Raw genomic sequence first — 112226 nt, 5'->3', positions numbered from 1 at the left:
CGGCCGATGCCAAGGCCTGTTCATAGGCTTCTGACTGGCCGTTGGTACGGAAGAGAATGGCAATCTCGCTTGCCTTGACACCGGCATCCAGCAACTCCTGGATCTTACCGGCAACCACTGCAGCTTCGGCTTCGTCGTCCGGGCATTCAAGGAAACGTGGCTCGGGTCCGGAAGGCCGCTGCGCGACAAGCTTGAGCGGCGGGGCCCACGCGGCATCTGCCACCGGCCCGCCGCTGCGCCTGGAACCGAGGAGGTCGTTTGCCAGTTTCACCACCTGGGGCGTTGAGCGGTAATCGCGGACGAGCTTGACCACTGTGGCTTGGGGATACTGCGCCTTGAATCCGAGGAGGTGCTTCGGGGAAGCTCCCGTGAATGAATAGATGGTCTGGCTGGCATCACCCACCACGCACAGCTCGTCACGGCCCCCCAGCCAAAGATCCAGAAGCCGCTGTTGGAGCGGTGAAACGTCCTGGTATTCATCCACGACGAAATGCCGGTATTGTTCCCGGACCGTGGCCGCCACCTTCGGATCCTCTTGCAGGATGCCCACGGTAATGAGCAGCACATCTTCAAAGTCGATGACGTTGCGGTCCGTCTTGATGTCCTCGTAAGCCTGGAACACCCGGGAAACGGCCGTCAGGTCGAAACCGCCGGGGGTGCCCCTGTCCTTTGCGTTCTCAAGGTAGTTCGCCGGGGTCAGCATGGAAACCTTGGCCCATTCAATCTCTGCGGCAAGATCCCGGATGGAAGCACGGTCCGTGCTGAGCCGGAGCCTCCGCGAGGCCTCGGCGATCATGGTGGCTTTATGGTCCAACAGGTTAGGCAAAGTTCCGCCGATTGCCTGCGGCCAGAAAAACTGCAGCTGCCGCAGCGCCGCAGCGTGGAAGGTCCGCGCCTGGACGTTGGGAACGCCGAGATCCCGTAGCCTGCTGCGCATCTCGGCCGCCGCCCGTGCCGTAAACGTAACGGCCAGCAGCCTTTGCGGGGAGTAAACCCCCGAGTGCACCCCATAGGCGATCCGGTGGGTAATGGCCCGCGTCTTGCCCGTGCCCGCACCGGCAAGGACACAGAGGGGGCCCGTCAAGGTGCCGGCGACTTCCCGCTGTTCCTCGTCCAAACCACCGAGTATTCGTTCTTCCAGCGAACCGTCGGCGTCAACCATGCCTTGGGTCACGGCTGGAGGTCTTCGATGACGCCGCCGTACCAATGCTCAATCAGGGACCGTGCGATGGACAGCCTGGTGGAAATGGTGATTTCACCGCTCAGCACGGCGGCCTGCAGTTCCTCGCGGCTGAACCACCGCGCACGGGTGACCTCGACGCCGTCGGGCTTGGCGACGGAATCGCTGGTGGTGGCCGTAAAACCCAACATGAGCGAAGCCGGGAACGGCCAGGACTGCGAGCCCAGATACTGGCACGCGGTCACGCGGACACCGACTTCCTCCCCGATTTCCCGGACCACGGCCTGCTCCAGGGATTCGCCCGGCTCGACGAATCCGGCCAGGGTGGAGTAGTTCTTCGCGTCCGTGGGACCGCCGCCGCCCAAGAGCAGACGGCCGTCCGGGCCCACCACCGTGACAATAATGGCCGGGTCCGTCCGGGGATAGTGCTCGGAGTTGTCCCTGGGGCAGCGCCTCACCCACCCGCCTGCTTCCAGGTCCGTAGGAGTACCGCACTGCGGGCAGTGTGTATGTGTTGCATGCCAGTTGCTGATGGCGCTGGCTTCGATGAACAACGCAGTATCGCTGGCGTCGAGCCTTCCGGCGACCTCGCGGAAGCCCGCCCACTGAGCGTCAGCAGGTATCAGCGACGTGCCTGGCGCCGGGGGCTGAGCGACCGTGAACAGCAGCACTGCGCTGCCTTCCGGAAGGGAGGATGGACCCAAGGTGGTGCCCAGGTAGATTGCAGTCGCCGGGTTGTCCTCTGCCAGGTTCAGGGCCTCCCACAGGCGGAGCGCATCACCGAACCAGAGCCCCTGCTCCGTCACAAGGGCCTTGCGCTGCGAAATGACCATGGCCTGGGCGGTTCCCGAGGCGATCAGGTCCTCCACCATGCCCGGCTTGAGGCGGGCACCCGAGCCACGGTCCACCACGGCAGGACGCACTGGAAGGACAGTGTCCATGAGGTGATTGGCCGGCGCAGGAGACTCCGTGTAGCTCATGTATCTACCGTACTGACTCATGCCGACAAAGAACATTTGGCGGGCCCTTGATGTGGATACGGCCGGACAGTCGCTTCGAGGTGCCCTGAAGTCCTGTTTTGCTACGGATCTGGAGACTCGCCGCACTGCATCATGGCCATCGGCTCCGCTCAATCTACCGTTGGAGACGTGAGAAGAACACCGCTTGAACTGGCCGCTGTAGCAACTGCGGCGGTGCCTGGATTGGCGCCGACGGCTACGGCTCATTCTTCCGATGACGACGCCGACTTCGATTCGGCGCTGTTGCTTGACGCGGAAGGCAAGCGGTGGCGTGTCCGATCTCCCCGCCATCCCGAGGCAAGCACCCGGCTGGAATCTGAATTCATGATCCTCCGCGCGTTCGCCCCGGCCATCAGGGCTGAATTGCCGTTCCACGTGCCCACCATCGCCGGGACCGTGCGGCAAGGGGACCTGACGACGTTCGTCTATGCCCATTTGCAGGGCGCCACGCTCTCCATTGAGGAACTGTCCGCCGGCAACGCGGACCTCGCCCGGGACATCGGATCTGCCCTGGCAGCGATCCACGACCTGCCGCTGGCGCTGGTCACCAGCGCCGATCTGCCCAGTTACTCGGCCAACGAGTTCCGCCAACGCAAGCTCAACGAGTTGGACCAGGCCGCAACCACCGGCAAGATCCCGGCGGCGCTGCTTCGGCGCTGGGAGCACGCCCTGGAGGACGTGGCGCTGTGGCGCTTCAATACCTCGGTGGTCCACGGAGATCTGCACGAAGACAACCTGATGGTTCAGCACGACGCCGTGACCGCGGTCACCGGCTGGACGGATCTCCGGATCGGAGACCCCGCCGACGACTTCGCCTGGCTGGTGGCCTCCAACGAAGCGCCGTTCATCGACGCGGTCCTGGCACGGTACACCCAGGTCCGACGCGAGACGCCGGACGGCCATCTGCTGCGGCGGGCGGCCTTGCTCGCCGAGTTCGCCCTGGCCCAATACCTGGTCAAGGCCATGGCCGCCGGGCACGAGGAGATGACCGCGGAGGCTGAGTCCATGCTCCAGTCCCTTGCCGACGACATCGAAGAACAGGCAAGGCTGGACGAAGCCGAACGCGCAGAGCGCGCGTCTGCCGAAGAGGCCATGCCCGCGGGATCACCCGACGGCGTTCTGCCGGCGGTCAGCGTCGCAGCCATTCCCGATGACGGTTCCGCCCCGGTGTCCGTGGCTCCGGTCCCGGAAGGGGAACAGCCAGCCAAGGCCGACGCAACGTCCGGCCACTCAGCAGTCGGGGACCCGGATGACGCTGCTGGTCCGGAAGACACGTCCACGGCCGCCATCAGCGTAGTGAACGTGACCCCACTGAGGGGCTGAAACCCACGTCACTTGCCAACTGGTTCAGGAGGTCCCGGCAGAACTGCCCGGCCTCCGTCTAGTGGGCCTCCGCTACTGGGTCTGCCCTGCTGGATGACCCGGGCCATGATGGTTGAGTGCGCGCGCGATGATTCCTTCAAGGTCGGCTGCCTGCCCAAGGTCATGTGGACGTACCACGGCGTCTTCCGCGACGTAGTAGAAGGCTGCACTGACATCTTCCAGCGGCACGCCCTTGAGCCGTGACCAGGCCAGCCGGTAAACGGCCAACTGCACGGCCCGGGTAGCCAATTGCTTACCGGCGGGCTGACGGCCGGTTTTCCAGTCAATCAGTTGCCACCGACCATCGGCGTCACGGAACACAGCGTCAATCCGTCCACGGACCACCACGTCACCAATTCTTGTCTCGACAGGTACTTCCACGAACGCCGGCGCCCGGTGGGCCCACTCGGACTGCTTGAAGGCTTCAACCATCTGATCAAGTCCGTAGGCTTCATCGATATGCGCGTCCGACCCGGGAGCCTCATCGAGATCAAGCATGCCGGTGGTGCCAAAATACTCCTCGACCCATGCATGGAAGGCAGTCCCCTTCCGGGCCGAGATGCCCGGTTCACGGGGAACCGGCCTGCGGAGCTGGGCAAGGACGGCAGCAGGGTCTGCTCCCAGATCGACAAAGAGCGAGGCTGAAATATGGCTCGGCAGATGAACGTCGCGATGGGTGCTGGATTGCCGTTGCCGGTCCATGAGGAGTTGCGCCTCATGGACCCAGCGGGCGGCCCTGCTGCCGGGGTCCACGGTGGGTGAGGCCGTTTCGGGTTGGTCCAGGTGGGCGCGGACAGCCGAGGCAGCGAGATCCATGCCGGCACGCCGACCGGGAACCAACCGCAGCCTCTTCCCCGTACGCGGGTCCGACGGCCCCTCAAGGGGATCGTAGGGATAGAGCGCCACCTCAACCGTTGCAGTCAGCGGGCTCGAATCCGGCAGGGACTCCTCCGCAACGGACTCAGGGTGAATGCTGGCCGGGCCGTTGTCCCCGGCCAGCGGCCCGAGCTCGGAAAGGAACGCGGACATCTCCGCAATTCCTGCCCTGGAGCCGTTCCACGCGGCGCTCGAGACCCGCAGGACGAACTTTGCACGGGTGTATGCCACATACGCCAGCCTGCGTTCCTCGGCCTCACCATGGTGCTGGACCTCCGATTTGAACACCTTTTCAGCGTCCAGCCAGCCCTTTTGGTCGGGCTGGTCCAGGTCCCACTGCGGAAGGTCGGCGTGGTCGCCCCTGAGCGGCCAGGGCAACGCGGCCGCCCCGCTGCTCCACCGCGAGTCCCTGTTGCTGGGGAAAGCCCCGGCGTTGAGGCCGGGAACAAACACCACGTCCCATTCCAGCCCTTTCGAAGCGTGGACCGTCAACAATTGGACAGCCTCCCGGTTGGCCTCCACGGGAGCGACATCCAGGCCCCCTTCCTCCGAGGCAGCGGCCTCCAGCCAGGACAGGAACGCCAGGAGGTCGATGCGCTGTGAGGTCTGCAGGAAACCGGCGGCCGCATCCTGGAAGGCGTCCAGGTTGCGGCATGCCTGATGGATGCTGGTTCCGGGTTTGGCGGCGACCTCGATATCAAGGAGCATTGCACGTTCCACTTCGCCCAGGAGCGTGGTGAGGTCGTCACCGATGTAGCTGCGCAACGAGCGCAATTCCGCGGACAATTTTTGCAAGCGGTGCAAGGCCACGTCAGTCAGCGAGCGGCCGTGCCCCGACGTCCACCCCGGCCGCGGCAGGAAGTCCAAGGCTTCCACCAAACTGGCGGCGTCGGTAATGTCGCTCTCCACTACGACAGCAGTCGGGTCTTCGTCATCGTCCGGATAGGCCGTGTGGATGTCCGGGTTGGAGCGCCTGCGGGCAAGGTATTTGGACCAATCCCCCAGTGCCATGAGGTCAGCCGGGCCAATCCGCCAGCGGGCGCCGGCCAGCAGGCGCATCAAGGAGTCGGAGCGACCCGGATCCGCCAGGACTCTGAGTGTGGCCACCAGGTCCACGATTTCAGGGGTATCAAGGAGACCGCCCAGGCCCACAATCTGGTAGTCAATCCCCTGGAGTTCGAACTCACGGCGAAGGGGCTCCATTTGGGCACGCCGCCGGCACAGGACAGCCATGGTGGGCTTGACAGGGGTACCGTCCTTTTCCTCTTCGAACACGGTCCGCTGATAGCGTCGGATATCCCTCGCGATCGTTGCGGCCTCGTCCTCGTCGGTCCCAAAGCGGCCAACCACCACGCTGCCTTCGGCAGCGAGAGGGCTGGGGACCAGCGAAGGAACCCGAACGACGGCGGAGGTCTCCCGATCGCCCGCCGGACCTCCCGTAACCGCAGCCTTGTTCAACGGCGCGGCGATGGTGTTTGCTGCCTCCAGGATGGTGCGGCCATTGCGCCATGCCGTAGTCAGGAAGGACGTGGGAGCGACGGTAAATGACGCGGCACCGGACACGGGATCCGTGGTCCGCACCGGGAATTCCTGCACGAAGTGGAACAGCTGCCCGGCCGAGGCACCCCGGAAGCCATAAATTGACTGGTTGGGGTCTCCCACCGCGGTCACCGCGTGGCCCTTGCCGAAAAGGCGGGAAAACAAGACAAGCTGTGCGTGCGAGGTGTCCTGGAACTCGTCCAGCAACACCACCTTGTAGCGGGCCCGCTCCGTTGCGGCTGCCAGTGGAATGTCAGTAGCGATCCGCGCCGCCAGCGCAACGAGGTCGCCAAAGTCCAGGACGCCGCGTTGCCGTTTGGCCTGCTGGTAACGGACCACCATGTCGGCCACGCTCGCGCGGGTACGGAGCATCGACGAAAGGTCCCTGGCCCCCTGCGTTGAATTCTTAGCCGCGCCGGCAACATACGGAAGGTGCTCAAAACCGGACACGCGGTCCAAAATCCACTCGCGGACCACGCCGGGTTCCTGCAAGTGTTCGGCGCATTCCCCGGCCAACTGGATAACGGCGTTGACCAGCGTGGACTTGGCTGCCGTAAAGTACTCGAAGTCGCCGTCGTAGGCTTCTACCACCTCGCTGGCCAACTGCCACGACTGTGCTCCGCCGAGCAGCACGACGTCCCGTTCGATCCCAAGTCGCAGGCCATGATCGGACACGATGCCACTGGCGTACGAGTGGTAAGTGGAGACCTTCGGCTCAAGATCGTCGGCCTCGGCGAGGCCGGGTGGAAAGCCGAGCCGGCCGTCGTCTGCCGCCGCAAAGCGCTGGAGTGTGGCGAGCTTGGCACGGATCCGGCTGGCCAACTCCCCGGCAGCCTTCCGGGTGAAGGTAACCCCAAGAACTTCCTCCGGGCGAACCCAGCCGTTGGCCACGAGCCACACTACGCGGTCGGCCATGGTGGCGGTTTTGCCGGACCCGGCGCCGGCAATCACCAATCGGGGGGCCAGCGGGGACTCGATGATGCCTGCTTGCTCCGCCGTAGGCCGGTTCTTTTCACCGAGGATTCCGGCGAGTTCGTCCGGCGAAAAAAGAACCGGAAGTTGTTCGCCGGGGTTATCGATACCGCCGGCCTTGGAAGGACCTGCTCCGTCCAGGAGGTCGAGCGTCATTCCGTTACCTGCTTTCCTCGGGCGCACAGTGGGCACACATCGGGCAATCGGCAGCCGTGTCCGCCATGTCCACTCTTGCCGGGATCGTGCCTGGCCTCGAACGTAGCCCCCGCCATCAGGTGCGCGGCCCCGGTGACCATGGGCTCAGCCCAATTGTCCTCACTGTCCAACGCCTCCTGTTGCTGGACCACCGGCGTCTTTGTTTTGGTGCCGAGTTGTGCGAGTACTGCTCCGCCGGGTGCGTTCGACCTGTCAGCGGCCATTCCCTCCCGGTCTTGGAAGGCCCCCATCAGCACCGCAGCCTGATAGGCCCCGAGTTGCGGGTGACGGGCCACCTCTGCCTTGCCAGGCTGACGTTTGCCGGTCTTCAAATCGACGATGACCAGGCGGCCCTCGGCGTCAATCTCCAAGCGGTCCACCTGCCCCCGCAGGACGGCATGACGAACAGCCGGCTCCGCGGAATCTGTCTCCTCGACTGGCAGGGTGAGATCCGGAAGCCGAACTTCGAAGTCGTGCTCAACACCTGCCAAGGACCGGCCTTCGCTCCTCATGACCAGCACGTACTGCGCCAACTTCCGGACCATGAGTTCGGCTCTCTGGAAGTCGAGCTTTCCCTCCCAGTTGTCCTTCATGCCCAAGGTTGGCCACCGGCGGACAAGCTCAGCGACATATTCGGCACCCGATGCCTCCGGGAACTCCTGCGCGATGCCGTGGACCAGTGTTCCGAGGCTGCGTGCGAAGTCGGTGGCAGCTTCCCCGCCGGCAGCCTGGACAAACCAGTCGAGGGGCGACTTGTGGACAGCTTCGACCTTTGACGGCGAGACACTGACGGTCCCGCCGACCGGAACGATGGCCTCCTCCGAACTCAAGGGGGCGAGCCCCCACCAGGAATCCGGATGTGCCCCCGGAGCAGGCGGTTCGGCCGCCGCGAGTTGCGCCAGGACGCTCGCAGCGTCCCGTGCCAGGTGAGGTTCGCCCACCCCGGGTTCCACGGCCTGGGCATGCTGCCGGAGTTCGGCTACGAGTGCCCGAAGCGTCATGGGCCGGTCCACTGGCGTGTACTCCCGCTGGAAGTCGCCGGAGGGCAAAGGCGCGGCGTAGTCCAGGAAGGCGGATGGTTGCTCGTCTTCTGACGAGACAGCAGTGCAGATGAGTACTTCCCGGGCACGCGATACCGCCGTGGAGAAGGATCGGAGTTCGTCGTACCGGATGTCACGGAGCCTGCTCAAGGGCCCCCGCCCCAGGGCGTATTCCACGCCGTGCTCCACGGCATCCGCATAGAGTGTGCTTCCGAGCAGCTCGCCACGGAGGCGGGTGTTGGGCCAGACGCCTTCCTGGAGCCCGGCCACGATGACCACGGGCCATTCGCGGCCGGCAGCACTGGCCGGCGTCAATATCTCAACACATTCTTCAAGCTGGGCACGGGCGGCGAGCGTATCCATAGGCAGTTCCTGGTTCAGCAAGTACTCCAGGAACTGTTCCGGGCCGGACCCAGGCAGCTGGTCAACGAACCGCTCCGCTGTATGGAACAAGGCCATCATGGCGTCGAGGTCCCGGTCTGCCCGGGCTCCGGCGTTGCCGCCCTCAAGCGCTGCTTCCGACCACCGCGAGGCGAGGCCTGTGGCGTGCCACAACGCCCACAGGACGGATTCGGCATTCGCGCCGGGTTCTTTGACTGCAGCGGTTCCTGCTGCCAACATCCGGGCCAGGCGACGGGCCGCGCTGGCCTCGACGCCCAAGGTTGCGAGCGAGCCCGGCTGCAGCAAGGCTTCCACCAAAAGGGCATCGCTGGAACGCCCCCCGCCACCCTGCAGCTCTTCGCGTCGCAGGGATTGGCGAAGCCGCCGCAGCTCGATGGCGGAGGCACCGCCAAGACGGGAGGTCAGGAGGGATACAGCAGACTCAGGGGTAAGCGAGGCCGGATCGAGGACCACCGCGAAGGCCTGCAGGAGTGGGCGCACCGCAACCTCGTCCCGCACGGCGGAATCAGCTACCGGCACCCGCACGGGAATCCCTTGGCCGCTCAGGTACCGCTGCAGTTGCGAAATCTGTCCGCCATTGCGGACGATCACCGCGATGTGGCTGAACTCCCTGCCGTCCCGCAACTGGGCTTCCAGGATGCGCTGGGCGACATACCGGAGTTCGTGGACGGCCGACGGGAGTATGTGGCCTTCCACTGTGCCGGTTCCTCCAGCGCCCGGACGGTCTCCTGCCATGGACGCGGTGGGTCCGGCGGTTGGGGGCTGGTCCAGGCGGCGCGCCAGCCGGCCGCCGGAGCGCTGCGAAATCCGCGAAGCGACACGATTCCAAGCCTCCGCCACATGGACGGAATGCCGGTGGGTGATCCCGAGCGGGCGAACCCGGACACTTTCGAGGGGACCGCCCACGAGTGACGGAAGATCAGCCACGAGGTCCGGACGCGCCCCACGGAAACCCTGCACGACGGTATCCGGCGAGTACGTCACTACGATGTCCTTGTTTTCACCGATATCGGCGAGGAGTTCGAATACAGCCGGGTTGGACTCCTGGGCGTCGTCCACCAGGATCAGGTGGAGGCGGTCACGCTCGGCGGCGAGGAAGGCCGGCGAATCCTGGAAGATCTGGCGCGCGGTAGTGATGATTCCCGCGGGGTCGAAGGCCTCGGGCATGCGCAAATCCAGCACGTCCCTGTACTCGCGGTAGAGTTCCGCGGCGGCAATCCAGTCCGTCCGTCCGCAGTCGTAGGCAAGTGCCGCCAGGTCCTCCGCTGTTCTGCCGGACTCGATGATGCGATCGAACAACTGCCGGATCTCGTGCCGGAATCCCCGGGTGGGAAGGGCAGCCGACAAATCGTCCGGCCAGGGCAGCTCGAAGCCGGGCCGGAGGTGCCCTTCCAGCAACTCCTTGATAATGAGGTCCTGCTCCGGACCGGACAGCAGCTTTGGTTGCCGCGGCAGGGGCAGGATGCCCTCCGCCTTGGCGCGCCGGATGACATCGAACGCGTACGACGCCCAGGTGCGTGCCGGCGTCGTACTCAAACTGCGGGCGAGCCGTCCCGTGAAGGTGTCCCGCAGCGCCGCGGCAGCATGCCTTCCGGGAGCAAGGATGAGGATGTTTTCCGGATCCAGGCCATCCTCAATGACACGCCGCACCGCCGCCTCGACGAGCACGGTGGACTTGCCCGTCCCGGGCCCACCGGGCACCAGGACCGGGCCGCTTCCCCTGGCCAAGGACACGACAGCTTGCTGGTCCGCGGACAATGTCGGTGCCTCAAAGTGGACTTCGCGCGGCGGAAGCAGGCGCAGTGCGGACGGGTTCCCCCGGTTCTTGGAAGCTGTTGCGGTCACACAGTCATTTCATCATCGGGCACCGACAAAATATGGAGCTGACGCTCCAACTGGTCCGAGATCACATCCAGATGGTCGAAATCGGACTCCGTGGGCGACCACCTTGCAGAGGCGAGGTCTACCCGCCAGCGCCCCTCACCGGTCCGCAGGAATTCCCCGTGCGCACCGTGCAGCGGAGTGGACTCCTCAAGGTAGTGCCGCAACGCTTCCGACTCATGCCCGGGCGGAGCATCGCCGCTGGCCCGCAGGACCCGCCACCAGCAAACGGAGCTGCCGTAATGGCTCATCACGGCTCCAACCTGCCGCGGACCACCCGATCCGAGGAGCTCTGCGACGTCGCCGTAGGAAACCGCGGCACCCGGCGGAATGAGGTCCACCACGGCGAGAACCGCCGTCACGTACTCCATCCGCATGTGATCAGCCTAGCTGCAGGAGTGTCGTCCCCAATAGTGTCGGAGCCAGCCGGTAGCTTGAAACCATGAGTTCCTGGAATACCCTCCCCCGTGCAGCATTCGATCTCGAGACCACAGGGAAGAATTCCCGTTCCGCCCGCATTGTCACTGCATCCATCACCGTTGTTGACGAACATGGCGGGCTGGTCAAGGAACACGAATGGTTGGCCGATCCCGGCGTGGAAATCCCGGTGGAGGCCAGCGAAGTGCACGGGATCACCACTGCCAAAGCGCGCGCGGAGGGGCGCCCCGCAGCAGACGTCACCCGGGAAGTCGCCACCGTCCTCCAGGAACTTTTCGACGCCGGCACCCCGGTCATCGCCTTCAACGCCAGCTACGACTTCACGGTCCTCGCGGCGGAGTCGGCACGCCACGGCGTGCCCCAATTGAGCCGCTTCCCGGTGCTGGATCCGTACGTCATGAACAAGCAAGTGGACCGCTTCAGGAAAGGCAAGCGGACGCTGACTGCTCTGTGCAAGGAATATGGCATCGACCTGGACAATGCCCATACCTCTGCCGCGGATGCCCTGGCCACCCTCCGGGTCCTGGATGCCATGGCCGGGAAGTTCCCCAAGTTGCACATGCCTGCGTCGAAGCTGCACCATTTGCAAGTGGACTGGGCTGCGTCGCAAGCAGCGGACTTCCAGCAGTACCTTCGGCGGAGCAAGCCCACTGCGGTCATCGAAGGCGAGTGGCCGGTCCTGCCGCCGGAGGACGCCAGCCGCGGCGGGTTCTAAACCGGAGCCCAGCGGGCAGGTTAAGACTTGCGACGCAAGTCACATGATTTTCGGGAACTCCGGAACACGCAGCGAACCGGCGCCGATTTCCCAGACTGGCCAACAGCGTGAACACACCAGGGCCAACACTGCAATCATCGATGCTTATATTCGGCACAAGTGAATTGGAGCAATCACTTGTTCGATTCACGGCCTCCTAGCGGCGTGGTGACATAATTAAGTTTGGCGGGTTGAAGTCTGCTAGGGCAGCCAACATCCAGACGCTGCCACGTTCCCCGCCCACCGCGTAACGTCTCCGTGACCATCGATGAAAGTGATTTCTTCATGAAATTCAAAGCCCCCAAGTGGCTGGCTGCCGCCCCCGTCGCAGCAGCCCTGGTGATCTCCCTCGCAGCCTGTGGCGGAGGTTCTTCCCAGCCCAGCAGCTCAGCTACGGACGCCCTTGCGGGCAGCGACCAGCAGACGCTGGACAAGTACACCACTGCGGACGTTACCCCGATCGATAAGATCGACAAGTCCAAGCTCGGCCTCATCACCGACGGAACGCTCCGCGTGGGCACTCTCTCCGACGCTCCGCCGAACATCTTCATCGACCCGTCCGGTAAGTTCACCGGCTACGACAACGAGCTCCTGCGCGCCATCGGTGACAAGCTGGGCCTCAAGGTCGAGTTCGCGTCCACCGACTTCTCCGCGCTCCTCTCCCAGGTGGCAAACAAGCAGTTCGACGTCGGATCCTCCTCGATCTCCACCACCGACGCACGCCGTAAGACGGTTGGTTTCACCAACGGCTACGACTTCGGCTACATGGCAGTTGTCACCAAGAACGACGCGAAGGTCACCGGCTTCGCCGACCTCAAGGAAGGCCTTCGCATTGGTGTCGTCCAGGGCACGGTGCAGGATGACTACGTCACCAACACCCTGAAGATCGAGCCGGTCCGCTTCCCGGACTACAACACCGTTTACGGCAACGTGAAGAACGGCCAGATCGACGCCTGGGTTGCTCCCTCGCAGCAGGCCGACGGCCAGGTCAAGGAAGGCGACAACACCAAGATCGCCGAAAAGGTTGTCAATACCCAGAACTTCACCGCCTACGCAGTGAACAAGGACAACAAGGCCCTCATGGACGCGCTTAACGCCGGTCTGGACGCCGTGATCGCCGACGGCACCTGGACCAAGCTGACTGCTGAGTGGTACAAGGACCGTCCGACGGCTGCCGAGCAAACCCCGCAGGGCTGGAAGCCGGGCAGCAAGGCCGTCCAGCTCCCCGCCAAGTAAACCGGACGTTCCATGGATATCCTCAAGCAATTAGCTGACACCTTTTTCAACTGGCAGTTGATGGGCGAAGTCATCCCCAAGATGTTCGCCGTTGGCCTGCCCAACACGATCGTTTTGGCCGTCGTCTCCGGAATCATCGGGACAGCGATCGGGATGCTGCTTGCCCTCATGGGGATTTCCCGGAACGCTGCAGCCCGGTGGGTTGCCCGCATCTACACGGACATTCTCCGCGGGCTCCCGCCGGTACTGACCATCCTGGTGATCGGTTTTGGTTTCGGACCCATCATCCGGCAGCTGACGGGCTCCACCAGTCCCTACCCCATGGCCATCGCCGCGTTGTCGCTGATGTCCGGCGCCTACATTGGCGAAATCTTCCGCTCCGGCATCCAGAGCGTGGACAAGGGACAGTTGGAAGCCTCCCGTGCCCTGGGATTCGGCTACGGCGCATCCATGCGCCTGGTGGTGGTCCCACAAGGGATCCGCAGGGTACTCCCGGCCCTGGTCAACCAATTCATCTCCCTGATCAAGGAATCGTCCCTGGTGTTCATGCTTGGCCTGCTGGCCAGCGAGCGGGAAATCTTCCAGATCGGCAAGGACCTGGCAGCCAACAGCGGCAACCTGTCCCCCTACGTGGCAGCAGCCATCTTCTACCTGGCCATGACCATTCCGCTCACGCACCTGGTGAACTGGATTGACGCCCGCCTGCGCTCAGGCCGGCCTGAGAAGAAAGAACCGGACGACGCAGCCGCCGTCGTCGGGAAGGGAGCCCACGCATGAGCGAGTTCACCTCGGGGTCACTGACCGCGAAGAACATCCACCTTTCCTTCGGCAGCAACCACGTCCTGCGGGGAATCGACCTCCACGTCGAAAAGGGCACCACGGCCTCGGTCATTGGACCATCCGGCTCCGGTAAGTCCACGCTGCTGCGGGTGATGAACCGACTGATCGAACCCGATCAGGGAGACATCCTGCTTGACGGGAAGTCCGTGCTGAAGGACAACCCTGACGAGCTGCGCCGCCGCATCGGCATGGTGTTCCAGCAGTTCAACCTTTTCCCGCACAAGACCGTCGCGGAGAACATCACGTTGGCTCTGCGCAAGCTCCGCGGCATGTCCAAGGACCAAGCCCGCGTGGAGGCCCTGAGCCAACTGGACCTTGTGGGTTTGAAGCATAAAGCCGACTCCCGTCCTGCCAACCTTTCAGGTGGGCAACAACAGCGCGTGGCCATAGCCCGTGCACTGGCCATGAAGCCCGAGGTCATGTTCTTCGACGAGGCCACGTCCGCCTTGGACCCGGAGCTCGTGAAGGGCGTCCTGGCACTCATGACGGACCTGGCCCAGGGCGGCATGACCATGGTGGTGGTGACCCACGAAATGGGGTTCTCCCGGAACGTCTCGGATGTGGTGACCTTCATGGATGCCGGAGTTGTCGTTGAGTCTGGCCCACCGGAACAACTCTTCACTGATCCGCGGACGGAGCGCCTGCAGGGCTTCCTCTCGGACGTGCTCTAAACGCAGCCGACGCACACAGCAACATCCCCGTCCTCCGCGGCGGTCCCCCACGGACCAGCGGTGGCCGGGGATTTGCCGTTTAAGGCCTGGCCGCGGCCTTGACCTGCAGCACAGCCAGGGCTGCGGCATCCACCTTGGCCGCGAACGCAGGATCCGCCTGAGCCCTGCGGACCACAGCCTCATGCATCGCGGGGATCCGCGCAGGGTCAGCACAGACCATCATGGTCCCACCGGCACCAAAGAAGGCGGTGGCCCGCTCTGCGCTGGTCCATGGTTCCAGCTGCGCGGCACTGCACATGTCATCGGAAAGGATGATTCCTTTGAACCCTGCGTCCGTCCGGAGCATCGTTTCCATCACCACAGGTGAAAACGGCGCAATATTGGCAGGGTCAATGCGGTCGTAGTAGGCGTTGGACAACATGACCCACTGGGCACCGCCACGGATGGCTGCATTGAAGGGCGCCAAGGCGGGGTCCGTACGGGTCGTTTCGGTATCGCGCACGTCCTTGCTGACGTCCGTGTTGGGAACCACCCGGCCCAGTCCGGGATAGTGCTTCACGACGGGGGCCACCCCGGCATCGGCCAAGCCTTGGGCAAAGGCGTTCCCGAGCACCGACACTTGGTCAGGCGTGTAGCCGTACTGGCGCTGGAAGCGGCCGATCGGACCGTTGGATGGTGCAAACTCCGCGCTCTTCACCGTGTCAAGGACAGGTGCCAGGTCCACGTTGACCCCGGCGCTTCGAAGTTCCCTCCCCCACAGGGCCGCGCTGGAACGCAGCTTGTCCGGCCCGAGTCCGGCCTGGGCCACGGCCGACGGTATGGCGGAGAACCCGGGACCGGAGAGAACCTGCACGTTTCCGCCCTCCTGGTCCGTGGCTACGAACAAGGGCAGGTTTCCGGTGGTGGCCGGCGAGACCGTGGCGTTCAAGGAAGCCACCACAGCGGCCGACGCGGCTGCTCCGGCTTTGCTGCGTCCGCTGAGGTACACGTTGCCCACGTGGTACTTGGCCAATGCCTCCATGGTCGCAGGCTCGGGACCCGTGGCTTTGGCCGCGACCATGAACAGCTGCCCTACCCGCTGCTCGAGGCTCAGGGAAGAGAGCCGCCGGGTAGCTGCATCCTGGGTTCCCGGAGGCGATACGGCCGACACGGAGGGGGTCGGCTGCGGGGACGGCGCCGTGCCGGACGGTGCAGCGGCTGAACCAGTGGGCGGGGTCGATGACGTCGATGAGGGACCAGGTGATTCCGATGGAGCGGGACTGCCCCCACTGACGGTGCATCCCGAGGCCATTACCGCGACCACTCCTGCCGCCGCAAGGATAGAGCTGAGCGATGCAATTGTCTTGGAGGTACGCATGGTAAACCGTTGATTCGTTGGGGTTGGGTTTCCCCTACGAGCCTACCCCGCCTACGCAAACGGCGCCTTCGAAAGCTGCTGCCTGCAACTTTCGAAGGCGCCGAAGTCCCAGCCTAGGCTTGGGCGGAGGCAGCAGCCTTGGCTGCAGCCGGAAGCGCGTCAAAAATACGGTTCATCGCAGCATCGTCGTGTGCCGCGGACAGGAACCAGGCCTCAAAGACGGACGGCGGCAGGTACACGCCGGATTCCAGCATGGAGTGGAAGAACGGCGCGTAGCGGAAGACTTCCTGGGCCTGCGCGTCCGCGTAATTGTGGACTCCGTTGGCGGAGGTGCCGAAGGAGACAGAGAACAGGTTCCCTGCCCGCTGGATGGAATGGTCCACTCCGGCGGCGTCCAACGCAGACGAAAGGGCCGCCGAGAGTTCCAGGGAGCGCGCATCAACGTGGGCATAGACCTCGGGTGTTGCGTGGGTCAACGTGGCGACACCGGCTGCCATGGCAACAGGGTTCCCGGACAACGTTCCGGCTTGGTAAACGGGACCCAACGGTGCCAGGTAGTCCATGACATCCGCGCGGCCGCCAAGAGCCGCCGTCGGCATGCCGCCACCAATCACCTTGCCAAAGGTGAGCAGGTCCGGTGCCCAACCCTCCTGGCGACCGGTCAGGCCCCAGTAGCCGGCGTAGCCAGTGCGGAAGCCCGTCAGGACTTCGTCCAGGATCAGGAGGGCCCCGTGTTCCTTGGTAATCCGGGACAGTCCTGCGTTGAAGCCTTCGGCCGGAGTAACGACGCCCATGTTGGCCGGCGCCGCCTCGGTGATCACAGCGGCGATGTGGCTGCCGTGCGCTGCGAATGCCTCCTCAACTGCGGCGAGATCGTTGTAGGGCAGCACCAGGGTCTCCGCAGCGGCCGCGGCCGTGACGCCGGCAGAGCCGGGCAGGGCAAGAGTGGCCACCCCTGAACCGGCGGATGCCAGGAGGCCGTCCAAGTGGCCGTGGTAGCAGCCGGCGAACTTGATGATGAGGTTGCGGCCGGTGAAACCGCGGGCCAGGCGGACGGCCGTCATGGTCGCCTCGGTACCGGTGGAAACCATGCGGAGACGCTCGACGGCGGATACCCGTTCCTTGACGAGGGCGGCCAGGTTGGCCTCATCCGGAGTGGAAGCGCCGAAAGAGAGGCCGCGGTCCACGGCCGCGTGCACAGCATCCAGCACTGCCGGGTGCGCATGGCCCAGGAGGGCAGGACCCCACGAGCAGACCAGGTCCACGTATTCCTTGCCATCTGCATCGGTGAGGTAGGCGCCCTTGGCCGAGACCATGAACTTCGGTGTTCCGCCCACGGAGCCAAAAGCACGGACCGGCGAGTTGACCCCGCCGGGCATCAGCGACTGGGCGCGGTCGAACAGCTGGTCGGACACAGGGGTGTTTGAAGTCATGGTTCCTATTCTTTCAGTGATGATGGAGCTGCCTGCTGGATCGGCGCGAGGCGTCAGCCGGCGTCTGCTTCCGCTTCGTCCAGGAGTTCGGCGACGCGGGGCGCAACTTCCGTCCCGTACAACTCGATGCAGCGCAGCATGGACTGGTGCGGCAGTGTTCCGTTGCTGTACTTGAGGTCGAACCGGTCCACGCCGAGGTTGCTCTTAAGCAAGGCGATCTTCCGGGCCACAGTTTCGGGGGAACCCACGTACAGTGCGCCTTCCGGGCCGCACATGGCGTCGAACTCCTCTCGGTTTCCCGGTCCCCAGCCTCGCTCGGCGCCGATCCGGTTGCGTTGTTCGAGCCAATGCGGAAACAACTCCTCGCGGGCGGCTTCATCGGTGTCGGCAATGAAACCGGGCGAATGCGTCGCGATCTGCCTCATGGGGTGGCCGTATCTGGTCATGGCGTCCCGGTAGAGGTTCACCAGTGGCGCGAATCGCCGCGGCTCTCCGCCAATGATGGCAAAGATGATCGGGTAGCCGTATTCGGCGCACCGCACCACGGATTCGGGAGTCCCGCCCACCCCGATCCAGGCCGGCAAGAGGTGGTGCTGCAGGCGGGGATAAACCTGGAGTCCATTGACGTTGGGCCGGGTGCGACCTTCCCAGTGCACGGGCTTCTGCGCGCGGACTTTGTGGAACAAGTCCAGCTTTTCCTCGAACAGGACCTCGTAGTCGGCCAGATCGAGCCCGAACAGGGGGAACGATTCGACGAACGATCCCCTGCCGAGCATCACTTCGGCGCGTCCGTTGGAAAGGGCATCAACCGTGGCAAAGCGCTGGAACACCCGGATGGGATCGTCGGAGCTCAGGACCGTCACGGCGGTTCCCAGCCGGATCCTCGACGTCACCGCGGCGGCCGCCGCCAGGAAGACTTCAGGTGCTGACACCGCGAAATCGCGGCGGTGGTGCTCCCCCACGCCAAACGCATGGATTCCGACGGCGTCCGCCAGCTTGGCTTCTTCCAGAAGCTCGCGCAGCACCTGGGCGTGTTCCTTGGGATTTCCCTCGGCATCAAGCCCAGCGTCGCCAAAAGTGTTCAGGCCCAGGAGGATGCGTCCAGCACCCACCGGCGCCGTGGGATCGGACGGTGTGAGGGTCATCAGGACTCCTTCAGCCAGCCTGCCAGTTCGGAGGCCCAGTAGGTCAGCACGGTATCGGCACCGGCCCGCTTGATGCCGAGCACGGATTCCGTGATGGCCCCACGCCGGTCGATCCAGCCGTTCGCGGCGGCCGCTTCGATCATGGCGTACTCGCCGGAGATTTGGTAGGCCGAGACAGGCACCGGGCTCATGGCCGCTACGTCGGCAAGGATGTCGAGGTAGCTCATGGCAGGCTTCACCATGACCATGTCGGCTCCTTCTTCGAGATCCAACTCCACTTCGAGAATCGCTTCGCGTCGGTTCGCGGCGTCCATCTGGTAGGTGCGGCGGTCGCCCTTAAGCTGGGAGTCGACGGCTTCCCGGAAGGGGCCGTAGAAGGCGGACGCGTACTTGGCGGCGTAGGCCAGGATGGCAGTGTTCTTGTGGCCGGATTCCTCGAGCGCCTGGCGGATCACGGCGATCTGGCCGTCCATCATTCCGGAAGGGCCCAGCACGTGCGCGCCGGCCTCCGCCTGCGCAACGGCCATCTGTCCGTAAATCTCCAACGTGGCATCGTTGTCCACGTAACCGTTGGCGTCCAGGACTCCGCAGTGGCCGTGATCGGTGAACTCGTCCAGGCACACATCGCCCATGATCACCAAAGCATCGCCCACCTCGGCTTTGACGTCCCGGATGGCCTTGTTCAGCACGCCTTCGGGATCCAGCGAAGCAGTTCCCCTGGCATCGCGCACGGCTGGGACTCCGAACAGCATGATGCCGCCAACGCCCAATTCCACGGCTTCTGCGGCCGCCCGCTTGAGGGTGTCGGTAGTGTGCTGGACGACCCCGGGCATCGAGGTGATGGGGCTGGGCTCGGTCAGGCCCTCCCGGATGAAGGCAGGCAGGATGAGGTCTGCAGGCGCCAGACGGTTCTCGGCGGTGAGGCGTCGCATGGCGGGGGTGGTGCGCAAGCGGCGGGGGCGGTGGTTTGGAAAACTCATTGGGGGTTCCCTTCGTTGGCGAAGATGGTTTCCAGGGCGGTCGCAATGCCCGCCGGCGTGGGTTCGTTGGCGGTTGCTGCCACCGGCAGGCCAACCCGGGCGGCCTCGGCGGCGGTGGGGCGGCCGATCGCAACCAGGCGGCAGGCCCCAAGCGGCAGCAGGGCTTGGGCGATCCGGCGCACCGCGCTCGGGGAGGCAACGACGATCGCGTCCAGTGCCCCGGCGCCGAGCCGCGCCTTCACGGCTTCAGCCGTCAGTTGCGGCGGCAGACCGTCACCGGAGAGTCCGACGGCGGCAGGCAGTTCCGCTGTCAGCCGCCGCGAATCATGGGCCGGGTACTTGACCGTGTGATAGGCAGTAACTGCGTCAACGGAGGCACCCTTGGTTGCCAGTCCCTCGCGCAAGCGTGGCGAGGCGATATCCGCTTGGGGCAGGAAGATCCGCGCATTTGGCGAGTCCCACACCTCGAGAAGGCCTTCGGCGGACTGTTCTCCGGTGGGGCAAAGGTCAACGGGAAGCCCAGCGGCTTCGAGTGCCCGCCGTGATGACAAACCAACGGTGGCCACTTTCGTGCCGGCAGGCACCAGTTGCGAAGCCGTGGTGCCGCGTTCGGCTGCCTTCCCGATCAGGACACGCAGCGTGGTGGTACTGCTGACCACCAGCCACTCGTAGCCGCCGGCGGCGAGCGTGTCCAAGGCAGAATCCAAGGAGGCCTGGTCGGTGGCCTGCTCAAAGTCGATCAGGGGAAGGACCAACGGTATGGCCCCTTTGCTCCTCAGCAGGGCAGCAAGCGTGCGGGCACGGTCGGCGCTCCTGGTGATCAGGACACGCCGACCCCGCAAGCCCGCGGCAGCCATGGGTTCAGGAGGCAGCAAGGTCCGCAATTTCAGCGGCACCGGCCGCGAGCAGTTGTTCGGCAACCTCGATGCCCAGCAACGTGGCGCCTACCTCGGTCAGGCCATCGGTGGCCTTCTTTTCGCGCACAGTACGGGTCCCGTCCACGGCGCAGACCACGGCTTCCAGGTGCAACATGCTGCCCTTGCGGTACGCATAGGCACCCACGGGGGCGGCACATCCGGCCTCGAGCCTGGCCAGTACGGCACGTTCGGCCGTGACCGCAAGCCGGGTGTCGTCGTCGTTCAACGCCGCCAGGGCCTGGGCCAGCACCACATTGCCGCCGTCCACGGAGCCGTCACGCTGTGGCGCGTCGGGCGTGCGGCACTCAATGGCAAGGGCACCCTGGCCTGGGGCAGGCAGCATCACGGAGGTATCGAAGAATTCGGACACCGTATCCAGCCGCCCCATGCGTTCGAGTCCGGCGGCGGCGAGGACTACTGCGTCAAGGTCGTTCGATTTGCCCTCCACCACCTCGTCCACGGCATTGCCGGGCAGCCCGGGTACCCGGTTGAGGCGGGTGTCCACGTTTCCGCGGATATCCAGCACCTCGATGTCCGGACGGGCGGCACGAAGCTGCGCTGCGCGCCGCGGCGATCCAGTGCCCACTTTGGCGCCACCGGGAAGTTCCGCCAGCGTCAATCCGTCCCGGGCGCACAGGACGTCCCGCACATCCACGCGCGGCGGCGTAGCGGCGATGCTCAATCCAACGGCTGCCCCGGTGGGGAGGTCCTTGAGTGAATGCACGGCTACGTCGCAGCTCTCGATGAGCAAGGCATCGCGCAACGCGGCAACGAAGACCCCGGTGCCACCCATCTGGGACAGCGATCCGGTCCTGACGTCGCCTTCGGTCCGGATGTGGACCAGCTCCACGGGGAAGCCCCCGACGGCGGCCAGCTGGTCCGCCGTCTGCTGGGTCTGCGTCAGGGCCAGCTTGCTGGCTCTGGTGCCGATGCGAACAGTCACTTGCTGGCCTCCGGGGCGGGGTAGGCCTCATGTCCGATCCCAATGCTGGAGCCGACCTCGGCGATGACGGGCTTGGCCCCGCGGAAGTTTTCGCAGCAGTTGGGACGGCACACGTCGTACCAGGGTCCGAGATCCGTCACGTGCGGACGGTCGGCGATGTTGTTCTCAAGGGTGCGTTCGCAGATCAGGTCCACCAGTCCTGACACAAAGGCTGCGTGCGTTCCCGGTGTGGGAACGCGGGTGGCTTCGATGCCCAGGTTCTTGCAGGTTTCCAAGGCTTCCGTGTCCAGGTCCCACGCAACTTCCATGTGGTCGCTGACAAAACCAAGGGGAACAATGACCACGCCGCGGACACCCTCGGGCGCGATTTCCTCAAGGTGGTCATTGATGTCCGGTTCGAGCCAAGGGATGTGGGGCGCTCCCGAACGCGACTGGTAAACGAGGTCCCAGGCGACGTTCGGAGCCACGGTGTCCATGATGGCCTTGGCGTTGGCCAGGTGCTGGGCGGCATAGGCGGAACCTTCCGCGAAGTCGCGGGGCTCGTCCTCGGAGCGGCCTGCGGCCTCCGCGTCCCTGGTAGGAATGGAGTGCGTGGCGAACAGGACACGGATGCCGGAGTCGGGATCGGCAACGCCTGCAGCGGAAAGCTTGGCACGGATTTCCTCGAGGCCGGCGGCCGTCCCCTCCAGGAATGGCTGCACCACTCCGGGGTGGTCGAAGTACTGGCGGATCTTGTCCACTTCCAGTTTTCCGTCCAGGCCTGTTTCCGTCAGGGCGATGCCGATATCTTCGCGGTACTGGCGGCAGCTGGAGTAACAGGAGTAGATGCTGGTAGTGAGCATCAGGATCCGGCGGTGGCCGGCGTCGTAGGCGTCCTGCAAAACCGGCGCGATGTACGGGTCCCAGTTGCGGTTGCCCCACAGTACCGGCAGCTCGATGCCGCGCTTGGCGAGTTCGGCTTCAATGGCTGCCTTCAACTCGCGGTTCTGCTGGTTGATGGGGCTGATGCCGCCGAAGGCCCGGTAGTGGTGCGACACCTCTTCCAGGCGCTCGTCGGGGATGCCGCGCCCGCGGGTGACGTTGCGCAGGAAGGGAATGACGTCTTCCTGGCCTTCGGGCCCACCGAAGGATGCGAGCAGGACGGCGTCGTAGTGCTTCGCTTCCTGGCGGCCGCGTTCGGTGACCTGGTTCAGTTCGGTGGAGACGGACAGCCCGCTCATGCGAGGACCTCGGCGATCTCGGCAGCCGTGACGCGGCGGCCGGTGTAGAAGGGAATCTCTTCGCGCACGTGGTTACGGGCGTCGGTGGCGCGCAGGTGGCGCATCAGGTCCACCAAGTCAACCAGTTCGGGCGCCTCCAAGCCGAGGATCCACTCCCAGTCCCCCAGCGCGAAAGAGGACACGGTGTTGGAGATGACCTGCGGGAATTCGCGGCCCAGGAGGCCGTGGTCGCGGAGCATCTTGCCCCGCTCTTCGGCGGGCAGGAGGTACCACTCGTAGGAGCGGACGAACGGGTAGACGCACAGCCAGGTGCTGGGCTCGACGCCACGGGCATAGGCAGGAACGTGGCTCTTGGCGAACTCGGCCTCGCGGTGCACGCCCATGGCCGACCACACGATCTCCGTTCCAGCGAACAGCTTGCTGCGGCGGATGGAGCGGACCGCAGCCTGGAGGTCTTCGGGCTTGGCACCGTGGAGCCACACCATGATGTCCGCATCCGAGCGCATGGCGGAAACGTCGTAGCTGCCCCGCAGGACCACGCCGTCCACCGCGAGCTTTTCGACCAGTGATTCGAATTCCTGCGCGGCATCGCCGCTGCGCAGGACGTCGGCTGAGCGCTTGAAGACGGTCCAGAGCGTGAAGAACTGTTCTTCGTTTTCAGAAGTTTTAGTGACAGATTCGGCAGAAGTGTGGCTCATGGTTTCAAGTTTGCCCCGCGCGGGCCGCTAAGTCGAAATGGATTTGTTCTACAAGGCGTAGAAGTGACATAAATCACGTAATAGTGGGATCCTCGGCCCGCAGCGGCGCCACCTGCGCGCGCGTGTCCGCGACCACCGCGGCGAGGCCGTTGCCAGCCAGCCAGCCGCCGACCACCGTCAATCCGTCGACAGAGCCAACCACTTTGCGCACCTGGGCTACGCGCTGTTTATGACCGACGGCGGCAAACGGCAGCGCGCCCGCCCAGCGCACTACATCCCAATCGAGGATGTCCGTCCGGGACACCGGAACCGTGAGAAGTGCTGAGGCATCCTCCAGGGCCGCCGACAACAGGTTCTCGTCATCCAGCGCCGCCTCCGGCGCCCCGGAGTCCTCCATCCGGCCGTAAGAGAGACGCACCACGTGGGTTCCAGGGCCGGCCTCCTCAGCCAGCCAATCCCATTTCGCCGTGGCATGGGTGAGGGCTTTCGCACGGATTCCCGCGGTCTGCGGTGCCACCAGGATTCCCGTGCCCCTTGGCCGTCCATCCAGTTCCGGGAGATCCACCACGAGCGTCACCAGGCTGACCAACGGCCCGGGCCCAGGGCGCAGGGCGGCCAGGCCGGGCAATGAATCCTCCAGCAGCCTGACGGCGGCCGGACCATCGAGGGCGACCACCAGCCGATCGGCGTCGTACGCCTCCCCGCCCGCGGTGACCTGCCAACCGTGGGAGGTTTTTCGGGCGGAGGCCACGCGCTTGTCCGTAAGCAAGTCCACGCCACGGTCCCGGAGGTCCTTGACCAGCGCGGTCACCAACGTGTGCATCCCACCGGTCAGGCCTCCGACGGCGGAACCCGCCTTGGCGGGCACGGAACCGGTCCCACGGGCGGCTTGGCGCTGGCTGGCCACGGCGGCGGCCAACGAACCATGCTTCCGGAGTCCGGCACGCAGGCCCGGGGCCACCATGTCCACGTCCAGCAGCGCGGGGTCTGCCGAGTGCACGCCACCCACCACCGGCGCTACCAGCCGTTCGAGGACCGTCTTGCCCATGCGGGCACGGACCAACTCCGAAACGCTGGTGACATCGGAAGAAGTTCCCACCGAGGCGGGCATCCACCGGTCAAGGGAGGCACGGAGCGCCCCTGCGAAACCAAGGGAACGCCTGACCTCGGGATCCCACGGATTCGCGGGAATTCCCAGCACACCGGTCTTGGGGAGTTCACGGGCACCCTCGGGCAGTTGCACCCAGGCTCCCCCGGGATGGGGAGCGACTATCCGCGATTCCAGGCCAAGCTCCCGCGCAAGATCCGCCACGGCCGTGGAGCGTGTGGCGAAGGACTCGGCTCCGCTGTCCAACGACAGGCCAGCCACCGTGTGCCCACCAACGCAGCCACCCCACGACCCAGTAGCTTCAAGAACGGTGACCGCAGTCCCCGCCACGGCGAGTTCCCTCGCGGCCACCAGCCCTGAGATTCCGCCGCCAACGACGACGGCGGACGGGCCCAGGGATTTAGCGTGTCCCCCGCGCATGGGGTGCTACTTGGCCGGGATGGAGTGGATGAGTTCCACCACCCGCGTCAGAACGGTGGGGTCGGTTTCGGGCGGAACACCGTGGCCCAGGTTCAGCACATGGCCAGGCGCATGCGAGCCCGCCTCGATGACCTCGCGGACGTGGGCTTCCAGGACCTCCCACGGCGCAGAGAGAAGGGCGGGATCAATGTTGCCCTGCAAAGGAACCGTGCCACCGAGGCGGCGGTTGGCCTCGTCGAGCGGCAGGCGGTAGTCCACGCCAACCACGTCCACGCCAACGTCCCGCATGGCCACGAGGAGTTCCGATGTTCCCGTTCCGAAGTGCACCAGCGGCGCACCCAGTCCCCGGACGTGGTCCAGCGCCCGGGCGGATGCCGGAGCAACGAACCTGGAATAATCGGCCAAGCCCAGGGAGCCGGCCCAGGAATCGAACAGCTGTCCGGCGGAAGCGCCGGCTTCGAGCTGGGCCTGGAGGAACAGGCCCGAGGCGTCGGCGGCCCAATTCGCCAAGGCCTGCCAGGTTTCGGGGTCCGCGTGCATCATGGTCCGCGGGCCGAGGTGGTCGCGGGACGGGCGGCCTTCAACCATGTAGGCGGCAAGGGTGAACGGCGCGCCGGCAAAACCGATCAACGGGGTCTTGCCCAGTTCGGCGACGGTCAGGCGGACGGCTTCGCGGATGGGCTCCAGGGCCTCCCAGGTCAGCTCCGGGAGGGCCGCGACATCCTCGGCGGTCCGGACCGGCTTGTCCAGGACCGGACCCACGCCGGGAACAATGTCCACGCCAACGCCGGCGAGCTTGAGCGGAATCACGATGTCCGAGAAGAAGATGCCGGCGTCCACGTCGTGGCGGCGGACGGGCTGCAGGGTGATCTCAGCGGCGAGTTCCGGCCGCAGGCACGAGTCCAGCATGGCCACGCCTTCGCGGACCTTCAGGTACTCGGGCAGCGATCGGCCGGCTTGGCGCATGAACCACACCGGCCTGCGCGACGGCGTGCCGCCGCGGTAGGCGGTGATGAGCGGCGAGTCAGAGGTACGGCCGTCATTCAACGGGTGCCCGGGGCCGAGGTTGCCCGCAGGAGCATTGAGGGCCGTATTGTTGGATGCTGCCGCGCTAGAAGTCATGCCTTCGATTGTGCCGAAAATCCGGGGCAAAAGATAACGACAGGCTGTCATGTCCCAAGCGTTGCGCCCCACAGTGGCGGGAGTCACCCCTGATGGTGTGGATCGCCACGGCGGTACATTGTTCTACCGGGCTACGAAAAAGCTATGATTGGGTTGCTGTGGTTCTTTTCTCATTGGTGGCTACACACGCCGACATCGATCTTGAGACCGTCGCTCAGTTGAGCAACGGTTCATCCGGTCTTGCCTCCGCTGCGCTCACCGGATCCCCCGTTGTGTCCGGCGCCGTAGTCCTGGCTACCTGCAACCGCTACGAGATTTACGGCGAAACCAGCCATGGTGCTGACGTCGAAGCCGCACGCTCGGCCCTCGTCTCGCAGATCAGCGAACTCAGTGGCCTCAACGAGCAACTCGTCTCCCGTTCTTTCAGCACCCATGCCGGCCCTGACGTCACGCGCCACCTGTTCGCGGTGAGCGCGGGCCTTGACTCGGCAGTGGTGGGCGAGCGCGAGATCGCCGGGCAGGTCCGCCGCGCCCTGATCACCGCCCAGCAGGAAGGCACCGCAAGTTCCGGCCTTGTCCGCCTGTTCCAGGCCGCCTCCAAGACCGCCAAGGACGTCGGAGCGCAGACTGCCCTTGGCTCGCGCGGGCTCTCGATCGTCTCCGTGGCCCTCGATCTCGCAACTGATCTCTCCGACACCGACGACTGGACAGCCAAGAAGGTGGTGGTCTTCGGTACCGGAGCCTACGCGGGCGCCACCATGTCCCTGCTTCGCGAACGTGGTTGTACCGACGTTTCGGTCTACTCATCCTCCGGCCGCGCCGAAGGCTTCGTGGCAACCCGGGGTGGAACAGCGCTCGACGCCGACACCCTCCCCGCTGCTGTCGCGGCGGCGGACGTCATGATCGGCTGCAGCGGCTCGGACACCCGGGTGGAGGCCGCCGACCTCGCCAGGGTCCGGGCCTCTTCCGGCAAAACCTTGATCGCCATCGACCTCGCCCTCACCCATGACTTCGATCCCGCTGTGGGTGAACTCGACGGCGTGGAACTCCTGACGCTTGAATCGGTCCGTCTCGCAGCACCCCAGGAACAGGCCGAATCCCTGACCCAGGCAAGTGCGATTGTCAGCGGAGCGGCCAAGGCTTTCGAAGCCGAACGTGAATCGCGTTCCATCGATTCGGCCATTGTCGCCCTTCGCCGCCACACCATGAACGTGCTCGACTCCGAGATGGAGAAAGTCCGTGCCCGGCACGGTTGCACAGCTGCAGCCGAGGAAGTGGAGTTCGCCCTCCGTCGGATGGTCAAGCAACTGCTGCACGTTCCCACGGTCCGCGCCCGCGAATTGGCAGCCAACGGCCAGCAGGATGATTACGTGGCCGCACTGGAGGCCCTGTACGGCATCCAGGTGGAGCAGCCGCAGGCCGCCCCGGCCGCGGCCGAGTGCCCCGTGGATCACCAGCAACTGCGCTCCGAAAGCGCCTGAACGTTCCGAAAGCGCCTTAACAGGGCCCCGCCGCGCCCGGGTTCTCCGGAATCAGGCGAAGGCGTTGACTCCGGTCAACCCGGCCGACCTCTCCCACAGCGTCCGCGCAGCATCCCGGTCCACGGCATGCGCGTCAACACCTTGGTACCGGGCCAGCGGCGATTGGTGGTCGGTGGGCTCGGCCACATCGCAGTCCTCGCAGTACACGCCACCCTTCCCAGCCAGCAAGGGTGAGGTGGCTGCCCACACAGAGGTGGCGGCGCCTTGTTCAGGGGTCTTGAATCCTTCGCGCAGGTTTCCCTCGGCGTCCATCCAGCCCGCCGCCACCATTTCTTCCCTGGGCAAGTGGCGCTGGAGTTCTGTCATGATCCCGCCCGGATGCACAGCGAACGCGCGCACCCCGAACGCCCGGCCCAGGCGGTCCAGTTCCACCGCAAAGAGGGCGTTTGCGGTCTTCGCCTGGCCATAGGCCTGCCATTTGTCATAGCCTCCGGCAAAGTCCATGTCTTCGAACCGGATAGGGGAAAGCTTGTGGCCCGTGGAGGACAAGGAGATGACCCGCGCAGCTCCGGCCGCCGCCAGCGCCGGCCACAGGAGGTTTACCAGCGTGTAGTGGCCCAAGTGGTTGGTGGCGAACTGCGCCTCCCAGCCGGGGCCCACACGCTGTTCCGGACTGGCCATGACCGCAGCGTTGTTGACGAGGATGTCGAGGGAGGGGTGTTCCGCCAGGTAGTGCGTGGCGAAGGCCTTGACGCTTTCCTGATCGGCAAGATCCAGAGGGGCAACGGACACGCCATCCAGGCCCGCCTCGGCGAGCACCGACCGGGCGTGTTCCACCCGGCGGGCAGGGACCGTGACCTGCGCGCCGGCCGAAACCAGGGCCCGTACGGTTTCCAGACCGAGTCCCGAGTATCCTCCCGTAACGATGGCGGACTTACCCGAGAGGTCGATCCCTGAAATCACCTCTGCCGCGGTGGAGTAGTGGCCGAAACCCGAGCCGAGGTGGTGTTGCTGCGTCTGCGTCGCTTCTTCGCCCATGCTTGAGCTTCCCAGACATGGGAGCGCTCCGGCAATGCTCAGTACACGGGCTTCTCCGGCTCGACGTCCCGAACCCAGGCGAGGATACCGCCGTCGAGATGGCTGACGCGGTCGTACCCGGCCTTGCGCGCGGCCTCCAGGACTGTTGCGGAGCGTGTTCCTGCCTTGCAGTGGAACACGATGTCCCGGTTCTGCGGCAGGTCCACCCAGGCTTCGCCCGAAAGGATGCGGCCCTGCGGGATCAGTACGGCGCCGTCGATGTTGACGATGCTGTATTCGCCGGACTCCCTGACGTCCACCAGATCGAAGTCCCGCTCCCCTGCCGCACGTTCGGCCAGCATCCGTGCCAATTCCGTGGCCGTCACCGTGTGCGCCTGGTCGGTGGGTGCCGGCGGGGTGACACCGCAGAAAGCCTCGTAGTCGGTCAGTTCGGTGATCGGCTCGGCTTCCGGGTCCTTGGACACTTTGATTTCGCGCCAGCTGCCACCCAGGGCGTCAAAGAGCGCCATGCGGCCCAGGAGGGAACGCCCGACGCCGGTGATCAGCTTGACTGCCTCGGTGACCATGAGGGAGCCAACGGCTGCACAGAGCATGCCAAAGACGCCGCCCTCACCGCAGGACGGCACGGAGCCCGCTGGCGGCGCTTCAGGGTACAGGTCGCGGTAGGTAGGGCCGTGCTCGCCCCAAAAGACGCTTACCTGTCCGTCGAACCGGAAAATGGAACCCCATACATAGGGCTTGCCCAAGATTGCGGCTGCGTCATTAACGAGGTACCTGGTTGCGAAATTGTCCGCGCCATCCAGGATGAGGTCGTATTGCGCAAAGAGGTCCAACGCATTCGAGGAATCAAGGCGGTCATTGTGCAGCACTACCTTGACCAGCGGATTGAGTTCGGCAATGGCGTTGCGCGCCGATTCTATTTTGGGGATGCCAACGTCCTTGACTCCGTGGATCACCTGGCGTTGCAAATTGCTGAGGTCCACCACGTCGTCGTCGATAATTCCCAACGTACCGACGCCCGCTGCGGCCAAATACAGGAGGGCCGGCGAACCGAGCCCACCGGCGCCTATGACAAGAACTTTCGCATTCTTAAGCCTGCGTTGGCCCACGGCTCCAATTTCCGGAATGATGAGATGCCGGGAGTACCGTTCCACCTCGGCCGGCGACAGTCCGGCGGCAGGTTCAACGAGGGGCGGCAGGACCGCGGGCGCAGTGTGGGCGGCAAGAATTGAGGCCATACCCCAATGTATGCCTGCCGATGCCGCCCGGTCATATTACCCACCGGTACAGTGGTCATAACTGCAAAGGAAAGGCGGCAGACTGTGGCTGACGGCGCACGGGCAAACGATGGGGCACCAGCAAAGCAGGAACGGACTGGTTCACCGCGCTCAGCAAGGTTGCCGCGGGACGAACGCCGCGCGCAATTGCTCAACGCTGCCCTGGAAGTTTTCGTGTCCAACGGCTTTCACGGTGCCGCCATGGATGAGATCGCTGAGACCGCCCATGTGAGCAAGCCGGTGCTCTACCAGCACTTCCCCTCCAAGCGGGAGCTGTACATGGCGCTCCTGGACAGCCACCTCGCCGCGCTGACCGAACTGATGCTCACCGCCTTGAATTCCACCTCGGACAACAAGGAGCGCGTCAAGGCCGTGATGCGCGCGTACTACAAGTTCATCGCGGACGACGACCAAGCGCACCGGCTGGTCTTTGAATCGGACCTCATTAACGATCCCGATGTGAGTTCCCGACTGGAAACGTTCAACAAGACCTTCGCCGATGCCGTAGCCCATGTCATTGCCGAGGACACCAAGCTACCCCCGCTCGAGGCCCAGCTCCTGGGCCGGGGGCTGGCCGGAATGGCCCAGGTCAGCGCGCGCTACTGGCTTGAAACGGACGGAAATCTGGATCTCGATGTGGCCAGCGATCTGATCTATCGTTTAGCTTGGCGCGGAATCAGTCGATTCCCCAAAGAGTCCTAGGCTACAAATAAAGGACTGACCTAATTCTTGATTGGCTTGGAGGCCTTGCTGTGGAAGTAAAGATCGGCATTCAGAACGTCGGCCGTGAAATTGTGCTCGAATCCGCATTGGACGCTGACGCGGTCGCCAAGCTCGTTGCGGACGCCCTCTCCAAGGGTTCCGAGTTGCGGCTGACGGACGACAAGGGCCGCCAGGTGATCGTTCCCGGCAGCGTCCTGGGCTACGTCGAAATCGGCGCCGAAGAAGTCCGGCGCGTGGGCTTCGGCGCCCTCTGACACTTTGCCCTGACTACTGCCGCTAAGGAGTCCCCATGCTTTCACTCGTCGTTGTTGCGTTTGCGACTGTCGCCACCGGCTTCCTGGTGTGGGCAAATGACAAACGGCACGGCAAGTACGGCATTGCCCTGCCGGCCGGAGTTTCGTTGGGCATCGGCGCACTGGCCTGGGTGGCTTTCATCGCGGCCGGCCTGGGCTACCAGCCTGGGCTGACGTGGATTCCCTATGTGCTGCCCATCGTGCTGGGTACAGCTGCCGCGGCAGGCGCCGTGGTCTACCTGGGCCGTACGCGCACCTCGCGGGATACTACGGCCCTGACCAAGGCCCTGCGCCTCTAGGCAGTCCCGGACGTTCCGGTCCCATAAAGTTCCGGTTCCTTAAACTCGTGTGGCCACCGCCGTTGGGCGGTGGCCACACGTGCTTCCACGTCAGAGGAACTCTGCGCGGCCCTCCATGGCAGAGGACGCCAGGGCATGCTCCCGCCGGGGAATCCGTCCGGCCTGACGGGCGAACCGGCCGGACAGGACGGCGTGTTTGAAAGCCTCACCCATCAGGGCCGGGTTCTGGGCCCGGGTCACGGCGGTGGCCAGGAGGACGGCGTCGCACCCCAACTCCATGGCAAGCGCCGCGTCGGAGGCCGTGCCGATGCCCGCGTCCAGGACCACCGGAACAGAAGCGCGGGAGACGATGACCTCAATGTTGTGCGGGTTGAGGATACCCAGGCCTGTTCCGATCGGCGCGCCAAGCGGCATGACGGCGGTGGCACCAAGGTTCTCCAGGCGCAGGGCCAGCACCGGATCGTCGTTGGTGTACGCGAAGACCTTGAAGCCCCGGTTCACCAACTGTTCCGTGGCCTCCACGAGTTCCACCGCGTCGGGAAGGAGCGTGTGTTCGTCCGCGATGACCTCAAGCTTGACCCAGTCGGTCTCCAATGCCTCGCGGGCCAGTTCGGCCGTCAGCACCGCGTCCTTGGCCGTAAAGCAGCCTGCAGTGTTGGGGAGCACCCGGATGTTGTTGTCCACCAGGAGCTGGAAGAGCGAGCCGGCCTCTGCCGGAGAGTAGCGCCGCATGGCCACGGTGGTCAGTTCCGTCCCGGATGCCAGGAGTGCGGCTCCGAGGCCTTCAAGGCTGGGAGCGCCTCCCGTTCCCATGATGAGACGGGACGAAAGCTCAACACCGTCAATGACCAACGGGTCAATCCGGGTTTCAGTGCTTGTTGTGGTCATGGTTCAGCCTCCTTGGACTGCGGTAACGAGTTCCAGTTCATCGCCTTCGGCGAGGTCCGTGGCGGCCCATTGGCTGCGCGGCACCACTTCCGAGTTGCGTGCGACGGCGACGCCCAGCTTGCCGCCGTCGGCCGCCTGTCCGCGGTGGTCCAGTGCGCGGCCGGTGACGGACGTCACGAGGGTGCTGACGGAGGCGCCGTCCACTACTGCGTGGTCTGCTCCGTTGAGTTTGATGTTCATGCTGATTCCTTGGTGAATGGTCCGGTATGAGGGGAGGTATGGATGGCGGGTGCACTTCCCTGCGGGGCAAAGCGGTCCGGCCTGAAGCGAGACCACCTGGGATCGGCCGGGCCGGTCATCAAACCGCCCACGATGGCCGCAGCCACGGGCGTCAGGAGAACTCCGTGCCGGAAGAAGCCCGTGGCGACAATGAGGCCCTGGACCTCTCCCCCGGCACCGGCCACCCGTCCCAGCAACGGTGCATTGTCCGGAGTTCCCGGCCTGGCACGGGCTGTCGCTTCGAGGAGTTCCAGTTCTGCGACGGCGGGCACAAGGACCTGGGCATCGCGCAGGAGTTGGTAGACGCCGCCTGCCGAGACGGCGTTGAAACGGGCAGACAATCCGTCTTCGCGTTGGGTGGCCCCGATGACCACGGTCCCGTCCTCCCTGGGAACGATGTAGACCGGCACACCCCGCACCATTCCGCGGATGGTCGACGTGACAAGGGGCTGCAGGGATTCCGGGACACGGAGCCGGAGGATGTCCCCGTAGACCGGCCGCAACGGGAGATGGAGCTGCTCCGGGAGGCTGTTGACGGTTGCAGCGTCCAGGCCATTGGCAAGGACTGTTTCCTTGGCCAGGACCCGCCCGCCGCTGCTGGATTCAACGCCGGCTACGCGTCCTTCGTCCCAGAGCAGGCGGACGGCCGTTTCCCGGAGGTGGAAGCCGGAATCGGTCCCCTCGATCCAACTGGTATCGGCGGGACAGTGGGCAGCCAAACCGGCCAGAAGTCTCGCCGCCAGCTTGCGGGGATCCACTTGATGGTCCGCCGGTATGTGGAACGCGCAGGATATCTGCGGACTCAACAACGGCTCCCGCCTACGGGCGTCCCGCAGCAGGAGTGGTTCCACCTGGAGACCCTCAGCCACCTGGACTGCCCGGAGGTCCGCGAGCGCACGGCGGTCGGCGGCGTCGGCACCCACGGCGATGGTCGCCGTCGTGCGGTATCCGGCGGCTTCCCTGGACCCGGCGAGGCTGTCCACGAAAGCGGGCCAGCGCCGCGACGATTCCAGCATGAGTTCCAGGAGGTCTTCTTCCTGGTAATGGAGCTCGCTGACGGGGGCCAGCATGCCGGCAGCGGCAAAGGTTGCTCCACTTGCCGGTGCCGGATCGATGAGGACCACCGAACGGCCCAGGCGTCGCGCCTCATGCGCGATTCCGAGTCCTATGACGCCGCCGCCGATGACGGCGACGTCTGCGTGAATGGCTTCTGCCATGGATTCCCTTCCCTACGCCGGTACTAGCCGGATCAGGTCAAGCGGTCGGCGCTGAAGCCCTCTCAGCCGGACAGTCATAAAGACGATCGTCGCGGCTCCCGCAGTACGTGCCTAGTTTAGAGGAACTACTCTGGTTTGCATGACCCAGCCTGATCTCCTTTCCACTGCCCGCCTGTATTTGTGCACCGACGCCCGCCGGCGGCAGGACGACTTCGAAGACTTTGTGGACGCCGCGTTCGAGGGCGGAGTGGACATTATCCAGCTCCGCGACAAGACGCTCGAGGCTGCCCAAGAACTGGAACTGCTGGAGGTCTTGAACAAGGTTGCCAGCCGCCACGGACGCCTTTGGGCCGTCAACGACCGCGCCGATGTTGCCCGTATTTCCGGGGCTCCGGTGTTCCACATCGGCCAAAAGGACATCCCTTTGGGGGCGGCCCGGGAGCTGCTCCCGGTCGAGGAAACAATCGGCCTCTCCACCCACTCGCCCGAGCAGGTGGACGCGGCTGTGGCCGCTTCCCAGGGACCTGGTGGCCTGGACTACTTCTGCGTAGGCCCGCTCTGGGCGACGCCCACCAAACCGGGCCGCGCTGCTGTGGGGCTGGACTTGGTCACATATGCCGCGGAGGCCGTAAAACAAGCCGGGGTAGACCTGCCCTGGTTCGCCATTGGTGGGGTTGACCTTGGAAATGTGGAGCAAGTAGTTGCCGCCGGTGCCAGCCGCATCGTGGTGGTCCGCGCCATCACCGAGGCGGAGGACCCGACGGTGGCCGCGCGGGCGCTGCTTTCGGCGCTCGACGCGGCCTAGGCCGTCAGCCCAAGCCCCGTCATGCGGCGCCCGTGCCGTTCGGCCAGCTCTGCGGTGAGCTGATGGACTGCGGCACGGGATCCGTGTCCATCGCGCAACAGTGGTCCCAGGTCCGGGTGCTCCAAGCCCACCCGCTGGGCCTGGGTGAGGGCCTCCCCCACAATCCGGCGGCCCCAGAGCGAGAGCCGCGAAGCCAGCCGGGGGTCATCCCGCAGGGCCCGGCGCAGCAGGATCCGCAGGGCTTCGGTAGCTTGATCGGCCGAGCAAACCTGCTGGACGAAATGCTGGATCCCGGAATCGAGGAACCCGGCGACCGTTCGGTAAAAGTCCGCCGAGACGGTGTCGATGACATAAGCCTTCGTCACCGACTCGAACCAGTCTCCCGGCGGGGTCCGCTCGTGGAAATGGTCGAACGAACCCTGGAACGGGAGCATGGCGTCCTCAGGGTCGTTCCCCATTTCGGTGAGCCTGCCACTGATCACGGCATAGTTTCCGAAGGCGCCAACAGCGATCTTCGCCAGCATGGCCCGTTCGCGAAGCGTCGGTGCCAACCGGGAGTCGGAGGACAACCGGCCAAAGGCGGACAACTCCCCGTAGGCCATGGCACCCAGCAGCCCGGCAGCGAGCTGTCCCGGGGAGTCGTTGCGGCCTGTGGAGGTGCCCATGTTCCAAGACTATCCGTCGAATTCGGGCTAGTCTGACTTTCGTGTCACATCATCGGATAGCGCCCAACGTCGACGATTCTTCCGACCAGCTCGCGGAGTCCTTGGCTGCGCTCAGGACCGAGCTGGAACTGCCCGCGGATTACCCCGGCGAAGCGTTGGCGGAGGCGCGGGCGGCCGTTGAACACCATCAACTCCCCACCCGGGATTTGCTCGACATTCCCTTTGTCACCATTGATCCCGCCACCTCCACGGACTTGGACCAGGCCCTTTTCATCGACCGCGCAGGCGAGGGCTACAAAGTCCTTTACGCCATTGCGGACGTCCCCTCCTTTGTTGTGCCCGATGGAGCCTTGGACGCGGAAACCAGGCAGCGCGGCCAGACCTACTACGCTCCCGACGGCCGGATTCCCCTCCACCCGGAGGTGATCAGCGAGCATGCCGGCAGCCTGCTGGCCGGGCAGGATTGCGGGGCGTTCGTGTGGGACTTCGACCTCGATGCAAAAGCGGACGTCGTGTCCGTCTCCGTCGCGCGCGCCAAGGTCCGGAGCCGCGCGAAGCTGAGCTACAAAGGTGCCCAGGAGCAGATCGATTCCGGCTCGGCCCTTCCTGTCCTCCAACTGCTGAAGGAGGTCGGACTGAAACGCGTGGAGCTGGAACGCAAGCGCGGTGGCGCCAGCCTCAACATGCCTGAGCAGGAGATCGTCCAGGCAACAGGTGGTGGCGGGTACCGGATCGTGGCTGCCCCTTCGCTTCCCGTGGAGGATTGGAACGCCCAGATCTCCCTCATGACGGGCATGGCCGCGGCCCGCATGATGCTCGACGGCAAGGTAGGGATCCTGCGCACCATGCCCGCGCCGGATGAGCGCTCCTTGCTGCATTTCAAGCGGCAAACCCAAGCCCTGGGCAAACCGTGGGACGGGGACATCACCTACGGCGAGTACCTGCGGACCCTTGATGCTTCCGATCCCAAGCAACTGGCCATCCTGCACTCGGCAGGGACGCTGTTCCGGGGCGCCGGGTATACGCCCTTCGATGGCGAGATCCCGGAGGACGTCATCCAATCGGCCATCGGGGCGCCGTACGCGCACACCACCGCTCCGCTTCGCCGCCTGATCGACCGCTTTGTCCTGGTGATCTGCGAAGCGCTGAGCGGCGGTCACGACATCCCTCAATGGGCCCGCGACGCACTTCCTACGCTCCCGGAGATCATGGCGTCCTCGGACCAACTGGCCGGGAAGCTGGAACGCCTGGCCCTGGACACGGTGGAGGCTGCCCTGGTGGCCAACCACATCGGTGGAGAATTCGATGCCGTGGTGATCTCCGGATCCAAACCATCCAACGGAAACGGGAACGGGAACGGCAACGGACCGTACGGCACCATCCAGATCCAGGAACCGGCCATCACGGCCCGCTGCGACGGTGAGCTTGAGTCCGGCACCCAGGTCAGGGTGAGGCTGGTGAAGGCCGATATTGCCAGCAGGGAAATCCGTTTCGCCCTGGTCGCGTGAAGCCGCCACGGTGCCGATCCGGGGTTTGGGGCGGCCAGAGGATAGACTTGGCCTGTAGTAATGGATGCCCGGTCGTTGATTCAGTTAATTTTTGAACTCAACAAGCCCGCCCCTACGCGATCTTGAGATGTGCCCGCTGGTCACCAGTGCCAGTACTTAGATAGCCCGCGATCGGCTTCCACTGGAATTGCTTGCGCGCCCGTTCGTGCTCCGGTACGGCTTCGCCGCCGCCGTTGAGCATGCAGCGCCAATGCCCAAATGAATAAGGAAACTCCCTGTGAGTGAATTGCACACCCATGAAGTCCTGACGGACTCCACCGGAACCGAATCAATCGAACCCGAGGAAACGATCACCTCGGATGAGACGCCCCACGAGATCGAAGAAAAATCGTTCGCCGACTTCAATGTGCGTGCGGACATTGTGGAGTCCCTCTCCGATGCCGGGATTACCCACCCCTTCCCCATCCAGGCCATGACGCTGCCTGTGGCGCTGGGTGGCCACGACATCATCGGCCAGGCAAAGACCGGTACGGGCAAGACCCTCGGCTTCGGCATCCCGGTCCTGCAGCGGATCGAAGGCAAGGAAGATCCCGGATACGCCAAGCTGGCAGTTCCGGGCGCACCCCAGGCCCTGGTCATCGTGCCGACGCGTGAACTCGCGGTCCAGGTGGCCAACGATCTCCAGACGGCTTCCCGGAAGCGCAACGCCCGCATCGCCACCATCTATGGCGGCCGTGCCTATGAGCCCCAGATCGAAGCCTTGCAGAAGGGCGTCGAGGTCGTCGTTGGTACCCCCGGCCGCCTGATCGACCTCTACAAGCAGCGCCACCTCAGCCTGAAGAACGTCAAGATGGTGGTCCTGGACGAGGCCGACGAGATGCTGGACCTCGGCTTCCTGCCGGACGTTGAAACGATCATCGCCGGCACTCCGGCAGTACGCCAGACCCTGCTGTTCTCCGCAACGATGCCCGGCCCCGTCATCGCCATGGCCCGCCGCTACATGACGCAGCCGACGCACATCCGGGCAGCGGATCCCAACGATGAGGGCCTGACCAAGCGGGACATCCGCCAACTGATCTACCGTGCGCACAGCATGGACAAGACCGAGGTGGTAGCCCGCATCCTCCAGGCCAAGGGACGTGGCCGCACGGTCATTTTCACCAAGACCAAGCGCACCGCCGCGAAGGTTGCCGAGGAACTCGTGGACCGCGGCTTCGCCGCCGCCGCCATCCACGGTGACCTCGGACAGGGCGCCCGCGAACAGGCTCTGCGAGCCTTCCGCAACAACAAAGTGGACGTCCTCGTGGCAACGGACGTTGCCGCCCGTGGCATCGACGTGGAAGACGTCACCCACGTGATCAACTACCAGTGCGTTGAAGACGAGAAGATCTACCTCCACCGCGTTGGCCGCACCGGCCGCGCAGGCAACAAGGGCACCGCCGTGACCTTCGTGGACTGGGATGACGTACCCCGCTGGGCATTGATCAACAAGGCACTGGGACTGAACGTTCCCGAGCCGGTGGAAACCTACTCCTCCTCGCCGCACCTGTACACGGACCTGGACATTCCCGAGGGCACCAAGGGCCGCTTGCCCCGCGCCAAGCGGACGCTGGCCGGCGTCGACGCTGAAGTCCTGGAGGACCTCGGCGAGACCGGCAAGAAGAACTCCCGTTCCCGCGGCCAAGGCCGCGAAGGTGGCCGGGACCGCAGCCGCTCCGGCAAGTCCGGCGAAGGCAAGTCCGGCGATGCCGCGTCGGCCGAAACCAAGGGCGAGGGCGGACGCAACCGCACCCGCCGCCGTCGTACCTCAAACGGCGACACGTCCACCAGCGCACCGGCAGGCAACGAAGCAGACAGCACCTCGGAGAAGCCCGCACGGACGCGCCGTACGCGCACGCGCCGCCGCAACGGCGAAGTGGTGTCCGGCGACGCGTCCGGCACCACGCCCGCCAACACCGAGGCCTGACACGGCAGATGGCTGGAACTGTTTGGGCGCCGGACGGCAGCAACCTGGTGGTGCACGCGGATAACGCGGACTTCCTCCCCACGCTGCCGGACGGCGCCTTCACACTGATCTATGTGGACCCGCCGTTCAACACCGGCAGGGTCCAGCGCCGCCAGGAAACCCGCATGGTGCGCAACGCCGACGGCGACGGCGACCGGGTGGGCTTCAAGGGCCGCTCCTACGACACCATCAAGGGTGCCCTGCACAGCTACGACGACGCCTTCAGCGACTACTGGTCCTTCCTGGAACCCAAGCTCGTGGAGGCGTGGCGGCTCCTTGCCGATGACGGCACGCTGTACCTCCACCTGGACTACCGCGAGGTGCACTACGCCAAGGTGATGCTGGATGCGATCTTCGGCCGCGAATGCTTCCTGAACGAAATCATTTGGGCCTACGACTACGGCGCACGGGCCAAGAACCGCTGGCCCACCAAGCACGACAACATCCTGGTGTACGTCAAGAACCCCACGAAGTACCACTTCGACAACGAAGAAGTGGACCGTGAACCTTACATGGCTCCCGGGCTGGTCACCCCGGCCAAGCGCGAGCGCGGCAAGCTTCCCACGGACGTCTGGTGGCACACCATCGTTTCCCCCACCGGCCGCGAAAAGACCGGTTACCCCACCCAGAAGCCGGAGGGCCTGGTCCGCCGCGTCGTTGCCGCCTCCAGCCGCAAGGGTGACTGGTGCCTGGATTTCTTTGCCGGCTCCGGAACCCTTGGCGCCGTAGCCGCCAAGATGGGGCGCAAGTTCGTGTGCGTGGACCAGAACGAGCAGGCGATCGAGGTCATGCGCAAGCGACTGGGCAGCAAGGCGCTGTTTCCGGAGGGTTCAGGCGGCTCCCTTGGCGAAGGCCTGCACAGCGTCGGCGATCATCTGCACGGCAAGGGCTGACAGCAGCAGGCCCGCAGTCCCGTCCCCACCACGGACGCGAGCAACCAAAGGTCCGTCAGCGGACCACCGCGCAGCCCGTGGCCAGTTCCTCGATCCGTGCCAGAACGCCCGGGTCCGTGACATTCTCGCCCAACAGGTTTGGTTTGCCCGTGCCGTGGTAGTCGGAGGAACCCGTGATGAGCAGGTCATGCCGTGCCGCCAGCCGGCGGAGGAAGGCCCGTCCCTCCTCCGGGTTGTCCCGGTGGTCGATCTCGAGGCCCAGCAGCCCGGCGTCGATCATTTCCCGGTATGTCTGCTCCCCCACGATGCGGCCGCGTGCCGCCGCTACGGGATGCGCAAAGACAGGAACGCCTCCTGCCGCCCTGACAAGTTCGACGGCGATGGCCGGGTCGGGTGCGTAGTGCTGGACGAAGTAGCGCGAATGCGAGGTGAGGATGGAAGCGAAGGCTTCCGATCGGTCCGCCACCACGCCGGCGGCCACCAGGGCGTCGGCGATGTGCGGACGGCCCACAGTGGCTCCCGGTGCCACGTGGTGGATCACGTCGTCCCACGTGAGCGGATAGTCCTCGGACAACAACGTCACCATGCGCTCGGCACGGGTGAGCCTGGCATCCCGGGACTTGGTGATCTCCTCCAGGAGACCGGGATGTGCGGGATCGTGCAAGTAGCTCAGCAAGTGCACGCTGATGCCCAGTTCAGTCCGGCACGAGATCTCCATGCCGGGAACGAACGCCACACCTTGCGCCCGGGCCGCGGCCGCCGCCTGCGCCCAGCCATCGGTGGAGTCGTGGTCCGTCAACGCCACCGCGTCGAGGCCCGCCTCCGCGGCCGATTCCATGACCCCGGCCGGAGTCTCTGTTCCATCTGAAACATTCGAGTGCGCATGCAGGTCTATCCTCACTTTCCCAGCCTATGGGATGCGGGCTTGCTTGGCCGGTTGCGGCGTTGGCCTCCTCACGGAACTGGTGGGACGATGTAACGGTGAACGATGCCGAAAACACCCAGAACTCTGTGTCCCAGCCGTTGCAGGAGCGCGTCAACAACCGCTCCCAGCGGCCCACTTCCGATGCCTTCAAGGCGTTCATGGCCAGCAACTGGGCGCCCGCCCCGCAGGTGACCCCTGCGCGCGACGCCGTTGCCGACCACGCCGCGCGCCGCCGTCGTGCCATTTCCGAACTGTTCAAGGGCGAACGGCTCGTAGTTCCGGCCGGACCGTTGAAGGTCCGCTCCAACGACTGCGATTACCGCTTCCGCCCGCACTCCGGATTCGCGCACCTTACCGGCCTTGGCCTGGACCACGAGCCGGACGCTGTCCTGATCCTTGAGCCAGTGGCCGAAGGCAAGGGCGACGACGGCGGACACCACACAGCCACGCTCTACTTCCGTCCGCTCGCCGGCCGGGACACGGAACAGTTCTACGCCGACTCACGCGCAGGCGAGTTCTGGATTGGGGCACGTCCCACCCTCGCCGAGTTCCAGGCGCGTCTCGGCCTGCCCACGGCCCACATCTCCGAACTGGAAATGGCCATCACCAAGAACGTCGGCGCACCCGAAATCGGCGGCATCTCCATCCGGCTGGTCCGCAAGGTGGATGAGAACATCGACGCCCTGGTGGACACCGCACGCTACAACACTGCCAAGGATCCGGAGAACCTGGACCTGGGCGAACTCGATGCCCTGGACGAGAAGCTCAGTGAAGCCCTCTCCGAACTCCGCCTGGTCAAGGACGAGTGGGAGATCGAGCAGATGCGGATCGCTGTGGCCGCCACGGTTGAGGGCTTTGCCGACGTTGTCCGGGCCCTCCCCCGCGCATTGACCCACAAGCGCGGCGAACGCGTGGTGGAAGGTGCCTTCTTTGCCCGCGCCCGCGAAGAGGGCAACGAACTCGGCTACGACACCATCGCCGCGTCAGGCAACAACGCAACAGTGCTGCACTGGAACCGCAATACCGGAACGGTCGACGCCGGGGACCTCCTCCTGCTCGACGCCGGTGTTGAAGCCGATTCGCTCTACACCGCCGATGTCACGCGTACTTTGCCGGCCAACGGCACATTCTCCGACATCCAGCGCAAGGTCTATGAAGCCGTGCTCGACGCCGCCGATGCCGGGTTCGCAGCGGCCCGGCCGGGTGTGAAGTTCCGTGAGATCCACACGGCGGCCACCACGGTACTGGCCGAGCGGCTTGCTGAGTGGGGCCTGCTGCCCGTATCGGTCGAAGAGGCCATCAGCCCGGAGGGCCAGCAGCACCGCCGGTGGATGCCGCACGGCACCAGCCACCACCTCGGCCTGGATGTCCACGACTGCGCCCAGGCAAAGCGGGAACTCTACCTGGACGGCGTGCTGGCCGAAGGCATGGTGTTCACAATCGAGCCCGGCCTGTACTTCAAGGAAGAGGACCTGGCCATCCCTGCCGAGTACCGCGGCATCGGCGTTCGGATCGAGGACGACATCCTCATGACCGCAGATGGGCCCGTGAACCTGAGCGCCGCGCTGCCCCGCAAGGCCGACGACGTCGAGTCCTGGATGGCCGGTATCTACCAGGAGACCGAAAGCTAGGAACTCCGCTGCACACAAGAAAAGGCCACCGGAGATCCGGTGGCCTTTTCTTGTGTATTTGGCTGCTACTGCTTGGCGGAATCGCCGTCGCCGTTCTGCTGCGCTCCCTGTTCCGGCGCGTTCTGCCCCTCCGTGACCCGTACGCCGTACTGCGGACGGCCGTCGGGAAGGTCCGGGTAGCGCATGGGTGAAGGCGCAGGGTTCTGCGCGGGTTGCGCAGGACGCGGTTCCTGTTCGCCCGGCTGCGGCGCACGCTGGCCATAGGGGTCGTTCCAGGTGGACGGACGCTCGGGCTCCTGCCCGGGCTGCTGGAACGGTGTGTTCTGGGGGTTGTAGTTGCGGGCCTGTCCGGTGGCTGCCTGGGACGGGTTCATGGGCAGCTGCTGGAGGAGGCGCCGTGCCTCGTGGGCCGCTTCGAAGGCGACGATCACGTCATAGTTGGTGGCCACCACCTGGCTGGTCGAGGTGAAGTCGCGCTTTCCACGTTGCGTGGCGTAGGTGACGATGCCGAACAGCATGAAGAAAGCCGCACCCATCAGCACCGAGGTGATGATGGAGAACGGACCGCCCCCAGGCGTGAAAAAAGAGAGCATGACACCAACGAACAAGCCAAACCACATGCCGCTCAAAGCACCCGAAAGGGCAACCCTTGGATAGCTCAGGCGGCCGGTGACCCGCTCCACCATCTTGAGGTCGTTGCCAACAATGGACACCAGCTGCACAGGGAACTGCTGGTCGGCCAGATAGTCCACCGCCTTCTGGGCATCCAGGTAGGAGGTGTATGAGCCCACGGTGTCTCCTTGGGGGACGCTCCGGGATTCCTCAACGGCTTTTGGACCACCAAAAATGTTTGACATAGCTTCATTGTGTCGCATGGACATGTGCGGAGGCTGGAATTCAGCTAAAAGAGAGCAGACTCGGTAGCCTGTAAACATGAGCACACATCCCTCACGCGTCTTTGTCGCGCGCCTGCTCGGTTTGGACGTCTTCGACCCCTTGGGCGACCGTCTGGGCCGATTGCGTGATGTGGTGGTGCTCGCGAGGGGAACACGCGGAGCACCCCATGTGGTGGGCATCGTGGTTGAAGTTCCGGGCAAGAAGCGCGTTTTCGTACCCATGACCCGCATTACCTCGATCGACCAGACCCAGATCATCTGCACGGGCCTGGTGAACCTTCGGCGTTTCGAGCAACGCGGCGCCGAAACCTTGGTGGTGGCGGAAATGTTCGACCGCCGCGTGACTTTGGCCGATGGCAGCGGCGACGCCACCATCGAGGACATCGCCATGGACCAGCACCGTTCCAAGGACTGGTTCGTCAGCAAGCTCTTCGTCCGCCGCGGGCACTCGCTGTCCCCGTTGAGCAGGTTGCGCCGCAACGAAACCCTCATCATCGACTGGGCCGACGCGCAGACGGGTGCCCGCAACGAACCCCAGGCCGCAACCCAGTTCGTTGCCACCCACGAGGACCTCAAGCCGGCCGACTTCGCGGAAGCGCTGCAGGAAATGAGCGACAAGCGCCGCTTCGAGGTGGCCAGCGAACTGCAGGACGAACGCCTTGCCGACGTCCTCCAGGAACTCCCGGAAGACGATCAGGTGGAGATCCTTTCCGCCCTGGACGTTGAGCGTGCCGCCGATGTCCTGGAAGAAATGGACCCGGATGACGCCGCCGACCTCCTGGCCGAGCTTCCCTCCGCCCAGGCCGAGGAACTGCTTCAGCTCATGGAACCCCAGGAAGCCGAGGACGTCCGCCGTCTCCTGGAATACGACGAGGACACCGCCGGTGGCCTGATGACGCCCGTTCCGGTCATCCTTCCACCTGAGGCAACGGTGGCCGAAGCCTTGGCGCACGTCCGCCGGGAGGAACTCTCTCCCGCCCTGGCGTCCTCCATCTTCATCGCCCGTCCGCCATTGGAGACGCCCACCGGCCGTTTCCTGGGCGTCGTGCACATCCAGCAACTCCTGCGTTTCCCTCCCCCGGAGCCCCTGGGCAACCTGGTGGACAAGAATCTGGAACCGCTCTCGGACCAGGCCCACATCAGCGAAGTAGCCCGGACCCTGGCCACGTACAACCTCAACTCGCTTCCCGTCGTCGACGACGACGGCCGTCTTGTGGGGGCGGTGACTGTTGATGACGTGCTGGATCACCTGTTGCCGGATGACTGGCGCGCCCACGAGGACGACGCCCCTATAAGGAAACTCGGAGGCCGCATTGGCTGATAACAACGCCACCCGTTTAACCAAGTCATCGGGACGTTCGGAAAGCAGCCTGGACACACCCCTGAGCGGCCGTCAGCGTATCCTGCCGAAGTTCTCACCCAATCCGGATGCGTTCGGCAACGCAACGGAAGGTTTCGCCCGCTTCATGGGAACGCCGCAGTTCCTGGTCTACATGACCATCTTCTGTGTGTTTTGGCTGGCCTGGAACACGTTCGCACCCACGGACTGGCAGTTCGACCGCATGGAGCTGGGCTTTACGCTGCTGACGCTCATGCTTTCCCTGCAGGCGTCCTACGCAGCTCCCCTCTTGCTCCTCGCCCAGAACCGGCAGGATGACCGGGACCGCGTCTCGCTGCAGCAGGACCGCCAGCGGGCAGAACGGAACCTGTCCGACACCGAGTACCTCACCCGCGAACTCGCTTCGCTGCGCATCGCGCTGCGCGAGGTGGCCACTCGCGATTATGTCCGCGCCGAGCTCCGCAGCCTCCTCGAGGACATCATCGATGCCCAGGAGGAACTGCGGGAAGGCGAAGCGGCCGCGGAGGACGGCGAGTCACCACGGGAGCGGGTGAAAGAGAAGCTGAAGGAAAAGCGTGACAAGTCGCGCGGGCCCCGGACCCAGCAAATCCCCAAGGTCCGCCCGCAACGGAGCGGCCCACAGCACTCCAGCAGCAAATCAGCACCTGAACACCCCGAGAGCCGAGCCTGACCCCATGAGTACCGCATCCACCGAGTCGCTTCATGCTGCCCTGGCGACCGTCATCGACCCCGAACTCCGGCGCCCCATCACCGAGTTGGGAATGGTCGAGTCCGTCTCCGCCGGCAGCGACGGCGTGGTCCACGTGGTGGTCCTGCTGACGATCGCCGGCTGCCCGCTGCGCGAAACCATCACCGGCGATGCCACTGCGGCCCTCTCCAGCGTGGAGGGAGTCACCGGCGTCGAGGTGGAACTCAAGGTCATGACGCCGGAACAGCGGGATGCCCTCAAGGAACAGCTCCGCGGTCCTGGTGGGCAGCGCGGCATTCCTTTCACCAAACCGGAGTCTCTCACCAAGGTCTACGCCGTGGCCAGCGGCAAGGGCGGCGTGGGCAAGTCCTCCGTCACGGTCAACCTGGCCAGCGCGCTGGCCGCGCAAGGCCTCCGCGTGGGCATCGTGGACGCTGACGTCCATGGTTTCTCCGTGCCGGCCCTGATGGGCATCACCCAGAAGCCCACGCAGGTGGACGACATGATCCTTCCCCCGGTGGCTTTCGGCGTGAAGGTCATCTCCATCGGCATGTTCGTGGCAGGCAACCAGCCCGTCGCCTGGCGGGGGCCGATGCTGCACCGCGCCCTGGAACAATTCCTCACGGATGTCTACTTTGGCGACCTCGACGCCTTGTTCCTGGATTTGCCTCCGGGAACCGGTGATATCGCGATCTCCGTGGCGCAACTCCTGCCGAACGCGGAAATCCTCGTGGTCACCACACCGCAGGCAGCCGCGGCGGACGTCGCTGAACGGGCCGGCACCATCGCCACCCAGACGGGGCAGAAAGTGGCCGGCGTCATCGAGAACATGTCCTTCCTGGACATGCCCGACGGCGGCCGCATGGAACTGTTCGGAAGCGGCGGTGGCGCTGCACTCGCTGAGCGGCTGAGTTCTGCCGTCGGCGCCGACGTTCCCCTGCTTGGCCAGATACCCTTGGACATCCGGCTCCGGGAAGGCGGCGACGAGGGCAAGCCGGTAGTCCTCGCTGAAGCGCAGACCACTGCTGCCAAAGCCTTGCAGGACATTGCCGGCAAGCTCGCAGCCCGTCCACGTGGACTCTCGGGGATGTCGCTCGGGATCCAGCCCCGCTGACGCTTTACGGGTCAGGTGGCCTCGGTGTCGAACGGGGCGGCCTCGCCCTCGGCCAGGCGCTCGATGACGCGGGCCGGCGCTTGGGGCCTTGTTTCAGCAGTTGCGGCCGCTACCGCGGCAGTGGCGGCGGGAGCACCTGCGCTCAAGGGCTTGGAATCCTCTTCGAAGAGCGCGTCCTTGATGATCCTGCGGGGATCGTACTGGCGGGGGTCGTATTTCTTCCAGTCGACTTCATCGATGTCGATGCCGACTTCTTCCTTGATTTGCTCCCTGGCCCCGGAGGCCATCCGGCGCACTTCCTTCACCAGGTTGGCGAGCTTCTGAGTGTATTCGGGCAAACGGCTGGGACCGATGACGAGTACGCCGATAATGAGGAGGACTATGAACTCCGGACCGTTGATTCCAAACACGCTACGAAGATTACCTTGTCTGTGAAGCCGCTCATAAACCAGCAGGGCGCAGCAAGGTCCTGAGGCCGCGCAGCAGCCTGTCGGACCACGTCTCTGCGGCTGGCACTTCCGAACTGGCCGCCATGGCATCGGCGGCACGGACCAGTTCGGGGACGGCGTCATCGGCCTTCTCCGCGGGCAGGTCCGAGGAATAGCTGAGGATCCCCGAGGGAGTCCGGTACACGGCACCCCAGGGACTTCCCTGGGTCAGGGTGAGCTGCGCCGTTGTTGGCTGGGATGCCGTGGGCAAGTGCTCTTCCAGGACGGTGGCGTGATGTCCGTTGCTTTCCAGCTTGAGCTCCACCGCTGGGTGCCCGTTGTGGAGCGTCGCCTCCGCGGATATCACGTGGAAGCCCATCGCGGACAACTCCGGGCAAGCCCATCCTTGTTCACGAAGCGAGGCGAGCTGCTCCGGCCCGAGGCTGACGGCCCGGACCGTCTTGGTCCCTTGCTCGACCATGAGTTCCGCGGGACCACCCGTCACGGCCCCTGCCACCGAAGCGACGCTGCCGCTGGCCGCAGCGCGTGCCTCCGGAATGGGATCCCCGGCCACCGCGTAGGCGGACATTGCCAACGCACCAGCGCTCACGGCCAGCGTGCCGGCCGCGACACCGGCAAGGCGCAGACCCCTCCAGCTGGCGGAGGCCGGCCGCAGGTCATCGAAAGGTGAATCGGACTCGCCGGCCAAGTGCTGCGTCCGCTGCAGGAGCCGCTGCGTCAGGTCCTCACTGGCCTGGGGCACAGCCGAGTCCCGCAGGCGCTCCAGATACTGTTGCTCACGCCTGAGGGCCAGGCGGCAATCCGTGCATTGGTCCAGGTGCCCGGGGTTCCGGGAATGGCGAAGGTCAGCGATTTTGCGCCGGGGCGGAGGCCCCGGTACCGAGTGGCGTTCCGGCATCGACTGCCTAGAGGATGCCGGCGATGCGGGGCATCTTCAAGCGCGGCTTGCGCGCCCCTGCCGACCTCGGGTCGCGGTGGGCGAGCTTCTCGCGGAGCATGGTACGGCCGCGGTGGATCCGAGACCTGACGGTGCCCAGCTTCACGCCCAGCGCCTCGGCCACCTCGTCGTAGGACAGACCCTCAAGATCGCAAAGAACGACGGCGGCGCGGAAGTCCGGCGGCAATTCCTCCAGGGCGCGCTGGACATCCAGGTCCAGGTTGTTGTGCTCGAAGCTCTGCTCCGGTCCCGGCTCGCGGCCGGGAAGCCGTGACTCAGCGTCTTCGGCAAGGGCATCAAAGCGGATGCGGCTCTTGCGGCGGGCCTGGTCGAGGAACAGGTTGGTGGTGATGCGGTGCAGCCAACCGTCCAGGGTTCCGGGCTTGAAGTTCTCCAGCGAGCGGAACACCCTGACGAAGACTTCCTGGGTGAGGTCTTCGGCGTCGAACTTATTGCCGGTCAGGCGATAGGCGAGGCGGTACACCTTGGCGGAGTGGTTCGTGACCACTTCCTCCCAGCTGGGCATAACCCATTCAGCAGCGGCCTCGTGGCTTTCCGATGTTTGGACTGGCGCAGCATGCGATGCCGGCATCGTCCACTCCCCTCAAACTGTGGTTCACCGGAGTCCGGTGCCGCTCAACGCGTGGGTGAACGGATAAATATCATGTCAGGGTTGTCTGGGAATTTCCTGATCGGGCTGCACATTCCCCGCACAGCGCAATCCGGGGCCCGGCCTCCTGCGCGGACACAGCCTCCGCCGGACCACGACCGCCCGGTTTGCAGGCCGGAACACAGTAGTCTGGTAGGGAAAACCCCCTCCACGCGGAAAGCGGATCCCTTCATGAGTGCCGACAAGTCAACCAGCTGGTCCTATGCAGAAAACCTGCCTGCTGAGGACGAGGTCTTGCTGCGTGCCCGCGAACGGTCCTTTGAACTGGGCGTCAGCCCGGTCAGTCCGGGCGTGGGCGCCGTCCTCACGGTCCTGGCCGCGGCATCAAAAGCGCAGACAGTGGTGGAAGTTGGCTCGGGCGCCGGCGTTTCCGGTGTTTGCCTCCTGCGCGGGCTGGGGCCGCAAGCTGTGCTGACCACCATCGACGTCGACGTCGAACACCTCAAGGCCGCCCGTGAGGCCTTCCTGGAGTCCGGATCCCCCGCAAACCGGATCCGCACCATCTCCGGCCGGGCCGCCGATGTCCTCCCCCGACTGACCGACAACGCCTATGACCTGGTCTTCATCGATGCCGACAAGCCGAATTTTCCGCGCTACGTGGACCAAGCCGTGCGGCTCCTCAAGTCGCGGGGCACCCTGGTGATCAACGATGCCCTGGACAAGGACAGGGTCTCCAATCCCGCTGCGCGGGAGGCCACCACGGCAGTCCTGCGACAGGTTGGGAAGACCATTCGCGATGACGACCGCCTGGTCTCGTCAATGCTTCCCACCGGCGACGGCCTTCTGGTAGCGGTCAAGAAATAGCAATTCGGCTTTCCGGGCGTTGATTACCGCCCGGCAAAAACAAACTGACCATGCTTAAACAAAAACAAGGCCCGGCATGCGCCGGGCCATGTTTTTGTGCATCTATTCGGTAACGCCCACCAGGCATTCCTTGAGGTTCTCCGCTTCTGCGGCATTGAGCTCGACGACAAGCCGCCCACCGCCTTCGAGCGGCACACGCATAATCAGGCTGCGTCCCTCTTTGGTCACTTCCATAGGGCCGTCGCCAGTACGTGGTTTCATAGCCGCCATTAGGAAAATCCCCTCCATTTGTCCCAAGTCACGCCCAACCCGGCCGGGCTGGATCCGCGTCGCAATTGCAGCCGGCGGCAACGCTTGGGAGGCCGCCTTGGCCGGGCACTTTTCGGTGCTTTTGTCCTTGCTCGTATTTCATTATCCCGTACTTACCCGCCCGTAGCGAATCAATGGACTAATTCACGGCGGGTAGTCCCCGCCTCCGGGCAATTGCGCCCAGGCCCAAAGCCACACCACCCAGACGATCTGGAGGAGCAGGAACATGACCACCACGGCGCCGCGGTATGCCTTTGATTTCGAAAGCAGTGCGGCACCCAGGGCCAACGGAAAAAGGGGCAGCAGCATCCGGAACGTACTGGTCTGCGGATGCAGGAATACCAACAGGTAGCCCATGTAGCACGCGCACCAAAGCCGCAGCTCCATTCCCAAGGCCCGGACGGGCTTGGACACCATGGCCAACACAAAGAGGCCGGCAAAGACGAACGGGGCGAGGACTCCCAGGACAGGGCCGAAGAGCATGCGTCCCGTATCAAACCACGGCTTGAAGGGGACCAGCTCATCGCCCCGCCAGGCGGTCTCAGTACGCGTATAAGCCGCGGGATCACCCGTCACGGCCCAGGCAATCACCGGCCAGGCCAGCGCGGCAGCTCCGGTGATGCACACCAGGACAGCCAGGGACCACAGCGACCCCTTCGACGTGGCCGCGTCGCTTTGCCGTGCCGGGCCGAACCGCTGCCATAGCCGCCACAGCAGGAGCAGCCCAAGCATTGCAGCAAAGGGAACACCCGTTGGCCGCGAAAAGCACATGAGGACTACCACCGGGATGGCCGCAACGTAGCGGCGCCGCACCACCAACAAAAGCGAAGCTGCCAACAAGAGCAGGTTCAACGACTCCGCGTAGGGGACCTGGAGGATCGGAGAGATGGGAAACGTGGAAACGAAAACCACACCCCACATGGCGGCACGCCGGCCCGTCACTTCCCGGAACAGCTTAAAAATCACCAAAGCGGCGAACAACCCCGCAACCATTGCGATCGCCGTCAGGGACTGCAGTGTGCCAAGTCCGGTGATGGCGCCAACACCCCGCGCCAGGAAAGGGAACAGTGCGTAGAACGCCCAGGCGTTTTCCTTGACCACGCCGTTCTGGTCAACGGGCAGCTCCGAGGGGTAGCCGTTGTCGGCGGCCTGCTGGTACCAGCGACCATCCCAGATGGTGATGAATTTCCAGTAATCCGGCGCCGGCGGGAACCACGGATTGGTCCCTTGATGAATGGCGGCGGCCGCAAAGATCGCTGCGCTGACTAGCCTTGCGGCCAGATACACCAAGGCCACCTGGACCCACCACGGCCAGCCGGCAACCAGGTTGCCGGCCCGCAACACGACCTTGCCGAGACAGGCTGTGACACCCTCCGCGGCGGGCGCAGGCGGAAGGGGAACACTCATTGCGCTGCCCGCACAGATCCATCGCCGTCCGGATCCGTGGGCAGGAGGCCTTTGAGCCGTTCAATCTCACGGTCCTTGGCGAGCAACTGGTCACGGAGCTCGTCGAGTACCTGGTCCACTTGGTCCATGCGGTAGCCCCGCAGCCCCAGGGCAAAACGCAGGTCGTCAACGTCGGTGGCGTCGGCCTGGCCCGGAAGGAGGACCGGGGGCAGATTGGGCGTGGGATCGTCCAGGCCCGCTCCCAAGGAACGGCCGCGGACAATCCCTGCGCCAAAGAACAACGCCGCCCCGACGAGGACGATTGCGAGAAACACGAGGAAAAAGCTCACAGGGACCATCGTGCCAGAAAGGAATCCCTACTCCGGGCGTTGTTCCCCTGTGGGCGTCGGCAAAGGCGTTCCGTGGAGCACCCGATGCACGGCGTCCGCAGGATCGTCCACGAGCTGGATGAGATCCAGGTCCTTCTCGGACACCATGCCTTCGGCAACCAGCGTGTCCCGGATCCATTCGATCATCGGACCCCAGAAGCGGACCCCCAGGAGCACGATCGGGAACGATGTGACCTTTCGCGTCTGGACCAGGACCATGGCCTCGAAGAGCTCGTCGAGGGTGCCGAGTCCGCCGGGGAGAACCACGAAGCCTTGCGCGTACTTCACGAACATCGTTTTCCGGGCGAAGAAGTAACGGAAGTTGATACCCAGGTCCACCCATTGGTTGAGTCCCTGTTCGAAAGGCAACTCAATGCCGAGGCCCACTGAGACTCCATTGCCTTCGACGGCGCCCTTGTTGGCCGCTTCCATGGAGCCCGGTCCGCCACCGGTGATGACAGCCACCCCGGCTTCGGCCAATTTCCGGCCTACATCCACGGCCATTTCGTAGTACTCGGTTCCGGGGCGTGTCCGGGCAGAGCCAAAAACACTCACCGCGGGACCAATGTCCGCCAATGCACCGAAGCCCTCGACGAATTCGCTTTGAATGCGCAACACGCGCCACGGGTCCGTATGAATGAACTGTCCGGCGCCGCTGGTGTCCAGCAAATGCTGGTCGGACATACCGGTGTCAGCCTGTTTCCGACGCAGTTCCAGTGGGCCTTTGTGTTTAGCTGGCGCAACCGGTGATGGAAGTGGCGCGCTGCTCCCCACGCGACCGTTCGCGTCGGGGCTGGGAACTGGGTGCTGGCTGATACTCATTGCCCAAGGCTAGCGCTATTGCAGGGGTGCACTGCCCGTTGACCCGTGTGTTTGCATTGCAGTCTGATATATCGCTGGAAAGCAGGTTTCTGTTCAGTCACGATCTGAAAGAACTTGCCGTGACCGTGGTCATATTTACTTACTTGTTCGCTAGATTCGAGCTATGACTACTCAAGTGTCCGGCGATGCGCTCGTCTCCCTGAACAGCGTCAACAAACACTACGGTCAATTGCACGTCCTCAAAGACATCAACCTTCAGGTCAAGAAGGGTGAGGTTGTAGTGGTCATCGGACCCTCCGGTTCCGGTAAGTCCACTTTGTGCCGTGCCATCAACCGTTTGGAAACGATCGACGACGGCGACATCTCGATCGACGGAAAGAAGCTTCCCGAAGAAGGCAAGGAACTCGCCCACCTGCGAGCCGACGTCGGAATGGTCTTTCAGTCCTTCAACCTGTTCGCCCACAAGACGATCCTGGAGAACGTCACCCTGGGCCCCATCAAGGTCAAGGGCGTAGCCAAAGGCACCGCGGAGCGCGAGGCCATGGCGCTCCTGGAGCGCGTAGGCGTTGGGCATCAGGCACCGAAGCTTCCCGCGCAGCTCTCAGGCGGCCAGCAGCAACGTGTCGCAATCGCCCGCGCACTGGCCATGAAGCCCAAGGTGATGCTTTTCGACGAACCCACCTCGGCCTTGGACCCCGAAATGATCAACGAGGTCCTGGACGTCATGATCCAGCTCGCCAAGGAAGGCATGACCATGATCGTGGTCACCCACGAGATGGGATTTGCCCGGAAAGCGGCTGACCGCGTGGTGTTCATGGCAGACGGCCAAATCGTCGAGGACGCGGCGCCCGAGGAATTCTTCACGAATCCGAAGAGCAGCCGCGCCAAGGACTTCCTGTCCAAACTCCTGACCCACTAGCTCCCTGCCGGCCCGCACCCAGGCTGCAAGGAAACGCACCCGGCCGTAAAGCGGCCTATCAATGAAAGGAACGTCATGAAGTCTCTGTTCACCCGGAGGAAGTCCCTCCTGGTCGCCGCATCAGCTGCGCTGGCCCTCTCGCTCAGCGCCTGCGGTGGTGGCGGGAGCTCCACCACTCCCCCGGTTGCCTCGGCGAGCTTTGAAGCCGGCACCACCATGGAGAAGCTCAACAAGGCCCAGAAGATCACCATCGGCACCAAGTTCGACCAGCCGCTCTTCGGCCAGAAGGGCCTGGACGGCAAGCCTGTTGGTTTCGACGTTGAAATCGGCAAGGCCATTGCAGCCAAGCTGGGCATCCCCGCGGACAAGATCGAATGGGTCGAGACCGTTTCGCAGAACCGCGAATCGTTCATCGAGCAGGGCCGTGTGGATCTGGTCATCGCCACGTACACCATCAACGACGCCCGCAAGGAAAAGGTCTCCTTCGCCGGACCGTACTACGAGGCAGGCCAGGCGCTGCTGGTGAACAAGGATGACAACTCCATCACCAAGCCGGAGGACGTCAAGGGCAAGAAGGTATGCTCCGTGACCGGCTCCACCCCTGCCAAGACCATCGCCGAAAAGTACGGTGCTGAAGTTGTTCCGGCCGCTACCTACACCGCATGCCTGGAGCCGCTGCGCAACAAGCAGGTTGTCGCAGTGACCACGGACAACGTGATCCTGGCCGGTTACGTGGACAAGGAACCGGACGCCTTCAAGCTCGCCTCGGACGAGACCTTCACCAAGGAGCCCTACGGCATCGGCCTGAAGAAGGACGACACCACCTTCCGCAACTGGATCAACGACCAGCTGGAAGCCCTCCAGAAGGATGGCGACTACAAGAAGGCCTGGGAAGCAACGGCAGGCAAGGTCATCAAGACCACACCTGAACTTCCTGCCATCAACCGCTACTAGTCGGTGTCCGGTAACTGCCGCCGCTCCTCACAGGGCGGCGGCAGTTACTGAAACCAAGGACCCTGTTCCGTGATTAGCTGCAGCCAAAGGAAGCCATGGACGCCGTCATAGCAAGCCTCCCCCAATACTGGGACGGATTTCTCCGCACCCTCTATCTCTCCGTCATTTCCGGAGTCATCGCCCTCATCGTGGGCACCATCCTCGCCGCCATGAGGGTTTCGCCTGTTGCTGCATTGCGCGGCTTCAGCATGTTCTACGTGGAAGTCGCCCGAAACACTCCGCTGACGATCATCTTCTTCTTCTCCGCCATTGTCCTTCCCCGGCTTGGCATCAAATTCGACCAGTTCGAGGTCGCGGCCATCATTGCCCTGAGCTCGTACACCGCAGCGTTCGTCGCCGAAGCCGTCCGCTCCGGTGTGAACAGCGTTCCCGTGGGCCAGGCCGAAGCGGCACGAAGCATCGGAATGACCTTCACCCAGGTCCTGGGTTTCATCGTCCTCCCGCAGGCCCTCAGGACGGTGGTTCCGCCGTTGATCAACATTGTGATCGCCCTGGTGAAGAACTCATCGGTAGCCGGCGCCTTCTTTGTCCTTGAACTCTTCGGCTACGGCCGCAAGCTCTCCAATGACTACGGCGACCAGGTCCTGTGGATCCTGCTCGGCGTCGCGTTCTTCTACCTGCTGATCACCGTGCCACTTGGTCTCCTTGCGCACTTCGTCGAACGAAAGGTGGCGATTGCCCGATGACATCGGTCCTGTACGACGTCCCCGGCCCCAAGGCCCGCCTCTATTCGCTGCTCGGATCCGCTGCCGGCATCCTGATCATCCTGGGCGTCCTTGCCCTGGCGGTCACGACTCTTGCGCAGCAGGGAATTTTCGACGCCGACCGTTGGGAAATCTTCTACGGCCCCATGGCTCCGGACGTCTGGAACCTGATCGGCCAGGGCATCGTGTCCACGCTGGTGGCAGCCGCAGTGGCCGCCGTCATCGCGTTCCCCCTCGGGATTGCCCTCTGCCTGCTCCGGATTTCGCTCATTTCCTGGATCCGGGTTCCAACGCAGGTCGTCCTGGAGTTCCTCCGCGGCATGCCCGTGGTCCTCATGATGTTGTTCGTGCTGCTGGTTTTCGCCACCGGCCAGTTCGTCGCAGTCGTCGCGGGCCTGGTCCTTTACAACGCGGCCATCTTCGCGGAGATCCTCCGGGCCGGTATCCAGTCGCTTCCCAAGGGACAGCGTGAGGCCGGTTTGGCGATCGGCCTGCGGAGCTTCCAGTCGCGGATGATCATCGAGTTCCCGCAGGCTACCCGGCGGATGCTTCCGTCCCTGGTGGCCCAGCTCGTGGTGCTCCTCAAGGACACCTCACTGGGCTACATCGTCGGCTACGAGGAACTGCTCCGCAAGATCCAGATCATGGCCGACTTCCTTGGCCCCGATTTCCTGTTCCCCGCGTTCTTCGTGGGTGCCGCCATCTACATCCTGATCAACCTCACGGTGTCCCGGATTGCCATCTGGATTGAACGCCGCGGGTCCAGGAAAGCGGCGGGAGGGGTTGCCCCAGCAACAATCCGCACAGGCCTTGAAGGCACCGGCAACGATCCCGTTGCCCAGAATGTGGTTCCGGCGCCGGAGCACAAAGATACTTCAGGCCCAAGTAAGTAGCAGCCACTCGGGCTACCAGGAGGGGTCCCCAGCCGCATGGCTGGGGACCCCTCCTCGTCTTTCAGCCGTTCGGTATCTACTGTCCCAGCCACGTCCGCAGTGCACGCAGGCACTCACGGATGGCGTCGGCGTCGACGTGTTCGTTGTCTTTGTGCGCCAACAGTGGATCGCCGGGCCCGAAGTTCACCGCCGGGATGCCCAACTCGCTGAAACGCGCGACGTCGGTCCAGCCGTATTTGGGCTTGGGCTCGGCTCCCACTGCGGCAACGAAGGACGCCGCGGCAGGATGGTTCAGTCCAGGGCGCGCCCCGGCTGCGGCGTCGGTGCGGACGACGTCGAAGCCCTCAAGGAGTTCGCGGACGTGGGCTTCGGCCTGGTCAGGTGTCTTGTCCGGGGCGAAGCGGTAATTGATCTCCACTACGCAGCGGTCTGGGATCACGTTCCCGGCAGTACCGCCGTTGATCTTCACGGCGTTGAGGCTTTCCCGGTAGTCCAGGCCGTCAACGTTGATGGTCCGTGGCTCATACGCGGCGAGCCTGGCGAGAATGGGCGCCGCGGCGTGGATCGCGTTGCTGCCCATCCAGGCGCGGGCGGAGTGTGCCGTCTCGCCCACCGTGGTGGCCTCGAAACGGCTGGTTCCGTTGCAGCCTCCCTCCACGGTTCCGTGCGTCGGTTCCAGGAGGATTGCGAAATCTCCGTCCAGCAGGTCCCCATGGTTGCGGACCAAGCGGCCCAAACCGCTCTTCACCGCTTCCACTTCCTCGTGGTCGTAAAAGACAAAGGTGACATCCTTGTCCGGTTGCGTGCCGCCGTCGAACAGTGTCGCAGCCAGCGCAAGCTGCACGGCGACGCCACCCTTCATGTCCGTGGTCCCGCGGCCGTAGAGCACGCCCTCGCCCGGGACGCCCGATTCCCACGTGGCGGGAACGGTCCCCAACGAGCCCGGTACGGTGGGCAGCGGAACCGTGTCCAGATGGCCAGCCAGGATGACCCGCTCAGAGCGGCCCAGTTCAGTCCGGGCAATGATCGCGTCGCCGTCGCGCACCACGGTGTACTGGGGAATCGCACGCAGGGCGGATTCCACGGCGTCGGCGAGCTCGGTTTCGTTCCCGGAGACGCTGTTCACGTCGATGAGCGCGGCCGTCAGCAAAGCGACATCCTGGCGCAGGTCAAGGAGGGCAGGTGCAGGGTTCAGGGTCACCCTTCCACCTTAACGCCATGGCGTTCGCCCCTTCGACGGGAAATGCGACCTCCCAGTCCGTGGAACGGGTTTCAGCCGCGCTGCACGTGATCGATACACTTGGCCCCATGACTGAAACTGCTTCTTCTGCTGTGCCCGCAAGCGCGCCCGTTAACGACCGATCGGCCTACGGATTCGGCCTCGCCACGATCGCTACCTCGGCCTCCGGGGAAGCCACCGTTCTGGACGTCTGGTACCCGGCCCCGTCGCTGGGCGTAGCCGCCGAAACCCTTCGCGACGTTGAAAACGCCGAACCCTCCCTTACCGCCCTTGCCGAAGAAGGCAAGGATGCCGACCGGGGCACGGAGCAGAAGGTTGTCTTTGCTCAGATCGATCTGGACGCCGCCCCGGCAGACACCGCCGACGCCTACCTCCGCCTGCACCTGCTCTCGCACCGCCTGGTCAAGCCGAACAGCATCAACTTGGACGGCGTCTTCGGCAAGCTGCCCAACGTCGTGTGGACCAACTTCGGCCCTGCAGCCGTGGAAGGCTTCGAACTGACGCGCGCCCGCCTGCGCAAGCGCGGCAATGTGGTTGTCTACGGCGTGGACAAGTTCCCGCGCATGGTGGACTATGTGGTTCCCACCGGCGTTCGTATTGCCGACGCAGACCGCGTCCGCTTGGGTGCACACCTGGCCGAGGGCACCACCGTGATGCACGAGGGCTTTGTGAACTTCAACGCCGGCACCTTGGGCACGTCCATGGTTGAAGGCCGTATCTCCGCGGGTGTTGTGGCAGGGGACGGCACGGACGTTGGCGGTGGCGCGTCCATCATGGGCACGCTCTCCGGTGGCGGCAAGGAAAAGATTGCCCTCGGTGAGCGGGTACTGCTCGGCGCCAACTCCGGCGTTGGCATCAGCATCGGCGACGATTCCGTGGTCGAAGCCGGACTGTACGTCACGGCTGGCACCCGCGTCCGTGTTCCGGGCCCGAAGGACGAGAACGGCGAGGACACCAGCAAGATCATCAAGGCCGTCGAACTCTCCGGCGTTCCAAACCTCCTGTTCCGCCGTAACTCCACCACCGGTGGCGTTGAGGTCCTGCCGCGGGCAGGCCAGACCGTGGAACTGAACGAGGCTCTGCACGCCAACTAGGGGGAGAGAAACCATGCGCCGCTTGCGCCGCGCCATCGTGGCGGTGTTGGCCTTGGCCCTCGTGGCAGGCGCCATCTACGCAATAGTCGCAGTGCTGCAGCGCTCCGAGACCCTTGTCTCGGAGCGCTGCGTCGCTGTGGTGGGGTCTGAGAGTTACGAACTCGCTACCGACCAATCCGCCAACGCATCCCTTATCGCGGCCATCTCCGTCCGCCGCGGCATGCCTCCTCGTGCTGCGAGCATCGCCCTCGCCACGGCCATGCAGGAATCCCGGTTGCGCAACATCAACTACGGTGACGAGGCGGGCCCTGATTCCCGAGGGCTCTTCCAACAACGGCCATCGCAGGGCTGGGGCACCGAGGCGCAGGTCATGGACCCTTTGTATGCGGCCAACGCCTTCTACGACGGACTGGCAAAGATCCCGGGCTACGAGAGCATGGAAGTAACCCAAGCTGCCCAGGCCGTCCAGCGATCCGCGTTCCCCCGCGCCTACGCGCAGCATGAGCCCATGGGCCGCGCCTTTGCCTCTGCACTGACGGGCCATTCCGAGTCCGCTTTGAGTTGCGAACTCCGGATGCCCGACGCGGCAGGTGACCCTGCCGCCGTCGTCAATGAACTCACGACGGCGTTCGGCGCCCAGGCGAGCAGTGTCGAGGGACGCTCGGTGCATGTGGACGTGACGGGGACCCAGGCCTGGGCGATCGGGCACTGGGCCGTGGCGAATGCCAAGGAACTGTCCATCACACAAGTGGACGTAGCCGGGCACACCTGGAATCGGGAGAAGCGCAACGGCTGGACCGACGCGGCAGCGCCGTCGGATACGCTGACCATCACGGTTTCGGCCCCCACCACCTAACGCCTGGTCAGGCGAGCAGCTCAACCACCGGTTGGACGTAGCTCCGGAACACGTCGGGCTGGGACAACAGCCGGTGGCTCATGATCATGGTGCTGGGTTCGAGGTACCAGGCGCGCGGCTCATTGAGCGGCAACTCGATGATGGTGAGATCGAAGTCGCGCGAGCTCCGGCCAACTTCCAGCAACCGGTCCTCCACCATCTCGTTGAGGACGCTCGTGATTCCGTTCGCTTCGCGGGCAGCCTCCATGTCCGCGTATTCATCGATCCTGTCGGTGGCCCAGCCCAGGGCCGAACCGAAATGGGCTTGCAGGACGCGCTGGAGGGCAGGGGAATTTCCGAAGGCCTTGAAGCTCGGGGGCGCCAACTCCAGTGCGGGTTTGGGATAAGACTTCACGAGCTTCTCCCACCAGGCCTCCCACTCCGTCTTCAACGCACTGATGCCGCCAACGTCCGAGGTGAGGTGGCTGTGGTCGGCGTGGCGGACCTTGGGAGAAGCATGGGAGAGCATCGGTTTTCCGGCACCGTCGAGTCCGGCCACATCACGCAAGTACAACGCGATGAGCATCGGCCCGGACGTGTCCATGGTGATGCGCCATCCCGGGCCGCCTGACTCATGCATCCGAATTCCTCCCTTGGGCAGGTTCCCGACATGTCCCAGTCTATTCCCGAAGCGCCGCCACGTTAACGGCGGAGGCGCAACCGCTTTGGCCTAGCCGGCGGCAGGAACAGCGTCAAAGACTGCCAGATGGGCCGTCAACACGTCACTGCACATTTCCGCCGTCATCCACTCCGGCTGCAGCAACGCGTGCATGCACAGTCCGTCCAGGGTGGCGAGCAGCCGTTCGGCCTCGGTCACCAGGGTTTGCGGCGCTCCGGCCTCCCCCGGGCTCAGGAGGACAATGAGTTGACCCACGACGGCGGCGACGGACCGGTGGCTGCGTTCCGCCTCGGCGGCAAACACTGGGTTGATGCGGGCGGCATGCCGGAACGCCATCCAGACACAGGCGTCGACGGCCGATTCCTCGTCCAGGGGAAGGAACTGGCCCAAGAGATTGAGTACGGAGGCATGGCGTTCCGGGCTGCCTGCGGCGTGATCCCGGACAGTATCCAGCGCGGCCTCGAGGCGGGCCGTGATGCGGTCGATAACGGTTCCAAAAGAGAACACCAAGAGTTCGTCGCTGCTGGAAAAGTAGTGCCGTACGGAGCCCACGGCCAGCCCTGCCTCGTCGGCCACTTCCCGGAGGGATGCCCTTTCCAAGCCGTCGCTGGCTATGATGCGGAATACTGCTTGGACGACTTCCTGGCGCCGGGCTTCGGCATCAACAATTTTGGGCACCAGTATTTTCTAGCACGAACGTGCTTCAACACCGCTCAACACTGAGCGGCGTGCCTCTACTTTCGGATAGCGTAGACACCATGAAAATTCTTGTCACGGGTGGCACCGGCTACATCGGTTCGCACACCGTTTTGTCCCTCCAGGAAGCCGGCCACGACGTCGTCGTCCTCGACAACCTCGTGAACTCCAGCGAAGAGTCGCTGCGCCGGGTCTCCGAGTTGACCGGCAAGACCGCCGCCTTCCACGAGGTGGACCTGGTGGACGAACCCGCCGTCGAGGCCGTGTTCGACCAGCACCAGATCGACGCCGTGATCCACTTCGCCGGCCTCAAGGCCGTCGGTGAGTCCGTCCAGGAACCGCTCGCCTACTACTACAACAACATTGTGGGCACCCTGAACCTGCTCCGCGCCATGGACAAGCACAACGTCCGTTCCATCGTCTTCAGCTCCTCGGCCACCGTCTACGGCGAGCACAACCCGATCCCCTACATCGAAAAAATGGAGATCGGCGCCAACAACCCCTACGGCCGCACCAAGGAACAGATCGAAGACATCCTCTCCGACCTTGGCAACGCGGACGACCGCTGGCACATAGCACTGCTGCGCTACTTCAACCCGGTTGGCGCGCACCCCTCCGGCCGGATCGGCGAAGACCCCCAGGGCATCCCGAACAACCTTGTGCCGTTCATCGCCCAGGTAGCCGTGGGTCGCCGCGAGAAACTCATGGTGTTCGGCGGCGACTACGACACCCCGGATGGCACCGCCCAGCGCGACTACATCCACGTAGTGGACCTCGCGGATGGACACGTCGCAGCGCTGAACCACATCGCCACCCGCGCCGGTGTGCGCCGCTGGAACCTCGGTTCGGGCAAGGGTTCCTCCGTACTGGAAGTCCTGCGCTCCTTCGAGAAGGCCGTTGGGCAGCCGATCCCCTACGAGATCACCGGGCGCCGGGCAGGGGACCTCCCTGCCTTCTGGGCCGACGCTTCCTCGGCACTGGCCGACCTCGGCTGGTCCACCACCAAGACCGTGGACCAGATGTGCGAGGACCACTGGCGTTGGCAAAAGAACAACCCCTACGGGTACAACGCGTCCTAAGCCAACGCGGGGTCACTTAGAGCCCATGACGGGCCGCCTGATGGCGCTAAGTGACCTCGCGATGCTTGTCCTGCGCCTTTCGTCCCGCGGCGATTAACGACGTCGGCCGCCCACCTCGCGCGAGGTGGGCGGCCGCCGTCGTTAATGCCGTATTAGTTGGCCGGGTAATTGCGCTCCGGCTCCCCCGTGTAGAGCTGCCGCGGACGGCCGATCTTGGTCTGGGGATCGTTGATCATTTCGCGCCACTGGGCAATCCAGCCCGGAAGGCGGCCAATGGCAAAGAGCACCGTGAACATCTTCTCCGGGAAGCCCATCGCCTTGTAGATGAGGCCAGTGTAGAAGTCGACGTTCGGGTACAGCTTGCGCTGGATGAAGTAGTCGTCCGCGAGGGCCTTCTCTTCAAGGCGCATGGCGATGTCCAGCAGTTCGTCGTTGCCGCCGAGCTTGCCGAGGACCTCGTGGGCCGTGGCCTTGATGATCTTGGCACGGGGATCGTAGTTCTTGTAGACGCGGTGTCCGAAGCCCATGAGGCGGACGCCGTCTTCCTTGTTCTTGACCTTCTCCATGTAGTCCTCGGGCTTGATGCCGTCGGCCTGGATCTGGCGGAGCATCTTCAGGACGGCCTCGTTGGCGCCACCGTGGGCGGGTCCAAAGAGGGCGTTGATGCCGGCGGATACCGACGCGAAGAGGTTCGCGTTGGACGAACCCACCAGGCGCACAGTGGAGGTGGAGCAGTTCTGCTCGTGGTCGGCGTGCAGGATGAGCAGGAGGTCCAGCGCCTTGACCACAACGGGATCAAGCTCGTACTGCTCGGCCGGGAGGCCGAAGCTCAGGCGCAGGAAGTTCTCCACGAGGTTCATGGAGTTGTCCGGGTACAGCATGGGCTGGCCGATGGACTTCTTGTGGGCGTACGCCGCGATGACCGGGAGCTTGGCCATGAGGCGGATGGTGGAAACCTCCACGTGCTCCGCGTTGAACGGATCCAGCGAGTCCTGGTAGAAGGTGGACAGCGCGGAAACGGCCGAGGAGAGGACGGGCATGGGGTGCGCGTCGCGGGGGAAACCGCCAAAGAAGCCCTTCAGTTCCTCATGGAGGAGCGTGTGGCGGCGGATGCGCTGATCGAACTCTTCGAGTTCGGTGGGCATGGGGAGGTTGCCGTAGATCAGCAGGTAGGAAACTTCCAGGAAGCTCGAGTGCTGGGCCAGCTGCTCGATCGGGTAACCGCGGTAGCGCAGGATGCCTGCGTCTCCGTCGATGTAGGTGATGGCCGACGTGGTGGCGGCTGTGTTCATGAAGCCGGGGTCATAGGCAACGGCGCCCGTCTGCTTCAGCAGCTTGGAAACGTCATAGCCTTCGTTTCCTTCTACAACCTTGATGCGCGGCAGTTCGAGTTCGCCGCCGGCATGGCGCAGTGTCGCGCTGGTGGTCTCAGTCATGGAGTCCCCTTCATGAGGCCTCTGGGCCTCTATAGAACGCTTGTCCAACCAACTCTTGGTGACGCCGCATTCGGCCCCACTGTTGCAGGGCTCCAACGGCCGAAGTGCTTTCTTATTGAAGGCCACCATTGATAGTCAGTTAAAAAGTTACCGCCAGTAACCCCCCGGAACTAATCCGTGCCGTCTGGTTACTGGCGGAAACACAGCGTTTGTGCTGCAAGTCACAGCATCGTTATGAGGCTGAGTTTAACCTCTCCACGGCAGCGTCAATGCGTTCGTCGGAACCGGTCAGGGCCACGCGGATGAAGCCGTTGCCCGCCTCGCCGTAGAAAACACCGGGACCCACCACGATGCCCAGATCGGCAAAGCGCGCCACCGTATCCCATGTGGGTTCGCCGGCCGTGGACCAGAGGTACAGCCCGGCCTTCGACTCGTGGATCTGCAGGCCGAACTTCTCAAGCGCGGGAACGATCCGTTCGCGACGGCTACGGTAGAGGTCCTTCTGCGCCAACACGTGCCCCGCGTCCCCAAGGGCCACACGCATGGCCTCCTGGACCGGGAAAGGAACAATCATCCCGGCGTGCTTGCGGCTATTGACCAGGTTGGCCATGATCGCGGAGTCTCCGGCAACGAAGGCCGCCCGGTACCCTGCGAGGTTTGACTGCTTGCTGAGGGAGTAGACGCTCAACAGCCCGTCGCTGGAACCGCCCGTGACCCGGGGATCCAGGACGCTCGGCACTGCTTCGCCACCCCGCTGCGCATCCCATTCGCCCCAGCCGAGTTCGGCATAGCATTCGTCGGAGGCCACGACGGCACCGAGCTCGCGGGCCTGGTCGACGATTTCACGCAAAGACTCAACGCTGCGCACGCTTCCGGTGGGATTGCCCGGAGAGTTGATCCACACCAGCCGCACCTTGGCGCGGGTGGCAGCGTCCAGTTCATCCAGGTTGTCGGCGGCCACCGCGGTGGCTCCGGCGAGCATCGCCCCGATGTCGTAGGTCGGATAGGCCACAGTAGGCCTGACCACGACGTCACCACTGCCCAGGCCGAGCAGGAACGGGAGCCAGGCCACCAGTTCCTTGGAGCCGACGGTGGGCATGACGTCGCGGGGGTCAAGCCCCGGCACCCCCCGGCGGGTGGCAAACCACTCCACCACGGCCTGCCGCAACGGCTCGGTTCCGTGAACCGTGGGATAGCCGTGGGCGTCAGAAGCCGCAGCGAGAGCGTCACGGATGAGGCCCGGCGTAGGATCCACGGGCGTGCCGATGGACAGATTCACTGCACCGCCGGAGTGCTTCGCAGCCGTGGCAGCGTAGGGCGCCATGGCTTCCCACGGGTAGTCAGGCAGGTTAAGGCCAAAGGCCGGTGCCGCGGAAATCAACGATGCAACCGTCCTTAGTGGTCTTGGTTCTGCGGCGGCAGGGCGGCAATGAACGGGTGGTCCTTGCCGGTGTTGCCGATCTTCGCAGCGCCGCCCGGCGAGCCAAGGTCGTCGAAGAATTCCACATTGGCCTTGTAGTAGTCGGCCCACTCTTCCGGGGTGTCATCCTCGTAGTAGATAGCTTCCACCGGGCACACGGGCTCGCAGGCACCGCAGTCGACACATTCGTCGGGGTGGATGTAGAGGGAACGCTCACCTTCGTAAATGCAGTCGACAGGGCATTCTTCAATACATGCCTTGTCCTTGACATCCACACACGGCTGCGCGATTACGTACGTCACGTCCCAGACCTCTCAACGGTTTGTCCCGGCGAAGGCCGGGTTAATACGGCCGGCTTCACGCCGGGCACTGAACTTCCGAGCCTATTATCCAACAGGGCTGTGACGCCAACCTAGCCCGCGTCTTAGTATGAATCGGTGACTCCCCCGCATTTGCCGCCCAGACAATTCCTCCTCACCGCAGAACCAGGTACCCGGGTGGTGGTCCGGTACAGGATCGAGGAAGGTCTAACGGACGCGCTGGGCTACTTGGTGGCGGTCAACGGAAACAGCTGCACCGTGCGGACCCGGACCTCCGACGTCGAAATTCCGCTTGCCATGGTGATCGCGGCCAAGCAAGTTCCGCCACCGCCACCCCGGCGGTCCGCCGTTAACCGTCCCTGAGGGCCGCTTTCCACCTGGCCAACAGCCAGGCCGCGACCACAAGCATCAACAGGGTCACACCGGCAATGCCAAAGACCCATACGTTTCCCGGCAGGTCGCCGAGGACCAGGCGCTTGTCAGGCCCGCCAGAGGACAACAACCCAACAGTGGCATAGGCAACAAGGCCGGCTACCGCCGTCGGAATCACCGAAGCCGACCACGCCACCAACCACAGTTGGACCGAAGCGAGCAGGAGCAGGGCGGCGCCGGCTCCCCAATAAAGCTCGACGCCGGAAATCACCACACTTTGCCGGTGCAGTACCGTCCCGGCTACGGCGACAAAAAGAGCCGCCAGCACGGCCATGGCGATGCCACGGGCCGCACTGGCGACTCTCTTGTTCAAACTACTGCTCCGGGCTGTTGGACACTACGCCTTGGCGCGGGCGCGGTTGGCCTTGGCGCGCTCGTTGGAGTCCAGGATGACCTTGCGGATACGGATGTCCTCCGGCGTGACCTCGACGCACTCGTCCTCACGGGCGAATTCGAGCGACTCTTCAAGGGTCAGCTCGCGCGGCGGGGTCAGGTTCTCGAAGGAATCCGAGGAAGCTGCACGCATGTTGGTGAGCTTCTTTTCCTTGGTGATGTTCACGTCCATGTCGTCAGCGCGGGAGTTCTCGCCCACGATCATGCCTTCGTAAACCTCGGACGTGGGCTTCACGAAGAAGGAACCGCGCTCCTGGAGGTTGATCATGGCGAACGGCGTCACAACGCCGGGACGGTCGGCAACCATCGAACCGTTGGTACGGTATTCGATCGGACCGGCCCACGGCTCGTAGCCTTCGGAAATGGAGGCAGCGATACCCGCACCACGGGTGTCCGTGAGGAAGCGGGTGCGGAAACCGATCAGGCCACGCGCGGGAACGATGAACTCCATGCGGCACCAGCCGGTACCGTGGTTGGCCATGTTGGTCATGCGGCCCTTGCGGGCGGCCATGAGCTGGGTAACGGCGCCGAGGTATTCTTCGGGGACGTCAATGGTCATGTGTTCCATCGGCTCGTGCAGCTTGCCGTCAACCGTGCGGGTAACAACCTGCGGCTTGCCGACGGTCAACTCGAAGCCTTCGCGGCGCATCTGCTCCACGAGGATGGCCAGGGCGAGCTCACCACGGCCCTGGACTTCCCAGGCGTCGGGACGTTCGGTGGGGAGGACCTTGATGGAGACGTTACCGATCAGTTCCTTGTCCAGGCGGTCCTTCACCTGGCGGGCCGTGACCTTGGCACCCTTGACCTTGCCGGCCAGCGGGGAGGTGTTGATACCGATGGTCATGGAGATCGCGGGATCGTCCACGGTGATGAGCGGCAGCGGCTCGGGGTTCTCCACGTCCGTCAGGGTTTCACCAATGGTGATGTCCTCGATACCGGCAACGGCCACGATCTCACCCGGGCCTGCGGACTCGGCAGGAACGCGCTCCAGGGCCTTGGTGGCGAGGAGCTCGGTGATCTTGACGGTCTTCAGTTCACCGTTCTGGCGGGCCCAGGCAACCTGCTGGCCCTTGCGCAGCGTGCCGTTGTAGATACGGAGCAGGGCGAGGCGGCCGAGGAACGGGGAAGCGTCCAGGTTGGTCACGTGTGCCTGCAGGACACCGTCCGGGTTGTACGTCGGTGCCGGGATGTGCTCGATGATGGTCTTGAACAGCGGCTCAAGGTCTTCGTTCTCCGGGGCGGAGCCGTTGGCCGGCTGCTCCAGGGAAGCGCGGCCAACCTTGGCGGCGGCGTAGACCACGGGAACTTCAAGGACCTTGTCCAGGTCAAGGTCCGGAACCTCGTCTGCGAGGTCCGAAGCCAGGCCAAGGAGGAGGTCCATGGACTCGTGGACAACCTCGTCGATGCGGGCGTCAGGACGGTCGGTCTTGTTGACCAGCAGGATCACCGGCAGGTGCGCCGCGAGGGCCTTGCGCAAGACGAAGCGGGTCTGGGGCAGCGGACCCTCGGAGGAGTCAACCAGCAGCACGACGCCGTCAACCATGGACAGGCCGCGCTCCACCTCGCCACCGAAGTCGGCGTGGCCGGGGGTGTCGATGACGTTGATGGTGATGGTCTCGCCGTTGGAAGACGGGCCGTTGTAGGCAACGGTCGTGTTCTTGGCGAGGATGGTGATGCCCTTTTCGCGCTCCAGGTCGCCGGAGTCCATGACGCGGTCCTCAACCTCGCCATGGGCAGCGAAGGAGTTGGTCTGCTTGAGCATGGCATCGACCAGGGTGGTCTTGCCGTGGTCAACGTGTGCAACGATCGCGACGTTGCGCAGATCGCTCCGCGACGCAGTGTTAACGGTAGTTTCAGACATGCGTTTATGACTCGTTTCAGTGGTGAAGTCAGCTGTTTTCATCCGCGCGCATACCTGATCTTCCGGACCGGAACACACAACGAAAAGACCCCGGGACACAGGGCACCTATGGCTATTCTAAACGCACCAGCATGAGTGGGCCTAAAAGGCAAGGCATCCTGGGAGCGAATGTGCCTTCCCTCACGCTTGCTCAGGTTTTGCGAAAGTTCATCTCAAGACGCTGGATTTTCCCTCTGGCATGCCCCATGATGTCTGCAGGAACCAGTGCCCTTCGGAGAAAATCGATGCGAAAAGCTTCGGCCGTGTTCCGCTTGTTCGCACCGTTGATCGCCGTAGGCGTTCTGTCGGTAGGCTGCGGGACGAATACGCCATCCCCCACACTTTCATCAGGCTCGCCCGTGCCAGTCGCGGCTGCCACTGCGGCCGCCCAGAAGCCGCAAGGGCTGCCGACGGCGTCCCCCTCTCCGGATCTTCCGGTGGGGTCCCTCTACCGGAACCCGGCGAATGACCGCAACGAGGTCATCCTCGCCGACATCAGGCACACGGCGGTCCTCATTGGCGATTCGCAGTCGCAGCCGAAGGACTCATGGCCGCAGCGCGGCATCGCAGCGCTCGGCTACAAGCTCTACGTGGCCGGAATGGGTGGCACGGGCTTTGTCGCCTCGACATCCAAGACCGGAAACTACATCGACGCCCTGCAGCGCGGCGACTGGGTACTCCCCTATGGCGCTCCCCCGCTGATCGTGGTCCAGGGCGGTGGCAACGACGCCGCCCAGAAAGCCTCCGACACGCAGATCTCCACCAATGCCGAACGCCTCCTCGCGGTGCTCAAGAAGCGCTACCCCGGTTCGCGCCTGGCCATGATCGGTACCTTGGCCAAGGGGGCTGATAACGGTGGCGGACGGCGTACCGAAGTGGATGCCTTGCTGAGCCGGGTTGCGGCCAAGAACAACATCCCGTTCGTCAGCGCCGGAGACTGGCTGACCCGGTACGACGCCGTCAAGGACCTCCAGGACGGTGTACACATGAAGCCCTCCGGCCATGAAAAGCTGGGTAAAGTCCTCGCTGGCCAGCTGGCTTCCCTGGGCTTGCAGCCGCGGCCGGAGACGGACAGCCCGGCACCAAGCCAGTAATCATTTCCGCTGCTGGGCCGGGCAGAGCGGGCCCGGCAACTCCTTAACGGCAAGAGCCGGTGGTTCCCTTTCGGGGACCACCGGCTCTTCGCTTTAGTGCGACTGCCGTGGAGTACGACGGCGGTTATGCCACCGCCGGGGGCAGCAGCAAGGAGCCACCCGGGATGGCATCCAGCAGAGCCTGGGTGTAGGCCTGCTTCGGGTTGTCGAACACCTCGTCGGTGCTCCCGGTTTCCACGAGCTTGCCCTTCTCCATGACGCACACGTGATCGGCGATCTGCCGGACCACCGCGAGGTCGTGGGTGATGAACAAGTAGGTCAAGCCGAGGTTATCCTGCAGTTCCGCCAGGAGGTTGAGCACCTGGGCCTGGACCAGGACATCCAGAGCGGAGACGGCCTCATCACAGATGATGACTTCGGGGTCGAGTGCCAAAGCACGCGCGATGGCAATGCGTTGCCTTTGGCCACCCGAGAGTTCGTTCGGGTACCGCTGCATGGTGGTCTGCGGCAAGGCAACCTGGTCCAGCAACTCCCGGACCTTCTTTTCCCGACTGGCCGCGTTGCCGATCTTGTGGACCCTGAGCGGTTCTTCGATGGTTCGGAAGATGTTGTACATCGGGTCCAGGGAGCCATAAGGATCCTGGAAGATCGGTTGCACGCGACGCCGGAACTTGAACAGTTCCTTGCCCTTCAGGCCCGCCGTGTCGACGCCGTCGAACACAATCTGGCCCTCCGTGGGGCTCTCCAACTGGAGCACCATTTTGGCGACCGTGGATTTGCCGGAACCCGACTCACCCACAATCGCAGTGGTGGTGCCGCGCTTGACGTTGAAACTGACACCATCGACGGCCGCGAAGTCCGTCGCCTGGCCCAACCCTTGGCGCAGCTTATAGACCTTGCGAAGGTCCTTGATCTGCAGGACATCGTCCGCGGCACGGCTTTCTGCCGCAACGGTGGGTGCCAGCAGGTCCTCGGCTTCGACACCTTGTTCCTTGGCCACCTGAATGCGGCGGGAGGCCAGAGAAGGCGCAGATTCCACCAGTCGCCTGGTGTACGGGTGCTGCGGGTTCCGGAGCAGTTCAAGCGACGGACCGGCCTCCACCACGTTGCCCTGGTACATGACCACTACTTTGTCCGCGCGTTCGGCGGCAAGGCCGAGGTCGTGGGTAATGAGCAGTACGGACGTTCCGAGCTCCGTGGTCATGGTGTCCAGGTGGTCCAGGATCTTCCTCTGGACCGTGACATCCAAAGCGGACGTCGGCTCGTCGGCGATGAGCAGCTTCGGCTGGCAGCTCAGGCCAATCGCGATCAGAGCACGCTGACGCATGCCGCCCGAGAACTCGTGCGGATACTGCTTTGCCCGACGTGCAGCGTCCGGAAGGCCGGCCTCGGCGAGTGCACGGGCCACGTCCTCAGGACCGTCGGGACGCCCGTTGGCCTTGAGCGTCTCACGTACCTGGTAGCCGATCTTCCACACAGGGTTCAGGTTGGACATGGGATCCTGTGGAACCATGCCGATGTGGCTGCCGCGAAGTTCGATCATCCGCTTCTCAGGCGCATGGGCGATGTCCTCGCCGTCGAGCAGGATCTGCCCGCCCGAAACCCGGCCGTTGTTCGGCAACAGACCAATGGCGGCGAGCGCCGTCGTCGATTTACCCGAACCGGACTCCCCCACGATGGCGACCGTTTCGCCCGGCATGATGGTCAGGTGGGCATTCTTGACGGCCTTTACCTCACCGGAACCGGTCTTGAAGGTAATGGCGAGGTCCTTGATTTCCAGAATTGGCCTGGCCGTCGCCGTGGCTTCATCGATGCTGATGTTGGCTGAAGTCATGTTCGCCTCCTTAGCGCTGACGGCTCTTGGGATCAAGAGCATCGCGGACGGCGTCGCCAAGCATGATGAAGCTCAGGACGGTGATGGACAAGGCGGCTGCCGGGAAGAGCAGGATGGACGGATTTGTCCGGATGGAAGCCTGCGCCCCGGCTATGTCGTTACCCCAGGACATGATGCCTGGAGGCAGGCCGATACCCAAGAAGGACAGTGTTGCTTCAGCGACAATGAAGACACCCAGTTCCAGCGTCGCCAAGACAATGACCGGCGCCAGGGCGTTGGGCAATGCGTGGCGAACGAGCGCACCGAACTTTGATACGCCCAGCGAACGGGCTGCTGTGACGAAGTCGGCATTGCGCACCTCAATCACCGCACCACGGGTAATTCGCGCCATTTGCGGCCAGGCCAACAGTGATATCACCAGTACCACCGTCCAGACGCTCCGGTTCTCCCGGAACAACGGCAGCTGCGTAATGACGAGCGCACCCAGAATGAGCGGCAGTGCAAAGAAAATGTCACCCAAACGTGCCAGAACGGCATCCAGCCAACCACCGTAGTACCCGGCCAGAGCGCCCAAGGTGACACCAATGACCAGAACGCACAGCACCGAGAGCACACCTACAGACAACGAAGCCTGTGTACCGTGGACCACCCGGGAGAAAACATCACAACCCTGAAGGGTGAAGCCGAACGGGTGCCCCGCCGTGGGACCTCCCTCGGAATTGGCCAGCTGGCAGTCATTATTGGGAGCCACACTGGTGAAAACGCCGGGGAAAATCGCCACAAAGGTCAGGAAAAGGATAAGTAAAGCCGAAACGATAAACATCGGCCGGCGACGCAACTTGCGCCATGCGTCAGCCCATAAGCTCAAAGGAGCTTCGTCCACCTTGACAGAGTCGGTGGCTTGAAGGGGGGTCTCGTCGACGGGAGCGACGAAATGTTCTCGGTTACTGGTCATAGCGGATCCTCGGGTCAAGCCAGGCGTATAGGAGGTCGACAAGCAAGTTGGCCGCCACGAAGACGAGGACCAGAACGCTGACGATCGCGACGACCGTAGGTCCTTCGCCGCGCAGAACGGCCTGGTACAGCTTGTTGCCAATGCCTGGAACGTTGAAGATGCCCTCGGTGACAATTGCTCCGCCCATGAGTCCACCAAGGTTGGCACCAAGATAGGTAACTACCGGAATCAAGGAGTTGCGGAGGATATGCGCCATGACGACGCGGGGCCGGGACAGGCCCTTGGCGGTAGCAGTGCGAACGTAGTCGGCATTCATGTTTTCGATGACCGAGGCCCGGGTGAGGCGCAGAACGTACGCAAAGGAGACCAGCCCGAGGACGATGGCCGGAAGAAGCAGATTGCCCCAGTCGGCGTTGCCACCCACGGTCGGTTTGGCCCAGCCGAGTTGGACACCGAAGACGAGCTGGAACACGAAGCCCAACACGAAGGTAGGCACGGCAATGACGATGAGGGAAGTAACCAGGACCGTGGAATCAAACAGCTTGCCCTTGCGGAGTCCTGCGAAAACGCCAAATGCCACGCCAAAGACGGCCTGGATAATGATTGCTTCAATCGCAAGCATGGCGGTTACGGGAAACGCCCTGGCCAGCGCCGCTGCGATAGGTTGCTGGGTGAAGTCGACGCCAAGATTGAACGTGAACAGGTTCTTAAGGAAGATCCCGTACTGGACCCAGAACGGCTGGTCCAGGTTGTATTGGGCACGCAGGGCGTCGATAACACTTTGCGGTGGCTGGCGGTCACCAAACAGTGCAGCGATGGGGTCACCGGGAAGTGCGAAGACCATGTAGTACACGAGAAGGGTGGTCCCTAGGAAGACCGGGATCACCTGAAGGAGTCTACGAAGAATGTAGCGAACCACAGGGTCACCTCTTTCCGTTGGTTTTTCGATGGGGTGTCATTTCTACCTTCCTGCCGCAGCAGGCGAATGGGGGCCCGGCTTCCCAGCCGGACCCCCATTGCCTTACGGCAAGCTCAGATCCTGCGGATTACTTCGCTTCGATGTTGAAGTAGCGAATGCCGCCGTTCCAGCCGGTTTCGGCCGAGATGACGTTGTTGCTCCACACGATCGCACGAGCCTGGTCCCACAGGGGCAGACCAGGAAGGTCCTGGAACAGGACTTCCTGTGCTTGGTTGAACTTTGCGTTGGCTTCCTCGGTGGACTTGGCCGCCAGGCCTTCCTTGAGGAGCTTGTCGAACTCAGGGTTCGAGTACTTCTCATAGTTGGACGAAGCGTTGGTGGCCCAAACCGGTCCCAGGAAGTTGTACAGGGACGGGTAGTCGCCCTGCCAGCCGGCGCGGGTCAGGCCCGGGAGGGACTGCGACTTGCGCAGGTCCAGCACTTCGGCGAACTTGGCGAACGGCTGGATTTCAGCCTCGATGCCGAGGTTGTTCTTGAAACCGTTGGCAACGGCTTCGATCCATTCCTTGTTGCCACCATCAGTGTTGGAGGCGATGAGCAGCGGCTTGGATCCGTCGTAGGGCTTGATCTTCTCAGCCTGGGCCCAGAGGTCCTTGGCCTTGGCGGCGTCGAAGTTGAGCACTTCACTGCCCTTGAGATCTGCCTTGAAACCGTCGATGACCGGCGGAGCGAAGGCCTTGGCCGGAGTACGCGTACCGCTGAAGACAACCTTTGCGATCTCTTCGCGGTTAATCGCGTAGGACAGCGCCTGACGGCGCAGTTTGCCGGCTTCACCCTGGAAATTCGGGTTGTACGGCGGGATGTTCAGCGTGGAGTCGGTTGCCACCGGCTTGGTGGAGTTCCGGTCCGGGAAGTCCGTGGTGTAGGTCTTCAGGGCGTTGGACGGGATAACGTCGGTGATATCAAGGTTGTCGGCCTGCAGGTCCGTGTATGCGGGGCCCGGGTCCGTGTAGAACTTGAAAGTCACGCCACCGTTCTTGGCAGTACGCGGGCCGCTGTAGTCGGCGTTCTTGACCAGGGAGATGGACTGGTCGTGTACCCAGGCCCCTTCCTTCGCCATCTTGTACGGGCCGTTACCGATCGGGTTTTCGCCGAACTTCTTGGAGTCCTTGAGGGCCTCAGAGGGAAGCGGGAAGAACGCCGAGTAGCCCAGACGCAGCGACCAGTCGGCCTCAGGCTGAGCAAGCTTTACGGTGATAGTAGAGTCATCCTTGGCTACCAGGCCCGACATGGTCTGAGCAGTGGGTGCCGGAGTTGAGGTCTTCTTGCCGTCGGCGCCTGTGGTTTCCGTCACTGCGCTGACATCGGCGTAGCCCTCGATGGATTCGAAGAAGAAGCCATTGTTCTGGAGGTTGGTGCTCAGCGCAGCAAAGTTCCAGGAGTCAACGAACGTCTTGGCCGTAATGGCCTCGCCATTGGTGAACTTGGAACCGGACTTTACCTTGATGGTCCAGTTCTGCGAATCAGTGGTTTCAATGGACTCAGCCAAAGCGTTGACCGGCTTGCCGTCGGCGTCGTACGTGCGAAGGCCCTCGAACAGCAGTTCAACGACGCGGCCTCCATACACCTCGTTGGTGTTGGCGGGAAGCAGCGGGTTCTGCGGTTCGTTGCTGTACGCAGTGATGACTTTGTTCGGGTCGACCGCGGCTGAACTGTTCGTGTTGCTGCCGGAGCCACCGCCGCAACCAGTCATGGCGAGGGCGACGATCGCCGCTACACCTAGAGCTTTGGAAGTGCGCGAGAAACGCATTCCGCCTCCTATGAGTCGTGGAGTTGATGAGGGGAAGTTCGTGATTTCCCCCAGGCGCAGGCACAGATTCCTACTGTGACGTTGCCTACATGTGAGTGTAAGCCTACCCACATTGCGTCCGAATGTTGGAACAAACAAGCCAAACTGTAACCGTTCCGCAACCTCTACTTGCCTAATTTGCCGGGGATTTCAAGTCAAAGGCTACTCGGTGGTAATATTCGCTGTCTGACAGCAGGACAGGACTGTTTTTGGGCAAGAAAGAGCCCCGGACCTGCTGATCTCTCAGCTGGACCGGGGCTATGCGCTAGGCGCCGTCCAGGGACTCGAGGTATCTGCCAATTGCGGGAAGGTCAATCATGAGGGTGTCCCAAACGGCCTCGTAGTCGGTGCCTTCGTAGTGATGGGCCAGGCGATCCCTCATGCGTTTGATAAGCGACCACGGCACTCCGGGGAGACGGAGCATTACTTGAGTGTGGCAGCGTCCCGTTGATTCACACTGCGACCGCCGTCGTCAGGATTTCGTGATCTGCACGCAGGCCGCCGTCCGTCACGACATCGACCTCGACTCCCAGCAATTCACCCGCCGCGGCGGCGAACGCGGCCACAGTCAACAGTCCGATGCCCTCCGGACGAGTCACCAGGATGTCCAGGTCACTCCCCGGACCATCGGATCCACGTGCGGCCGACCCAAAGACGCGAACGTTGCTGAATCCGTAACGGCCAGCCAATTCACGTAACTCCTGTGCCCGCGAGGCAAGGACCACGTGCGGCAAGGGGCGCGCAGCGGCACGAAGACGATCCAGCATCCCCCGGGATGCCTTGCGGCGGCCCGATTCGTACGCCGCAATGTTTGGCTGCGCCACGCCGGAGCGCCGGGCCAACTCACCTTGGCTGATACCGGCAGCCTCCCGGAGTTCCCTCACGGCATTGCCCATACCGCCACAGTATCGCGTTATATGCCGTCGTCCCAGGCTAACCGATAAGGTAAACAAAGCCGCGTCCGGAGGCCGCCAGATCATTGACGAAAGCCCGAGCCCGCTGCAGGTAGTCAACAGCGTAGGAGACGTTCGAGTCCCTCTGGAAACGCAAGGAACCCTGCAACCAGTTTCCCAACTCTGCGTCAGTGATGTCGCTCAAGTCTTGGGCGATTGCAGGTACATCCATCGGTGGCAGCACCCGAATCCATGATTCCCAGCCGTCATAATGCATGGTTACCTCGCCCTCGAACATGCGAAAGGCCGGTCTTGCATACGCTCCTGTCCTGGACGGGGCAGTGAAAGCCTGCAGTTCCCTCCAGGCCTTGTCCAAGTAGAGCATGTCGCGCTCAGGTATGGATTGTTCGAAAGTGGGAAAACCGACCTCAGCTCCTGATTCGAACCCCCAGGCATCTGCGAGTGGATCCGATGACATAACACTTCTTGGGTCGGCGAGTACCCGATCAGTCATGTCTCCGTCGAAGGCAAATGCGTAGTATCTGATTCCCATTTGCCCAGTATTGCCAAGCAGCTGGCTGCTGAGAGGCGTTCCATTGCGCTATGTGGACAACTCAGTGGAACAATTCTCTTTCCGGAAAAAGGAAGCCCCGATCCAAGCTGAGGTGCTCAGCTTGAACCGGGGCCATGTTGGCTCGTGAAACTAGACGTTGAAGCGGAACTCCACCACGTCGCCGTCGGCCATGACATATTCCTTGCCTTCGATGCGGACCTTGCCGCGCGACTTGGCCTCAGCCATGGAGCCGGCATCGATGAGGTCGTCGAAGGACACAACTTCGGCCTTGATGAAGCCCCGCTGGAAGTCGGAGTGGATCACGCCGGCTGCTTGCGGAGCGGTATCACCCTGGCGGATGGTCCAGGCACGGGTTTCCTTGGGTCCGGCAGTCAGGTAGGTCTGCAGGCCAAGGGTGTGGAAGCCGACACGGGCGAGCTGGTCGAGTCCGGATTCGCTCTGCCCGTTCATCTCCAGCATTTCGCGGGCTTCTTCCTCGTCCAGTTCAACGAGGTCTGCCTCAAGCTTGGCATCGAGGAATACGGCATCGGCGGGGGCAACGAGTTCGCGCAACTCATCCTGCTTGGCGGGGTCGCCGAGGATGCCTTCGTCGGCGTTGAAGACGTAGATGAAGGGCTTGGCCGTCAGGAGGCCCAGCTCCTTGAGGTGTCCCATCTCCAGCTTGTCGCTCTTGATCGACGAGAAGATGGTGTCGCCGCGCTCCAGTACGGCTTGGGCTGCCTTGATGGCTGCGAGCTCAGCGGCTTCGCGCTTCTTGATTTTGACTTCTTTTTCGATGCGCGGGATCGCGTTTTCGATCGTCTGGAGGTCAGCCAGGATCAGTTCGGTGTTGATGGTCTCCATGTCGGAGCGCGGGTCGACTTTGCCGTCAACGTGGATGACATCGGGGTCGTCAAAGACGCGCACAACCTGGGCGATCGCCTCGGCTTCACGGATATTGGCAAGGAATTTGTTGCCCAGGCCTTCACCTTCGGATGCGCCCTTGACGATTCCGGCAATGTCCACAAAGGACACCGGGGCCGGCAGTAGCCGCTGCGACCCGAAGATCTCGGCCAGCTTCGCAAGGCGGGGGTCCGGCAGGTTCACGACGCCGACATTCGGTTCAATGGTTGCGAAGGGATAGTTCGCAGCAAGCACCTGGTTGCGGGTCAGTGCGTTGAAAAGGGTTGATTTGCCGACGTTGGGCAGTCCGACGATGCCAATAGTAAGAGCCACGAGGATTGATTCTACCCGGAACGTCCGCAGACTTGCTTGTTGAAACCGGCACCGAAGGGTCACACGCGAGGCCGCGCTAAAACTGTCGTACCCCTGTGACAGGGTTACTGCATGGATGGATTTGGATTGGTTCTGGCCCTGCTCATGCTGCTGATCGGAGCGGCCGTCGGACTTGGCATCGGGTACGTGCTCTTCCAGCGCCGGGGCGCCGGACTGGAAGCTGACTTCGACGCCGTTTCGTCCCGCCTTTCGGACGTGACAGCCCAGTTCGCGGCCGCCGACGCCGAACGCCGGCTTTTGTTCGCACAGAACCGGGAACTGAGCGAGGCGCGGAATTCGGACGGCAGCGTCCTGCGCGCCCTTGCCCCGGTCGCCGAGAAGCTGACCGCAGTCCAGCAGCAGGTTTCGCTCCTGGAACGCGACCGCGTGGAACAGTACGGGCAATTGGCGCAGCAACTGCAGGACGCCCGGCTCTCCGATGAACAGCTCCTCAGGTCGACGCACGCCTTGGCCTCCGCACTGCGCTCCAACAGTGCCCGCGGTCAGTGGGGCGAAGTCCAGCTTCGCCGGGTTGTTGAGGCCTCGGGCATGTTGCGCCACGTGGACTTCCATGAGCAGGTGCATTCCGCACGCAGCGACAACACCCTGCGTCCGGACCTTGTGGTCCAGCTTCCCGGCGGCAAGCAGTTGGTAGTGGATGCCAAGGTGCCCTTGGCCTCATATCTGGCAGCGCAGGAGCAGCTCCACGGCGAGGGTGCCCTTGGTGAGTCCGTCACACCTTCAGCCAACCAAGATCCCAAAGTGCTCCTTGCCCAGCACGCCAAGGCACTCAAGGCCCACATTGATGCCCTCGCTTCGAAGAAGTACTGGGACATCCCCGGCAACTCCCCCGAACTGGTCATCTGCTTCCTCCCCGCCGAGTCGATCCTGGCGTCGGCATTGGAAACGGACCCGGCCTTGTTGGAGCATGCCCTGTCCAGGAACGTGGTCCTGGCGTCGCCGGGAACGCTTCTCGCGGTCCTGAAATCCGTGGCCTTCACCTGGCGGCAGGACGTCCTCACGGACAGCGCCCACGAACTCTTCGATCTCGCCAAGCAGCTCTACGAACGCATGGGCACCCTGGGTGAAAATGTCGGGAAACTGGGCAGTTCCCTCAAGACGTCCGTTGATCGTTACAACGCGCTGGTGGGAACTTTGGAGGCCCGGGTTCTGCCCACGGCCCGCAAACTCAACACCATGGATGACGCGGGACTTGTCGCCCCGCCGTCGGTGGAGGCCGTGCCGCGCTCCCTCGCCGCACCGGAACTCCTGGCCGTGGAGTCCCGGGACGAAACGGACCACGACCGCGAGTCGGCCGCCTAAGGAAACACCTGGCCAGGCCGGTGGGTGGAGGGCTGGCAATGCAGCCAATTCCCCTTCTTCAGCCATAGTGCCGACAAAAGAAACGGCCCGGCCGGGTGACTCTCACTCATGTGACAGTTACCCGGCCGGGACCAGTTCTTGAATCCCTCTAGGACGTAGGGCGGTTTCCGCGCCCGCCAAGCGCCCGGCTCACGTCGCCGGCCTGCTTCAGGGTGGCGCGGAGTTCCTTCGGCAGAGAGAAGAGAAGGTCCTCTTCGGCTGTCACCACTTCCTGGACCTCGCCGTAACCGTAGTCTGCGAGCAGCCGCAGCACTTCCTGGACCAGAACCTCCGGCACCGAAGCGCCGGATGTAACGCCTACGGTGGCGACGCCTTCGAACCAGCTTTCATCCACCTCATTGGCGAAGTCCACGCGGTACGACGTCTTTGCACCGTATTCCAGGGCAACTTCGACCAAGCGGACGGAGTTCGATGAGTTGGCCGATCCCACCACGATCACGAGGTCGGCCTGCGGAGCGATCTTCTTGATGGCTACCTGGCGGTTGGTGGTTGCGTAGCAAATATCGTCGCTGGGCGGATCCTGGAGCGTGGGGAACCGTTCCTTGAGCATGCGCACGGTTTCCATGGTCTCGTCAACGCTCAGGGTGGTCTGGGAAAGCCAGATGGTCTTCTCAGGGTTGCGGACCGTTACCTTGCCCACTTCATGCGGGCCGTTAATGATCTGGATATGGTCCGGGGCTTCACCGGCCGTACCTTCTACTTCCTCGTGGCCGTCGTGGCCGATGAGCAGAATGTCGTAATCCTCTTTCGCGAAACGCACGGCTTCGCGGTGAACCTTGGTCACCAAGGGACACGTGGCGTCGATGGTGCGCAGACCCCGATCCTCAGCCGACTGCACCACGGCAGGCGAAACTCCATGGGCGGAGAAGATCACCAGGGCACCCTCAGGGACCTCGTCCGTCTCATCGACGAAGATGGCGCCCTTTTCCTCAAGTGAGGAGACCACATGGACGTTGTGGACAATCTGTTTGCGGACGTAGACCGGAGGTCCGTAATGCTCCAAGGCCTTTTCGACCGCGATGACGGCACGGTCGACGCCGGCGCAGTATCCGCGCGGGGCAGCCAGAAGGACCTTCTTGGTACCGTTCACAGGAGCAGCCGCCAGTACCTCTTCAGGGGATCGACGTCTGCGGGGAACCGTGGGCATCGGAATGGAGACTGCTGTGCTGGTCATCCTTCCATGCTACCGGGCAGCGGTGGCCCGGTTTGCCGAAGGTGACCGCCGTCTCCCGGATACCAACCACCCAAGGAATCCCAGTGCCAGGACGGCAGCCGAGACCCAAACATCCACGACTATCCATTGGCCAAAGCCGGACCGCGACGACTCCAGGAACTCCTGTTTGAACAACTCCGCCACACTGTTGCCGCTGGAAAGGTTCTGGACCGAATTGACGGCGAGGTCCGCCGTCGTGCTCCAGAGGGCAGCCAGAGCCAGCCCGCCAAGTCCCAGGAAGACGAAAACCAGCGCGCGCCTGCGTGCCGCAGCCAGCGCGAGCAGAACCGACACCGCGGCGCCCAAAGCGGCAACCCACCACAACGGGGCGAAGGCGGATACGCGCTCCACGATCTGCCGCTGCGACGGTTGCCCCAACGTCACCACGCTTTCAGCCGGGACGTCCAGGGTGATCCCGGTGGACGACGCGAAGTGGTCCCTGATGAGCCGGACCAGCGGCGCAATATCCAGGAGCAAAGCAGTGGGGGAACCTGATTCTTCGGTTTGGCCGCCAAAATTGAGGCGGTGGCTGTTCCGGACCGTTTCTTCCCAGGCCTGCGGATAGTCGCTCCACGATTGCATGCCGTTCGCAGCGCCTTTGAGGGCGTCGCCTGCCAGATTGCGGACCGGCTCGGGCAGTTGCACGGAGGACTCGAAGGTACTCACGGCCGCGCCGGTCAGGCGGTTCTGAAAGTCGGGGTCCTTGCCCAAGGCACCGGCCATACGGACAAAACCGTCTTCCTTGACCACATTCGCATCAACCCATGCTGCAGGCACGGCCACGGCTGTGAGCAGCAAAGCGAGGATCACTCCCACTGCTGAGACAAAAGTACGCAAGGTCTACCTCGGTGCTAGGGGGCTGTCCAACCATCCTAGGACTGTCCACATACAGGGGAAAATATGGGACCCGGCGGCTGCGGCTATGGATAGAGTTGGAAAGCAGCCCCGTAACCGGCGGGCGCAAGGCTACCGAGGACAGGCACATGCAGGAAAAAGCACGGATCACCCATGTCAGCTGAAGCCAGCCCTGAATCGACACTGCCTGCGACAGCCGCCGAGACCAGCCCGGACAACCCGTGGCCCCTGCAATTGTTATCGCGGAAGCTCAAGGCCCACATCGAACGTGCACCGGCCGCATGGATCGAGGGCCAGGTCATCGAAATGAACCGCCGCGGTGGCAACGCGTTCCTGACGCTTCGTGACGTCGACGCGGAGATCTCGTTGCCAGCTTCGGTGTGGTCCACGGTGCTGGACCGACAACGGACTCCGCTGGAACGCGGCTCACGCGTAGTGGCCCTGGTGAAAGCCGATTTCTGGGTGAAGACCGGGCGCCTCAACATGTCGGTGAAGGACATCAGGCCGGTGGGATTGGGCGACCTCCTGGCCCGGATTGAGAGGCTCCGGCAGGCCTTGGCGGCAGAAGGGCTTTTCGCCGATTCGAGAAAGCGGAAGCTGCCCCTGCTCCCCCACCGCATTGGATTGATCACCGGCCGCGATTCGGACGCCAAGAAGGACGTCCTGCGCAACGCAGCGCTGCGTTGGCCCGCCGTCGAATTCGACGTCCGCGAGGTGGCAGTCCAAGGCAACACCGCAGTCTCGCAAATCATTGGCGCCCTCAAAAAGCTGGATGCTGATCCGCACGTGGATGTCATCGTCCTCGCCCGCGGCGGCGGTGCCCTCGAGGACCTCCTGCCGTTCAGCAACGAGGACCTGATCAGGGCCGTGGCCGCCGCTACAACCCCGGTGGTCAGTGCCATCGGCCACGAAGCCGACCGGCCGATCCTTGATGACGTTGCCGACCTCCGCGCCTCGACGCCAACGGATGCAGCCAAGAGGATCGTTCCGGACGTCTCCGAAGAGCTCGCGGCGGTCCGGCAGGCCCGCGACCACCTGCGCCGCAGCATTGGGAGGACGGTGGACAGGGAAACGGACCGGCTGCACGCCCTAAGGTCGAGGCCGGTTTTGGCCACGCCGGACACCCTCGTGGCAGTGCGCGCCGAGGACGTTGCCAGGTTGCGCCAAAGGTCGCACTCTGCCGTGAATACAGCTGTGCTGCGGGCCCTCGACCAGGTGCATCACCTACGCGCGCAAGTACGTGCCTTGTCCCCGCAAAAAACACTGGACCGCGGCTATGCGGTGGTGCAGATCGTGGGCGAGGACCAGGCGGGCCACACCGTGGTCAGCAGCCCGGAGCAGACGCCGGAAGGAACGGCTTTGGCCATCCGGGTTGCGGAAGGACGCTTCCGGGCAATGTCCGTGGGGCAAGGCCAGATCGCCGGGCGATGATCCCAAGACACGAACGACGGCGTCATTCAGACCACCAACCGGTCCAAGCGGCCGGGACAGCCAAAGGAAACCCATGACCGAAAACCCCGCACACACTTCCGAGTCGCTCGATGCCCTGAGCTATGAAGAAGCCCGTGAACAATTGGTGGCCGTCGTGGGCCGTCTTGAGGCCGGCGGCGCAAGCCTGGAAGAGTCACTCGCCCTGTGGGAACGCGGCGAAGCGCTGGCCAAACGCTGTGAGGACTGGCTGGAAGGCGCCCGCAAGCGGCTCGCAACGGCCCGCGAGGCAAATACGGATTCCGGGGCGGGCCAGTAACCGGGTGCTGCCCCTCGACCGACGGGTAAGCCACTATTGCCCGCGCCCGGCGGCCACCCGGCTACTGACAGGAAGAAACCGCTGACCGGACGGCACGCGGCAACCCCCACGCAAACCGAGGGACAGCTCAGGACTCGACCACCAAGGCGCGTTCGGCGGCAACGTCAAACTCCGCTTTGGGCCAGTCCAGGGACATCCCGCGGAGGGCCTCCAGCAACAATTCCTGAACAGCGATGCGCGCGTACCACTTCTTGTTGGCCGGAACCACGTGCCACGGGGCGACGTCAGTGGATGTTTTCTCGAAGGCGACGCTGTAGGCCTCCATGTAGTCATCCCAGAAGGCCCGCTCGGTCAGGTCGCCGCGACTGTACTTCCAGTGCTTGCTCGGATCGTCCAGCCGCGCGATGAGGCGGCCTTTCTGTTCGTCCTTGCTGATGTTCAGCATGACTTTGACGATGGTGGTTCCCTGTTCGGCCAGCCGCGCTTCGAAGTCATTGATGGCTGAATACCGCCGCTCCAGTTCCTCGGCGTCTGCCCATCCATGCACCCGGTGGATGAGGACATCCTCGTAATGGGAGCGGTCGAAGACACCCACCATGCCTGCAGCCGGAACCTGCTTCTCGATCCGCCACAGGAAATCGTGGGCTTTCTCTTCCTCGGTGGGTGCCTTGAAGGCCGTCAGGTGGACGCCTTGCGGGTCCATGGCACCCACAACGTGGCTGACAGCCCCGCCCTTGCCCGCTGTGTCCATGGCCTGGAGGATCAACAGCAACCGCTTGGGACTGCCGAACTTTCCCGACGCAAACAATTGCTCCTGGAGTTCGGTCAGCCTGGCATCCTGCGCGCCGAGCAAGGCCTTGCCGTCCACCTTGTTGCCTGAATAGCCCGGCGTCGATTCGGGATCCACACCCGCAAGTGAGAATCCCGAATCCACCCTCAAGACTTCTGCTGGACTCTTGGCGAACTCAACCGCAGCGACCATGGCTTGCCTTCCTGCCGGGCGGCGCCCCGGCGGCGCAGCATGGAACTCAGGCTAGTTGCCCGGGTACCTCGACAGGAAGTCCGCCATGCGCCCGATCGCCTCTTCGATGTCCTTGACGTTGGGCAGGGTAACCATGCGGAAGTGGTCCGGACGTACCCAGTTGAAGGCCCTGCCGTGCGAGACCAGAATCTTCTGCTCCCTCAGGAGATCCAGGACGAACTTCTCGTCGTCCCGGATGTGGAAGACCTCCGGATCCAACTTGGGGAACAGATAAAGCGCTCCCCTCGCCTGCTGGGTGCTGACGCCGGGAATGGCGTTCAGGAGGTCGTAAGCCTTGTTCCGCTGCTCCAGGAGCCGACCGCCGGGAAGGATGAGGTCGTTGATGCTCTGGTAGCCGCCCAGTGCCGTTTGGATGGCGTGCTGGGCGGGCACGTTGGCGCACAGGCGCATGTTGGCCAGCAGGTTGATGCCTTCGAGGTAATCCGCGGCATCCTTCTTCGGCCCGGAAATGGCCATCCAGCCAGCCCGGTAGCCGCAGACGCGATAAGCCTTGGACAGGCCGCTGAACGTCAGGCACAGCACGTCGTCGCCCGTCAGGCCGGCGAGGTTCACGTGGACGGCGTCTTCGTACAGGATCTTTTCGTAGATCTCGTCCGCGAAGATCACCAGGCCGTGTTTCTCGGCCAAAGCCACGATCTTCTTCAGCGTCCCTTCCGGATAGACAGCACCGGTGGGGTTGTTCGGGTTAATGACCACGATGCCCTTGGTGTGCGGCGTGATCTTGGCTTCCATGTCCTCAAGGTCGGGCTGCCAGCCGGATTCCTCGTCGGTGAGGTAATGGACGGGCCGTCCGCCGGCCAGGGCGACAGAAGCCGTCCACAGGGGGTAGTCCGGGGTGGGAATCAGGACCTCATCGCCGTCTTCGAGCAGCGCCATGAGGGACATGGTGATGAGCTCGCTGACGCCATTGCCAAGGTAGATGTCGTCAACGTGGATGTTCTGGATGCCGCGGGTCTGGTAATACTGGGACACGGCCGTTCGGGCCGAGAAGATGCCGCGGGAGTCACTGTATCCCTGGGCGTTGGGGAGGTGGCGGATCATGTCCACCAAAATGGCGTCAGGCGCTTCAAAACCAAACGGTGCCGGGTTTCCGATGTTCAGTTTGAGGATCCGGTGACCCTCCGCCTCCATCTGCTGGGCGGCCTGAAGAATCGGTCCACGGATGTCGTAGAGGACATTATGAAGCTTGGTGGACTGCTTGAAATTCGCCATTCCTCAAATATGCCATAGCGGTCATGGACTTCCGTTGAGACGTCCCTCACAGAAGCAACGACGGCGGTGACGGGCCCGCGGGGGTCCGTCACCGCCGTCGTCAGCGGTTCTTGCCAGTCGTTACTTGACGATGCCCTTGTCCTTGAGCCAGGCGGCGGCTGCGTCCTTGGCACTTTGCTTCTGGTCGCCGCTCACCGAACGGTTCAGGTTGATGAGGTCCTCGGTGGTGAGGATCTTGGACACGTTGTTGAGTGCGTCCTTGGCCTTGTCCGTCATCTTGGACTTGTTGTAGAGCGGCAGGACCTGCTGGGCCTTGAAGTTGTTCTTGGGGTCTTCGAGGACCACAAGGTCGTTGTCAACGATGGACGGCGTGGTGGTGTAGATATCGGCCACCTGGACCTTGTCCTCGAGCAGGGCCTGCAGGGTCAGGTTGCCACCACCGTCGCTGAAGGGCTGCAGCCCCTTGAGCTCGCAGTTGTAGTTCTTCTTCAAGCCCGGGAAACCGTAGGAGCGGGTCTCGAAGGTGGCCGGGGCAGCCATGGTGAAGTCCTTGCACACCTTGGCCAAGTCTTCGATGGACTTCAGCTGGTACTTCTCTGCCGTGGCTTTGGTGACCACCATGGCATCCTTGTCCTCTGCCTTGGCCGCATCCAACACGGCCAAGCCGTCGGGCAGCTTGCCCGGCAGCGCCTTGTACACGTCATCGGCCGAGACTTCCGTGGCATCGGCGTTCAGGTAGGACAGGAGGTTGCCCGAGTAGTCCGGCACGAGGTCTACCGAGCCGTCCTGGACCGCCTTGAAGTAGATTTCGCGGGAGCCAATGTTTGGCTTGGTGGTGGCTGTGACTCCGGCCGCGTTGAGGGCACCGGCGTAGATTTCGGCGATGACCTGGCTTTCCGGGAAGTCTGCCGAACCTACAACCAACGATCCGCCGGCTGATCCGCTGGCTGCCGACGATGACGGTGTTGCCAGGGGGCTGCCACCACAGGCGCTCAGCGCGAGCGCCACACCGAGGCCGGCTGCCAGGCCGCCGAGACCACGGCGCGTAAGGGTCATGGGGACGGGGTTTTTCATGGTGTACCTCCTTGAACGGCAGCCCCGGAGGGAGCTGTGGCTTGGTGACCGTCGGGCGCCTTCTGGCGACCGCGGGAGTCGGGGGCAAGGCCTGGTGACAGCACCAGGCGCTGGATGGCGGCAAGGACAAGGTCGACGGCGATCGCCAAAGCCGCGATCAACAGGGAGCCGCCGAGCATGCGCGGGAAGTCTTGAAGGACCAGGCCGTCGAAGAGGTAGCGGCCCAGCCCGCCGAGCGGCAGGTAGGCAACCACCGACACTGTGGCGATGACCTGGAGTACTGCGGTCCGGATTCCGCCGAACATGACTTGCAGCCCGTTGGGCAGCTCAACGCGGAACAGGATCTGCATCTCGGTCATGCCCATGGCCCGGGCACCATCCACCACCGTGGAATCGACGCTGGAAATGCCTGCGTAGGTGCCTGCAAGGAGCGGTGGAACGGTGAGGATCACGAGTGCCCAAACCGGCGGCATGAGGCCGCTGCCCGCCAACAGCGCGAACAGGACCAGCAGGCCGAGCGTGGGCAGGGCACGGAGGGCTCCGGCCAGGGCAACGGCAACCACCCTGCCCCGACCTGTGTGGCCAATATAGAGTCCTACGGGGATGGCTATCGCCGCGGCGATGACCAGCACGAGGCCGCTGTATTGCAAGTGTTCGGATAAACGCGCTGGAATTCCACCGCTTCCGGACCAGTGCACAGGGTCAACAAGCCAGGCGATGGTGTCTGTAAAGATGTTGCTCATGCCGATGCCCCCGGATCCGGTCGTGGGGTCGCCTGCGGTCCCGGCCCGGACTTGGGCTCGGTGATGATGGCCGTGGCGCTGGCCTGTCCGCTGCCGCCCGCGGCCCGGGTCCAGGGCGTCAGGATCCTCTCCAGCACCACGAGCACAGCGTCCATCAGCAACGCGAGCACCAGGATGGCGATAATGCCAACCACGACCTCCGTGACAAAGGTGCGCTGCAAACCGTCAGTGAACAGCATGCCAAGGTTGCCCACACCCAGCAGCGCCGCAACGCTCACCAGGGAAATGTTGCTGACGGAGACCACGCGCAGCCCGGCAAACATCACCGGAAGGGACAGCGGAAGGTCCACGTGGAAGAACCTGTTCAGGGGCTTGAAGCCCATGGCCACGGCTGCGTTCCGAAGATCGTTGTCCACGGAATCGAAGGCGTCCATTGCCGCGCGGACCAGCAGGGCCACGGCGTAGATCGTCAGCGCCACGATCACATTGAGCGGGTCCAGGATCCGGGTCCCGAGGATGGTGGGGAGAATGATGAACAACGCCAGGGACGGGATGGTGTAGAGCAAGGACGTAGCCGTGGCCACTATGGACCGCAGCGTACTGTTTCGGCGGGCCAGCTGAGCCAGGGGAACCGAAATCAGCAGCCCGAGGACCATGGGGATGACTGCCAGGACCAGGTGCTGTCCCGCCAAGCCAAACACCATGCCCGTGTTCGCCAGGAACCACTGCATCAGGTGGCGTCCTCCCTGCGGCGGCGGACTTCTTCGATGAGGGCCAGGACTTCCGGTGCCTTCAGGACTCCAGCGACCCTGCCGTCGTCGTCCACGGCTACGCCCAGGCCCGACGGCGAGGACAGCGCCGCGTCGAGCGCCCGCCGCAGGGTGTCCCCCTTGCGGAAGAGTGAACCGCCGGGGATGATTCCGGCGCCGTCCCGCGGTGAGGACCACCCGAGCGGCCTGGTCTCCTGGTCGACAACCAGCGCCCACTCCCCCGAGTCCCGGCCGGCGTGATGCCCGTCAGAGGCTCCCACCATGGTGACAGGGTGCAGCTGCACCGAGTCGGCGGCGTTGAACGCGAGATGCCGGAACCCCCGGTCGCGGCCGACAAAGGACGCTACGAAGTCGTTGGCCGGCGCCCTGAGGATCTCCTCCGGAGCTGCATACTGTGCGAGTTTGCCGCCCACGGCAAAGACCGCCACCTTGTCGCCCAGCACGGTGGCCTCGTCGATGTCGTGGGTCACGAAAACGATGGTCTTGGCCAGTTCGCGCTGGAGGCGCAGCAGTTCCTGCTGAAGTTCGTCGCGCACCACGGGATCAACCGCACTGAAGGGCTCATCCATGAGCAGCACCGGCGGATCGGCCGCGAGCGCACGCGCCACGCCGACGCGTTGCTGTTGGCCGCCCGAGAGTTGCGACGGGTACCGCTTGCCGAGCCCGGAAGCCAGCCCGACGACGTCGAGCAGTTCCGCCGCGCGCTTCCGCGCAGCCGCTTTCGGAACCCCGTTCAGCCGGGGAACGGTGGCAATGTTGTCCAGCACGGACCGGTGCGGGAGCAAACCTGCGGACTGCATGACATACCCCATTGACCGGCGCAGTTGGGCGGCCGGGACCTTTGACACATCCTCGCCGTTGACGGTGATGGTGCCCGCGCTGGGCTCAACCATGCGGTTGATCATGCGCAATGACGTGGTCTTGCCGCAGCCCGAGGGACCGACAAAGACCGTAATGGCGCCCTTGTCGATGGACATGCTCAGAGCGTCAACCGCTGGTTGTCCCCCCTGGTACTGCTTGGTCACGCTCTGGAACTCAATCATGGCTTCGGCCATACCTGGGCTTACCTATCTGTAATTTCGACATCCTCGGACGGTAGAGCCAAATGATCATAAGCACGCTTACTGTGGCTGTAAAGCCGATCTTCACCCAGCGTAGCCAGCGAGCCAAGCGATGTCAGCGACGCCACGTATTCCGTAATGAATCGGCAATGTTCACCGTTTTCGGCGTTTAGCGGTCTTCCCGGCCCTCTCCTCGGCTTTATCGTGGCGGTATCTTTCCGCCGCGCGTTGTCCTCGTTCGGCGGAAACCACCTTCTGGTGCCACTCCCGCTGGTACGCACGACGCGCCGCAGCATCGTGTTTCCGGTTCAGTGCCGCGAGCTCCCGCTGGAGCTTGAGATAGCTGGCCCACCGGCGCTGGTCCAACGATTCGTTGGCCAAGGCTTCCAGCACCGCACACCCCGGCTCAGCCTGGTGGGAGCAGTCGGAGAACCGGCATTGCCCGAAGAGCTCCTCCAGGTCGCCGAACATTTCGTCCATGCCGTCGTCCGCGTCGAAAAGGCCGAAGCCACGGACGCCCGGCGTGTCCATCAGGACTGCGCCGCCCGGCAACGGAACGAGCTCACGGGACGTGGTGGTGTGCCTGCCCTTGCCGTCGCCCGACCGCACGGCGCCGGTTTCCTGGACTCCGTGACCCACCAGGGCGTTGATCAGGGTGGACTTGCCCGCGCCGGAGGGCCCAAGCAGCACGAGGGTTGCCCCCTGCGGGATGTGGCGGAGGAGCTCATCCAGCCCGTCGCCGTGTTCGGCGGACGTCGTGACCACTTCCACTCCGGCCGCTTGGTGGATGACCTCACCCACAACATCGTCCGCCAGGTCTGCGAGGTCTGCTTTAGTGATGACCACCAGGGGTGTGGCGCCGGAATCCCAGGCAGCGACCAAGGTCCGTTCCAGGCGGTTGTGGGTCAGCGGCCGGTCCATGGGAACAACCACCGCCACGATGTCGATGTTGGCGCCCAGGATCTGCTCCTCCGACGATGCTTCGAAGGCGCGCTTGCGGCTGAGCGCCGAATGGCGGGGCAACACCTCGACGACGGCCGGCTCACCGGTGGCGTTGTTCCCCAACCAGACCCAGTCGCCCGTGGCCGGGATGAGGCCCCGGCGGGGGTACGGCAAGTGAAGCAAGCCGTGCCCTGATGCGACCAGGACCCGGTTTCTATCCAGGCGAACGATGCGTCCGGGCCAGCTATCCCCTGGATTCGAGGAGGGATTGGCCGCGAACAACTCCGCGGTTTTGGCGGTGAAACCGTACTCCATGGGGAGCTGGTTGGTGTCAGGAAAAACAGCGTCGCTTGAAAAAGCGTGAATATTCAATGTGGAATGCCTCTGCTGAGGCCCGGTCGCCTGGCTAGGCGCAGGCTGATGCCGGGACGGGAGTGGTGGAGTGACGGTGCGCCGCTGCAGTATGCGGGGCGCGCAGGACTATGGCAGTCATCAAATCCACCTCCTCGGCATCAAGGCCGGCAATCGATCGGCCGGCAACGATCTCCAGCGTACTCAGGCCCGCCGGATATGGCTACCTTTTCAGGACTGCTGCGCCGTCAGCTTTCCATCCAGCGGGCGTTCCCGCTCGAGGCGAAGGGCCACATCCACCAGCGAAACCCGGTTGAGCTTGCCCACATCCTCAAGGGGGATCCAGGCAGCGTGCGTGGTACTGCCGTCCACCTCGTGCGTCAACTCCCCGCCGGTGATGGAGGCTTCGTAAACCAGCCGGAGCGCCTGGAAATCACGGACGGTTCCGTCCGGCCGGGCTTCCCTGGGCCAATGTCCCACGTCGATGCCGAGCATCCGGTCTATCTGCGCCTCGTACCCGGTTTCCTCAAAGACCTCCCGCCGGCAGCCGTCTACGGGATGCTCGGCCAGGTCCAGCCCTCCACCCGGAAGGGTCCATCCTTCTTTGTCGCCCTGCTTCCAGTACGCCAGGAGGATCTTGCCGTCCTGAATAATGACGGCGTAGGCGGCAGGGCGGGTGTCGAAGTCCAGGCTCATCCAGCCAGCATAGTTGCGGCCGCGCCGGCCTACGTAAGATCGGCCGCGCCGATGGGACCGGCCTGTTCCGGTCCGAGGTCCGGCTTCTCCCGAAGTTCGACGACGGCACCCGGATCGCCGAGTTCCAGCACCCGGATGCTGTTGCGTCCCGCCCTCAACAAGGGCGCCGGGGCGTAGAGGGTCACCTGCGGTCCCTTGTTCCAGTACCTGCCCAGGAGAAAGCCATTGAGCCAGAGGAAGCCTTTGGTGGATTCCGGGAGCACAAAATAGGTGTCTGCGGGTTCCGGGGCAGTGAACTCTGCTTCGGGGAGGTCCGCAAGATCCTTCTCCGTCCATTCGCCCAGGGCAACCGGCGTTTGGGTCCAGTGGAAGGTGTAGCGCTGGTTGATGAGCACGCCACCCAGGATGCCCTTGCCCTGCCCCGTGAAGGGCCCATAGTTGATGCGGCCCAGGTTCTCCACGAGGATTTCCAGTTTGGCCGGGATGCCAGTTCCGGTGAGGGTCAGCCCTTGGGCCGCGGTTTGGTCATCCAGGACCCCCGCGTAGGCTCCGTTCACCCAGATGTACGCACGGTCGTGGAGGCCCATGATCTTGAGGCGGCTCTCCGTGGGAGCATCAGCGCGTCCCGGAAGGATGGCCTCGGCCGCATAGAGAACCATGCCGCCGTCGAGCCCCAACTGCTCAAAGGTGAGGGGCTTGACGCTGGCGATCGGAGCGCTGGCCGCCCTGACGACCTCCAGCAGTTCCGTGCCCGGGCTGAGCGGCAGCGACTGCGCCGGGAGGACAGGAGCCGACGTGAGCAGCCCAGCGGGAAGTTCGGGCAGGTCTTCGATGCCCTGTGCGCGGTAGAACTCCCTGCGGAGGGCGTGGAACTTGGGTGTCAGCTCGCCGTTTTCGGCGATGGGGGCATCGGAGTCGTAGCTCGTAACCGTCGGCTGGAGCGTGGTGCCATCGTGGTTGCTGCCGGATCCCAAACCGAAGTTGGTTCCACCGTGGGCCATATACACGCACAAGGACCCACCGGCGTCGAGCATTTTCCGGGCTTCGGCGGCAGCATCGGCGGCATCGCGGCGGTGGTGGTGTTCGCCCCAGTGATCAAACCAGCCGCCCCAGAATTCAACGTTGAAGAACGGTTCATCCGGCCGGCGCCGCTTCCACGTTTCAATGGCTTCGTCGCCGCGGCTCCCCAGCGTCGCCGTAGCCCACGTACCGTCAACCGAACCGCCATCAAGGAAATAGTCTGTTCCGCCGTCGGCCGTAAAGAGCAGTTCAGTGATCCCGCCATCCTCGAGCACCCGGCGGTTCCATCGGATGTACTCGTGGTCGTCGCCGTAGCTGCCGTATTCGTTCTCGATCTGGACTGCCACCACGGGTCCGCCTGCAGAGGCCTGGCGGGAGGCGATGATGGGCAGCAGGTGGCCGAACCATTCCTCTATGGCCCCGGTAAACGCAGGGTCCAGGCAGCGCAGGCCGATACCCGGTATGCCCGTGAGCCATGCGGGGAAGCCACCGTTGTCCCACTCGGCGCAGATGTACGGCCCGGGCCGGACGATGACCTCCAGGCCTTCCTCGGCGGCAGTGTCAATGAAGCGTCCCAGGTCCCGCCAACCGGTGAAGTCCGGAGCTTGTCCGCGCGTAGGCTGGTGGAAGTTCCACGCCACGTAGGTGTCCACCGTATTGGCGCCCATCGCCTTGAGCCGACGCAGCCGGTCACGCCAGAGATCCGGATGCACGCGGAAGTAGTGGATGGCTCCAGCGAGGATGCGGTACGGTTCACCCGAACGGTGGAGGACGGCGTCGCGGTAGCTCAGAAGGGCGTTGTTCACACGGAACAGATTAGCTCAATTTCCAACATTTATGCACAGGTGATGACACATGACCAATCTGGATACTGCTCCCGCGGAGCAGGTCTGCCCCGCCGCCCCTGAAGGCCAGGGGCCGTGCGTCCAGTTATGGCCTGCGCGTGAGGTTCCCCTGGGCGGCGTTCGCGCCATGAACGTCTACCGCACCTTGCCCCAGCGGGGCCTGCCCACCGTGGGCGCGTGGTGTTTCCTGGACAGCTTCGGCCCGGACAGGGTTGCCATGAGCGTGCTCCCCCACCCGCACTGCGGGCTGCAGACGGTCACGTGGCCACTGGAAGGAGCCGTCCGGCACCGCGACAGCGTGGGAAGCGACGTGGTGGTCCAACCGGGGGAACTCAACATCATGACGGCCGGGCACGGCATCTCCCATTCGGAGTTCTCCGTCCTGCCGGAATCCGACGGTTCGCCGGAGGACATCCCGGTCTCCCGTGGACTGCAGTTGTGGGTTGCGCTGCCCGACGCACACCGGCACCGCGAACCCACTTTCGAACAGCACCGCGAACTCCCGGTTGCCGTCGGTGAGGGCTACACCGCCACAGTCATGGTGGGCGAGTTCGCCGGCCAGCGCTCCCCTGCCACTATGTTCAGCCCGATCGTCGGCGCGGACATCACCGGCACCGGAACGCTTGGGCTCCCGCTGCGCCCCGACTTTGAACATGCCGTCCTTGTGTTGGACGGGCAGCTGGTCATCGACGGAGAGTCCGTTGCGCCCGGCCCGCTCGCTTACCTCGGTGCGGGGAGGGATTCGTTGACGGTCGACGCGGCCCCGGACACGCGGTTCATGCTCCTGGGTGGAGAACCGTTCGGCGAGGACCTGCTGATGTGGTGGAACTTCGTGGGACGCACCCACGAGGAAGTGGAACGGGCGCGCGAGGAGTGGGAAGCCGAGGGATTGCTCGACGACGATGCTGCCGCCACCTCCCGCTTCGGCCTGGTCGGCGGCCATGGACCGGACGCGGGAGCCGAGGCCGGCCGCATACCGGCGCCGCCGCTTCCGGGGGTCAAGCTACGCCCGCGGACCCGCGGCTGAGCTGATCCGCGGCTGACGCGCCGCGCCACCGCCTTGGTCAGGCGCGCTGTTCCGCCACGAGCCGGGGAACGCCGAAAACCGGGTCCTGCTGCAGGATCCGCACGTCGGCTATCCCCGCCTCGGCGAGCCTTTCCCTGAAAGTTTCCTGAAGCCGGACCACGTTCATGCCCAGGCCACTGCCGAGGATCACGGGTCCGTCGATGCCCAACTGCCGCACGGCCTGGGTGGCGAGATCGGCAAGGTCCCGGCCCGCCTGGTTCACCAAGGCCACGGACGTCTCGTCCCCGGAGTCCGCGGCTTCCACTACCAGGCGTGCTTGCTGCGCCCAGAATCGGCGGCCGGTCTCCGGGGAATGGAACAGGGCGATGAGCTTGCCGGGTTCATCCACTCCGCACGATTCCAACAAGGCCCGGCTGAGCACGTCAGGTCCAAGGCCCTGGTTCATGCGGCGGAGGCTGTGGCGGACAGCCTCGCGGCCCAACCAGTAACCGCTGCCTTCGTCGCCCAACAGGTACCCCCACCCACCGGCGCGGGCTTCCTCCCCGGCCTCGTTCCTGCCCCAGGCGGCCGAACCCGTCCCCGCAATGACCGCGACGCCCGTGCTTGCACCACCGGCTGCCAGGAGCAGCCTGGAATCGTGCACCACGGTGATGCGGGCGCCCGGTACGTGGGGGGCAATCAGGTCTGCGAGCGCCTGCGCGTCCTCGTCGGTGTCAATGCCGCCGGAGCCGGCGTACACCTCGGCAACATTGCCGCCGCCGATCTTGGCGAACAGTTCGGCAAGGTTGGCTTTGGCCTGTTCCCGGGTGACGTTCTGGACGTTGGAACTTCCGGCGCTCTCGTCACGAACAGGCGTTCCGTCCTCGAAACGCACGCCACGCGTTTTGGTGCCGCCGATGTCCAGGCCGATCACGGTTCCGGCCAAGGGTGCCACGGCTTCGGGCGACGACGGGGAATGCTTGTCCGAGTCAAGATTGTTCACCGTGAAAGACTAACTTGGAGCGTCCGGAGGAGAAACCGCATGTCCCTGTTCCATACCCCGTTCATCGCCGCACCCATGGCCGGTGGCACCTCCAGTGTTGCGTTGGTGAAGGCAGTCCAGGATGGCGGGGGCTTGGGCTTCCTTGCTGCGGGATACAAGAGCGTCGAGTCCATGACGGCGGAAATCGCCGCCGCCCGCGGTGCGGGCCTGCGTTTCGGCATGAACGTTTTTGTCCCGGATCCTGCCCAGCTCCCGCCCGGGGCTGAGGCGAGGGCACGGCTTGAGGACTATCGTGCCGCTCTTGAGGCCGACGCCGCCCGCTATGGTGTGGCCATACCGCCCCTCCGCCTGGATGACGACGACGCATGGCAGGGAAAGATCGACGCCCTCCTGGCAGATCCTGTCGAATTCGTCAGTTTCGCCTTCGGACTTCCGGGCACGGCAGTGGTCAAAGCTTTGCAAAAAGCCGGAACAACGGTGATTTCCAGTATCACGAGTGTTGACGAAGCCTTGGCGGCGGCGGAAGAAGGGCCGGACGCCATCGCGGTTCAGCATCACACCGCCGGCGGACACACAGCGGCTTTCCTCACCAGCGGTGGACCCCGGGCTGAAAGCACGACGGCGGGGCTGCTCGCCCAGGTGCGTGCCGCCGTCGGGCTTCCGCTGATTGCGGCAGGCGCGATCAGTGACGGCGCCGTGCTGCGCGACGTCCTGGCGGCCGGGGCCGACGCCGCCCAGGTGGGTACGGCCTTGGTCCGCACCGAGGAGAGCGGGGCCAGGCAGGTACACAAGGACGCATTGGGCGATCCGGGCTTCACGGAAACAGCCATGACCAGGGCGTTTACCGGACGCTGGGCCCGCTCGTTGGTGAACGATTTTGTCCGTGATCACCACGATGCCCCCGAGGGCTACCCTGCCATCCACCATTTGACGGCACCCATCCGGGCCGCTGCGTCCGCCGCGGCCGATCCACACCGGGTCAATCTGTGGGCGGGTGCGGGCTGGCGGTCGGCGCGTACCGGGTCGGCTTCCTCCGTGGTCAAGGAGTTCCTGAGCGGGCTCTGACCAGTTCGGCCAACAGTTCCCCGCCCCGGTTAACCACCAGTTCCCTGAAACGCCGCACCGCCTCCGGTTCGAAACTCCGTTCCCGCCAGGCCAAACCGATCTGCCGGAAGGCCAGATCGGATTCGATAGGCACCTCCACCAGCCCCAGTTCCGCCTCCGGGAGGAACTGCCCCGTGCCATGGCCGGGTCCGGCAGGGGGCAGGATGCTGTATCCCAAACCGGCCGAAACCAGGCCGCGGACGGTGGTGGACTCCTGCACTTCGAAGGCGATCCGTGGCCGGTAGCCGGCCTCCCGAAGCAGTGCCTCGCCGAGTGCCCGCAGGCCCACGCCCTCGGGAAGCGTGACGTAGGGTTCATGGCGAAGCTGGGAAAGGTGCAGGCTCGTCCGTCCGGCCAGGGGGTGCCGGTAGTGGAGCACCACCCGCAACGGCTCGCGGTAAAGGGCGAAGGAGCGGATGCCTTTGCCTTCCGGAGCGATGGGCGCGGTGAGCGCGAAGTCGGCGTCGCCTCTTGCCAGTTCCTGGAGGCAGTCGTCCCGCGGGCCTTGCCGCAGCTCAAAAACGGCGTTCGGGTGCTGCGCCCGGAACGCGCTGATGAGCAGCGGCAACGTGGCTTCGCCGAACGTGTGCTGGAACGAGACCCCTATTTTGCCGCGCACCACATCCGATTCGTGCCTGACCCTGTCCAGGCCGGCTTGGAAGTCCTCCAGCGCGGCTTCGATGTAAGGCAGGAGCGTCTTGGCTGCGGGCGTCAGCCGGATTCCCCTGCCGTCGCGGACCAGCAGGTCCATCCCAACAATCGCGCTGGCCCGGGCAACGGCACGGCTCACCGTGGATTGCGGAACGCCAAGGAGTTCGGCGGTCTCCGTCATATGTTCGGTACGCCCCAACTCGGCCAAGACAGGCAGCAGCGGCAGCAACTGGATCAGTTGCTGGTGGTCCGGCTCCATGGTTCCCTCCACCATCATTGATGCAATAGTGCATGAGTTATCAGCAAATCATGCATTGGAATACGCAGTTGCGCCAAGCCTAGTCTGGCCGGGTGACGAATACAGCAGCAGCTTCGCCCCACACCTGGGACGGACACGCGAAAGGATCCAGCGGCTATCGCCGGGTCCTTGCCGCCTTGGCCTTGGCCGGAGTGGCTACGTTTGCCCAGCTCTACTCCACCCAGGCAGTCCTCCCCCTCATGGCGGCAGACCTGCATATCTCGGCCGCCGATGCTGCCCTCAGCATTTCCCTGGCCACCATCGGCCTCGCGGTCACCGTGCTGCCCTGGTCCTTCGTCGCGGACCGGATTGGTCGGGTCCGGGCCATGGCCTTCGGGATCGGGGCCGCTACCGTCCTGGGCCTGCTGGTTCCGCTGGCACCCACCGTTCCTGTACTGCTGGGCTTGCGGGCCCTGGAAGGCATGGCACTTGGCGGTATTCCGGCCATTGCCATCGCCTACCTCAATGAGGAAGTCACCAAAATCCACACCGCGCTGGCTGCAGGCAGCTACGTGGCCGGCACGACTTTGGGCGGGCTCGCGGGACGCCTCGTGGCCGGCCCTGTTGGCGAGGCGTGGGGATGGCGGGCCGCCGCGCTGGCCGTTTCGGTACTCGCCACAGTGTCCGCCATCCTGTTCCTGGTCCTTGTCCCCAAGCAACGCCGTTTCCGGCCGGCCCCGGTCCAAGGCTTCCAAGGCGCCCTGCGGACCCTTCGCGGCCATGCCCTCAATCCGCGGCTCTTCTCCCTTTACCTGCAGGCGTTCCTGCTCATGGGAGGATTCGTGGCCGTGTACAACTACCTCGGCTTCAGGCTCCACGCCGAACCGTTCGGCCTGCCCGCCACCTTGGTGAGCCTGATCTTCCTGGCGTACCTGTCCGGGACAGTGAGCTCGCGCTGGGCGGCCGGACTGACCACCCGCTTTGGACGACGGAACGTCCTCCTCGCCGGAATAGCCATCATGTCCGCGGGCCTCGCGTTCACCCTGCTCGAAAACCTCGCTGCCACGCTGGCGGGCCTGGTGGTCTTCACCGGCGGATTCTTCGCGGCGCACAGTGTCGGATCGGGGTGGACGGGTGCCATCGCCACCACGGGACGGGCCCAGGCGGCTTCGCTCTACAACCTGTCCTACTACCTGGGTTCCAGCGTGATCGGCTGGGCCGGTGGACTGGCTTTCCAGGCCTTCGGCTGGCCCGCGTTGGCGCTCGGCGTCATCGCCTTGGGACTGACGACGGCGGCCGTCACCGCTGCGATCCACGGCGGGTCCCGCGCAACAGGCTGACAACAGCCGTACAACACCTACAATCGGAGGCATGGCACAGGTCACCAGACCCCGGGAACTGTCCTCACCCGAACGGCTGCAGGCATTCACGGATGCCGTGGTGGCCATCGCCCTGACGCTGCTGATCCTGCCGCTCATGGAAAGCGTCGGCGAGCTCGCGGACCACGAGGGCACCACGGCCCAGTGGTTCGAGGAAGAGCGCTACCCCTTGCTGGGCTTCGCCCTGAGCTTCCTCCTCATCGCCGTGTTTTGGGTACACCACCACAAGCTTTTCCGGGGTGTCCAGCGCGTCGATTCAGGGTTGCTCTGGCTGACGGTGGGGTGGATGTTCACCATTGTGTGGCTGCCCGTTGCCACGGCATTGACTACCCAGATGCGCGATGACTGGGCCCAACCCCTCGTTTACATCGGCACGCTGCTGGCGGCAAGCATCATGTTGCTGGCTGCCCGCGTGTATCTGCGCCGCCATCCCGAGCTTCACACTTTCGACGAGACCGAGGCCATTTCCGGAGTTCTGGGAGGGGCCATCGTGGCCGCCCTCTTCCTCCTTGCACTGGTCATTGCGCTCATGGCACCGGACCTTGGGATGCTCCCCTTGATACTGATGGTTTTCAGCGAGCCGCTGCAGCGGCTCGGCAACAAACGGCTCCGAAAGGCAAAGGCCGCCTAGATCGCAGGGAATTCACCGTTATGATGGTGAAACCGCTATTCCAGGAGGATCCGTGAGCACCACCCCGAAGAATGTTCGATCTGCATCGGGCAACGCAGAGCCACTGGATGCCATCGACGAACGGATCCTCGCAGCACTGGTAGACGACGCCCGCATCTCCAACAAACAACTCGCCGAACTGGTGGGCATTGCCCCCTCCACGGCCCTGATGCGCACCAGGGCACTCTCCGAACGAGGCATCATTGAAGGCTTCGAAGCCGTGCTGAGCCTGCCCGCGATCGGCCGCTCCGTACAGGCCCTGATCGCCGTCCGCCTGCGCGCCCACGACCGCGACCAGATCGACCGTTTCACGGCCCGCGTCCCCAAGCTGCCGGCCGTGATTTCCACCTTCCACACCACGGGTTCCGTCGACTATCTGCTGCACATCGCCGTCGCGAATACGGACGACCTCCGGAACTGGCTCCTGGACAACCTCGCCACGGATCCAGTGGTGGGCCACACGGAAACCACTATGGTGTTCCAGCACATCCCTGGTAATCGGGGACCGCTTCCCGAGTAGGAACGGAACCGCTCAAGCGCGGGCAGCCCGCAAGGCGACTCCAGCGAGCGCCAGCGCTGCCATTCCGCACAAGACGGTGAAACCCACGACGGCGGACTGGAGCCCCACCGCCGCAACGGCAAGACCCAGCCCCATCACCGGGACGGCGCTTCCAAGGTACGTGATGACGTAGACCGTGCTGATGACCTGCGCATGGCGGGCCGCTTCCACTTTCCCGGCCACCTCGTTGAAGACCTGGCGGAAGGCCACACCTTGGCCGGCTCCCGCAGTGATACTGGCAACGACCAGCAGTGCCGGGCTGGACCACATAGCGGCAGCACCCACCAGGACCACTGATACGCCGAGGACGGCCAAGGCAACGGGGACCTGGTATTTTCCGCGGGTGCCCAACAGTTGGCTCAAGGCTGAAGCCCCCAACGTCACGCCCGCAAGAAGCCCGATCAGTGGCCGGGAATCAGCATGGACCACGGACGCGAAGTAACCAGGTGCCAACGAAAGGCAGAACCCGAAGACCGCGAAGCTCAGGAAGCCCACGGCAGAGGCCATCCAGAAGGCACCCCGCGCGCTCCGTGACACAGCCGGACGCCGCGGGGCGAGCACCTTGAACGCCGGCTTCCCTGGAGCCGGCGCAATGGCGGGCCGGGCCTTCAGGAGCCACAACGGCACCAGCGCAGCCAGCAGCACTCCGGAGTGGACATAGTACGGGGTACGCGTAGGGTCCGGCAGGAGCGAGAGCAGGCCTCCGATCACAGGACCAGCGGCGACACCACCGGCGGAAGACAACAGCGTGAAGCGCGAAGCCCAGTCCGGCCTGTGCGGCAACAGCTCACGCAGCGCCGCCGAACTTGCACCCGTAGCCAAGCCCACGGCCACGCCTTGGAGGGCACGGCCGGCGGACAGCATCAGGAGGCTGTCGGCAGCGGCAAAGATGGCCCCGCCGGCCAGGCCAACCAGGACAGCCAGGACCAAGGCGGCCCGCCGGCCAATGTGGTCCGACCAGTGGCCGGCCAGGATCAGGACGGCCACCAACGCGACGACGTAACTGGAAAAGGCCACAGTGACGTCCAGGGAAGACAAACCCAGCCGGGCTTGCAGCAAGGGATACAACGGCGTTGCGAGGTTGGCACCAACCAGCAACGCGAAGATCACCACGCCCGCGAGGACCAACCGCGCAGTCGTACTGGCATCCCATCCCCATCGCCCGGCGGTGGCCGGACGCATGCGGAGTTCACTCAAGACAGTCATTTCCGTGCCTTCGATCAAGTGCCGTGCCAGCGTGTCCTTGTGGGATGGTTGGCATGGGTGAGTATTGGTGGCAACAGAATGGCCTACAACTGAGCGCAACGCAGTGAATTCATGGCAGGATTGAGCGAAATACTCAAACATGTTCCCTCAGAATGAGTCGGAGTGACCATTTGAACAGCCTTGACCCCTTGGACTTGAAAATCCTGCTGGAACTCATCAAGGACCCGCGCGTCCAGATCGCCGAGCTCAGTGAGTCCTTGGGCATTGCCCGGAACACCGCGCAAAGCCGGGTGAAGCGACTGCTGCGTTCAGGGGTCCTGCAGGCTGCCGGCCGCGAGGTCGACCTGGAGAAGGTGGGCTATGACGTGGTGGCCTTCGTGACCATCGAGGTCACCCACCGGGAGCTCGACGGCGTCATCGGCGCCCTCCGCCTGATCCCGCAGGTCCTGGAAGTGCACGAGATCTCCGGCCGCGGCGATCTCTGGTGCCGCGTCGTGGCAACGGATACGCACAACCTCCAGTCAGCCCTCCGCTCGGTGCTCAGGACCAAAGGCGTGATCAGGACCGAGACAGTGCTCGCGCTCCACACCCACATCCCGTACCGCACCGAGCCACTGATCGGGCGCATGGCGGCCACGCCAACACGCGCTCGGCAGGAGCACTCCAACCCCGTTCCAGGGTCCTAGGATTTTTAGTATGGATTGGCTTTCACACATCTCACAGATCAACTGGCTGGCCGTGCTGCTGGCATTCGTTTCCAGCATGGTTGTGGGGTTCGTCTGGTACATGCCATCCGTCCTGGGCAAACGATGGATGCAGGCCATCGGCAAGACAGAAGAAGACCTCAAGAACATTGACGGCGGCGTGGGCATCTGGGTCCCCATGATGCTTGCCTCGGCCCTGACCTGCGTCCTCCTCGCCGTGCTGATCAGCGCACTGGACCTGAACACTTTCTGGGCTGGCGCCTTCTTCGGCATCATCATTGCCTTGGTATTCCGCGCCGGCGGCCACGTGATCCACAACGGCTTCGCCGGCAGGCCCACGGCAGTCACAGTGATCGACTCGGGCCACGACGTGGTGGCACTCGCAATCGCGGGCGCCATCATCGGAGCCATACAGTAACCTTCTGCCAGTGACCATCATCGATAACGCTGTCTACGTAGACGGCGTACGCACCGCCACTCCGGAAAGCCTGGAGCAAACTTTCGAGACACTTGCCAAGCACGGGGGCATGGCGTGGATCGGGTTGTACCGGCCCACGCAACAGGAGATGGCAGGCGTCGCCACCGAGTTCGGACTCCACGAACTCGCCGTCGAAGACGCCGTCTCCGCCCACCAGCGGCCCAAGCTGGAACGGTACGACAACAACCTCTTCACCGTCCTGCGGCCCGCGAGGTACCTGGACGAAACCGAAACGGTGGAGTTCGGCGAACTCCACGTCTTCACCGGCCCCAATTTTGTGGTCACCATCCGCCACGCGGAAACAGCGGGCGTAGCCCGGGTCCGGCACCGGCTGGAAGACCGCCCGGACCTCTTGCGCCACGGTCCCGAGGCCGTGCTCTACGCGCTCCTCGACCAGGTGGTGGACGACTACGCTCCCGTGGTGGCCGGCCTGGAAAACGACATCGACGAAATCGAGGACCAGCTCTTCAGCGGAGATTCCACGGTCTCCCGAAGGATCTATGAACTCGCCCGCGAAGTGATCCAGTTCCAGCGCGCCATCCATCCCCTGCCGGAGATGATGACCCTGCTCGAAAAGGGCTTTGAAAAGTACGGCGTGGATATTGAGCTCCAGCGCTCCCTGCGGGACGTCGAGGACCACGTCAAGCACGTGATATCGCGGGTCAACTCCTTCCGCGACCTTCTTCAGAACGCTCTCACGTTGGATGGCACCCTCACTGCCAACCGCCAGAACGAGGCAAGCGCAGCGCAGAACGAGCAAGTCAAGAAGATCTCCTCCTGGGCCGCAATCTTCTTCGCCCCGTCGTTTGTGGCCGGGGTCTACGGCATGAACTTCGACTACATGCCCGAACTGCACTGGATAGTCGGCTACCCGATGGCGGTCGGCCTCATGGTGGGCGCGGCACTCGTGATGTACGTGATCTTCAAACGGAAGGGATGGCTTTGACGCCACCCCTTGCAAGCCCCTGGCATCGCCAACGGCCCAAGGCGGTCGGTGCCGCCCTGCTGGCAGGAATAGAGCACGACGCCGGACGCTCGGGTTTCGCGCTTGAGCCGAGCCAGCGGGCAGCAGCTGAGCGGTTGGCGGCTTTCGGCGCATCGGTGACCGGCCGGCGTCGGGCACTACCCACAACGGTCACGCGGGCCAGGACGCCCCGGAGCATCTACCTTCACGGCCCCGTGGGGCGCGGCAAGACCTGGCTCATGGACAGCTTCTACCGCGGACTCCACGCACGGAAGCGCCGCGTCCACTTCCACGATTTCTTCAGGTCGCTGCACCGCGGTACTCACGGACAGCAAGGCGCAGGCGACGGGACAGCCATCCAGCGGTCCGTGGATGCGCTGCTGGCGGACATCGATGTGCTGTTCTTCGACGAATTCCACGTCCACGATGTTGGAGACGGGATGTTCATGGCCCGTCTGCTGCGCACCGCCGCGCAACGCCACGTGCCCCTGGTGGTTACCTCCAACTACGCCCCTGACGAGTTGCTGCCCAATCCCCTGTGGCATGATCACTTTCTTCCCACCATCGAAGCTATCAAAGACATGATGGACGTGCTGGTGGTCAGCGGGCCCTCGGATTTCCGGCGGTACCCTGTGGCCGGTTCTTCCTTGGACGCCGCTCCCCCGGCGTTCAGCTCCGGACGGATCATCTGCCCCGGCTCTGCCCATCAACTGGGCCGACTGGGATTGTTCGCGCCACCCGCCTCGCAGAGCCGGGTCCTCACCCCTACCACCCAGCCGGTGGTGGTGAAGAACGCAGATCCGGACCTCCTCTGGGTCAGCTTCGGGTCCCTGTTCGCGGGCCTGACATCGACGGCGGATTACCTGGCCCTGGCCGATGCCTACAAGGCCTGGGTGATCGACGACGTACCTTCTCCGGCACACGCCGACGCCTCCATGGCGCCCGCTTGGCAAAGGTTCAGCAATGCGGTGGACGTGCTGTACGACCAGGACATCCCCCTGTTCCTGGTAGGCGTCGGCCCACTCGACTGGGACGCGGCCGGGACCGACGGCGTCCAGCCAGTTGACCTGGCACGGATCGCCAGCAGGCTCTCCCTCCTGGGCCGATCACCGGCGGACACAGACAACGAAGGGCCCGCCGGAAGCTGACTTCCGACGGACCCGTTGGCTCTGGTTCGATGTTAGATGGCGCCGCCGGCTGCCGACGGAGCCCCGGCGTCATGTCCGCCGTCGCCCACGGTCTCACGGGCAACGTAGTTCTCAATGTCGAACAGGTTCTCGGCTCGTTCGGTGATGTTCAAGAGCGTGGTCATGGAAGCAACTTCCTCAACCTGTTCCTTCAGGAACCACAGCATGAACTGCTCACCCAGGGCATCGCCCTCGGCACGTGCTGCGCGGAACATGTCCTCGATGTTCCGGGTGACTTCCTTCTCCTGCTCCAACGCCAGGGCAATGGGTTCCTTGGCATTGGTGAAGTTGTTGCGGACCGGGGCGATTCCCGGAATCTCGACGTGCACGTTGCGGTCCAGCATGTACTGGACCATCATCATGGCGTGGTTTCGTTCTTCAAGGGACTGGCGATAGAAGTGACGTGCCAACTGTGGCAAGTCTTCGCCGTCGAAGTACACCGCCACGGCGATGTACTGCTGGGAGGCCGCGAACTCATTGGCGACCTGGGCGGACAACAACTCATTGAATGTCTTCTTAGCCATGGCACCGATCCTACAGTCGGGGATCGACGCCGGCGGGCTGTTCGCTCAGGGCAGTAACCAGGCCATCCAGAGGCCCAATGCCGCAGCGCCCACACTCGCCACCAAGGAGCCGAGGGCGTTGATGAAGGCAAGTCCGATGCGTCCGCCCTGCACCAGGCGGATGGTCTCCAAACTGGCTGTGCTGAACGTGGTGTAGCCGCCAAGGAAACCCGCGCCCAGGATCATCTGCAACGATTCCGGGGCATGCCCACGCATCACCAAGCCGGCGATGAACCCCAGCATCAGGGAGCCGGAAACGTTGATGAGAATCGTGGCCCATGGGAGGGCAGTCCGGACCCTACCCCGGATGAGGCCATCGACGACGAACCTGGACGCTGCGCCGATGCCACCGGCCAGGGCAAGCAGAATCACCGTCACGATGCACGCCCGTCCGTTGCCCTGCGGGTTCGTTGGTGGTGCCACGCACCCAAGGCAATGCCTGCCGTCGTCGCCAGTGCCCCGCCCACCACGCTCAAACCCACATACCAGGCCGCGCCGCTGGAAGAGCCGCCCATGATCAGGTGCACCGTGTCCAAGGCCAGCGTGCTGTAGGTGGTGTAGGCGCCCAGGAAACCCGTTCCCAGGGCGAGGCGCAGGACCCGGCGATTGCCGACGTCGGGCCCCCTCCGGGAGAGCCCTTCCAGCAAGGCACCGAGCGCCAACGCACCCGTCAGGTTGATGATCAGCGTGGGCAGCGGCCACGCACCGGGTGCAGGGATGACCAGCCCCAACCCGTAACGTGCCAAGGCGCCAAAGACCCCTCCGGCAGCCACAATGCCGATGAAACCCCACCGAAGATGTGCCGGGCGTTTGATGGTGTTCCCTGTCATCGCTCGCCAGGTACCCGCGGATCGACCGGAACCACCAGGACCGGACCATCCTGCCGGTGCAGCAACTGCCTGGCGACCGAACCTCCGGTCATTTCCCGGATGGTCGAGCCCATTTTGTGTTCCCTGGAGCCCACCACGATCAGGGACGCGCCGATCTCGCCTGCAAGCCGTGCCAACGCGTGGGCCGGTTCTCCGGCCAGCGCTACCAGCGACCAGTCAACGCCGGAACCGGCCAATTGCTCCGCGATGGTCGCTTCCAGGGATGCGGGGATGGGCTCGGCGTCTTCGTCCACACCGTCGGGATCAATCGGGGCCATGAGACCGCCTGTGGTGCCATCAACCGGGTAGACCGTGACGTCCACAAAGGCACACACCAAGGGCAGTCCTGCGGCGGTGGCGAAGGCAGCGGCGTGCTCCACGACGATCGACTGCTGCTTAGGTGCCACGCCTGCGATCACGGGTCCAGTCATCACGTTCATTGCACGGAGGGGGCGGGGAGGCGTGTCAGTCACAAGGGCAAGTTTACGATGCGCGAATCCGGTTTCCGGCCTAACGGCGTCCGGGCCTCAGCACATAGAGCAGTGGTAGGAGCGAGGCAACCATGAGGACGTTGCTGAGCACCGGATCGTCAGCGCGGACCAAGGCGCCTGCGATCAGGACGCCGCTGAAGATCAAAGCCCCCACGGCGCGCTGGGCGGTCCTGGCAAGCCGGGCCAAGTGCCGTTCCATCCGCGGATTGGATACCTCGATGGAGCCTTCGTCGATCCTGGTGATGATCCCGTCCAGGCGCTTCGGCAAAGACATGGCCACGGCCGCGGTTTCCAGCACGTGGGCAGCGGCGTCCTTCACCACGTTGCCGCGCTCATCCCTTAGCAGGCGGGCCGCGTACGGCTCCACGGAATCCCAAAGGTTGAACCTGGCGTCCAGGGAACTGCACACCCCGGACGTCAGCGACATGGCCCGGATAATCAGCAGGAAGTTCTCGGGTAGCTGGAACGGCAAGGAACGCACCACGTCCCCGAATTCCACCGCGAAATCACGGAATTCCCGCGGGTCCACTTCGCGGAGTTCCGCGAACCCCATGCCGCCAAAACGCGCGAACAGCTGGGTCATGGCCTGTTCCAGCTTGCGGGTATCCGCCGATGGCACCAGCACTCCGATGTCGCTGATGGCAGCAACGAGCCCCTGGCCATCCCTTGCGGCCGCCGCGATCAGCAACTTCCGGAGCCCGCTGCGGGTCTTCGGCGGGACCTGGCCCATCATGCCAAAGTCGATGAACGTCAGTTTCCACGGGTGCTCCGCCGATGGATCACGGTCCGGGGTGATGAAGATATTGCCGGGATGGGGATCCGCATGGAAGAAGCCATTGGTGAAGAGCTGCTCGAACATCACCGAGGCAAAGACGGGGGCCACGGCTGTGGGGTCGATCCCGGCAGCCCTCAGCGCCTCTGCGTCAGTGATCTTGATGGCGGTGACATCCTCCAGCGTGAGGACCCTGCGGGACGTCCGCTCCCAGACAATCCCGGGTACGGCAACCCTGCTGTCATCTGCGAACTCGACGGCAAAGCGCTCGGCGTTGGCGGCCTCGTTCAGGTAGTCGATTTCTTCGAGGCTGGTCTGTGCAAACTCCTTCACCAGCGCCGGCACGTCTGCCCGCTCCGCAACAATCCGGATGCGCTTCAGCCAGCCGCCCACCCTACGCAAGGCGGCAAGGTCGACGTCGACGATCGCCTGGATGCCCAGGCGCTGCACTTTGAACACCACGTTGCTGAGGCCGGTTTCTTCCCGGTCCGGGGCCAGCAGCGTGGCGCGGTGTGCCTGGCCCAGCGAAGCTGCCGCGATGGGCGTTTCATCGATCGACGCAAAGACTGCTTCCAAAGGAGCGCCGAGTTCCGCTTCTGCGAGTTCCTTGATGGCGGGAAAAGGGACCGGCGGAACCTCGTCCTGGAGTCCTTCGAGTTCCGAGGTGATCTCGGGTGGGAGCACGTCCAGCCGCGAGGACATGAACTGTCCCACTTTGATCATCAGCCCACCCAACTCCACGGCGAGGTCATGGAACCGCCGGGCGAAGTGGCGCATTCTCCTTGCACGGTGCCGGTCCGCGATCCTGCGCAGGCCGATTCTGGGGAGGAACAGTTCGAACCACCAGGTGACGGCCAAATGCCAGGCGGCAAACCGCAGGATACGGCGGTAGCGGGCACGGGTATCCACCGGGCTGGCCTGGTGGGCCGTCCGGTCCCCCGGAACCGATGCCACCCGTGTCAGTCCTGGGCGAGTATCGCGTAGATCCGGCGGCGGGCTTCCTCAAGCACGGTCACGGCATCCTGCACCTGCTTGGGCGTCCCGGTACGACCCACCTGGGCCGCTGCCTGGGCCAAGTCGATGCCTGCCTTCGGCAGCGATGCGAAACCCCGGGTTTCGCCCTGGGAGCTCCAGAGGCCGGAGGTCTCGGCCTGCTCCACGTCCTCCCGGCCCGCTTCGGTCAGGGAATAGATCTTCCGTCCGTTGGATTCCTCGGCACTGACAAATCCTTCATCCGCCAAAAGCTGGAGCGTTGGGTATACCGAGCCGGCGCTGGGCTTCCAACTGCCTCCGCTGCGCTCCTCGATTTCGCGGATGATCTGGTAGCCGTGCATGGGACGCTCAACCAGGAGCGTGAGGATGGCCGTCCGCAGCTCGCCGCGCCCTGCCCGTGTCCCACTGCGTTTCTCGAACCGGGACCGGAAGTCCTCCATGGCCTGCCACATGCCCTCGAAACCGTTCCCCATGAAGCCGCCTGCCGGGAATGACTCACGCATTATGCCCACCTCACATCATCGCGAACGATACTGAACGATAGCCCAAACGATATACCTGGCCACCGCGCTGGACAATCATTCTTGAGGACTATCAGATCCGCTGGGCAAGGGCAACGATGATCCCCTCCGGACCGCGGACGTACGTCATCCGCCAGATGTCTTCATACTGGCCCACGCCGCCCACCAGGCCGTACCCATCGGCCGCCAATCGTTCCAGGGCAGCATCGAGGTCATTGACTTCGAAAGCAACGTTGCGCAGGCCCAGCTCAGTGGACATCGGTGCGGGAGATCCCGGCTGGTGGTCGGGATGAGTGAAGCTGGACAACTCGATGCCGGTTCCGCCATCCGGAGCCCGCAAAGTGGCTATTTCGCTGCGGGAGTTCGGTATGCCGATGACCGTGTCAACGAACTCGCCCTCCATGTGCATCCGGCCCTCGACTGCGAGGCCCAGGCTTTCGAAGAAGGCAATGGCTTTGTCGAGATCGGCAACCGTAATGCCGACGTGGTCGAAGTGCTTTACGAAAGACATGGTGCCTAGGCTAGCCCAGGCTGCGGCGAAGGGTAAGGGAGAAGGGGTGGAGCTAAGGAGATTCGAACTCCTGACCTCTTCGATGCGAACGAAGCGCTCTACCAACTGAGCTATAGCCCCTGGACCATGCCGTACGGCGTGGCCGGTGTCCTTAGGCTATAAAGTTTTCCGGCGCTTTTCCAACCACGACACGAACGTCTCCGACCCATGCTTTTCTCCTGGCGCCAGGTTGAGCCCTGCACGAAGGTAGCGACCCATCGGGCCGGGCAACGGGAACCCGACTACCCGGCCATGTGATCGCGTGACCGCCTTCCAGGACAGTGCCATGTCCTGCATGCTCAGCACCTCAGGACCACCCACTGTCCTCATCCGGTGGTTCTCCGGAAAACGCCTCGCCAGTGCTTCCTCAAGCAACGCCCGGGCGACGTCCGAAGGCGAGATCGTCTGGAACCTGGCGCCCTTGAACACTGGGATGAGCCCTACTCGGGCACCGGCGGCAAACACCATCTCCACGAGGCTGTGGAACTGCGTTGCCCGTACCACCACGGTCTCCAAGGCCGAGTCGGCGTAGACGCGTTCCTTCGCGGCCTTGGAAACGTAGAAGGAGTAACTGCTCCTGTCGCAATTGATGATGGACAACGCCACCGCCTTGGGAACGCCCGCCTGGTGGGCGGCGCCCAGAAGCCGGGAACCGCCGTCGGCGAAATGCTTTTTCGCCTTTCCGAACTGGCCTTCCAGGCAGTCGATCACGACGTCGGCACCCGCCACCGCGGCCGCCAACCCCACGCCGGTGGTGACGTCACCCGCGTAGTAGGTGGCGCCGTCGTGATGCTTCGCGGAACCGGCGGGTGGTACGTGGCGGCTGAGGACGTTGACCGTGTGCCCCTGGCCCAGTGCACGCCGCACTACTTCGCGGCCCACCTGCCCGGTGCCGCCGGCGACGCAGACCACCGCCATGGGCGGCTAGGCCCGGCGTCGCTGCAGGACGTCGTCCAGATTGCTCAGGGCGCTGTGACCCTTGGCCGGAGTGCGAACCTGCGTGGCGGCGTCAGCCTGCTCCGCACCCTGTTTGAGGACCGGCTTCCCGACGGGCTTGGGGGCCTCGGGGAGGACCAGCGGCTCCGGTGCAGGCCGGTTTGCCTTGGCTGCGCCAACGTAGGTGGGCTTGGGAACCTCAACGGGCTTCCACGGGGTGCCACCGTCTTCGGGTGCGGCCTCGGCAGATGTGTCGCCGGCGGCGAGGGCTACGGCCAGTGCCGCTTGACGAAGTTCGACGGCGGAAAGCCTCGCCTTTTCGCCGTCTGCCTCGGCATCGAAAACAGGAGTTTCCTTGGCCTCCATGGGCGGTTCCTTGGGCAGGTACCGGGCGGGAGTGGGAATGGATACCTTTTGGGCAGCACGGCGTGCCCGGCGTTCGCGGAGATCACGCAAGGCAAGCTGCCGCAAAACGACGACAGCGAGCACGGCACCGAGGAATGACACCAACGGCAACCAGATGGAGCCCTGCCCAAACAGCCGGACAATGCCGGAAACCACGGCCGTCAGGAGGAGGATCAGGCCGGACAAGGCCAACGTCAGACGGGCGTAACGGATAGTGAACGGGGTACCGGACGTTTTCCGGGGAGTCGTATCAGCCACGCGGGATTCCAGGGGCGACGCCTGTGCTGTGCTGTGCATGGTCTCCATCGGTTTCTCCTGCTGAGGTGCCAATGCCAATACCACCCCTGGCTGCGTCTCGTCGGGCTCGTCCTCGAATGGCTCTGCCGGCCCGGTGGCCGTTTGGACCTGTGGCCGCCCTTTGCGTAAAACATAGGGCGCGACCCACACCATCCAGAGCGCGACAGTGACAACGAGTATCACTGAGCTGCTGAGAGGGAAGTCCACATTCAAAACCGTAGAAGCAAATCGTCAGGTGCCGTGGCATTCCTGCCGGTGTGTCGCCCGCGAGTCCCTAAATGATTCCCGGGAAGCCCCAAAAGGGCCTATGACCTGCCCGTTCTTCCTTCCCGCCAGCTTTCCAGGAGTCCGTGCGGAACTTCGTCGGAGGTCAGCGCGAAAGATCTGTGGTCTGCCCATTCCCCGTTGATGTGCAGGTACCTTTCGCGGTAGCCCTCGTCCCGGAAGCCGAGTTTCTCCACCACGCGCAGGCTGGGTGCGTTTTCCGGCCGGATGTTGATTTCCATGCGGTGCAGGCCGAGCGTCCTGAAGCAGTGATCCGTCGCCATCGCCACAGCGGTGGGAGCGATTCCGTGTCCAGCGCGGTCCTTGTCCACCCAATACCCCAGGGTGGCCATCATGGCCGAACCCCAGACGATCGAGGAAACCGTCAATTGCCCCACGATGCGCGGTTCCCGGAAGCCGGGTGTCCACTCGGCGATGATGAACGGCAGGGCGGTGGCCTGGCGCGCCTGTTGGTTCAGGGAGGCCACCATCTGGCGGTAGCTTGGGAGGCTCCCACCCGGTGCGGGGTTGGAGGCCTCCCAAGGAGCCAGCCATTCACTGTTACGCGAGCGGACCTCGGACCATTCCCGCTTGTCCCGGTAACGGATGGGCCGAAGCACCAGGTCTCCGCTTTCCAGCGTCACCGGCCAGATCGCAGAGCCGTACATCCGGGTGTTACTGGGGAAGGGTGGCAGTGAAGTCCGGCAGCCACTCGCGGAGCTCGGGACCAAGGTCTTCCCGTTCGCAGGCCAACTCGATGCAGGCCTTCAAGTAGCTCAGCTTGTCTCCGGTGTCGTAGCGGCGGCCACGGAAGACCACGCCGTAGACGCCGTAGCCTTCGCCCTCGCCGCGGGCCAGGACCTCGAGAGCGTCGGTCAGCTGGATTTCTCCGCCGCGGCCCGGAGCTGTCTTCTCGAGGACGTCGAAGACGGCCGGGTGCAGCACGTAGCGACCAATCACGGCAAGGTTTGAGGGGGCTTCATCAACGGAAGGCTTCTCCACCAGCTGCTTGATGCGGACGTACCCCTCCTCGCCGTTCTCCTCGACGTCTGCGCAACCATAGGCGCTGATCTTGGACGGTTCCACTTCAATAAGGGCAACCACGGATCCGCCGGTCTTCTGCTGCACGGCGATCATTTCGCTCAGAAGATCGTCCTTGGGATCGATCAGGTCGTCGCCGAGCAGGACGGCAAAAGGTTCGTGTCCTACGTGCTGCTTTGCGCGGAGGACAGCGTGGCCCAGGCCGTTCGGGTCGCCTTGGCGTACGTAGTGGATGTCACCAAGGTTGGTGGCCGACTGGATGGCTTCGAGCTTGGACGTGTCACCCTTCTCCGCCAAAGTGGCTTCAAGCGCAGGAACACGGTCGAAGTGGTCCTCCAACGCACGCTTGCTGCGGCCGGTGATCATCAGGACGTCATGCAGTCCAACTTTCACGGCTTCTTCGACCACATACTGGATGGCTGGCTTGTCAACCACGGGCAGCATTTCCTTCGGCATCGCCTTCGTGGCGGGGAGGAACCTGGTACCAAGACCCGCTGCGGGGATGACGGCCTTACGGACAGCATTGTTATGGTGAGTCACCGGACTAATGTAACGGACGGAACACATCAAAAGGTAAACCCCCGCCGTGCCGGGACACACAAATTGTCGGTGAATTGGCTGGTTGGGGCACTGGCGCCCCAACCGGCAAAGCACCGACGGAACGGACAATCATGGCATCGAAGGAAGAAATACGTGCCGCCCGCAGGCTGCACCGTCGCACGCTGACTCCTGAGCAGATAGCAATCGCCGGCGACGCCCTCGCGGCCCACGGAACGGCGTGGGCCAAGGACGTTTCAGGCGGCGCCCCCGGGACTTTCACCGTGTACTTGGGCGTGGCCTTCGAGCCTCCCACCCTCCCCCTGATCGAGTCCCTGCACCAGGACGGCCACCGGATCCTGCTTCCGGTGTGCGAGCCGGACAGGCAACTGAGCTGGGTGTTCTGGACCCCGGAGACGGTCTTCCTCCGCTCGGAATACGCACCGATTGACGAACCGGAGGGCGAGCGGCACGGCGCGGATGCCGCCGCGCACGCCAACGGCATCTTCATGCCTGCCACGGCTGTGGACGGAGACGGCAACCGGATCGGCCAGGGCGGCGGCTACTACGACCGCTTCCTCCAAGGCCTCGGCGCCTCGGGCCGGCAGCCCCGCACCATCGCGGTGACGTACGACGACGATGTGTTGCCTTCCGGTGCCATCCCGGCCGAGCCTTTTGACCAGCCCGTCCCCGAGGTCCTCACGCCATCGGGAATTGTGCGGCTCGGCAGGTAGTTATGGTGGCGTACGGCCGGAAACTCAGGGTGGCGGTCGAACAGCCGGATGATAGAATTGGCACTCAGGCCCTGCGACTGCTAAGGCGGAGATCCCTTCGCCCGAGGCTGCACAGGACCTGACGTTTGTCCTGAGGAGGAATTCAGTGCCCACATACGCATACGCCTGCAAAGACTGTGACCATGCCTTTGACATCGTCCAGTCGTTTTCGGACAGTTCGCTGACGGAGTGCCCGGAATGCCAGGGCGCCCTGCGCAAGAAGTTCAACAGCGTCGGTGTTGTCTTCAAGGGCTCCGGCTTCTACCGCACGGATTCCCGCGATTCCAAGGGCAGTAGCACCGTTTCTGCTGCACCTTCGGCTGCACCGGCGCCGGCATCTGCACCGGCCGCCACGCCGGCGCCCGCCGCTGCCGCGAGCTAGACCCACTTATCCACATAGGGCTGCGGGCCACTGCCTGACGGCCGGTGACGGTGGTTAGCGTGGCGTCATGCCACACTCACCGTCCTCTCCTCGCTTTGCCCGAACGCGCCATGCACATGGCGGAGTCCGCACGCGCTACACGTCCGGGCGTCCGTCAGTGCCCGCGTCTGGCAGCCTCCCCCGGCTGCTGTTCCTTTCCCGCCTTGCCCGTCACCGCCGGCTGCTTGTAGCCCTTCTGCTGTGCGTGGCGGCCGGCATCGCCGTCCAGCAGCTCACTCCCGCCACTGAGCACCGCATCAGCATTGTGGTGGCCGCCCGGGACCTGTCCGCGGGGACAAGTCTCAGCCAAGGAGACTTCATCAGCATGGGTGTCCCACAGGACATGGCAATTTCGGGGGCCATTGGCGACCCCGCATCGCTGGCCGGACGCCAGTTGTCTTCGCCCTTGGCCAAGGGACAAATTCCTACCGAAGCGAATCTCCTGGGTCCGGGCCTTCTCATAGGGGCGCCCGAAGGATCCGCAGCAGTTCCCTTGCGCATGGCCGATCCCTCGTCCATTCAGTTGCTCTCCCCCGGACAACTCGTCAACGTGGTGCTGACCCCTGCTGACTCCTACGAAGGATCCCGCCAGAACCAGACTCTCGCTGGCCCCGTCCCCGTGCTCTGGACGTCGGGCCAAGGCGGGAAGGCAGGGCCCTGGCTTGGAACAAGCGATACCGACGGCCTGGTTGTGGTAGCGGCAGACCCTCAGCAAGCAGAAAAGCTTGCCGGCGCATCCACGCAAGGCAAGCTCTTCTTCGTGCT

The 112226-nt window shown here is 64.2% G+C and carries 113 protein-coding genes, 1 tRNA gene and 1 riboswitch (2 of these 115 cut by a window edge); of the genes, 42 read left to right on the top strand and 72 right to left on the bottom strand.

Annotation, left to right across the window (positions count from 1 at the left end; translation table 11 throughout):
- Positions 1–1162: the 5' portion of an ATP-dependent DNA helicase UvrD2 gene (locus tag ACIPY3_RS02365; protein ID WP_400330596.1), read on the bottom strand. The gene continues 959 nt to the left of window position 1, outside the view; only the first 1162 of its 2121 coding nucleotides appear in the window; it begins with the start codon at positions 1160–1162; the stop codon falls past the left edge of the window.
- A gap of 8 nt (positions 1163–1170) precedes the next feature.
- Positions 1171–2160 carry an NAD(+) diphosphatase gene (nudC, locus tag ACIPY3_RS02360; RefSeq protein WP_400329583.1) on the bottom strand — a complete coding sequence of 330 codons (990 nt, stop codon included), beginning with the start codon at positions 2158–2160 and terminating at the stop codon, positions 1171–1173.
- Between the two features lie 168 nt (positions 2161–2328).
- Here nudC and ACIPY3_RS02355 point away from each other — a divergent pair, with 168 nt between their 5' ends.
- A complete protein-coding gene (locus ACIPY3_RS02355; protein ID WP_400329580.1) occupies positions 2329–3522 on the top strand; it encodes a phosphotransferase in 1194 nt (397 codons plus the stop codon).
- Between the two features lie 72 nt (positions 3523–3594).
- On the opposite strand, the gene ACIPY3_RS02350 is transcribed toward ACIPY3_RS02355, so the two are convergent.
- The 3 genes from ACIPY3_RS02350 to ACIPY3_RS02340 are packed head-to-tail and all read right to left on the bottom strand — an operon-like array spanning position 3595 to position 10843.
- The gene (locus ACIPY3_RS02350) at positions 3595–7104 is read right to left on the bottom strand and encodes an ATP-dependent helicase (protein ID WP_400329577.1); all 3510 of its coding nucleotides are present in this window, start codon (positions 7102–7104) and stop codon (positions 3595–3597) included.
- Positions 7101–10430 carry an ATP-dependent helicase gene (locus ACIPY3_RS02345; RefSeq protein WP_400329574.1) on the bottom strand — a complete coding sequence of 1110 codons (3330 nt, stop codon included), beginning with the start codon at positions 10428–10430 and terminating at the stop codon, positions 7101–7103. Before ACIPY3_RS02345 ends, ACIPY3_RS02350 begins: the two co-directional genes overlap by 4 nt.
- Positions 10427–10843: an MGMT family protein gene (locus ACIPY3_RS02340; RefSeq protein WP_400329571.1), complete on the bottom strand. Its 417-nt coding sequence runs from the start codon at positions 10841–10843 to the stop codon at positions 10427–10429. The genes ACIPY3_RS02345 and ACIPY3_RS02340 overlap by 4 nt, the downstream gene beginning before the upstream one ends.
- A 65-nt stretch (positions 10844–10908) precedes the next feature.
- Between ACIPY3_RS02340 and ACIPY3_RS02335 the strand changes: the two genes are divergently transcribed.
- The 4 genes from ACIPY3_RS02335 (at position 10909) to ACIPY3_RS02320 (ending at position 14405) form a co-directional block, all read left to right on the top strand.
- On the top strand, positions 10909–11619 hold the full coding sequence (locus ACIPY3_RS02335; RefSeq protein ID WP_400329568.1) for a 3'-5' exonuclease: 711 nt from the start codon (positions 10909–10911) through the stop codon (positions 11617–11619).
- Between the two features lie 324 nt (positions 11620–11943).
- Positions 11944–12894 (top strand): substrate-binding periplasmic protein, encoded by a 951-nt coding sequence (locus tag ACIPY3_RS02330; RefSeq protein ID WP_400330593.1) that lies wholly within the window; start codon positions 11944–11946, stop codon positions 12892–12894.
- Positions 12895–12906: 12 nt separating this feature from the next.
- Complete coding sequence (locus ACIPY3_RS02325) at positions 12907–13671, top strand: amino acid ABC transporter permease (protein ID WP_400329565.1); 765 nt, start codon at positions 12907–12909, stop codon at positions 13669–13671.
- Positions 13668–14405 (top strand): amino acid ABC transporter ATP-binding protein, encoded by a 738-nt coding sequence (locus ACIPY3_RS02320; protein ID WP_400329562.1) that lies wholly within the window; start codon positions 13668–13670, stop codon positions 14403–14405. The genes ACIPY3_RS02325 and ACIPY3_RS02320 overlap by 4 nt, the downstream gene beginning before the upstream one ends.
- A gap of 79 nt (positions 14406–14484) precedes the next feature.
- Here ACIPY3_RS02320 and ACIPY3_RS02315 read toward each other — a convergent pair whose 3' ends face one another.
- The 10 genes from ACIPY3_RS02315 to hemE all read right to left on the bottom strand — a co-directional run bounded on the left by ACIPY3_RS02315 (position 14485) and on the right by hemE (position 25748).
- Positions 14485–15555 (bottom strand): glycoside hydrolase family 3 N-terminal domain-containing protein, encoded by a 1071-nt coding sequence (locus tag ACIPY3_RS02315; RefSeq protein ID WP_400329559.1) that lies wholly within the window; start codon positions 15553–15555, stop codon positions 14485–14487.
- 320 nt (positions 15556–15875) lie between these two features.
- The gene (gene hemL, locus ACIPY3_RS02310; protein ID WP_400329556.1) at positions 15876–17195 is read right to left on the bottom strand and encodes a glutamate-1-semialdehyde 2,1-aminomutase; all 1320 of its coding nucleotides are present in this window, start codon (positions 17193–17195) and stop codon (positions 15876–15878) included.
- A 53-nt stretch (positions 17196–17248) separates the two neighbouring features.
- Entirely contained in the window at positions 17249–18340 is a 1092-nt protein-coding gene (locus ACIPY3_RS02305; protein ID WP_400329553.1) for an LLM class flavin-dependent oxidoreductase, read from the bottom strand.
- Positions 18340–19320 (bottom strand): porphobilinogen synthase, encoded by a 981-nt coding sequence (gene hemB, locus ACIPY3_RS02300; RefSeq protein ID WP_400329550.1) that lies wholly within the window; start codon positions 19318–19320, stop codon positions 18340–18342. Before hemB ends, ACIPY3_RS02305 begins: the two co-directional genes overlap by 1 nt.
- On the bottom strand, positions 19317–20195 hold the full coding sequence (locus tag ACIPY3_RS02295) for a uroporphyrinogen-III synthase (RefSeq protein ID WP_400329547.1): 879 nt from the start codon (positions 20193–20195) through the stop codon (positions 19317–19319). The genes hemB and ACIPY3_RS02295 overlap by 4 nt, the downstream gene beginning before the upstream one ends.
- On the bottom strand, positions 20182–21180 hold the full coding sequence (gene hemC / locus ACIPY3_RS02290; RefSeq protein ID WP_400329544.1) for a hydroxymethylbilane synthase: 999 nt from the start codon (positions 21178–21180) through the stop codon (positions 20182–20184). The genes ACIPY3_RS02295 and hemC overlap by 14 nt, the downstream gene beginning before the upstream one ends.
- Positions 21177–22400, bottom strand: coding sequence for a ferrochelatase (locus ACIPY3_RS02285; RefSeq protein WP_400329541.1), 1224 nt, complete (start codon positions 22398–22400; stop codon positions 21177–21179). The genes hemC and ACIPY3_RS02285 overlap by 4 nt, the downstream gene beginning before the upstream one ends.
- Complete coding sequence (hemQ, locus tag ACIPY3_RS02280) at positions 22397–23098, bottom strand: hydrogen peroxide-dependent heme synthase (protein ID WP_400329538.1); 702 nt, start codon at positions 23096–23098, stop codon at positions 22397–22399. Before hemQ ends, ACIPY3_RS02285 begins: the two co-directional genes overlap by 4 nt.
- A 73-nt stretch (positions 23099–23171) precedes the next feature.
- On the bottom strand, positions 23172–24626 hold the full coding sequence (gene hemG / locus ACIPY3_RS02275; RefSeq protein WP_400329536.1) for a protoporphyrinogen oxidase: 1455 nt from the start codon (positions 24624–24626) through the stop codon (positions 23172–23174).
- Between the two features lie 6 nt (positions 24627–24632).
- Positions 24633–25748 (bottom strand): uroporphyrinogen decarboxylase, encoded by a 1116-nt coding sequence (gene hemE, locus ACIPY3_RS02270; protein WP_400329533.1) that lies wholly within the window; start codon positions 25746–25748, stop codon positions 24633–24635.
- A gap of 158 nt (positions 25749–25906) precedes the next feature.
- Here hemE and ACIPY3_RS02265 point away from each other — a divergent pair, with 158 nt between their 5' ends.
- Complete coding sequence (locus ACIPY3_RS02265) at positions 25907–27229, top strand: glutamyl-tRNA reductase (protein WP_400329530.1); 1323 nt, start codon at positions 25907–25909, stop codon at positions 27227–27229.
- 51 nt (positions 27230–27280) lie between these two features.
- On the opposite strand, the gene ACIPY3_RS02260 is transcribed toward ACIPY3_RS02265, so the two are convergent.
- Both ACIPY3_RS02260 and moeB read right to left on the bottom strand, forming a co-directional pair.
- Positions 27281–28267, bottom strand: a complete 987-nt coding sequence (locus ACIPY3_RS02260; protein WP_400329527.1) for an SDR family NAD(P)-dependent oxidoreductase — start codon at positions 28265–28267, stop codon at positions 27281–27283.
- Between the two features lie 38 nt (positions 28268–28305).
- Positions 28306–29505 carry a molybdopterin-synthase adenylyltransferase MoeB gene (gene moeB, locus ACIPY3_RS02255; protein WP_400329524.1) on the bottom strand — a complete coding sequence of 400 codons (1200 nt, stop codon included), beginning with the start codon at positions 29503–29505 and terminating at the stop codon, positions 28306–28308.
- Positions 29506–29511: 6 nt separating this feature from the next.
- Here moeB and ACIPY3_RS02250 point away from each other — a divergent pair, with 6 nt between their 5' ends.
- From ACIPY3_RS02250 to ACIPY3_RS02240, 3 genes are read left to right on the top strand one after another with little or no spacing between them, the layout of a single operon-like run.
- The gene (locus ACIPY3_RS02250; RefSeq protein ID WP_400329521.1) at positions 29512–30246 is read left to right on the top strand and encodes a TetR/AcrR family transcriptional regulator; all 735 of its coding nucleotides are present in this window, start codon (positions 29512–29514) and stop codon (positions 30244–30246) included.
- 50 nt (positions 30247–30296) lie between these two features.
- On the top strand, positions 30297–30521 hold the full coding sequence (locus tag ACIPY3_RS02245; protein WP_397322213.1) for a DUF3107 domain-containing protein: 225 nt from the start codon (positions 30297–30299) through the stop codon (positions 30519–30521).
- A gap of 35 nt (positions 30522–30556) precedes the next feature.
- Entirely contained in the window at positions 30557–30859 is a 303-nt protein-coding gene (locus tag ACIPY3_RS02240; RefSeq protein ID WP_400269738.1) for a hypothetical protein, read from the top strand.
- Positions 30860–30949: 90 nt separating this feature from the next.
- Here the strand turns inward: ACIPY3_RS02240 and ACIPY3_RS02235 are convergent, their stop codons facing one another.
- The 3 genes from ACIPY3_RS02235 to thiO form a co-directional block, all read right to left on the bottom strand.
- Complete coding sequence (locus ACIPY3_RS02235; RefSeq protein ID WP_400329517.1) at positions 30950–31747, bottom strand: thiazole synthase; 798 nt, start codon at positions 31745–31747, stop codon at positions 30950–30952.
- Between the two features lie 3 nt (positions 31748–31750).
- Positions 31751–31987, bottom strand: coding sequence for a sulfur carrier protein ThiS (thiS, locus tag ACIPY3_RS02230; RefSeq protein WP_400329514.1), 237 nt, complete (start codon positions 31985–31987; stop codon positions 31751–31753).
- On the bottom strand, positions 31984–33243 hold the full coding sequence (thiO, locus tag ACIPY3_RS02225; protein ID WP_400329511.1) for a glycine oxidase ThiO: 1260 nt from the start codon (positions 33241–33243) through the stop codon (positions 31984–31986). Before thiO ends, thiS begins: the two co-directional genes overlap by 4 nt.
- A riboswitch (TPP riboswitch) is annotated at positions 33236–33355 on the bottom strand. (Overlaps the previous gene by 8 nt.)
- A gap of 27 nt (positions 33356–33382) precedes the next feature.
- Between thiO and thiE the strand changes: the two genes are divergently transcribed.
- A complete protein-coding gene (thiE, locus tag ACIPY3_RS02220) occupies positions 33383–34048 on the top strand; it encodes a thiamine phosphate synthase (RefSeq protein WP_400329508.1) in 666 nt (221 codons plus the stop codon).
- Here the strand turns inward: thiE and ACIPY3_RS02215 are convergent.
- Positions 34045–34713 (bottom strand): ferritin-like fold-containing protein, encoded by a 669-nt coding sequence (locus tag ACIPY3_RS02215; protein WP_400329505.1) that lies wholly within the window; start codon positions 34711–34713, stop codon positions 34045–34047. The genes thiE and ACIPY3_RS02215 overlap by 4 nt on opposite strands.
- Positions 34714–34754: 41 nt before the next feature.
- On the opposite strand from ACIPY3_RS02215, the gene ACIPY3_RS02210 reads away from it, so the two are divergent.
- From ACIPY3_RS02210 to ACIPY3_RS02200, 3 genes are all read left to right on the top strand, one after another.
- Complete coding sequence (locus ACIPY3_RS02210; RefSeq protein ID WP_400329502.1) at positions 34755–36221, top strand: RNB domain-containing ribonuclease; 1467 nt, start codon at positions 34755–34757, stop codon at positions 36219–36221.
- Between the two features lie 277 nt (positions 36222–36498).
- Complete coding sequence (locus ACIPY3_RS02205; protein WP_400329500.1) at positions 36499–38187, top strand: DEAD/DEAH box helicase; 1689 nt, start codon at positions 36499–36501, stop codon at positions 38185–38187.
- Between the two features lie 8 nt (positions 38188–38195).
- Positions 38196–39119, top strand: coding sequence for a DNA-methyltransferase (locus ACIPY3_RS02200; RefSeq protein ID WP_400329497.1), 924 nt, complete (start codon positions 38196–38198; stop codon positions 39117–39119).
- Between the two features lie 55 nt (positions 39120–39174).
- On the opposite strand, the gene ACIPY3_RS02195 is transcribed toward ACIPY3_RS02200, so the two are convergent.
- The gene (locus ACIPY3_RS02195; protein WP_400329494.1) at positions 39175–40020 is read right to left on the bottom strand and encodes a PHP domain-containing protein; all 846 of its coding nucleotides are present in this window, start codon (positions 40018–40020) and stop codon (positions 39175–39177) included.
- Positions 40021–40100: 80 nt separating this feature from the next.
- On the opposite strand from ACIPY3_RS02195, the gene ACIPY3_RS02190 reads away from it, so the two are divergent.
- Entirely contained in the window at positions 40101–41675 is a 1575-nt protein-coding gene (locus tag ACIPY3_RS02190) for an aminopeptidase P family protein (RefSeq protein WP_400329491.1), read from the top strand.
- Positions 41676–41740: 65 nt separating this feature from the next.
- Here ACIPY3_RS02190 and ACIPY3_RS02185 read toward each other — a convergent pair whose 3' ends face one another.
- Entirely contained in the window at positions 41741–42532 is a 792-nt protein-coding gene (locus tag ACIPY3_RS02185; protein ID WP_400329488.1) for a general stress protein, read from the bottom strand.
- Between the two features lie 76 nt (positions 42533–42608).
- Here ACIPY3_RS02185 and ACIPY3_RS02180 point away from each other — a divergent pair, with 76 nt between their 5' ends.
- The 3 genes from ACIPY3_RS02180 to ACIPY3_RS02170 are packed head-to-tail and all read left to right on the top strand — an operon-like array spanning position 42609 to position 45733.
- A complete protein-coding gene (locus tag ACIPY3_RS02180) occupies positions 42609–43892 on the top strand; it encodes a magnesium transporter MgtE N-terminal domain-containing protein (protein WP_400269726.1) in 1284 nt (427 codons plus the stop codon).
- Positions 43885–44601: a DUF1003 domain-containing protein gene (locus ACIPY3_RS02175; protein WP_400329485.1), complete on the top strand. Its 717-nt coding sequence runs from the start codon at positions 43885–43887 to the stop codon at positions 44599–44601. The genes ACIPY3_RS02180 and ACIPY3_RS02175 overlap by 8 nt, the downstream gene beginning before the upstream one ends.
- Before the next feature lie 4 nt (positions 44602–44605).
- Positions 44606–45733 carry an Mrp/NBP35 family ATP-binding protein gene (locus tag ACIPY3_RS02170; RefSeq protein WP_400329482.1) on the top strand — a complete coding sequence of 376 codons (1128 nt, stop codon included), beginning with the start codon at positions 44606–44608 and terminating at the stop codon, positions 45731–45733.
- An 11-nt stretch (positions 45734–45744) separates the two neighbouring features.
- Here ACIPY3_RS02170 and ACIPY3_RS02165 read toward each other — a convergent pair whose 3' ends face one another.
- Genes ACIPY3_RS02165 through sigE form a run of 3 tightly spaced genes read right to left on the bottom strand, consistent with a single transcriptional unit; the run spans position 45745 to position 47711 of the window.
- On the bottom strand, positions 45745–46143 hold the full coding sequence (locus ACIPY3_RS02165; protein WP_400329480.1) for a Sec-independent protein translocase TatB: 399 nt from the start codon (positions 46141–46143) through the stop codon (positions 45745–45747).
- 31 nt (positions 46144–46174) lie between these two features.
- The gene (locus ACIPY3_RS02160; protein WP_400329477.1) at positions 46175–47080 is read right to left on the bottom strand and encodes a hypothetical protein; all 906 of its coding nucleotides are present in this window, start codon (positions 47078–47080) and stop codon (positions 46175–46177) included.
- A 7-nt stretch (positions 47081–47087) separates the two neighbouring features.
- Positions 47088–47711: an RNA polymerase sigma factor SigE gene (gene sigE, locus ACIPY3_RS02155; RefSeq protein WP_400269721.1), complete on the bottom strand. Its 624-nt coding sequence runs from the start codon at positions 47709–47711 to the stop codon at positions 47088–47090.
- Positions 47712–47960: 249 nt separating this feature from the next.
- Here sigE and ACIPY3_RS02150 point away from each other — a divergent pair, with 249 nt between their 5' ends.
- Positions 47961–48593 (top strand): O-methyltransferase, encoded by a 633-nt coding sequence (locus tag ACIPY3_RS02150; protein WP_400329474.1) that lies wholly within the window; start codon positions 47961–47963, stop codon positions 48591–48593.
- Between the two features lie 102 nt (positions 48594–48695).
- On the opposite strand, the gene ACIPY3_RS02145 is transcribed toward ACIPY3_RS02150, so the two are convergent.
- The 4 genes from ACIPY3_RS02145 to ACIPY3_RS02130 form a co-directional block, all read right to left on the bottom strand.
- Entirely contained in the window at positions 48696–48863 is a 168-nt protein-coding gene (locus tag ACIPY3_RS02145) for a DUF3117 domain-containing protein (protein ID WP_064721643.1), read from the bottom strand.
- A gap of 183 nt (positions 48864–49046) precedes the next feature.
- Entirely contained in the window at positions 49047–50309 is a 1263-nt protein-coding gene (locus ACIPY3_RS02140; RefSeq protein WP_400329471.1) for a hypothetical protein, read from the bottom strand.
- Positions 50306–50647: a DivIVA domain-containing protein gene (locus ACIPY3_RS02135; RefSeq protein ID WP_400329468.1), complete on the bottom strand. Its 342-nt coding sequence runs from the start codon at positions 50645–50647 to the stop codon at positions 50306–50308. The genes ACIPY3_RS02140 and ACIPY3_RS02135 overlap by 4 nt, the downstream gene beginning before the upstream one ends.
- An 18-nt stretch (positions 50648–50665) precedes the next feature.
- A complete protein-coding gene (locus ACIPY3_RS02130; RefSeq protein WP_400329466.1) occupies positions 50666–51499 on the bottom strand; it encodes a TIGR00730 family Rossman fold protein in 834 nt (277 codons plus the stop codon).
- A gap of 163 nt (positions 51500–51662) precedes the next feature.
- On the opposite strand from ACIPY3_RS02130, the gene ACIPY3_RS02125 reads away from it, so the two are divergent.
- From ACIPY3_RS02125 to ACIPY3_RS02110, 4 genes are all read left to right on the top strand, one after another.
- On the top strand, positions 51663–52418 hold the full coding sequence (locus ACIPY3_RS02125) for an amino acid ABC transporter ATP-binding protein (protein WP_397322184.1): 756 nt from the start codon (positions 51663–51665) through the stop codon (positions 52416–52418).
- A gap of 75 nt (positions 52419–52493) precedes the next feature.
- Positions 52494–53372 carry a glutamate ABC transporter substrate-binding protein gene (locus ACIPY3_RS02120; RefSeq protein ID WP_397322182.1) on the top strand — a complete coding sequence of 293 codons (879 nt, stop codon included), beginning with the start codon at positions 52494–52496 and terminating at the stop codon, positions 53370–53372.
- Positions 53373–53467: 95 nt separating this feature from the next.
- Positions 53468–54118 (top strand): amino acid ABC transporter permease, encoded by a 651-nt coding sequence (locus tag ACIPY3_RS02115; RefSeq protein WP_400329461.1) that lies wholly within the window; start codon positions 53468–53470, stop codon positions 54116–54118.
- Positions 54115–55029 carry an amino acid ABC transporter permease gene (locus tag ACIPY3_RS02110; RefSeq protein ID WP_400329459.1) on the top strand — a complete coding sequence of 305 codons (915 nt, stop codon included), beginning with the start codon at positions 54115–54117 and terminating at the stop codon, positions 55027–55029. The genes ACIPY3_RS02115 and ACIPY3_RS02110 overlap by 4 nt, the downstream gene beginning before the upstream one ends.
- A 76-nt stretch (positions 55030–55105) precedes the next feature.
- Here the strand turns inward: ACIPY3_RS02110 and dapE are convergent, their stop codons facing one another.
- Complete coding sequence (gene dapE, locus ACIPY3_RS02105; protein ID WP_400329456.1) at positions 55106–56230, bottom strand: succinyl-diaminopimelate desuccinylase; 1125 nt, start codon at positions 56228–56230, stop codon at positions 55106–55108.
- A 107-nt stretch (positions 56231–56337) separates the two neighbouring features.
- Between dapE and dapD the strand changes: the two genes are divergently transcribed.
- Positions 56338–57363, top strand: a complete 1026-nt coding sequence (gene dapD, locus ACIPY3_RS02100; RefSeq protein WP_400329454.1) for a 2,3,4,5-tetrahydropyridine-2,6-dicarboxylate N-succinyltransferase — start codon at positions 56338–56340, stop codon at positions 57361–57363.
- 13 nt (positions 57364–57376) lie between these two features.
- Entirely contained in the window at positions 57377–58219 is an 843-nt protein-coding gene (locus ACIPY3_RS02095) for a hypothetical protein (protein ID WP_400329451.1), read from the top strand.
- 7 nt (positions 58220–58226) lie between these two features.
- Here the strand turns inward: ACIPY3_RS02095 and ACIPY3_RS02090 are convergent, their stop codons facing one another.
- Together ACIPY3_RS02090 and ACIPY3_RS02085 are read right to left on the bottom strand one after the other, a co-directional pair.
- The gene (locus tag ACIPY3_RS02090; protein WP_397322175.1) at positions 58227–58838 is read right to left on the bottom strand and encodes a hypothetical protein; all 612 of its coding nucleotides are present in this window, start codon (positions 58836–58838) and stop codon (positions 58227–58229) included.
- A 90-nt stretch (positions 58839–58928) separates the two neighbouring features.
- Entirely contained in the window at positions 58929–59555 is a 627-nt protein-coding gene (locus ACIPY3_RS02085; RefSeq protein WP_400329448.1) for a TetR/AcrR family transcriptional regulator, read from the bottom strand.
- A gap of 80 nt (positions 59556–59635) precedes the next feature.
- Here ACIPY3_RS02085 and galE point away from each other — a divergent pair, with 80 nt between their 5' ends.
- On the top strand, positions 59636–60652 hold the full coding sequence (gene galE / locus ACIPY3_RS02080; protein ID WP_400329446.1) for a UDP-glucose 4-epimerase GalE: 1017 nt from the start codon (positions 59636–59638) through the stop codon (positions 60650–60652).
- A gap of 152 nt (positions 60653–60804) precedes the next feature.
- On the opposite strand, the gene ACIPY3_RS02075 is transcribed toward galE, so the two are convergent.
- From ACIPY3_RS02075 to fdxA, 3 genes are all read right to left on the bottom strand, one after another.
- Positions 60805–62088: a citrate synthase gene (locus tag ACIPY3_RS02075; protein ID WP_400329443.1), complete on the bottom strand. Its 1284-nt coding sequence runs from the start codon at positions 62086–62088 to the stop codon at positions 60805–60807.
- Between the two features lie 232 nt (positions 62089–62320).
- A complete protein-coding gene (gene dapC / locus ACIPY3_RS02070) occupies positions 62321–63469 on the bottom strand; it encodes a succinyldiaminopimelate transaminase (RefSeq protein ID WP_400329440.1) in 1149 nt (382 codons plus the stop codon).
- Positions 63470–63483: 14 nt separating this feature from the next.
- Entirely contained in the window at positions 63484–63810 is a 327-nt protein-coding gene (fdxA, locus tag ACIPY3_RS02065) for a ferredoxin (protein ID WP_018776555.1), read from the bottom strand.
- A 135-nt stretch (positions 63811–63945) separates the two neighbouring features.
- Between fdxA and ACIPY3_RS02060 the strand changes: the two genes are divergently transcribed.
- On the top strand, positions 63946–64191 hold the full coding sequence (locus ACIPY3_RS02060) for a hypothetical protein (RefSeq protein ID WP_400329437.1): 246 nt from the start codon (positions 63946–63948) through the stop codon (positions 64189–64191).
- Here ACIPY3_RS02060 and ACIPY3_RS02055 read toward each other — a convergent pair.
- Together ACIPY3_RS02055 and typA are read right to left on the bottom strand one after the other, a co-directional pair.
- Positions 64178–64573, bottom strand: a complete 396-nt coding sequence (locus ACIPY3_RS02055) for a hypothetical protein (RefSeq protein WP_400329435.1) — start codon at positions 64571–64573, stop codon at positions 64178–64180. The genes ACIPY3_RS02060 and ACIPY3_RS02055 overlap by 14 nt on opposite strands.
- A 24-nt stretch (positions 64574–64597) precedes the next feature.
- The gene (typA, locus tag ACIPY3_RS02050; protein WP_400329433.1) at positions 64598–66514 is read right to left on the bottom strand and encodes a translational GTPase TypA; all 1917 of its coding nucleotides are present in this window, start codon (positions 66512–66514) and stop codon (positions 64598–64600) included.
- Positions 66515–66912: 398 nt separating this feature from the next.
- Here typA and ACIPY3_RS02045 point away from each other — a divergent pair, with 398 nt between their 5' ends.
- Entirely contained in the window at positions 66913–67647 is a 735-nt protein-coding gene (locus tag ACIPY3_RS02045; protein WP_400329430.1) for an SGNH/GDSL hydrolase family protein, read from the top strand.
- A gap of 124 nt (positions 67648–67771) precedes the next feature.
- Here the strand turns inward: ACIPY3_RS02045 and ACIPY3_RS02040 are convergent, their stop codons facing one another.
- The 8 genes from ACIPY3_RS02040 to ychF form a co-directional block, all read right to left on the bottom strand.
- Positions 67772–69481, bottom strand: coding sequence for an ABC transporter ATP-binding protein (locus ACIPY3_RS02040; RefSeq protein ID WP_400329428.1), 1710 nt, complete (start codon positions 69479–69481; stop codon positions 67772–67774).
- Positions 69482–69491: 10 nt separating this feature from the next.
- Complete coding sequence (locus ACIPY3_RS02035) at positions 69492–70436, bottom strand: ABC transporter permease (protein ID WP_400329425.1); 945 nt, start codon at positions 70434–70436, stop codon at positions 69492–69494.
- On the bottom strand, positions 70426–71355 hold the full coding sequence (locus ACIPY3_RS02030; protein ID WP_400269699.1) for an ABC transporter permease: 930 nt from the start codon (positions 71353–71355) through the stop codon (positions 70426–70428). Before ACIPY3_RS02030 ends, ACIPY3_RS02035 begins: the two co-directional genes overlap by 11 nt.
- A gap of 127 nt (positions 71356–71482) precedes the next feature.
- Positions 71483–73165, bottom strand: coding sequence for an ABC transporter substrate-binding protein (locus ACIPY3_RS02025; protein WP_400329422.1), 1683 nt, complete (start codon positions 73163–73165; stop codon positions 71483–71485).
- A 304-nt stretch (positions 73166–73469) separates the two neighbouring features.
- Positions 73470–73628, bottom strand: coding sequence for a DUF86 domain-containing protein (locus ACIPY3_RS02020; RefSeq protein ID WP_400329419.1), 159 nt, complete (start codon positions 73626–73628; stop codon positions 73470–73472).
- A 28-nt stretch (positions 73629–73656) separates the two neighbouring features.
- Positions 73657–74100 (bottom strand): helix-turn-helix domain-containing protein, encoded by a 444-nt coding sequence (locus ACIPY3_RS02015; protein ID WP_400329416.1) that lies wholly within the window; start codon positions 74098–74100, stop codon positions 73657–73659.
- Between the two features lie 37 nt (positions 74101–74137).
- Positions 74138–74650, bottom strand: a complete 513-nt coding sequence (locus ACIPY3_RS02010; RefSeq protein ID WP_400329413.1) for a hypothetical protein — start codon at positions 74648–74650, stop codon at positions 74138–74140.
- Between the two features lie 150 nt (positions 74651–74800).
- The gene (gene ychF, locus ACIPY3_RS02005) at positions 74801–75886 is read right to left on the bottom strand and encodes a redox-regulated ATPase YchF (protein ID WP_400329410.1); all 1086 of its coding nucleotides are present in this window, start codon (positions 75884–75886) and stop codon (positions 74801–74803) included.
- A 111-nt stretch (positions 75887–75997) separates the two neighbouring features.
- On the opposite strand from ychF, the gene ACIPY3_RS02000 reads away from it, so the two are divergent.
- On the top strand, positions 75998–77248 hold the full coding sequence (locus tag ACIPY3_RS02000) for a DNA recombination protein RmuC (protein WP_400329407.1): 1251 nt from the start codon (positions 75998–76000) through the stop codon (positions 77246–77248).
- A gap of 148 nt (positions 77249–77396) precedes the next feature.
- Here the strand turns inward: ACIPY3_RS02000 and ACIPY3_RS01995 are convergent, their stop codons facing one another.
- Together ACIPY3_RS01995 and ACIPY3_RS01990 are read right to left on the bottom strand one after the other, a co-directional pair.
- The gene (locus ACIPY3_RS01995) at positions 77397–78482 is read right to left on the bottom strand and encodes a 4-hydroxy-3-methylbut-2-enyl diphosphate reductase (protein WP_400329404.1); all 1086 of its coding nucleotides are present in this window, start codon (positions 78480–78482) and stop codon (positions 77397–77399) included.
- Positions 78483–78491: 9 nt separating this feature from the next.
- Positions 78492–79358, bottom strand: a complete 867-nt coding sequence (locus ACIPY3_RS01990; RefSeq protein ID WP_400329401.1) for a hypothetical protein — start codon at positions 79356–79358, stop codon at positions 78492–78494.
- 171 nt (positions 79359–79529) lie between these two features.
- Between ACIPY3_RS01990 and xseA the strand changes: the two genes are divergently transcribed.
- Entirely contained in the window at positions 79530–80807 is a 1278-nt protein-coding gene (gene xseA, locus ACIPY3_RS01985) for an exodeoxyribonuclease VII large subunit (RefSeq protein WP_400329398.1), read from the top strand.
- A 73-nt stretch (positions 80808–80880) separates the two neighbouring features.
- Positions 80881–81123, top strand: a complete 243-nt coding sequence (locus ACIPY3_RS01980) for an exodeoxyribonuclease VII small subunit (RefSeq protein WP_400329395.1) — start codon at positions 80881–80883, stop codon at positions 81121–81123.
- A 127-nt stretch (positions 81124–81250) separates the two neighbouring features.
- On the opposite strand, the gene ACIPY3_RS01975 is transcribed toward ACIPY3_RS01980, so the two are convergent.
- The 9 genes from ACIPY3_RS01975 to ACIPY3_RS01935 form a co-directional block, all read right to left on the bottom strand.
- The gene (locus tag ACIPY3_RS01975; protein WP_400329392.1) at positions 81251–82105 is read right to left on the bottom strand and encodes a polyphosphate kinase 2 family protein; all 855 of its coding nucleotides are present in this window, start codon (positions 82103–82105) and stop codon (positions 81251–81253) included.
- Positions 82106–82156: 51 nt separating this feature from the next.
- Entirely contained in the window at positions 82157–83377 is a 1221-nt protein-coding gene (locus tag ACIPY3_RS01970) for a pyridoxal phosphate-dependent aminotransferase (protein WP_400329389.1), read from the bottom strand.
- Positions 83378–83497: 120 nt separating this feature from the next.
- Positions 83498–84451: an ABC transporter substrate-binding protein gene (locus ACIPY3_RS01965; RefSeq protein WP_400329386.1), complete on the bottom strand. Its 954-nt coding sequence runs from the start codon at positions 84449–84451 to the stop codon at positions 83498–83500.
- Positions 84448–85194, bottom strand: coding sequence for an ABC transporter permease (locus ACIPY3_RS01960; RefSeq protein ID WP_400329383.1), 747 nt, complete (start codon positions 85192–85194; stop codon positions 84448–84450). The genes ACIPY3_RS01965 and ACIPY3_RS01960 overlap by 4 nt, the downstream gene beginning before the upstream one ends.
- On the bottom strand, positions 85191–85925 hold the full coding sequence (locus tag ACIPY3_RS01955) for an ABC transporter permease (protein WP_400329380.1): 735 nt from the start codon (positions 85923–85925) through the stop codon (positions 85191–85193). Before ACIPY3_RS01955 ends, ACIPY3_RS01960 begins: the two co-directional genes overlap by 4 nt.
- Positions 85925–87019 carry an ABC transporter ATP-binding protein gene (locus ACIPY3_RS01950; RefSeq protein ID WP_400329377.1) on the bottom strand — a complete coding sequence of 365 codons (1095 nt, stop codon included), beginning with the start codon at positions 87017–87019 and terminating at the stop codon, positions 85925–85927. The genes ACIPY3_RS01955 and ACIPY3_RS01950 overlap by 1 nt, the downstream gene beginning before the upstream one ends.
- A 159-nt stretch (positions 87020–87178) precedes the next feature.
- Positions 87179–88339: a ribosome small subunit-dependent GTPase A gene (gene rsgA, locus ACIPY3_RS01945; RefSeq protein WP_400329373.1), complete on the bottom strand. Its 1161-nt coding sequence runs from the start codon at positions 88337–88339 to the stop codon at positions 87179–87181.
- Positions 88340–88549: 210 nt separating this feature from the next.
- The gene (locus ACIPY3_RS01940; protein WP_400329370.1) at positions 88550–89014 is read right to left on the bottom strand and encodes an NUDIX hydrolase; all 465 of its coding nucleotides are present in this window, start codon (positions 89012–89014) and stop codon (positions 88550–88552) included.
- Positions 89015–89043: 29 nt separating this feature from the next.
- Positions 89044–90840 (bottom strand): beta-galactosidase family protein, encoded by a 1797-nt coding sequence (locus ACIPY3_RS01935; protein WP_400329367.1) that lies wholly within the window; start codon positions 90838–90840, stop codon positions 89044–89046.
- A 49-nt stretch (positions 90841–90889) separates the two neighbouring features.
- Here ACIPY3_RS01935 and ACIPY3_RS01930 point away from each other — a divergent pair, with 49 nt between their 5' ends.
- Positions 90890–91906 (top strand): pirin family protein, encoded by a 1017-nt coding sequence (locus ACIPY3_RS01930; protein ID WP_400329364.1) that lies wholly within the window; start codon positions 90890–90892, stop codon positions 91904–91906.
- Positions 91907–91943: 37 nt separating this feature from the next.
- Here the strand turns inward: ACIPY3_RS01930 and ACIPY3_RS01925 are convergent, their stop codons facing one another.
- Entirely contained in the window at positions 91944–92888 is a 945-nt protein-coding gene (locus ACIPY3_RS01925; RefSeq protein WP_400329362.1) for an N-acetylglucosamine kinase, read from the bottom strand.
- 39 nt (positions 92889–92927) lie between these two features.
- Here ACIPY3_RS01925 and ACIPY3_RS01920 point away from each other — a divergent pair, with 39 nt between their 5' ends.
- Positions 92928–93953, top strand: coding sequence for a nitronate monooxygenase (locus ACIPY3_RS01920; RefSeq protein ID WP_400329361.1), 1026 nt, complete (start codon positions 92928–92930; stop codon positions 93951–93953).
- Here the strand turns inward: ACIPY3_RS01920 and ACIPY3_RS01915 are convergent.
- Positions 93928–94902, bottom strand: a complete 975-nt coding sequence (locus tag ACIPY3_RS01915) for a LysR substrate-binding domain-containing protein (RefSeq protein ID WP_400330590.1) — start codon at positions 94900–94902, stop codon at positions 93928–93930. The genes ACIPY3_RS01920 and ACIPY3_RS01915 overlap by 26 nt on opposite strands.
- A gap of 92 nt (positions 94903–94994) precedes the next feature.
- On the opposite strand from ACIPY3_RS01915, the gene ACIPY3_RS01910 reads away from it, so the two are divergent.
- Genes ACIPY3_RS01910 through ACIPY3_RS01900 form a run of 3 tightly spaced genes read left to right on the top strand, consistent with a single transcriptional unit; the run spans position 94995 to position 97450 of the window.
- Entirely contained in the window at positions 94995–96221 is a 1227-nt protein-coding gene (locus ACIPY3_RS01910) for an MFS transporter (protein ID WP_400329359.1), read from the top strand.
- A 31-nt stretch (positions 96222–96252) separates the two neighbouring features.
- Positions 96253–96891 (top strand): TMEM175 family protein, encoded by a 639-nt coding sequence (locus ACIPY3_RS01905; protein WP_400329356.1) that lies wholly within the window; start codon positions 96253–96255, stop codon positions 96889–96891.
- 52 nt (positions 96892–96943) lie between these two features.
- Positions 96944–97450 carry an Lrp/AsnC family transcriptional regulator gene (locus tag ACIPY3_RS01900; protein ID WP_387434933.1) on the top strand — a complete coding sequence of 169 codons (507 nt, stop codon included), beginning with the start codon at positions 96944–96946 and terminating at the stop codon, positions 97448–97450.
- 12 nt (positions 97451–97462) lie between these two features.
- Here ACIPY3_RS01900 and ACIPY3_RS01895 read toward each other — a convergent pair whose 3' ends face one another.
- Entirely contained in the window at positions 97463–98695 is a 1233-nt protein-coding gene (locus ACIPY3_RS01895) for an MFS transporter (RefSeq protein ID WP_400329353.1), read from the bottom strand.
- Positions 98696–98847: 152 nt separating this feature from the next.
- On the opposite strand from ACIPY3_RS01895, the gene ACIPY3_RS01890 reads away from it, so the two are divergent.
- Genes ACIPY3_RS01890 through zapE form a run of 4 tightly spaced genes read left to right on the top strand, consistent with a single transcriptional unit; the run spans position 98848 to position 101989 of the window.
- The gene (locus ACIPY3_RS01890) at positions 98848–99381 is read left to right on the top strand and encodes an Lrp/AsnC family transcriptional regulator (RefSeq protein WP_400329350.1); all 534 of its coding nucleotides are present in this window, start codon (positions 98848–98850) and stop codon (positions 99379–99381) included.
- A gap of 10 nt (positions 99382–99391) precedes the next feature.
- Positions 99392–99817, top strand: a complete 426-nt coding sequence (locus ACIPY3_RS01885) for a DUF1761 domain-containing protein (protein WP_400329347.1) — start codon at positions 99392–99394, stop codon at positions 99815–99817.
- A 10-nt stretch (positions 99818–99827) separates the two neighbouring features.
- Positions 99828–100823 carry a magnesium/cobalt transporter CorA gene (gene corA / locus ACIPY3_RS01880; protein ID WP_400329344.1) on the top strand — a complete coding sequence of 332 codons (996 nt, stop codon included), beginning with the start codon at positions 99828–99830 and terminating at the stop codon, positions 100821–100823.
- The gene (gene zapE / locus ACIPY3_RS01875; RefSeq protein WP_400329342.1) at positions 100814–101989 is read left to right on the top strand and encodes a cell division protein ZapE; all 1176 of its coding nucleotides are present in this window, start codon (positions 100814–100816) and stop codon (positions 101987–101989) included. Before corA ends, zapE begins: the two co-directional genes overlap by 10 nt.
- Positions 101990–102021: 32 nt before the next feature.
- Here zapE and ACIPY3_RS01870 read toward each other — a convergent pair whose 3' ends face one another.
- From ACIPY3_RS01870 to galU, 12 genes are all read right to left on the bottom strand, one after another.
- On the bottom strand, positions 102022–102552 hold the full coding sequence (locus ACIPY3_RS01870) for a ferritin (RefSeq protein ID WP_397322117.1): 531 nt from the start codon (positions 102550–102552) through the stop codon (positions 102022–102024).
- Positions 102553–102597: 45 nt separating this feature from the next.
- Complete coding sequence (crcB, locus tag ACIPY3_RS01865) at positions 102598–102969, bottom strand: fluoride efflux transporter CrcB (RefSeq protein ID WP_400329339.1); 372 nt, start codon at positions 102967–102969, stop codon at positions 102598–102600.
- Complete coding sequence (locus tag ACIPY3_RS01860) at positions 102966–103421, bottom strand: fluoride efflux transporter FluC (RefSeq protein WP_400329337.1); 456 nt, start codon at positions 103419–103421, stop codon at positions 102966–102968. The genes crcB and ACIPY3_RS01860 overlap by 4 nt, the downstream gene beginning before the upstream one ends.
- Positions 103418–103933: a universal stress protein gene (locus ACIPY3_RS01855; RefSeq protein ID WP_400329335.1), complete on the bottom strand. Its 516-nt coding sequence runs from the start codon at positions 103931–103933 to the stop codon at positions 103418–103420. The genes ACIPY3_RS01860 and ACIPY3_RS01855 overlap by 4 nt, the downstream gene beginning before the upstream one ends.
- Before the next feature lie 37 nt (positions 103934–103970).
- A complete protein-coding gene (locus ACIPY3_RS01850) occupies positions 103971–105677 on the bottom strand; it encodes an ABC1 kinase family protein (RefSeq protein ID WP_400329333.1) in 1707 nt (568 codons plus the stop codon).
- A gap of 5 nt (positions 105678–105682) precedes the next feature.
- Positions 105683–106219, bottom strand: a complete 537-nt coding sequence (locus ACIPY3_RS01845) for a PadR family transcriptional regulator (RefSeq protein WP_400329331.1) — start codon at positions 106217–106219, stop codon at positions 105683–105685.
- 91 nt (positions 106220–106310) lie between these two features.
- Positions 106311–106748, bottom strand: coding sequence for a VOC family protein (locus tag ACIPY3_RS01840; RefSeq protein WP_400329329.1), 438 nt, complete (start codon positions 106746–106748; stop codon positions 106311–106313).
- A gap of 47 nt (positions 106749–106795) precedes the next feature.
- Positions 106796–106868: transfer RNA gene (locus tag ACIPY3_RS01835), tRNA-Ala, on the bottom strand.
- Positions 106869–106904: 36 nt separating this feature from the next.
- On the bottom strand, positions 106905–107705 hold the full coding sequence (locus tag ACIPY3_RS01830) for an SDR family oxidoreductase (protein WP_400329326.1): 801 nt from the start codon (positions 107703–107705) through the stop codon (positions 106905–106907).
- Between the two features lie 6 nt (positions 107706–107711).
- A complete protein-coding gene (locus ACIPY3_RS01825) occupies positions 107712–108578 on the bottom strand; it encodes a hypothetical protein (RefSeq protein WP_400330587.1) in 867 nt (288 codons plus the stop codon).
- A gap of 152 nt (positions 108579–108730) precedes the next feature.
- Positions 108731–109357 carry a GNAT family N-acetyltransferase gene (locus ACIPY3_RS01820; protein ID WP_400329324.1) on the bottom strand — a complete coding sequence of 209 codons (627 nt, stop codon included), beginning with the start codon at positions 109355–109357 and terminating at the stop codon, positions 108731–108733.
- Between the two features lie 7 nt (positions 109358–109364).
- Complete coding sequence (galU, locus tag ACIPY3_RS01815) at positions 109365–110297, bottom strand: UTP--glucose-1-phosphate uridylyltransferase GalU (protein WP_400329321.1); 933 nt, start codon at positions 110295–110297, stop codon at positions 109365–109367.
- A gap of 104 nt (positions 110298–110401) precedes the next feature.
- Between galU and ACIPY3_RS01810 the strand changes: the two genes are divergently transcribed.
- The 3 genes from ACIPY3_RS01810 to ACIPY3_RS01800 form a co-directional block, all read left to right on the top strand.
- The gene (locus tag ACIPY3_RS01810) at positions 110402–111001 is read left to right on the top strand and encodes a 5-formyltetrahydrofolate cyclo-ligase (RefSeq protein WP_400329318.1); all 600 of its coding nucleotides are present in this window, start codon (positions 110402–110404) and stop codon (positions 110999–111001) included.
- A 145-nt stretch (positions 111002–111146) separates the two neighbouring features.
- Positions 111147–111422: an FmdB family zinc ribbon protein gene (locus ACIPY3_RS01805; protein WP_400329315.1), complete on the top strand. Its 276-nt coding sequence runs from the start codon at positions 111147–111149 to the stop codon at positions 111420–111422.
- Positions 111423–111489: 67 nt separating this feature from the next.
- Positions 111490–112226: the 5' portion of an RcpC/CpaB family pilus assembly protein gene (locus ACIPY3_RS01800; protein ID WP_400329313.1), read on the top strand. It continues 16 nt past the right edge of the window; only the first 737 of its 753 coding nucleotides appear in the window; it begins with the start codon at positions 111490–111492; its stop codon lies beyond the right edge, outside the window.

This window comes from Paenarthrobacter sp. NPDC089714 (assembly GCF_044748905.1).
Classification (GTDB): Bacteria; Actinomycetota; Actinomycetes; order Actinomycetales; family Micrococcaceae; genus Arthrobacter.
Note: the sequence above shows the minus strand (reverse complement) of the source record. Positions and strands in the feature narration are given on the sequence as shown.

Bases quoted from the DNA above. Each gene is read 5' to 3' on its own strand.
- ACIPY3_RS02000 (WP_400329407.1), top strand. From the start codon at position 75,998: ATGGATGGATTTGGATTGGTTCTGGCCCTGCTCATGCTGCTGATCGGA.
- ACIPY3_RS01940 (WP_400329370.1), bottom strand. From the start codon at position 89,014: ATGAGCCTGGACTTCGACACCCGCCCTGCCGCCTACGCCGTCATTATT.
- galE (WP_400329446.1), top strand. From the start codon at position 59,636: ATGAAAATTCTTGTCACGGGTGGCACCGGCTACATCGGTTCGCACACC.
- ACIPY3_RS02185 (WP_400329488.1), bottom strand. From the start codon at position 42,532: ATGTCAAACATTTTTGGTGGTCCAAAAGCCGTTGAGGAATCCCGGAGC.
- hemB (WP_400329550.1), bottom strand. From the start codon at position 19,320: ATGAGTTTTCCAAACCACCGCCCCCGCCGCTTGCGCACCACCCCCGCC.
- hemE (WP_400329533.1), bottom strand. From the start codon at position 25,748: ATGACTTCTAGCGCGGCAGCATCCAACAATACGGCCCTCAATGCTCCT.
- ACIPY3_RS02200 (WP_400329497.1), top strand. From the start codon at position 38,196: ATGGCTGGAACTGTTTGGGCGCCGGACGGCAGCAACCTGGTGGTGCAC.
- ACIPY3_RS01905 (WP_400329356.1), top strand. From the start codon at position 96,253: ATGGCACAGGTCACCAGACCCCGGGAACTGTCCTCACCCGAACGGCTG.
- ACIPY3_RS01840 (WP_400329329.1), bottom strand. From the start codon at position 106,748: ATGTCTTTCGTAAAGCACTTCGACCACGTCGGCATTACGGTTGCCGAT.
- ACIPY3_RS01890 (WP_400329350.1), top strand. From the start codon at position 98,848: ATGAGTCGGAGTGACCATTTGAACAGCCTTGACCCCTTGGACTTGAAA.
- dapD (WP_400329454.1), top strand. From the start codon at position 56,338: ATGACTGAAACTGCTTCTTCTGCTGTGCCCGCAAGCGCGCCCGTTAAC.
- ACIPY3_RS01975 (WP_400329392.1), bottom strand. From the start codon at position 82,105: ATGGTCGCTGCGGTTGAGTTCGCCAAGAGTCCAGCAGAAGTCTTGAGG.
- ACIPY3_RS02330 (WP_400330593.1), top strand. From the start codon at position 11,944: ATGAAATTCAAAGCCCCCAAGTGGCTGGCTGCCGCCCCCGTCGCAGCA.
- ACIPY3_RS01960 (WP_400329383.1), bottom strand. From the start codon at position 85,194: ATGAGCAACATCTTTACAGACACCATCGCCTGGCTTGTTGACCCTGTG.
- ACIPY3_RS01820 (WP_400329324.1), bottom strand. From the start codon at position 109,357: ATGTACGGCTCTGCGATCTGGCCGGTGACGCTGGAAAGCGGAGACCTG.
- ACIPY3_RS02180 (WP_400269726.1), top strand. From the start codon at position 42,609: ATGAGCACACATCCCTCACGCGTCTTTGTCGCGCGCCTGCTCGGTTTG.
- galU (WP_400329321.1), bottom strand. From the start codon at position 110,297: ATGTGTTCCGTCCGTTACATTAGTCCGGTGACTCACCATAACAATGCT.
- ACIPY3_RS02015 (WP_400329416.1), bottom strand. From the start codon at position 74,100: ATGGGCAATGCCGTGAGGGAACTCCGGGAGGCTGCCGGTATCAGCCAA.
- ACIPY3_RS02090 (WP_397322175.1), bottom strand. From the start codon at position 58,838: ATGCATGAGTCAGGCGGCCCGGGATGGCGCATCACCATGGACACGTCC.
- ACIPY3_RS02110 (WP_400329459.1), top strand. From the start codon at position 54,115: ATGACATCGGTCCTGTACGACGTCCCCGGCCCCAAGGCCCGCCTCTAT.
- ACIPY3_RS01965 (WP_400329386.1), bottom strand. From the start codon at position 84,451: ATGAAAAACCCCGTCCCCATGACCCTTACGCGCCGTGGTCTCGGCGGC.
- ACIPY3_RS01825 (WP_400330587.1), bottom strand. From the start codon at position 108,578: ATGGTGTGGGTCGCGCCCTATGTTTTACGCAAAGGGCGGCCACAGGTC.
- ACIPY3_RS02250 (WP_400329521.1), top strand. From the start codon at position 29,512: ATGTATGCCTGCCGATGCCGCCCGGTCATATTACCCACCGGTACAGTG.
- ACIPY3_RS01950 (WP_400329377.1), bottom strand. From the start codon at position 87,019: ATGGCCGAAGCCATGATTGAGTTCCAGAGCGTGACCAAGCAGTACCAG.
- ACIPY3_RS02335 (WP_400329568.1), top strand. From the start codon at position 10,909: ATGAGTTCCTGGAATACCCTCCCCCGTGCAGCATTCGATCTCGAGACC.
- ACIPY3_RS01845 (WP_400329331.1), bottom strand. From the start codon at position 106,219: ATGCGTGAGTCATTCCCGGCAGGCGGCTTCATGGGGAACGGTTTCGAG.
- nudC (WP_400329583.1), bottom strand. From the start codon at position 2,160: ATGAGCTACACGGAGTCTCCTGCGCCGGCCAATCACCTCATGGACACT.
- zapE (WP_400329342.1), top strand. From the start codon at position 100,814: ATGGCTTTGACGCCACCCCTTGCAAGCCCCTGGCATCGCCAACGGCCC.
- ACIPY3_RS01895 (WP_400329353.1), bottom strand. From the start codon at position 98,695: ATGACTGTCTTGAGTGAACTCCGCATGCGTCCGGCCACCGCCGGGCGA.
- ACIPY3_RS02160 (WP_400329477.1), bottom strand. From the start codon at position 47,080: ATGCCGGAACGCCACTCGGTACCGGGGCCTCCGCCCCGGCGCAAAATC.
- hemG (WP_400329536.1), bottom strand. From the start codon at position 24,626: ATGCGCGGGGGACACGCTAAATCCCTGGGCCCGTCCGCCGTCGTCGTT.
- ACIPY3_RS01870 (WP_397322117.1), bottom strand. From the start codon at position 102,552: ATGGCTAAGAAGACATTCAATGAGTTGTTGTCCGCCCAGGTCGCCAAT.
- ACIPY3_RS01970 (WP_400329389.1), bottom strand. From the start codon at position 83,377: ATGGCGAATTTCAAGCAGTCCACCAAGCTTCATAATGTCCTCTACGAC.
- ACIPY3_RS02305 (WP_400329553.1), bottom strand. From the start codon at position 18,340: ATGACCCTCACACCGTCCGATCCCACGGCGCCGGTGGGTGCTGGACGC.
- ACIPY3_RS02285 (WP_400329541.1), bottom strand. From the start codon at position 22,400: ATGAGCGGGCTGTCCGTCTCCACCGAACTGAACCAGGTCACCGAACGC.
- ACIPY3_RS02170 (WP_400329482.1), top strand. From the start codon at position 44,606: ATGAGTACCGCATCCACCGAGTCGCTTCATGCTGCCCTGGCGACCGTC.
- sigE (WP_400269721.1), bottom strand. From the start codon at position 47,711: ATGCCGGCATCGCATGCTGCGCCAGTCCAAACATCGGAAAGCCACGAG.
- ACIPY3_RS01915 (WP_400330590.1), bottom strand. From the start codon at position 94,902: ATGGAGCCGGACCACCAGCAACTGATCCAGTTGCTGCCGCTGCTGCCT.
- ACIPY3_RS02340 (WP_400329571.1), bottom strand. From the start codon at position 10,843: ATGCGGATGGAGTACGTGACGGCGGTTCTCGCCGTGGTGGACCTCATT.
- ACIPY3_RS02115 (WP_400329461.1), top strand. From the start codon at position 53,468: ATGGACGCCGTCATAGCAAGCCTCCCCCAATACTGGGACGGATTTCTC.
- ACIPY3_RS02130 (WP_400329466.1), bottom strand. From the start codon at position 51,499: ATGAGTATCAGCCAGCACCCAGTTCCCAGCCCCGACGCGAACGGTCGC.
- ACIPY3_RS02140 (WP_400329471.1), bottom strand. From the start codon at position 50,309: ATGAGTGTTCCCCTTCCGCCTGCGCCCGCCGCGGAGGGTGTCACAGCC.
- ACIPY3_RS01810 (WP_400329318.1), top strand. From the start codon at position 110,402: ATGGCATCGAAGGAAGAAATACGTGCCGCCCGCAGGCTGCACCGTCGC.
- moeB (WP_400329524.1), bottom strand. From the start codon at position 29,505: ATGGCCTCAATTCTTGCCGCCCACACTGCGCCCGCGGTCCTGCCGCCC.
- typA (WP_400329433.1), bottom strand. From the start codon at position 66,514: ATGTCTGAAACTACCGTTAACACTGCGTCGCGGAGCGATCTGCGCAAC.
- ACIPY3_RS01920 (WP_400329361.1), top strand. From the start codon at position 92,928: ATGTCCCTGTTCCATACCCCGTTCATCGCCGCACCCATGGCCGGTGGC.
- ACIPY3_RS02075 (WP_400329443.1), bottom strand. From the start codon at position 62,088: ATGACTGAGACCACCAGCGCGACACTGCGCCATGCCGGCGGCGAACTC.
- ACIPY3_RS01885 (WP_400329347.1), top strand. From the start codon at position 99,392: ATGGATTGGCTTTCACACATCTCACAGATCAACTGGCTGGCCGTGCTG.
- ACIPY3_RS02235 (WP_400329517.1), bottom strand. From the start codon at position 31,747: ATGACCACAACAAGCACTGAAACCCGGATTGACCCGTTGGTCATTGAC.
- ACIPY3_RS02135 (WP_400329468.1), bottom strand. From the start codon at position 50,647: ATGGTCCCTGTGAGCTTTTTCCTCGTGTTTCTCGCAATCGTCCTCGTC.
- ACIPY3_RS02040 (WP_400329428.1), bottom strand. From the start codon at position 69,481: ATGACTTCAGCCAACATCAGCATCGATGAAGCCACGGCGACGGCCAGG.
- thiO (WP_400329511.1), bottom strand. From the start codon at position 33,243: ATGGCAGAAGCCATTCACGCAGACGTCGCCGTCATCGGCGGCGGCGTC.
- ACIPY3_RS01995 (WP_400329404.1), bottom strand. From the start codon at position 78,482: ATGACCAGCACAGCAGTCTCCATTCCGATGCCCACGGTTCCCCGCAGA.
- ACIPY3_RS02125 (WP_397322184.1), top strand. From the start codon at position 51,663: ATGACTACTCAAGTGTCCGGCGATGCGCTCGTCTCCCTGAACAGCGTC.
- xseA (WP_400329398.1), top strand. From the start codon at position 79,530: ATGTCAGCTGAAGCCAGCCCTGAATCGACACTGCCTGCGACAGCCGCC.
- ACIPY3_RS01930 (WP_400329364.1), top strand. From the start codon at position 90,890: ATGACCAATCTGGATACTGCTCCCGCGGAGCAGGTCTGCCCCGCCGCC.
- ACIPY3_RS02145 (WP_064721643.1), bottom strand. From the start codon at position 48,863: ATGGCGGCTATGAAACCACGTACTGGCGACGGCCCTATGGAAGTGACC.
- ACIPY3_RS02150 (WP_400329474.1), top strand. From the start codon at position 47,961: ATGAGTGCCGACAAGTCAACCAGCTGGTCCTATGCAGAAAACCTGCCT.
- ACIPY3_RS02035 (WP_400329425.1), bottom strand. From the start codon at position 70,436: ATGACCAGTAACCGAGAACATTTCGTCGCTCCCGTCGACGAGACCCCC.
- ACIPY3_RS02025 (WP_400329422.1), bottom strand. From the start codon at position 73,165: ATGCGTTTCTCGCGCACTTCCAAAGCTCTAGGTGTAGCGGCGATCGTC.
- ACIPY3_RS02120 (WP_397322182.1), top strand. From the start codon at position 52,494: ATGAAGTCTCTGTTCACCCGGAGGAAGTCCCTCCTGGTCGCCGCATCA.
- hemL (WP_400329556.1), bottom strand. From the start codon at position 17,195: ATGACTTCAAACACCCCTGTGTCCGACCAGCTGTTCGACCGCGCCCAG.
- ACIPY3_RS02020 (WP_400329419.1), bottom strand. From the start codon at position 73,628: ATGCTCCGTCTCCCCGGAGTGCCGTGGTCGCTTATCAAACGCATGAGG.
- ACIPY3_RS02010 (WP_400329413.1), bottom strand. From the start codon at position 74,650: ATGGGAATCAGATACTACGCATTTGCCTTCGACGGAGACATGACTGAT.
- ACIPY3_RS02320 (WP_400329562.1), top strand. From the start codon at position 13,668: ATGAGCGAGTTCACCTCGGGGTCACTGACCGCGAAGAACATCCACCTT.
- ACIPY3_RS02215 (WP_400329505.1), bottom strand. From the start codon at position 34,713: ATGGGCACCTCCACAGGCCGCAACGACTCCCCGGGACAGCTCGCTGCC.
- ACIPY3_RS02260 (WP_400329527.1), bottom strand. From the start codon at position 28,267: ATGGGCGAAGAAGCGACGCAGACGCAGCAACACCACCTCGGCTCGGGT.
- hemQ (WP_400329538.1), bottom strand. From the start codon at position 23,098: ATGAGCCACACTTCTGCCGAATCTGTCACTAAAACTTCTGAAAACGAA.
- ACIPY3_RS01955 (WP_400329380.1), bottom strand. From the start codon at position 85,925: ATGCAGTGGTTCCTGGCGAACACGGGCATGGTGTTTGGCTTGGCGGGA.
- thiS (WP_400329514.1), bottom strand. From the start codon at position 31,987: ATGAACATCAAACTCAACGGAGCAGACCACGCAGTAGTGGACGGCGCC.
- ACIPY3_RS02095 (WP_400329451.1), top strand. From the start codon at position 57,377: ATGCGCCGCTTGCGCCGCGCCATCGTGGCGGTGTTGGCCTTGGCCCTC.
- ACIPY3_RS02325 (WP_400329565.1), top strand. From the start codon at position 12,907: ATGGATATCCTCAAGCAATTAGCTGACACCTTTTTCAACTGGCAGTTG.
- ACIPY3_RS02350 (WP_400329577.1), bottom strand. From the start codon at position 7,104: ATGACGCTCGACCTCCTGGACGGAGCAGGTCCTTCCAAGGCCGGCGGT.
- ACIPY3_RS01860 (WP_400329337.1), bottom strand. From the start codon at position 103,421: ATGACAGGGAACACCATCAAACGCCCGGCACATCTTCGGTGGGGTTTC.
- ACIPY3_RS02240 (WP_400269738.1), top strand. From the start codon at position 30,557: ATGCTTTCACTCGTCGTTGTTGCGTTTGCGACTGTCGCCACCGGCTTC.
- ACIPY3_RS01830 (WP_400329326.1), bottom strand. From the start codon at position 107,705: ATGGCGGTGGTCTGCGTCGCCGGCGGCACCGGGCAGGTGGGCCGCGAA.
- thiE (WP_400329508.1), top strand. From the start codon at position 33,383: ATGACCCAGCCTGATCTCCTTTCCACTGCCCGCCTGTATTTGTGCACC.
- ACIPY3_RS01980 (WP_400329395.1), top strand. From the start codon at position 80,881: ATGACCGAAAACCCCGCACACACTTCCGAGTCGCTCGATGCCCTGAGC.